The organism is Thalassospira sp., assembly GCF_030690045.1.
GTDB lineage: Bacteria > Pseudomonadota > Alphaproteobacteria > Rhodospirillales > Thalassospiraceae > Thalassospira.
Genome location: NZ_JAUYHK010000021.1, coordinates 1 through 115,343 on the forward strand (window position 1 = coordinate 1; position 115,343 = coordinate 115,343).

At 54.3% G+C, this 115,343-nt stretch carries 96 protein-coding genes, 1 tRNA gene, 1 rRNA gene, 1 pseudogene and 1 CRISPR repeat array (1 of these 100 running past the window's edge); of the genes and pseudogenes, 38 read left to right on the forward strand and 61 right to left on the reverse strand.

Annotated elements, in window-relative coordinates; genetic code table 11:
- Nucleotides 1–37 precede the first annotated feature (37 nt).
- The 9 genes from rrf (at nucleotide 38) to Q8O73_RS17400 (ending at nucleotide 5,282) form a co-directional block, all read left to right on the forward strand.
- Nucleotides 38–152, forward strand: a 5S ribosomal RNA gene (rrf, locus tag Q8O73_RS17360).
- A 117-nt stretch (nucleotides 153–269) separates the two neighbouring features.
- Nucleotides 270–346 (forward strand) — tRNA-Met (locus Q8O73_RS17365).
- Nucleotides 347–634: 288 nt separating this feature from the next.
- Entirely contained in the window at nucleotides 635–1,723 is a 1,089-nt protein-coding gene (locus Q8O73_RS17370; protein ID WP_305559464.1) for a helix-turn-helix domain-containing protein, read from the forward strand.
- The gene (locus Q8O73_RS17375; RefSeq protein WP_305559465.1) at nucleotides 1,716–2,267 is read left to right on the forward strand and encodes a hypothetical protein; all 552 of its coding nucleotides are present in this window, start codon (nucleotides 1,716–1,718) and stop codon (nucleotides 2,265–2,267) included. Before Q8O73_RS17370 ends, Q8O73_RS17375 begins: the two co-directional genes overlap by 8 nt.
- Nucleotides 2,264–3,025: a SprT-like domain-containing protein gene (locus Q8O73_RS17380; protein ID WP_305559466.1), complete on the forward strand. Its 762-nt coding sequence runs from the start codon at nucleotides 2,264–2,266 to the stop codon at nucleotides 3,023–3,025. The genes Q8O73_RS17375 and Q8O73_RS17380 overlap by 4 nt, the downstream gene beginning before the upstream one ends.
- 197 nt (nucleotides 3,026–3,222) lie before the next feature.
- A complete protein-coding gene (locus Q8O73_RS17385) occupies nucleotides 3,223–3,642 on the forward strand; it encodes a thermonuclease family protein (RefSeq protein WP_305559467.1) in 420 nt (139 codons plus the stop codon).
- A 263-nt stretch (nucleotides 3,643–3,905) separates the two neighbouring features.
- Nucleotides 3,906–4,331: a ProQ/FINO family protein gene (locus Q8O73_RS17390; RefSeq protein ID WP_305559468.1), complete on the forward strand. Its 426-nt coding sequence runs from the start codon at nucleotides 3,906–3,908 to the stop codon at nucleotides 4,329–4,331.
- A 58-nt stretch (nucleotides 4,332–4,389) separates the two neighbouring features.
- Nucleotides 4,390–5,010 carry a division plane positioning ATPase MipZ gene (locus Q8O73_RS17395; RefSeq protein WP_305559772.1) on the forward strand — a complete coding sequence of 207 codons (621 nt, stop codon included), beginning with the start codon at nucleotides 4,390–4,392 and terminating at the stop codon, nucleotides 5,008–5,010.
- Complete coding sequence (locus Q8O73_RS17400) at nucleotides 5,010–5,282, forward strand: hypothetical protein (protein WP_305559469.1); 273 nt, start codon at nucleotides 5,010–5,012, stop codon at nucleotides 5,280–5,282. Before Q8O73_RS17395 ends, Q8O73_RS17400 begins: the two co-directional genes overlap by 1 nt.
- 477 nt (nucleotides 5,283–5,759) lie before the next feature.
- Here the strand turns inward: Q8O73_RS17400 and Q8O73_RS17405 are convergent, their stop codons facing one another.
- Both Q8O73_RS17405 and Q8O73_RS17410 read right to left on the reverse strand, forming a co-directional pair.
- Entirely contained in the window at nucleotides 5,760–7,349 is a 1,590-nt protein-coding gene (locus Q8O73_RS17405) for a sensor histidine kinase (RefSeq protein WP_305559470.1), read from the reverse strand.
- Nucleotides 7,346–8,461: a substrate-binding domain-containing protein gene (locus Q8O73_RS17410; protein ID WP_305559471.1), complete on the reverse strand. Its 1,116-nt coding sequence runs from the start codon at nucleotides 8,459–8,461 to the stop codon at nucleotides 7,346–7,348. The genes Q8O73_RS17405 and Q8O73_RS17410 overlap by 4 nt, the downstream gene beginning before the upstream one ends.
- 360 nt (nucleotides 8,462–8,821) lie before the next feature.
- Between Q8O73_RS17410 and Q8O73_RS17415 the strand changes: the two genes are divergently transcribed.
- From Q8O73_RS17415 to Q8O73_RS17450, 9 genes are all read left to right on the forward strand, one after another.
- Nucleotides 8,822–9,934 (forward strand): EAL domain-containing protein, encoded by a 1,113-nt coding sequence (locus Q8O73_RS17415; protein ID WP_305559472.1) that lies wholly within the window; start codon nucleotides 8,822–8,824, stop codon nucleotides 9,932–9,934.
- A gap of 197 nt (nucleotides 9,935–10,131) precedes the next feature.
- A complete protein-coding gene (locus tag Q8O73_RS17420; protein WP_305559473.1) occupies nucleotides 10,132–11,358 on the forward strand; it encodes a response regulator in 1,227 nt (408 codons plus the stop codon).
- A gap of 43 nt (nucleotides 11,359–11,401) precedes the next feature.
- A complete protein-coding gene (locus tag Q8O73_RS17425; protein WP_305559474.1) occupies nucleotides 11,402–12,007 on the forward strand; it encodes a response regulator in 606 nt (201 codons plus the stop codon).
- A 365-nt stretch (nucleotides 12,008–12,372) separates the two neighbouring features.
- Entirely contained in the window at nucleotides 12,373–12,459 is an 87-nt protein-coding gene (gene kdpF, locus Q8O73_RS20165; RefSeq protein WP_371135110.1) for a K(+)-transporting ATPase subunit F, read from the forward strand.
- 13 nt (nucleotides 12,460–12,472) lie between these two features.
- Nucleotides 12,473–14,182, forward strand: coding sequence for a potassium-transporting ATPase subunit KdpA (gene kdpA / locus Q8O73_RS17430; protein WP_305559475.1), 1,710 nt, complete (start codon nucleotides 12,473–12,475; stop codon nucleotides 14,180–14,182).
- Between the two features lie 17 nt (nucleotides 14,183–14,199).
- The gene (kdpB, locus tag Q8O73_RS17435; RefSeq protein ID WP_305559476.1) at nucleotides 14,200–16,233 is read left to right on the forward strand and encodes a potassium-transporting ATPase subunit KdpB; all 2,034 of its coding nucleotides are present in this window, start codon (nucleotides 14,200–14,202) and stop codon (nucleotides 16,231–16,233) included.
- 13 nt (nucleotides 16,234–16,246) lie between these two features.
- A complete protein-coding gene (gene kdpC, locus Q8O73_RS17440) occupies nucleotides 16,247–16,813 on the forward strand; it encodes a potassium-transporting ATPase subunit KdpC (RefSeq protein ID WP_305559477.1) in 567 nt (188 codons plus the stop codon).
- A 208-nt stretch (nucleotides 16,814–17,021) separates the two neighbouring features.
- Complete coding sequence (locus Q8O73_RS17445; RefSeq protein WP_305559478.1) at nucleotides 17,022–19,751, forward strand: sensor histidine kinase KdpD; 2,730 nt, start codon at nucleotides 17,022–17,024, stop codon at nucleotides 19,749–19,751.
- 1 nt (nucleotide 19,752) lies between these two features.
- Nucleotides 19,753–20,448 (forward strand): response regulator, encoded by a 696-nt coding sequence (locus Q8O73_RS17450; protein WP_305559479.1) that lies wholly within the window; start codon nucleotides 19,753–19,755, stop codon nucleotides 20,446–20,448.
- On the opposite strand, the pseudogene Q8O73_RS17455 reads toward Q8O73_RS17450, so the two are convergent.
- Both Q8O73_RS17455 and Q8O73_RS17460 read right to left on the reverse strand, forming a co-directional pair.
- Nucleotides 20,419–20,730: pseudogene (locus tag Q8O73_RS17455) on the reverse strand (MFS transporter); the annotation flags it as partial. The gene Q8O73_RS17450 and the pseudogene Q8O73_RS17455 sit on opposite strands and share 30 nt — an antisense overlap.
- Nucleotides 20,727–21,065, reverse strand: coding sequence for an antibiotic biosynthesis monooxygenase (locus Q8O73_RS17460; protein WP_305559480.1), 339 nt, complete (start codon nucleotides 21,063–21,065; stop codon nucleotides 20,727–20,729). The gene Q8O73_RS17460 and the pseudogene Q8O73_RS17455, both read right to left, overlap by 4 nt.
- Nucleotides 21,066–21,173: 108 nt before the next feature.
- Here Q8O73_RS17460 and Q8O73_RS17465 point away from each other — a divergent pair, with 108 nt between their 5' ends.
- Nucleotides 21,174–22,061: a LysR family transcriptional regulator gene (locus Q8O73_RS17465; protein ID WP_305559481.1), complete on the forward strand. Its 888-nt coding sequence runs from the start codon at nucleotides 21,174–21,176 to the stop codon at nucleotides 22,059–22,061.
- Between the two features lie 332 nt (nucleotides 22,062–22,393).
- Here the strand turns inward: Q8O73_RS17465 and Q8O73_RS17470 are convergent, their stop codons facing one another.
- The 6 genes from Q8O73_RS17470 to Q8O73_RS20170 all read right to left on the reverse strand — a co-directional run bounded on the left by Q8O73_RS17470 (nucleotide 22,394) and on the right by Q8O73_RS20170 (nucleotide 33,676).
- A complete protein-coding gene (locus tag Q8O73_RS17470; protein WP_305559482.1) occupies nucleotides 22,394–23,461 on the reverse strand; it encodes an alkene reductase in 1,068 nt (355 codons plus the stop codon).
- A gap of 547 nt (nucleotides 23,462–24,008) precedes the next feature.
- Nucleotides 24,009–24,419 carry a helix-turn-helix domain-containing protein gene (locus Q8O73_RS17475; RefSeq protein ID WP_305559483.1) on the reverse strand — a complete coding sequence of 137 codons (411 nt, stop codon included), beginning with the start codon at nucleotides 24,417–24,419 and terminating at the stop codon, nucleotides 24,009–24,011.
- A gap of 653 nt (nucleotides 24,420–25,072) precedes the next feature.
- Nucleotides 25,073–26,089 (reverse strand): aegerolysin family protein, encoded by a 1,017-nt coding sequence (locus tag Q8O73_RS17480; protein ID WP_305559484.1) that lies wholly within the window; start codon nucleotides 26,087–26,089, stop codon nucleotides 25,073–25,075.
- A gap of 101 nt (nucleotides 26,090–26,190) precedes the next feature.
- A complete protein-coding gene (locus tag Q8O73_RS17485) occupies nucleotides 26,191–26,625 on the reverse strand; it encodes a hypothetical protein (RefSeq protein WP_305559485.1) in 435 nt (144 codons plus the stop codon).
- A gap of 12 nt (nucleotides 26,626–26,637) precedes the next feature.
- A complete protein-coding gene (locus Q8O73_RS17490; RefSeq protein ID WP_305559486.1) occupies nucleotides 26,638–33,195 on the reverse strand; it encodes an FG-GAP-like repeat-containing protein in 6,558 nt (2,185 codons plus the stop codon).
- 376 nt (nucleotides 33,196–33,571) lie between these two features.
- Entirely contained in the window at nucleotides 33,572–33,676 is a 105-nt protein-coding gene (locus Q8O73_RS20170; RefSeq protein WP_371135111.1) for a DUF4113 domain-containing protein, read from the reverse strand.
- Between the two features lie 673 nt (nucleotides 33,677–34,349).
- Here Q8O73_RS20170 and Q8O73_RS17495 point away from each other — a divergent pair.
- Nucleotides 34,350–34,940, forward strand: a complete 591-nt coding sequence (locus tag Q8O73_RS17495; protein ID WP_305559487.1) for a hypothetical protein — start codon at nucleotides 34,350–34,352, stop codon at nucleotides 34,938–34,940.
- A gap of 71 nt (nucleotides 34,941–35,011) precedes the next feature.
- Here the strand turns inward: Q8O73_RS17495 and Q8O73_RS17500 are convergent, their stop codons facing one another.
- Complete coding sequence (locus Q8O73_RS17500; RefSeq protein ID WP_371135102.1) at nucleotides 35,012–36,628, reverse strand: recombinase family protein; 1,617 nt, start codon at nucleotides 36,626–36,628, stop codon at nucleotides 35,012–35,014.
- A 577-nt stretch (nucleotides 36,629–37,205) separates the two neighbouring features.
- On the opposite strand from Q8O73_RS17500, the gene Q8O73_RS17505 reads away from it, so the two are divergent.
- The 9 genes from Q8O73_RS17505 (at nucleotide 37,206) to cas2e (ending at nucleotide 46,993) form a co-directional block, all read left to right on the forward strand.
- Entirely contained in the window at nucleotides 37,206–38,294 is a 1,089-nt protein-coding gene (locus Q8O73_RS17505) for a phosphoribosyltransferase (RefSeq protein WP_305559488.1), read from the forward strand.
- A 569-nt stretch (nucleotides 38,295–38,863) separates the two neighbouring features.
- Nucleotides 38,864–41,332 (forward strand): CRISPR-associated helicase Cas3', encoded by a 2,469-nt coding sequence (gene cas3 / locus Q8O73_RS17510; RefSeq protein WP_305559489.1) that lies wholly within the window; start codon nucleotides 38,864–38,866, stop codon nucleotides 41,330–41,332.
- Nucleotides 41,333–41,404: 72 nt separating this feature from the next.
- On the forward strand, nucleotides 41,405–42,874 hold the full coding sequence (casA, locus tag Q8O73_RS17515; protein WP_305559490.1) for a type I-E CRISPR-associated protein Cse1/CasA: 1,470 nt from the start codon (nucleotides 41,405–41,407) through the stop codon (nucleotides 42,872–42,874).
- On the forward strand, nucleotides 42,871–43,350 hold the full coding sequence (casB, locus tag Q8O73_RS17520) for a type I-E CRISPR-associated protein Cse2/CasB (protein ID WP_305559491.1): 480 nt from the start codon (nucleotides 42,871–42,873) through the stop codon (nucleotides 43,348–43,350). The genes casA and casB overlap by 4 nt, the downstream gene beginning before the upstream one ends.
- Nucleotides 43,347–44,411 (forward strand): type I-E CRISPR-associated protein Cas7/Cse4/CasC, encoded by a 1,065-nt coding sequence (gene cas7e, locus Q8O73_RS17525; RefSeq protein ID WP_305559492.1) that lies wholly within the window; start codon nucleotides 43,347–43,349, stop codon nucleotides 44,409–44,411. The genes casB and cas7e overlap by 4 nt, the downstream gene beginning before the upstream one ends.
- The gene (gene cas5e, locus Q8O73_RS17530; RefSeq protein WP_305559493.1) at nucleotides 44,408–45,100 is read left to right on the forward strand and encodes a type I-E CRISPR-associated protein Cas5/CasD; all 693 of its coding nucleotides are present in this window, start codon (nucleotides 44,408–44,410) and stop codon (nucleotides 45,098–45,100) included. The genes cas7e and cas5e overlap by 4 nt, the downstream gene beginning before the upstream one ends.
- Nucleotides 45,097–45,768, forward strand: a complete 672-nt coding sequence (gene cas6e, locus Q8O73_RS17535; RefSeq protein ID WP_305559494.1) for a type I-E CRISPR-associated protein Cas6/Cse3/CasE — start codon at nucleotides 45,097–45,099, stop codon at nucleotides 45,766–45,768. Before cas5e ends, cas6e begins: the two co-directional genes overlap by 4 nt.
- The gene (gene cas1e / locus Q8O73_RS17540; RefSeq protein WP_305559495.1) at nucleotides 45,765–46,703 is read left to right on the forward strand and encodes a type I-E CRISPR-associated endonuclease Cas1e; all 939 of its coding nucleotides are present in this window, start codon (nucleotides 45,765–45,767) and stop codon (nucleotides 46,701–46,703) included. The genes cas6e and cas1e overlap by 4 nt, the downstream gene beginning before the upstream one ends.
- A complete protein-coding gene (cas2e, locus tag Q8O73_RS17545; protein ID WP_305559496.1) occupies nucleotides 46,700–46,993 on the forward strand; it encodes a type I-E CRISPR-associated endoribonuclease Cas2e in 294 nt (97 codons plus the stop codon). Before cas1e ends, cas2e begins: the two co-directional genes overlap by 4 nt.
- 87 nt (nucleotides 46,994–47,080) lie before the next feature.
- A CRISPR array of direct repeats spans nucleotides 47,081–49,488; the repeat unit is 29 nt; unit sequence CTGTTCCCCACGTGCGTGGGGATGAACCG.
- A gap of 179 nt (nucleotides 49,489–49,667) precedes the next feature.
- On the opposite strand, the gene traI is transcribed toward cas2e, so the two are convergent.
- From traI to Q8O73_RS17615, 14 genes are read right to left on the reverse strand one after another with little or no spacing between them, the layout of a single operon-like run.
- A complete protein-coding gene (gene traI / locus Q8O73_RS17550; RefSeq protein ID WP_305559497.1) occupies nucleotides 49,668–52,862 on the reverse strand; it encodes a TraI/MobA(P) family conjugative relaxase in 3,195 nt (1,064 codons plus the stop codon).
- Nucleotides 52,859–53,215, reverse strand: a complete 357-nt coding sequence (locus Q8O73_RS17555; RefSeq protein ID WP_371135103.1) for a conjugal transfer protein TraJ — start codon at nucleotides 53,213–53,215, stop codon at nucleotides 52,859–52,861. Before Q8O73_RS17555 ends, traI begins: the two co-directional genes overlap by 4 nt.
- Nucleotides 53,216–53,274: 59 nt before the next feature.
- A complete protein-coding gene (locus Q8O73_RS17560; RefSeq protein ID WP_305559499.1) occupies nucleotides 53,275–57,051 on the reverse strand; it encodes a zincin-like metallopeptidase domain-containing protein in 3,777 nt (1,258 codons plus the stop codon).
- Complete coding sequence (locus tag Q8O73_RS17565; RefSeq protein ID WP_305559500.1) at nucleotides 57,044–57,283, reverse strand: hypothetical protein; 240 nt, start codon at nucleotides 57,281–57,283, stop codon at nucleotides 57,044–57,046. Before Q8O73_RS17565 ends, Q8O73_RS17560 begins: the two co-directional genes overlap by 8 nt.
- Nucleotides 57,270–59,240 (reverse strand): type IV secretory system conjugative DNA transfer family protein, encoded by a 1,971-nt coding sequence (locus Q8O73_RS17570; RefSeq protein WP_305559501.1) that lies wholly within the window; start codon nucleotides 59,238–59,240, stop codon nucleotides 57,270–57,272. Before Q8O73_RS17570 ends, Q8O73_RS17565 begins: the two co-directional genes overlap by 14 nt.
- On the reverse strand, nucleotides 59,237–60,250 hold the full coding sequence (locus Q8O73_RS17575) for an ATPase, T2SS/T4P/T4SS family (protein ID WP_305559502.1): 1,014 nt from the start codon (nucleotides 60,248–60,250) through the stop codon (nucleotides 59,237–59,239). Before Q8O73_RS17575 ends, Q8O73_RS17570 begins: the two co-directional genes overlap by 4 nt.
- Complete coding sequence (locus Q8O73_RS17580; RefSeq protein ID WP_305559503.1) at nucleotides 60,250–62,496, reverse strand: hypothetical protein; 2,247 nt, start codon at nucleotides 62,494–62,496, stop codon at nucleotides 60,250–60,252. The genes Q8O73_RS17575 and Q8O73_RS17580 overlap by 1 nt, the downstream gene beginning before the upstream one ends.
- Before the next feature lie 5 nt (nucleotides 62,497–62,501).
- Nucleotides 62,502–63,623, reverse strand: a complete 1,122-nt coding sequence (locus Q8O73_RS17585) for a TrbI/VirB10 family protein (RefSeq protein WP_305559504.1) — start codon at nucleotides 63,621–63,623, stop codon at nucleotides 62,502–62,504.
- On the reverse strand, nucleotides 63,620–64,711 hold the full coding sequence (locus Q8O73_RS17590; RefSeq protein WP_305559505.1) for a TrbG/VirB9 family P-type conjugative transfer protein: 1,092 nt from the start codon (nucleotides 64,709–64,711) through the stop codon (nucleotides 63,620–63,622). Before Q8O73_RS17590 ends, Q8O73_RS17585 begins: the two co-directional genes overlap by 4 nt.
- Nucleotides 64,708–65,481: a type IV secretion system protein gene (locus tag Q8O73_RS17595; protein ID WP_305559506.1), complete on the reverse strand. Its 774-nt coding sequence runs from the start codon at nucleotides 65,479–65,481 to the stop codon at nucleotides 64,708–64,710. Before Q8O73_RS17595 ends, Q8O73_RS17590 begins: the two co-directional genes overlap by 4 nt.
- The gene (locus Q8O73_RS17600; RefSeq protein WP_305559507.1) at nucleotides 65,469–65,639 is read right to left on the reverse strand and encodes a membrane lipoprotein lipid attachment site-containing protein; all 171 of its coding nucleotides are present in this window, start codon (nucleotides 65,637–65,639) and stop codon (nucleotides 65,469–65,471) included. Before Q8O73_RS17600 ends, Q8O73_RS17595 begins: the two co-directional genes overlap by 13 nt.
- The gene (locus tag Q8O73_RS17605; protein WP_305559508.1) at nucleotides 65,636–66,091 is read right to left on the reverse strand and encodes a hypothetical protein; all 456 of its coding nucleotides are present in this window, start codon (nucleotides 66,089–66,091) and stop codon (nucleotides 65,636–65,638) included. Before Q8O73_RS17605 ends, Q8O73_RS17600 begins: the two co-directional genes overlap by 4 nt.
- Entirely contained in the window at nucleotides 66,088–66,417 is a 330-nt protein-coding gene (locus Q8O73_RS17610) for a hypothetical protein (RefSeq protein ID WP_305559509.1), read from the reverse strand. Before Q8O73_RS17610 ends, Q8O73_RS17605 begins: the two co-directional genes overlap by 4 nt.
- A gap of 11 nt (nucleotides 66,418–66,428) precedes the next feature.
- The gene (locus Q8O73_RS17615) at nucleotides 66,429–67,535 is read right to left on the reverse strand and encodes a hypothetical protein (RefSeq protein ID WP_305559510.1); all 1,107 of its coding nucleotides are present in this window, start codon (nucleotides 67,533–67,535) and stop codon (nucleotides 66,429–66,431) included.
- A gap of 43 nt (nucleotides 67,536–67,578) precedes the next feature.
- Between Q8O73_RS17615 and Q8O73_RS17620 the strand changes: the two genes are divergently transcribed.
- Nucleotides 67,579–68,271, forward strand: a complete 693-nt coding sequence (locus Q8O73_RS17620; RefSeq protein WP_305559511.1) for a hypothetical protein — start codon at nucleotides 67,579–67,581, stop codon at nucleotides 68,269–68,271.
- Between the two features lie 23 nt (nucleotides 68,272–68,294).
- Here the strand turns inward: Q8O73_RS17620 and Q8O73_RS17625 are convergent, their stop codons facing one another.
- The 15 genes from Q8O73_RS17625 to Q8O73_RS17695 all read right to left on the reverse strand — a co-directional run bounded on the left by Q8O73_RS17625 (nucleotide 68,295) and on the right by Q8O73_RS17695 (nucleotide 82,946).
- The gene (locus tag Q8O73_RS17625) at nucleotides 68,295–69,227 is read right to left on the reverse strand and encodes a hypothetical protein (protein WP_305559512.1); all 933 of its coding nucleotides are present in this window, start codon (nucleotides 69,225–69,227) and stop codon (nucleotides 68,295–68,297) included.
- On the reverse strand, nucleotides 69,209–71,623 hold the full coding sequence (locus Q8O73_RS17630) for a VirB4 family type IV secretion system protein (protein ID WP_305559513.1): 2,415 nt from the start codon (nucleotides 71,621–71,623) through the stop codon (nucleotides 69,209–69,211). Before Q8O73_RS17630 ends, Q8O73_RS17625 begins: the two co-directional genes overlap by 19 nt.
- Entirely contained in the window at nucleotides 71,620–71,925 is a 306-nt protein-coding gene (locus Q8O73_RS17635; RefSeq protein ID WP_305559514.1) for a hypothetical protein, read from the reverse strand. The genes Q8O73_RS17630 and Q8O73_RS17635 overlap by 4 nt, the downstream gene beginning before the upstream one ends.
- Nucleotides 71,926–71,937: 12 nt before the next feature.
- Nucleotides 71,938–72,270 (reverse strand): hypothetical protein, encoded by a 333-nt coding sequence (locus tag Q8O73_RS17640; protein WP_305559515.1) that lies wholly within the window; start codon nucleotides 72,268–72,270, stop codon nucleotides 71,938–71,940.
- 35 nt (nucleotides 72,271–72,305) lie between these two features.
- Nucleotides 72,306–72,743: a hypothetical protein gene (locus tag Q8O73_RS17645; RefSeq protein WP_305559516.1), complete on the reverse strand. Its 438-nt coding sequence runs from the start codon at nucleotides 72,741–72,743 to the stop codon at nucleotides 72,306–72,308.
- On the reverse strand, nucleotides 72,743–73,489 hold the full coding sequence (locus Q8O73_RS17650) for a conjugal transfer protein TraL (RefSeq protein ID WP_305559517.1): 747 nt from the start codon (nucleotides 73,487–73,489) through the stop codon (nucleotides 72,743–72,745). The genes Q8O73_RS17645 and Q8O73_RS17650 overlap by 1 nt, the downstream gene beginning before the upstream one ends.
- On the reverse strand, nucleotides 73,476–73,709 hold the full coding sequence (locus Q8O73_RS17655) for a helix-turn-helix domain-containing protein (protein ID WP_305559518.1): 234 nt from the start codon (nucleotides 73,707–73,709) through the stop codon (nucleotides 73,476–73,478). Before Q8O73_RS17655 ends, Q8O73_RS17650 begins: the two co-directional genes overlap by 14 nt.
- Before the next feature lie 142 nt (nucleotides 73,710–73,851).
- Nucleotides 73,852–74,220, reverse strand: coding sequence for a hypothetical protein (locus Q8O73_RS17660; RefSeq protein WP_305559519.1), 369 nt, complete (start codon nucleotides 74,218–74,220; stop codon nucleotides 73,852–73,854).
- A gap of 373 nt (nucleotides 74,221–74,593) precedes the next feature.
- Entirely contained in the window at nucleotides 74,594–75,985 is a 1,392-nt protein-coding gene (locus Q8O73_RS17665) for a M20 family metallopeptidase (RefSeq protein ID WP_305559520.1), read from the reverse strand.
- Nucleotides 75,982–77,568: a gamma-glutamyltransferase family protein gene (locus tag Q8O73_RS17670; RefSeq protein ID WP_305559521.1), complete on the reverse strand. Its 1,587-nt coding sequence runs from the start codon at nucleotides 77,566–77,568 to the stop codon at nucleotides 75,982–75,984. Before Q8O73_RS17670 ends, Q8O73_RS17665 begins: the two co-directional genes overlap by 4 nt.
- A gap of 54 nt (nucleotides 77,569–77,622) precedes the next feature.
- Nucleotides 77,623–78,582: an ABC transporter ATP-binding protein gene (locus Q8O73_RS17675; protein WP_305559522.1), complete on the reverse strand. Its 960-nt coding sequence runs from the start codon at nucleotides 78,580–78,582 to the stop codon at nucleotides 77,623–77,625.
- Nucleotides 78,579–79,565 (reverse strand): ABC transporter ATP-binding protein, encoded by a 987-nt coding sequence (locus Q8O73_RS17680; protein ID WP_305559523.1) that lies wholly within the window; start codon nucleotides 79,563–79,565, stop codon nucleotides 78,579–78,581. The genes Q8O73_RS17675 and Q8O73_RS17680 overlap by 4 nt, the downstream gene beginning before the upstream one ends.
- A gap of 16 nt (nucleotides 79,566–79,581) precedes the next feature.
- A complete protein-coding gene (locus Q8O73_RS17685; protein WP_305559524.1) occupies nucleotides 79,582–80,481 on the reverse strand; it encodes an ABC transporter permease in 900 nt (299 codons plus the stop codon).
- Between the two features lies 1 nt (nucleotide 80,482).
- Nucleotides 80,483–81,400, reverse strand: coding sequence for an ABC transporter permease (locus Q8O73_RS17690; RefSeq protein ID WP_305559525.1), 918 nt, complete (start codon nucleotides 81,398–81,400; stop codon nucleotides 80,483–80,485).
- A gap of 25 nt (nucleotides 81,401–81,425) precedes the next feature.
- Nucleotides 81,426–82,946, reverse strand: a complete 1,521-nt coding sequence (locus Q8O73_RS17695; RefSeq protein ID WP_305559526.1) for an ABC transporter substrate-binding protein — start codon at nucleotides 82,944–82,946, stop codon at nucleotides 81,426–81,428.
- Between the two features lie 165 nt (nucleotides 82,947–83,111).
- On the opposite strand from Q8O73_RS17695, the gene Q8O73_RS17700 reads away from it, so the two are divergent.
- Nucleotides 83,112–83,891: an IclR family transcriptional regulator gene (locus tag Q8O73_RS17700; RefSeq protein WP_305559527.1), complete on the forward strand. Its 780-nt coding sequence runs from the start codon at nucleotides 83,112–83,114 to the stop codon at nucleotides 83,889–83,891.
- Between the two features lie 113 nt (nucleotides 83,892–84,004).
- On the opposite strand, the gene rbsK is transcribed toward Q8O73_RS17700, so the two are convergent.
- The 7 genes from rbsK to deoC form a co-directional block, all read right to left on the reverse strand.
- The gene (rbsK, locus tag Q8O73_RS17705; RefSeq protein WP_305559528.1) at nucleotides 84,005–84,937 is read right to left on the reverse strand and encodes a ribokinase; all 933 of its coding nucleotides are present in this window, start codon (nucleotides 84,935–84,937) and stop codon (nucleotides 84,005–84,007) included.
- Between the two features lie 16 nt (nucleotides 84,938–84,953).
- Entirely contained in the window at nucleotides 84,954–86,033 is a 1,080-nt protein-coding gene (locus Q8O73_RS17710; RefSeq protein WP_305559529.1) for an aldose 1-epimerase family protein, read from the reverse strand.
- Between the two features lie 20 nt (nucleotides 86,034–86,053).
- Nucleotides 86,054–87,046: an ABC transporter permease gene (locus tag Q8O73_RS17715; protein WP_305559530.1), complete on the reverse strand. Its 993-nt coding sequence runs from the start codon at nucleotides 87,044–87,046 to the stop codon at nucleotides 86,054–86,056.
- Between the two features lie 10 nt (nucleotides 87,047–87,056).
- Entirely contained in the window at nucleotides 87,057–88,034 is a 978-nt protein-coding gene (locus tag Q8O73_RS17720; RefSeq protein ID WP_305559531.1) for an ABC transporter permease, read from the reverse strand.
- Nucleotides 88,035–88,045: 11 nt separating this feature from the next.
- Nucleotides 88,046–89,497: a sugar ABC transporter ATP-binding protein gene (locus tag Q8O73_RS17725; protein WP_305559532.1), complete on the reverse strand. Its 1,452-nt coding sequence runs from the start codon at nucleotides 89,495–89,497 to the stop codon at nucleotides 88,046–88,048.
- A gap of 139 nt (nucleotides 89,498–89,636) precedes the next feature.
- Nucleotides 89,637–90,683, reverse strand: a complete 1,047-nt coding sequence (locus Q8O73_RS17730) for an autoinducer 2 ABC transporter substrate-binding protein (RefSeq protein ID WP_305559533.1) — start codon at nucleotides 90,681–90,683, stop codon at nucleotides 89,637–89,639.
- Between the two features lie 142 nt (nucleotides 90,684–90,825).
- On the reverse strand, nucleotides 90,826–91,497 hold the full coding sequence (deoC, locus tag Q8O73_RS17735; protein WP_305559534.1) for a deoxyribose-phosphate aldolase: 672 nt from the start codon (nucleotides 91,495–91,497) through the stop codon (nucleotides 90,826–90,828).
- A 269-nt stretch (nucleotides 91,498–91,766) separates the two neighbouring features.
- Here deoC and Q8O73_RS17740 point away from each other — a divergent pair, with 269 nt between their 5' ends.
- On the forward strand, nucleotides 91,767–92,534 hold the full coding sequence (locus Q8O73_RS17740; protein WP_305559535.1) for a DeoR/GlpR family DNA-binding transcription regulator: 768 nt from the start codon (nucleotides 91,767–91,769) through the stop codon (nucleotides 92,532–92,534).
- A 9-nt stretch (nucleotides 92,535–92,543) separates the two neighbouring features.
- Here Q8O73_RS17740 and fdhD read toward each other — a convergent pair whose 3' ends face one another.
- From fdhD to Q8O73_RS17790, 10 genes are all read right to left on the reverse strand, one after another.
- Nucleotides 92,544–93,344 (reverse strand): formate dehydrogenase accessory sulfurtransferase FdhD, encoded by an 801-nt coding sequence (fdhD, locus tag Q8O73_RS17745; RefSeq protein WP_305559536.1) that lies wholly within the window; start codon nucleotides 93,342–93,344, stop codon nucleotides 92,544–92,546.
- Nucleotides 93,341–93,568, reverse strand: a complete 228-nt coding sequence (locus Q8O73_RS17750) for a formate dehydrogenase subunit delta (RefSeq protein WP_305559537.1) — start codon at nucleotides 93,566–93,568, stop codon at nucleotides 93,341–93,343. Before Q8O73_RS17750 ends, fdhD begins: the two co-directional genes overlap by 4 nt.
- Nucleotides 93,569–93,583: 15 nt before the next feature.
- On the reverse strand, nucleotides 93,584–96,463 hold the full coding sequence (fdhF, locus tag Q8O73_RS17755; RefSeq protein ID WP_305559538.1) for a formate dehydrogenase subunit alpha: 2,880 nt from the start codon (nucleotides 96,461–96,463) through the stop codon (nucleotides 93,584–93,586).
- Between the two features lie 4 nt (nucleotides 96,464–96,467).
- Nucleotides 96,468–98,024, reverse strand: coding sequence for an NADH-quinone oxidoreductase subunit NuoF (locus Q8O73_RS17760; RefSeq protein ID WP_305559539.1), 1,557 nt, complete (start codon nucleotides 98,022–98,024; stop codon nucleotides 96,468–96,470).
- Nucleotides 98,021–98,500 (reverse strand): formate dehydrogenase subunit gamma, encoded by a 480-nt coding sequence (locus tag Q8O73_RS17765; protein ID WP_305559540.1) that lies wholly within the window; start codon nucleotides 98,498–98,500, stop codon nucleotides 98,021–98,023. Before Q8O73_RS17765 ends, Q8O73_RS17760 begins: the two co-directional genes overlap by 4 nt.
- A 112-nt stretch (nucleotides 98,501–98,612) precedes the next feature.
- Entirely contained in the window at nucleotides 98,613–99,509 is an 897-nt protein-coding gene (locus tag Q8O73_RS17770; protein ID WP_305559541.1) for a LysR family transcriptional regulator, read from the reverse strand.
- Between the two features lie 178 nt (nucleotides 99,510–99,687).
- Nucleotides 99,688–101,430: an OFA family MFS transporter gene (locus Q8O73_RS17775; protein ID WP_305559542.1), complete on the reverse strand. Its 1,743-nt coding sequence runs from the start codon at nucleotides 101,428–101,430 to the stop codon at nucleotides 99,688–99,690.
- Nucleotides 101,431–101,765: 335 nt separating this feature from the next.
- Nucleotides 101,766–103,778, reverse strand: a complete 2,013-nt coding sequence (locus tag Q8O73_RS17780) for an ATP-binding protein (protein WP_305559543.1) — start codon at nucleotides 103,776–103,778, stop codon at nucleotides 101,766–101,768.
- Nucleotides 103,779–103,782: 4 nt separating this feature from the next.
- Nucleotides 103,783–105,180 (reverse strand): sigma-54 dependent transcriptional regulator, encoded by a 1,398-nt coding sequence (locus Q8O73_RS17785; protein WP_305559544.1) that lies wholly within the window; start codon nucleotides 105,178–105,180, stop codon nucleotides 103,783–103,785.
- A gap of 90 nt (nucleotides 105,181–105,270) precedes the next feature.
- Nucleotides 105,271–106,182, reverse strand: a complete 912-nt coding sequence (locus Q8O73_RS17790; RefSeq protein WP_305559545.1) for a LysR substrate-binding domain-containing protein — start codon at nucleotides 106,180–106,182, stop codon at nucleotides 105,271–105,273.
- Between the two features lie 112 nt (nucleotides 106,183–106,294).
- Here Q8O73_RS17790 and Q8O73_RS17795 point away from each other — a divergent pair, with 112 nt between their 5' ends.
- Complete coding sequence (locus Q8O73_RS17795) at nucleotides 106,295–107,371, forward strand: tartrate dehydrogenase (RefSeq protein WP_305559546.1); 1,077 nt, start codon at nucleotides 106,295–106,297, stop codon at nucleotides 107,369–107,371.
- 51 nt (nucleotides 107,372–107,422) lie between these two features.
- Nucleotides 107,423–108,502, forward strand: coding sequence for a tartrate dehydrogenase (locus tag Q8O73_RS17800; protein WP_305559774.1), 1,080 nt, complete (start codon nucleotides 107,423–107,425; stop codon nucleotides 108,500–108,502).
- Between the two features lie 68 nt (nucleotides 108,503–108,570).
- Here Q8O73_RS17800 and Q8O73_RS17805 read toward each other — a convergent pair whose 3' ends face one another.
- The 4 genes from Q8O73_RS17805 to Q8O73_RS17820 all read right to left on the reverse strand — a co-directional run bounded on the left by Q8O73_RS17805 (nucleotide 108,571) and on the right by Q8O73_RS17820 (nucleotide 111,410).
- Nucleotides 108,571–109,128 carry a YcjF family protein gene (locus Q8O73_RS17805; protein ID WP_305559547.1) on the reverse strand — a complete coding sequence of 186 codons (558 nt, stop codon included), beginning with the start codon at nucleotides 109,126–109,128 and terminating at the stop codon, nucleotides 108,571–108,573.
- A gap of 128 nt (nucleotides 109,129–109,256) precedes the next feature.
- Nucleotides 109,257–110,522, reverse strand: coding sequence for an SPFH domain-containing protein (locus Q8O73_RS17810; RefSeq protein WP_305559548.1), 1,266 nt, complete (start codon nucleotides 110,520–110,522; stop codon nucleotides 109,257–109,259).
- A gap of 58 nt (nucleotides 110,523–110,580) precedes the next feature.
- On the reverse strand, nucleotides 110,581–110,778 hold the full coding sequence (locus Q8O73_RS17815; protein WP_305559549.1) for a hypothetical protein: 198 nt from the start codon (nucleotides 110,776–110,778) through the stop codon (nucleotides 110,581–110,583).
- Nucleotides 110,779–110,885: 107 nt separating this feature from the next.
- Nucleotides 110,886–111,410 carry a YcjF family protein gene (locus Q8O73_RS17820; RefSeq protein ID WP_305559550.1) on the reverse strand — a complete coding sequence of 175 codons (525 nt, stop codon included), beginning with the start codon at nucleotides 111,408–111,410 and terminating at the stop codon, nucleotides 110,886–110,888.
- Between the two features lie 197 nt (nucleotides 111,411–111,607).
- On the opposite strand from Q8O73_RS17820, the gene Q8O73_RS17825 reads away from it, so the two are divergent.
- The 4 genes in view from Q8O73_RS17825 to Q8O73_RS17840 are tightly spaced (each overlapping or abutting the next) and all read left to right on the forward strand, a layout consistent with a single transcriptional unit that may run on beyond the window.
- On the forward strand, nucleotides 111,608–112,357 hold the full coding sequence (locus Q8O73_RS17825) for a hypothetical protein (RefSeq protein WP_305559551.1): 750 nt from the start codon (nucleotides 111,608–111,610) through the stop codon (nucleotides 112,355–112,357).
- Nucleotides 112,354–114,303: an MFS transporter gene (locus Q8O73_RS17830; RefSeq protein ID WP_305559552.1), complete on the forward strand. Its 1,950-nt coding sequence runs from the start codon at nucleotides 112,354–112,356 to the stop codon at nucleotides 114,301–114,303. Before Q8O73_RS17825 ends, Q8O73_RS17830 begins: the two co-directional genes overlap by 4 nt.
- Nucleotides 114,300–115,304, forward strand: a complete 1,005-nt coding sequence (locus tag Q8O73_RS17835) for an ABC transporter substrate-binding protein (protein ID WP_305559553.1) — start codon at nucleotides 114,300–114,302, stop codon at nucleotides 115,302–115,304. The genes Q8O73_RS17830 and Q8O73_RS17835 overlap by 4 nt, the downstream gene beginning before the upstream one ends.
- Nucleotides 115,304–115,343: the 5' end (the start) of a GNAT family N-acetyltransferase gene (locus Q8O73_RS17840; RefSeq protein ID WP_305559554.1), read on the forward strand. It continues 653 nt past the right edge of the window; the window shows 40 of its 693 coding nt (coding positions 1–40); the start codon lies at nucleotides 115,304–115,306; its stop codon lies beyond the right edge, outside the window. Before Q8O73_RS17835 ends, Q8O73_RS17840 begins: the two co-directional genes overlap by 1 nt.

Consider the following 115,343-nt stretch of genomic DNA (forward strand, 5'->3'; position numbering starts at 1 on the left):
CAAAATCACACTCCGTTCTCATGCTGTGTTTCGACGGCCCGGTGGCCATAGCGGCCGGGAACCACCTGATCCCATCCCGAACTCAGAAGTGAAACCTGCCTGCGCCGATGGTACTTTGTCTTAAGGCACGGGAGAGTAGGGCACCGCCGGGCCTTCAAAACACAGCATCAATCCTTATTCCCTGTTCAAGACAAACATCAACGCCGCTCCCGCAAAGAGTGGCGTTCGTCTTTGGTAAACACCAGATACCCAGGACAAACCTTCCTTGACGCGGGGTGGAGCAGCCCGGTAGCTCGTCAGGCTCATAACCTGAAGGCCGCAGGTTCAAATCCTGCCCCCGCAACCATTCTTTCTCTTCCCTGGATGTCTTAGATATAGACTCCGGGGATTCAACCGACAAGAGAAAAATGTTCGCAGGCGTCGCCCCTAACGAGGGAGCGGCACTTACGAGGTAATATTTTCCCAAAGATTTCAATAGCTTATAAACAGCAAAAAACCCGTCGGCTGCAACCAACGGGTCTTTGAAAGGCTTGAACTGCCCAGCTGAAATATGGGTCCAGTTTAGGTGACGGGACCGCTTTGTCAAGCGCAAATGCGCTGGAAAAGCGTGATTTTATGCCTTCGCCGAACATGAATGACGACGACCGAATCTATCGGCAGCATTCCAAATGCTGCACCGGTGCCCCGGGGACTTGCAGACCGGACAGACAGCTATCCGGAACTCCTGTCACTGGCCGACAGCTTTACCGGCACAACAGAGGTGACGACGGCATCCGTCGTCGGTCTTGTATCCCGTGCTGTGTCCCAACTTTCCCCCTGTATGACGGATTTGTCCGTCCGCTTGCTGATCATTCTGATCGAGCATGTCTATGATGAACGGGCCTGGCGCACCGGACGATTGACCGTCTGGCCCGGCAACCGCCGTCTGGCGGAGATGACCGGCAAGAATGAGCGGTCTGTCCGGCGTGCCCTGTGTCAACTTGAAGCCAATCACTGGATTGTCCGGCGCTACAGTTGCACCAATCGCCGCGCCGATGGCGGGGCGGGGATCGATCTGCGACCAGTGGCCGCACGGCTGCATGATTTGCGTCAGGCGGAAATCTTCCTTGAGCAAAAGATTGAAGCCACTCGCGAGCAGGCCCGGGCGGAGAGAGACGATCTGGCCCGCCTTGCAGAACAGCAGGCAAGAGAGCAGGGCAGTGCCAATGAACACAAAGAGTCCGGGGAGGCGGACAGTTCTGTCCACCGTAAATCCTACAAGTTAAATCCCGGTTCTACGAACCTTGTACAAAGCGGGGCTTCGCAAGCAACCCCGGGGCAGAGATCGATCAATCGGGTTACCGGGCCGGTTTCCGGGATCGATGTGGATAGCGAGATCCTGTTCCTGATGGTTCAGGCGTCCCCCACCCTGCAAAAACAGCTCAGTGCTGCCGAACTGTGCGATCTGGTCGGGCCGGAGCCGTCTTCGGCCTCGATTGAGGCCGTTGTGTCGGCCGTCCGCTGGATCATCACCCATCAGGTCAAGCTGAGGCCTGCCGTCTGGCGTGTCGGTGTTGAAAAACACGGTTGGGCGGCCCTTGCCGCTGTTGTTGTGGCGGCGGACCGGCAGGGTGTTCGCGATCCTGCCGGATATCTGTATTCGATGCTCAAGGCGGCAAGGTTGCGCGATACCGTGCGGCATAGCCTGCGGGCGCTTGAACAGCAGGAGAGCGGCCATGCTTGAGGTCATGCCTTCTGATTTTTCCCAAACCCTTCCCGACCGGATGGCCCTGTTTCAGGCCAAGGCACGGGCCCTGTCACGTCTGCGCCGCTGGAACGGTGCATCCGATGTCACCGTGGCACAGCATCTGGTCGATGCCTGCGACCATGCCCCGCTGGCGGTCAAGGGCCATATCCTGCTGCACGACATTGAGGAGGATGAAACCGGCGATCTGATTACGCCGGTCAAGCATCGGATGCGGGCCCTTGGCATCTGGCAGGTGTTTGACGCAGAGATCGTGCAACCCGTGCGCCGCAAATATACCGCCGCCGCCGGTTTGGGCTGGCCTTGTCCGGTGCGGATTGAGGCGACGATCAAGGAAATTGATCTGCGGCTGAAGGTGACGGAATACCGCGATACGGTGGACCGGTCGATTGTCTCATTCACCCCGCCGCCGGGCATTGAAGCCTATTGCGATTATATGCTTCCCTGGTCGCCCCAAAAGGCCGAAGCGCAGTTTATGGATCGGGCCGTGCGCTTTCTGCCAGCTTTGCGGGGGGCGAAATGACCCTGCATCCGGCAAATATTCCGGCCCCGGCTGCGACCCTGACCCCGGCCCCGACGCCGACAGTCGAAACCTATGCCGAACTTCAGGCGGCATTCGATCATTTCAACAGGGCGATCTTCGATCACCGATTGCCGCCCTGCCTGATCACCCTTCAGCGGTACAAGCGCAGCTATGGCTATTATTCCCATGAACGGTTTGTGTGCGGGGAAACCGGCGAACTGACCGACGAGATCGCCATGAATCCGGCCTATTTTGTTGCGAGATCAATTCGCGACACCTTGTCCACCCTTGTTCACGAAATGGCGCATCAGTGGCAATGGCATTTCGGCAAGCCCGGGCGGCGTGGATACCATAACCACGAATGGGCAAACTTCATGGAGCAGATCGGATTGATGCCGAGCAATACCGGGCAACCGGGCGGCAGGCGCGTTGGCGAGCAGATGACGCATTTTATCATCGACAACGGGCTGTTTGATCTGGCGTGTGCGGATCTGTTGACGACGGAATATACCCTGTCATGGTTTGACCGTTTCCCACCCATAGAGCCGCAAGCAGCCGATCCCGGCGACCCGTCGCGCAAACAGGCGCTGGCGGCCATTCATCCCGTCACGACAGAAAACAAATCCAACCGCGTCAAATATCGCTGCCCGTCCTGTTCGGCGCAGGTCTGGGGCAAGCCCGACCTCAAACTCAATTGCGGGGAAGAGGCCTGTGGCGGTGTCGCATTCAAACCTGTCGGGATGGAGGACACAGCATGACCAAAGCAGAAAACATCCAGTGCCAAACCGGCAAAATCCTGCCGGTTCTGATCCGTCATTCCTTTTTCCGGATGGGGGATGGACAATCCGCTACATCACGAAAACTAGTATATAAAAAGCACAGAAAAAATATCAAAAAAATATCTGATAAATATATTATCAGTATTTTTTCTGCATGCGTTGCCGCATCAATTTTCTTGGGTGCCGGAACCAGCCATGCCGCCGAATGCCATGCATGGCCCTTGCGCGAAAGCAGGGGCGGTTATGCCTATGATGGCGATACCATCTATATCCGGATGCCGGGCCTGCCCGCATCGATAGCCGATATGTCTGTGCGGGTCGCCGGGATCGACACCCCGGAGATTCGGGGGACGTGTGACGCGGAAAAAAGCCGGGCCATTCAGGCGCGGGATCGCGTTCGGGATCTTCTGGATCAAGCCGTTCAATCTGGCACCCCCATCCTGTTCTGCGATCCGCAATGGGGCCGTTATGGCGGTCGTGTCGTTGCATCGGTGGCGATTGGTGGGGGCTGGTTGCATGACCTGATGATTGGCGAAGGTCTGGCTCGCGCCTATGACGGCGGCAAGCGCGAGGGCTGGTGCGGGGCACCGGAATGACGAAAGTAACAGGATTTAATCAGTACAGAAAAAATACATTATCAACATATAAAATATGCTTGCGGGATGTGAAAGTATCAGTATATTAAAGGCACAGAAAAAATATATTATAAATATATATAATATATAAATATGGTGCCTGGTAAATACCGTTTTGAAGGATGTTTGAACACACAGGAGCGGAGGCGAGTTTGGTTGAAGACAGGAAATCTGGCAGCAATCTTTGGTCGGCAGGGCGCGCGGTTACAGCAAGGCCGTTTGAGTTGAATGCCGCCAAAGAGCTGCAAGCCTTGCTGCGCGACAAGATAGCGATCCTGCCGGTGACATCCAACGACAGGATAAAGCCGTTCCAGATCGGGGCGCATGACCTTTTTTGCGATCTGGCAAAGCCGGAGGTGACGCTTGCCGATCTCAAGCTGGCCTTGCGGCGATATACCGCTGCAACCGGCTATCTGATGGCCCTGGGGCGCGATGACAGCAGCCGCTATCGCCTTGATGGTTCGGTTGATGCGCCGGTGTCTGACGACAACCGCGAACATGCCCGCCAGATCGTCAAACGGCGGTTTGCAAAGATGCAGCAAAAAAGAGTGGCACCGGCCCGGGATGCGCCGCCGGTCGCACCTGTGGATGAACCGGCAAAACCGGTTCGGGCCATTCTCACCATTCCGCACAAATCCGGTGCGAAATAAATACATTTTCGGTGCCGGTTATAGATTGATTAAAGACAGGAGAAATGCTGTGATTGTCATGTTTGGAAGCCGCAAGGGCGGATGTGGAAAATCGACAACGGCGGTCAATGTGTGTGCCGCGCTCGCAAGGCAGGGAAAAGATGTCGTGCTGGTAGATGCAGACCGTCAAAGCACGTCGGCCAAATGGGTGGCGGACCGGGATGAGAACCCCGATCTGCCCAAGGTTCATTGCATCCAGAAATACGACAATATCCGCGATACCCTGATCGATCTGAACAATCGTTATGAACATGTCATTGTCGATGCCGCAGGCAAGGACAGCCGGGAACTTCGCACCGGCATGACGGCTGCGCACAAGCTGATTGTGCCGTTCAAGCCGTCAAATGCCGACCTGGACACGCTGGCCGACCTTGAGAAGATCATCATCGAAGCACGGGATTTTAATCCGGGGCTTGAAGTTCATGGCCTGATGACGATGGTGCCGACCAACCCGGTGATTCGGGAGCGGGAAGAAGCCCGGGAATATCTGTCGGACTTTCCCGAGATTGCCCTGCTTGGCGAGGTGATTTGCGAGCGCAAGGTTTACCGCGATGCCTTGCCGGAAGGGCGCGGGGTGGTTGAAATGGATAATCCGAAAGCGGCTTCGGAGATCAATGCTTTGATGCAAAGGATATTTTAATGGTTAAACGACGCGACCCGAAAAATGCAGAAACCCCACAGGTCGATCCGCAGAAGATCGAGGATTTTGCCAGCCGGGTTGATGATGTTGCCCCGCCCGCAGAAAGGGGTCGCCCCAAGCTGCCTGCAAGCGAGAAACGAAACTTCAAATCGATCAATGTGACCTTCAATCAGGCCGAATGGGAAGTTCTCGAAAAGGCCGCCGCGAAATCGGGCAGGCCGAAGAACAATTTTATTCGCTGGGCGATTATGGAGAAAGCGAAAGACCTGTAACGATCAGGGGCATGAATGGAAAATTTTTAAGGTACAGATAAAGTATTTTAAAAATGTATTTTCTGTGTCGCGTGTTTTATTGATCGCATGCAATTTTGGGTTCATCGTGATATCTTATGCACACGTTTATTTCATATATAATCGGTAAAATTTTGCCGGTTAGCGCGTGATTGAACGATATCTATCTGGAGGGGGGATGGAAAAATACTCTGGTCTCACGCGGACCGTTAATGGGTAAGCTGTCTGGACTGTAACCGTCACGTTCCTTAGAGTGTCATTTCGCCCCCAGCCGGAACCGTCCCCAGTAAGTCTCGCGAGATACCATGCGTGAACGGCCATCTTACAGATAAATTCCGTTAGCATGTGAATCTTCCACTCCTTTTCGGAAGTCGATCTTGTGGTAACAGAAAGCCGAACTTACGTCATGGAGCCTTCGGCTTCGCAGGTAACGCTGACACTTTTTGCGGGAAGTCGCTATTAGAGAGGGTTGTTGGGCGATAGGATTGGCAACCGGATAATAAACTCTGCCCCTTCGCCTTCATTGCCGATGACATCAATGGTGCCACCGTGCTTTTGGACGACTATATCCTGGCAAATAGCCAAACCTTGTCCGGTTCCTTTTCCTGGTTCTTTGGTCGTGAAGAAAGGATCGAAAATACGTTCACATAGCTCTTTATCTATTCCGGTGCCCGTGTCTGATATCCGTACTTCAATAGAGACTGTGCTTTGTGCCGTCGTAACAAAAATCTTGCCCGGATAAGGCTTTCCCGATTTCTCGATAGCATGGGCTGCATTTACAATCAGATTGAGAAAGACCTGATTTAATTTGCCAATATCGCACAGAAGATGGGGCAAGTTTGGATCAAAATTTTTCTCAAGCGTTGCAACATGTTTCCACTGGTTCTGAGATACTGTTAGCGCATTTTCCAAAGCCCGGTTTATGTCTGCTTCAATTCTGTCGGTAACCCCGGGATGGGAAAACTCCTTCATAGAAGAAACAATATCGGAAATATGTTTTATGCCTTCGCGAGACTCAGAGATGGCAGCGTCAACTTCTGCCAAATCTTCCTGCCAGGGAGCACATGCCGGGTCTTTTGCCATGTTTTCGGCAACAGTTCGAATGAACTGCAGATTGTCACCAATATATTGCGCAGGCGTATTGATTTCATGCGCGATGCCCGCGGCCAACTGTCCAACAGCGACGAAGCGAGCCGTATGGGCGGCTTCTTGCTGAATCTTTGCCAATTGTTGGCGTTCACTCATATATTGCTCGACAGCACGGGCCATTTCGCCGATTTCGTCGTCACCGCTGACTGGCACGCGAGAGTCTATTGATATGTCTTCTCCGCCTCTGCGTAGATGATGACTCACCTTCTGAAGGCGGGATATGACAACTTTCCCCAGGAAACGGGTGGATATAAACCACGCTACGACCAGAGAAATAGCCAGCAGAGCCAGAACCTGAATACGCCGTTGTTCCGCTTTTTGAGTCAATTGCTGCACAGATTGGCGATAGTCAGAGGTGAAATCATCAGAAAGGGCTTCTGAAGCAGCCAGAAGCTCTTGCCCTTGCTGAGCCAGGTTTTGATTGAAAAGACCTAATTTGGTCGTCAAAGCCCGGTTCTGGCTTTCCTCAATATCGCTATTCAAGGCCTGATCGTGCAGCTTGGCGAGTATGTGAACGGTTCCTCTAAACAGCTGTGCTGTGTGTTGGAATGCCAGAACAGAGACATTGGTGCCAGCCTGCCCCAAATTGCTGACGAGGTCGTCCATCTCGTCAAGATGAACAAGAATCTGGTTGTAGTGGTTCCGCATTTCTGAAAAAGCGGGAGCCATCTGCATCATCCGGGCTTCTTTCTCAATCAGTAGAGCCGTACGCACCAAGGTCTGCGCGTCCTCCATATGTGCGAGGCGCTCTTCACTTAATTGACCGGATGCATTTACGGTTTCGTCGAGGGACCGTATGCCAATGAAACCGATTGCGAGGATCAGGAGAGTCAATCCTGCCAAAGCAAGATTGAATTGCCCTTTCAGGCTTTTGGGCCATGAAACACGAACAAACTTCAAGGCATCCAAATCCCTAGATAAATGTCCCGGTAACCATTGTCGGGATCAAAGATGAACTCCTGTCCGCCATCGAAGCTCACGTTCTCCGGCGTTACCAGATGCACAGGCACCACGTGGCCATCGATATTGTCACCCGCAAAGAGACGATTGAGCTCATCAACCAGTTGCCAGCCATGCAGATTCAACGGTTCGGCGACGGTACCCACCTGAAAGCTTTGCGCGAAGATGCGCTGAAAAGCCGCAGCACTGCCGTCACCCGCCGAAAGTAAATTGATATCCTGAGCATTCGTGCCCTGTTTAATCAGCTCCGGCATCATGTAGTCGAAATAGATATCGTTGATTGCCAGAGCGTAAGTCCAATCCTGACCATACTTCAATAATAGATCCTGTGTAGTCCCGGCCATTAGGGAATGACTGTCCGATATCGCAACATCCCGGATTTCCAGTAAAGAACATTGGTGGCAGGCTTTGATGACTTCGGCCATGGCATTGGCTTTGGATATGGCAATCTCGAAGTTTGAATCAGTGAAAATGACAACACCGGCCTTTCCCTGCGACTGGATAACAGCAGCCATTGCCGTGATCTTCGCTACTTCCAGTGGATCTGTCGACACATTCACCGAGACAGGTGAGTTTGTCATAACGCCAGCTTCGGGACCGACATGCCAGCCAACGATTGGTATGTTTTGTCGGGAGAAATTGGAAAGCTGTGGTCGGAGTGCCTCTGCATCGGAGCCGATCAAAATCAAACCGTCAAATGCACCGGATAACACTTTTTGTATCGCTTCAACCCGTCCTTTTGGGGTTCCACCGGCATCAAAGATCTTAAGTGGCCACTCCAGAATTTTTGCTGCTTCAGCTACGCCTTGTGCGACCCCGAGAATGCCACCATTCCTTAGATCCTCCGCAATAACTGCGATGCGTTTACCCTTCTGAGCAATGGCACCTGTTGTCGGTCCTGTCCAGGGAGGATTGGGATTGCTGGCTTCTGCTACCCGCATCTGCATTTCTTCGAGTGACAGCTCGTTCTCGGTCGACAATGCAGGAACAGGTACAGCCAAAAAACACATCAATGCGATCCATAACATGGAAGACTGGTTGATTGTGCGCATTGCATCCTCCCGAGCATAATTGGGAACGGTTAAACTCACCGTTCTTTCGTTGACAATTTCAACGACAAAGGTCGATATATCCTTTAGTATATATAATAACTACCCTTTTGGGTATCAATGGCTGAAAGTGGAAAAATATAACGCGAAAGAAGAGGGGCGATATTTCCACGCAGTACAACAATGTAACCCTAGGGTGAAAGCTGAATGGAGTACCGAAGGGACGAAAGTTTATCGGATGATAGCAATATAAAAGCCCGTACCCCATATGATAAACTATCTTATGTGGTCTCAATCAGGGGGAGGAGCTGCGCAATGGAGATAATTGGGGAATCTCTTTTGTCGTCAAGGAACTATCCTTGCGTGCTTTTTGTCGATGATGAGGAGGCTCTTCTGGCTTCTGTTCGGCGCATGCTGCGTACCCAATGTATCCTGAAAACCTGCAGTGATCCGCATGAAGCCCTCAAATTGCTTCGGCAGTCTCCTGACCAGTTCGATGCTATTATTTCCGACATGATGATGCCGGGATTGAACGGGGTGGAGTTTTTGGCGGAGGCCAGATCCGTATCTCCCGATACGCCGCGCATACTTCTCTCCGGCAGTCTTACGGAGACGGCATTGAGGGAGGCAATCAATAAAGCCGGTATCACGCGTGTTCTGGTAAAACCTATTCCGGCGCATGCTATTTTGAATATTGTTCGCGATATAGTGTCTGACGAGAATGGCGAGGTTAGGCCGTCCCGCTTGATGATTGAAAGAATGCGAACCGCACTAAAAGAAGATCATACGGTCGTCTTTCAATCCCGTGTTGATGCCCAAAACTTCGGTGTGATCGGTATAGAGGCACTGAGTCGGTTTCCCGAGTTGCAAAATACCTTTACGCTCGAAGAGATCATTACGGGGGCAGAAGATCATCCGGTGATCGGGGCTCTAACCTTTAAAGTCTTGGATTTTATTATCCACCATCGGGATGTGATCGGCTCCAGATTTGGTGCGGTACCAATCTCGGTCAATCTGTCGCCGCATTCGATTTCTGATAGCAATTTTGTGAATAGCTTGCTGGATTTCCTGTCTACCTGTCGGAATTTGCCAAAGATAGAGTTCGAAATCACTGAGCAGAGCAATCTTGCATTCACTGCGGAATTTCAGAAGAATCTACCCCGTTTGCGCGCTGCGGGTTATCCGGTATTCATCGATGATTTTGGTGCGGGCAACAATTCGATGTCATTGTTGCGGAAGGGGCATTTTTCCGGACTGAAGCTCGACAAATCATTGATCGCCCGTCTTGATGATCACAATACAATCGACAGCTCTTTTGTCGAGTGGGTCACTCACGCCGCTCACCAGCTTGGTATGACTGTCATCGCAGAAGGGGTAGAAACGCTGGATGCTGCAACGTTCCTTCAACATATAGGTGTCGATGAACTGCAGGGATATTTTTTTGGGCATCCGGGACCCTTGCCGTCGATAAATTGAAAGAAAAACCAGAAAAGAACTATTCTCGCCAATACACACTTATCCTCCGAATGCTCTTTCGTTGGTGTTTGGCAAGGTGCCATCAGTTGATGTGACGCTCCAGTACGTGTCGCATGAAAATTCGGTTCCTATGCTTCCCAAGAGAGCGAAACAACTCTAAGTGTTATGTATATGAATTTTGGCTGGCGGAGGTAGCGATGAATAAAGTTCTTTTCGTTGATGACAACACCAATGTTCTGAATGGATTACGCCGTCGCCTTCGTGCCGCCTGCCCCTCATGGACGACATCATTTGCTGCCAGCGGTGCTGAGGCACTTGCTCTTTGCGAACAAAACTCTTTTGACGTTGTTGTCACAGACATGAGAATGCCGGGCATGGATGGGGCTGAGCTTCTTGGTCATGTGCGAAAGTATATTCCGGATGCTGCACGTATTATCCTCTCGGGTTTTTCAGAAGATGAAGCTATTTTGCGGACAGTTGGCCCAGCGCATCAATATCTCGCCAAACCCTGTGACGACGAATTACTGATAGAGACAATTCAGCATACGCTTGAGTTGCGCAAGATTTTGACGACTCCCAAGCTCCGTATGCTGATTGGAAACATTGAAGCTTTGGCATCTCCTCCCGATACTTACACCCGGCTCGTTCAGGCCCTTGAAGATCCGAGGGTCGGCCAGGAGCGTATCACGGCAATCGTTTCGTCTGACATTGCGTTGACCGCGGAAGTGCTGAAATTGACCAATTCGGCTTACTTTTCGTTACCTGCAAAAGTGACAACTATTTCTCACGCTGTGCGCATGATTGGTACTGAAACCTTGAAGTCGCTTGCTCTCTTTGTTGGAATATTCAGGACTTTTGAAGGTTCGATCGGAACGAACCTTCAAATCAAGAATCTTTGCCAAAGGTCTCAGCAAATAGGGGTTTCTGCGGCATTGATCGCGGAGAAAGAGAAGCTTGATAAATCGACATGTCAAATTTTGCCGGCAATCGGGATGCTTAGTCATGTTGGCAGTCTCGTGCTGTATCTGAATTATTCGAAGCAAATGGAAGAAGCTGTTGCCCTCATTGAACGGGAAAAGATCACGATTATTGAGGCGGAGCAGCAACAGTTCGGTGCCGCGCATCCGGAAATCGGAGCCTACCTTCTGGGGCTTTGGGGCTTCCCGGAGCAGGTTGTCCAAACCGTTACCTATCATCATCGTCCGTTTGATTTTCCGCACAATGACATGACCGGATTGACAGCCATATATGCGGCCCAGCTTCTCTCGCGGGAAGTTGCCAAACAAGGCTATGATGTTGAGGGTGATATCGAGACCAAAATTGATATCCCATATTTGACGCGTATCGGTAAAGTTGATCGCATACCTGTCTGGCGTGATATCGTCGCCACCGTCCTGAAAAGTTATGAGCGGATGGATCATTAGAAACTTACGGAGATGCCTCTCATAGCGAAGCGGAACATTCTCTTTGTTTGATGACGACAACCTGCTGATGGCAATCAGGCGTCAATTGCGCGGAAAATTTGATCTTCTGACATCGGTTGGCGGTAAACACGCGCTTGATCTGTTAAAGGAACAAGAGATTGCCGTATGTGTAGCCGACATGCGCATGCCCAATATGGATGGCCTCCAATTGTTGGAAAAAGTACAGCAGATCAGTCCGGAAACGGTTCGCATCATGCTCACCGGCAATGCGGATCAGGCAACGGCGATTGATGCAATCAATAAAGGCCGAATATTTCGCTTCTTTTCCAAGCCCTACGATAGCGACCTTCTCGAGCAGGGGCTGAACGATGCGTTACGTCAGTACCGACTGGTTACGGCCGAAAAGAGCCTGATTGAAGAAATATTGGCTGGCAGCGTCAAGGTGTTGACAGATGTTATGGCACAAATGAATCCAGCAATCTTTGGTCGGACGATGAAGATCAAGAGATGGTGTGACCGGATTGCACCGGAACTTCAGTACCTCTGTTCATGTGTAGAGAATTGCACTCATCCATGGCCAAACTCGCACTCATCGCGTTTTTTGGGCCCCGCTTGTGTGATTTTATCACCATCGCTCAAATCACATTAATTGCGAATGAGATCAGATTATCTGCCACCAGATCGCAATCGTCTCGGTGAAATCACTTTAACCTTCAAAATGCACCTGCCACTGATCCATAGATGTTCTGTATATTTTTGGAATTTCTAGCGGTAACTAAGACAAATTCTTCCCTCGCTTATGCTGCTATTTTTACGCATTTTTTATGCTTGGCATCGGTTCAGGACACGTTTCTGCCATCGCATTTTTACGGTCCTCCCTCCTAGCCTGTAGCGGTTGATGCGAACACTACAGGAGTATCCCATGTTCGATCTGATCTATGCCGTTCTGGCATTGGGTGCCTTTGCCATGTGCGGGCTTGCGGTACGCGGCTGCGCGCGGATTTAGGAGGTTCCATGATCAGTTACATCCTTGGCGGTGCGGTATCAGCTGCGCTGATTATCTACCTGTTTTACGCCCTGATCCGGGCCGAAAAATTCTAGGACGGAGTTCCCGATGACAACCGATCTCGGCCAGTTCGTGCTTTATTGCGCGATCCTGCTGGCGTGCGCCCCGTTGCTGGGCGGGTATATGTACCGGGTTTACAGCGGACAGGCGGTTTTGCTGTCCCCCGTTTTCAAACCGGTTGAGAAAGTCATTTATCGCATCTGCGGCATCGACGCGCAGGCATCGCAACATTGGTCGCGCTATGCCGTGACCCTTCTGGCCTTCAACGCAGCCGGATGGGTTTTGCTGTTTGCCATTCTGCGTTTGCAGCATCTTCTGCCGTGGAATCCGGCTGGATTGCCGCCGATGTCGTCCGACCTTGCCTTTAACACAGCAATCAGTTTCGTGACCAACACCAACTGGCAAGCCTATGGCGGCGAAACCACATTGTCCTATTTCAGCCAGATGGTTGGCCTGACCATGCAGAACTTTGTCAGTGCATCGACGGGCATGGCGGTTGGCGTTGCCGTGATCCGCGGGTTTGCCGGTCGCAAAATTCGTGATCTTGGCAATTTCCACGTCGATATGACGCGCGGGGTTCTTTACATTCTGTTGCCGCTGTCGATTGTGGCGGCAATTTTCCTGATGTCGCAGGGGGTTCCGCAGAACCTGAATTCCTATGTCGATGCAACCACGCTTGAGGGTACAAAGCAGGTTCTGGCGCAGGGACCGGCCGCATCGCAGATTGCGATCAAACAGCTTGGCACCAATGGTGGCGGTTTCTTTAACGTCAACTCGTCGCATCCCTACGAAAACCCGACACCGCTCAGCAATCTGCTTCAGATGGTTTATCTGCTGCTGATTCCCGCCGCCTTCTGCTTCCTGTTTGGCAGGATGGTCAATGACAAGCGCCAGGGAATTGCGATTTTCGCCGTGATGGCCGTGCTGTTTGTTGCCGGTTTTGCCGCAACCTATAGTGCTGAAAAGGCAGGCAATGCGTTGCTTGCCAATAACAGTTCGATTATCGCCGATCCGGGCAATATGGAAGGCAAGGAAACCCGATTTGGTATCCTGAATTCCACCCTGTGGGCGACGGCGACGACGGCTGCGTCGAACGGATCGGTCAATGCCATGCATGACAGCATGACACCGCTTGGCGGTATGGTCGCGATGTTGAACATGCAGCTTGGCGAGATCGTTTATGGCGGTGTCGGTGCCGGTTTCTACGGCATGTTGCTGTTTGTTGTTCTGACGGTCTTTATTGCCGGACTTATGGTCGGGCGAACGCCGGAATATCTTGGCAAGAAGATCGAAGCCCGTGAGATCAAGCTGGCGGTTCTCGCCATCCTGACCATGCCAATCGGCATTCTGGTCTTCGGGGCCTTGGCGGCCACCGTTCCGGTCGCCCTGACGGCGGTGCAGGATGCCGGTCCGCACGGGCTTTCGGAAATCCTGTATGCCTATAGCTCGGCGACGGGCAATAACGGCTCGGCCTTTGCCGGGTTCGGGGCCGGAATACCGTTCCATACCACCTTGCAGGGCATTGCGATGCTGCTGGGGCGCTATGGGTTTATCATTCCGATCCTGGCGATTGCCGGTTCCCTCGGGGCGAAGAATGTCGTTCCCGTTTCGGGTGGGACCTTCCCGACCCACGGTCCGCTTTTCGTTGCCCTTCTGATTGCCGTCATTCTGATTGTCGGTGGTCTCACTTTCTTCCCGGCACTGGCACTCGGCCCGATTGCGGAGCATTTCGCAATGCTGGCCGGAACCGTCTATTGACCGGAGGAGTACAGAAAATGAAGAAAACAGAAAATACCCGTCTGCTGGACGGGGCGCTTGTCCGGACCGCCAGTATCGCGGCGTTTCGCAAGCTTGATCCGAGGATCATGATCCGCAATCCGGTGATGTTCATGGTTGAGACCGGTGCGGTGATGGCAACTGTCATCAGCATCCATACCGGCATGACGGGCGGGCCGGATCTGTCCACCCTGATGCAGATTACGCTCTGGCTGTGGTTTACCGTCCTGTTTGCCAACTTTGCCGAGGCAGTTGCCGAAGGACGCGGCAAGGCACGGGCCGACAGCCTGCGATCAACCAACAAGGAAACCCAGGCAAAAAAGCTGCGCAACGGGGAAAAGACCGCCGTTGAAATGGTCGCAAGCAGCCGCCTTTCACCCGGTGACTTTGTGCTGGTTGAGGCGGGTGATGTTATCCCGGTCGATGGCGAGATTGTCGAAGGGATTGCCTCGGTCGATGAATCTGCGATTACCGGGGAATCGGCCCCGGTCATCCGCGAAAGTGGCGGGGATCGGTCGGCGGTCACCGGCGGGACGCGGATTGTGTCGGACTGGCTTAAAGTCCGTGTCACCGCCAAGCCGGGCGAAAGTTTCCTTGATCGCATGATCGCGATGGTCGAAGGCGCGCAGCGTCAGAAAACACCAAACGAGATCGCGCTCAATATCCTGCTGGTCGGCATGTCGATCATCTTCCTGATCGTTGTCGTAACCCTTGAACCCTTTGCCCTGTTTTCGGGGACGTCGATCCCGATGGCGTTTCTGATTGCGTTGCTGGTTACCCTGATCCCGACGACAATCGGCGGTCTGCTATCGGCCATCGGGATTGCCGGTATGGATCGTTTGGTCCGGGCTAATGTGATTGCAAAGTCGGGTCGTGCGGTTGAGGCCGCAGGCGATGTGGATACGTTGCTGCTTGATAAAACCGGGACGATTACCTTTGGCAACCGCATGGCGGACGCGTTTGTTCCGCTAAAGGGGATCAGTGATCGTGAACTGGCCGAAGCCGCAGCAATTGCGTCGCTGGTCGACGAGACGCCGGAAGGAAAATCGATTGTTGAACTGGCGGCAAAACTTTTCGATTTTCATGGCGATAAATCAAAACTTGCCAGGGCCATTGCCTTTAGTGCCGAAACCCGTATGAGCGGGGCGGATATTGGCGATGATGAATATCGCAAGGGGGCAGGTGATGCAATGCGCGCCTATGCCGAAGCCGGACCTGTCGTTGCAGAACTTGGCCGGATTGTTGACGGTATTGCCAAAACCGGCGGCACCCCGCTTGTCGTGGCGAAGAACCGCAAAATCATGGGTGTCATTCACCTGAAAGACATCATCAAGCCGGGAATTCGCGAACGTTTTGCCGAATTGCGGGCAATGGGTATTCGCACAGTGATGATCACTGGCGATAACCCGCTGACAGCCGCAGCGATTGCGGCGGAAGCCGGTGTCGATGATTTTCTGGCCGAGGCAACACCGGAGAAGAAACTGGAACTGATCCGTCAGCAACAGGAAGGCGGGCGTCTTGTCGCCATGTGTGGTGACGGGTCGAACGATGCACCAGCACTGGCACAGGCCGATGTCGGGGTGGCAATGAATGACGGCACCCAGGCAGCACGGGAAGCCGGAAACCTTGTCGATCTTGATAGTGATCCGACCAAGCTGATCGAGATCGTTCAGGTCGGCAAACAGTTGCTGATCAGCAGGGGCGCATTGACGACATTTTCAATCGCCAACGATGTCGCCAAATATTTTGCGATCCTGCCCGCCCTGTTCATCGCCACCTATCCGCAACTTGGTGCGCTGAACATCATGGGGCTTGCCAGCCCGCAAAGTGCGATCCTTTCGGCGGTGATCTTCAACGCCCTGATCATTATCGCGCTGATCCCGCTGGCACTGCGCGGGGTGCGGTTTGTGCCGGGCAGTGCGGCGGCTCTGTTGCGTCGGAACCTTCTGATCTATGGCCTTGGTGGCCTGATCGTTCCCTTTGTCGGCATCAAGGTCATCGACCTTCTGATCAATGCCGTCGGTCTGGTTTAACGGAGAATTTGTCATGTTGAACTTGTTACGTCCGGCCATTGGTATGGCCGCAGTGATGACAGTGATAACCGGGGTTGCCTATCCGTTGGCAATGACCGGGATCGGTCAGGGACTGTTTGCCGAGGAAGCCAATGGCAGCCTGATTGAAAAGGATGGTGTCGTGGTTGGTTCGCGTCTGATCGGCCAGAAATTTGAAAGCGATCGCTATTTCCATCCGCGCCCTTCCTATGCCGGTGACGGTTATGAGGGGGACAATTCCGGTGGTTCCAATCTTGGGGCGACCAGCCAGGAACTGGTAAGCGGGATCAAGGCCCGTGCCCTTGACCTGTCAGCGGAAAACGGTAATCGCCCGGTGCCGATAGATTTGCTGACGGCGTCGGGCAGCGGTCTTGACCCGGATATCTCGCCGGAAAGCGCCCGCTTCCAGATGGAAAGGGTGGCGAGAGCCAGAAACATTCCACTCAATGATCTCGAGGAACTGGTTGCCGCCCATATTGAAGACAGGACCTTTGGCCTGATCGGGGAGCCGCGGGTCAATGTGCTGATATTGAATCTGGCTTTGGACGAAATGTCGTCCTGATCCGATGGGCCATTCCAAAAATACAGGGTACCGGGCTGTCTTTGGACAGTCCGGTGCCCGGCAAAGAAAGCTGCTGCGCGAGGCCGAGGAAATGCGTGCTGTCTGGCTCCGTAACACAGTGCTGTCAGTCTATCGGCGATTTATCCGCGCGATCCGCCGATGGTTCTGATATGACAGGATAAATACGAAAGGCTTTGATCGACCTGACATGACCGACGAAGAGGATCGTCCATCCCCCGAAGCCCTGCTGGAACAGACCCGCAGAGATGATCGGGGCAAGCTCAAGATATTTCTGGGCGCCTATCCCGGCGTCGGAAAGACTTATGCCATGCTTCAGGCCGCGCAGGAGCGGCGGAAGGAGGGGCGGGATGTCATTGTCGGCATCGTCGAAACCCACGGGCGCGTGGAAACCGAAAACCTCTTGCGCGGTCTTGAAGCATTGCCGCGCAAGAGGCTTTTGCATCGGGGCCGTGTCTTTGGGGAAATGGATATTGATGCGATCATCTGGCGCAAGCCGGAAATCGCCCTTGTTGACGAACTGGCGCACACCAATGTGACGGGAAGTCGCCACGAAAAGCGTTATCAGGATATCGATGAACTGCTTGATGCCGGGATCGATGTCTATACGACGCTGAATATCCAGCATCTTGAAAGTCTGAACGATATTGTTGCACGGATTTCACGTGTTCGCGTACGCGAAACCCTGCCGGACAGTTTCCTTGAAAAAGCCAATGAAATTGAACTGATCGACCTGCCACCCGACGATCTTTTGCAAAGATTGCGCGATGGCAAGGTCTATGTCATCGATCAGGTCGGACGTGCGCTTCGGCATTTTTTCAGCAAGGGAAATCTGACCGCGCTTCGCGAACTGGCGATGCGCATTGCCGCGGAACGCATTGATGCGCAGATGCTGGAATATATGCGTACCCACGCGGTCAGCGGTCCATGGCCGACACAGGACCGCCTGATGGTGTGCCTCAATGAAAGTCCGGTGGCCAAGAAACTGGTTCGCACAGCCAAGCGGATGGCAGAACGCCAGCGTGTGCCCTGGATCGCTTTGCATGTGGAAACACCGCGTGACGACCGGATGTCGAATGCCGAAAAGGATGACATTGCCGAAGCTCTGCGTCTGGCGGAGCAGCTGGGTGCGGAAATTGTCACGCTTCAGGCAGAAGCCCATTTGGCGAAAGAGATTTCTGCATTGGCGTCCAAACGCAATGTTACGCGCCTTCTGATCGGGCGGCCAAGGCGAAGACGCTGGTCCGGATTGTTGCGCGAGAATGTGGCGCGCAGGCTGCTTGAGAATGCCGAAGGCTTTGACGTTACCGTCATTGCCGCGGATGCAGACGAGAAAAAGCGTTCGCTGATCTCGGACAATCCGTTCGAGCGTGGAAGTTGGCGATCTCGTAGCTTTTCGTGGGTTTTTGGTAGTGTTACGACAGCAACCGTTGCGGCCTTGTTTGCCGACCGGTATGTGCCACTTGGCAACCTGTCGCTGATTTATCTGCTGGCGGTGTTGCTAACTGCGATCCGTTGCGGCATGTGGCCGTCGATTGCGGCCAGTTTTCTTGCTTTCATATCCTATAATTTCTTCTTTACGGTGCCCTATTACACCCTGTCGGTGTTCCATCAGGAACAGCTGATTACCATCGTGTTTTTCCTGATTGTCTCGGTCATTGTCGGCAATCTGGCAGGACGTCTGCGCTTGCAGGTCGATGCGATGAAAACCAGCGGCAAACGCACGGCCAATCTTTATGATTTCAGTCGCAAGATTGCGGCGGCGGTTTCGCTTGACGATGTTTTGTGGGCAGCCGTGCATCATGTTGCCGCGACACTCGATTGCCAGTCGATGGTCTTGCAACCGGGCACGAACGGATCGCTGGAAATTACCGCAGCCTACCCGCCAGATGACCAGTTGGGTTTGAAGGATTGGGGGGCAGCCGAATGGGCGTGGGAGCATTCCAAACCGGCCGGTTGGAGATCCGAAACGCTGCCGACAGCGGAATGGCTGTTTATGCCAATGAATACGCAGCAGGGGCCGTTTGGCGTTGTCGGTGTCCGGTTCAAGGCAGACGCAAGGGCGCTGGGGCCGTCCCAGCGTCGCCTTCTTGAGGCGCTTGTCGATCAGGTTGCTGTGGCGGTTGAACGGACCCGGCTGGCAACCGACATCGAAGAAGCCCGCCTGTTAACCGAGACGGAGCAACTCCGCGCAGCACTTTTGTCCTCTATTTCCCATGATTTGCGCACGCCACTGGTTTCGATCATCGGATCGGCAACAACTCTGACAAGCTATGATGACTTGATGGGCAGCGAGGACCGACAACAACTGACCCAGACCATTCTGGAAGAAAGCGAACGGTTGAACCGGTTTGTCCAGAATCTGCTGGATATGACCCGGCTTGGCTATGGTGCGCTACAACCCAAAAAAGAATGGTCGGATCTGGCCGAGATCATCGGTCGGGCGGTCAAGCATGCCGGAAAGTTTGCCGGAATGCGGTCTGTCGAGGTCCAAATTTCGCCAGATCTGGCCCCGATCCATGTCGATCCGGTTCTGATTGAACAGGTATTGTTCAACATTCTCGACAATGCGGTAAAACACACGGCGTCAGATGGCGTGATCACGATCCGCACCAAAACCGGGAGCGACCGGGTGGTGATAGAAATATCAGATGATGGCGTTGGCATTCCTGTCGAAGCGCGCGAAGCCGTCTTTGACGTTTTCTACCGCGTACGGGCGGGCGACAGTCAGGTGGCGGGGACGGGGCTTGGGTTGTCGATTTGCCGTGGTTTTATCGAGGCGCACGGAGGACAGATCGTGGCGCTTGATGGCCCGCAGGGACAAGGAACAACCATTGCAATAACCCTGCCGATAACCGTGATGCCGAGTGTCGCAGAGGATGATGAGGATTTGCAGGATGGCAGAGCGGAAGGAAGCTGATGTGAGCGATCAAGCGAGGGTGTTGATCATTGATGACGAACCGCAAATTCGCAAATTCCTGCGGATCAGTCTTGGCGCGCAAGGCTATGAAGTGATCGAGGCTGAAAACGGCCAGTCCGGCATCGAGAAATGCGCCCTTGAGGCACCGCATCTTGTCATTCTTGATCTTGGATTGCCCGATCTGGACGGGCAGGAAGTTTTGGCGAAAATCCGGGAATGGAGCGAGGTTCCGATTATCGTGCTTTCCGTGCGCGCCAATGAAGAAGAGAAGGTGAATGCGCTGGACCGCGGTGCAAACGATTACGTGACCAAGCCGTTCGGCATTGCCGAATTGATCGCACGTGTGCGGGCTATCTTGCGTGGCCGCAAATCGGATGATCCAACCAGTAGCGAGATTGTTTCGGGTGATCTGAAGATCGACCTGGCCGCGCACAGGATTTTCAAGGGCGATAACGAACTGAAACTCACAAAAAAGGAGTTTGCGTTACTGACCCTTTTGGCGCGTAACGCGGGCCGGATTGTGACCCATCAACAGATTTTACGCGAAATCTGGGGGCCCGCCCAGGAAAGTGAAACGCATTATCTGCGTATCTATATCGGCCATCTGCGCCAGAAACTTGGAGATGATCCGCTTAACCCGACCTATATCGAAAATGAACCCGGTGTTGGTTATCGATTCCTGCGTATTGAAGAGTAGGGCCGTGATCAGATTGGCGATGGCGAAACCGGTGACGGCGCCAAGCAGGAGCGGTCGTCTGCGCCAGCTTCGCGTCGTCGCCGTCAGGGGGATTGCTGCGAGCAGCGACCCCAAGGCATAGATGCTGATCCATTGTCCGGCCATCGCCTCGCTCACCCCCAGCGATGCCCCGATCTGCGGGAGCAGACCAGCGGGCAAAGCCTCCGTCAGGATCGTGACGAAGCCGGCAACCGCCAGTGCGGATAGCCCCGCGACTGGCAGCCTGTCGATCCGGGCCGTCACACCGGGGCCTTCGGCAGCACAAGATCACCAACAGTGTAGGTGTGAAACTCGCTGGACGAGACCGTGTCGAGTTTGTGGAACTTTTCGAGGAACACTGGATCGGAGAAGAAAATTTCGACATCGCCTGGATCGGAGATTGCCTCGATATTCACGACGGTCAGCCCATCGGTGCTCTTGGCGAGGTTACTCCACAGGAATCCGGGCTTCCGCTCGGCGACATAATGGACGACATCCTGGATCAGTCGAAACGCTTCCTCCTGCTTGCCGGGGTGAACGTGGATCACGTTGACGATGAAGGTCGTTCGGGTGGGCTGTATGGTGAATGCGGGGATCATGTTCGTCTCCTTGGTTTCGGAAAACCAAGGGATAGCGGACGGCTTGTTACGGAAAAACAGGCTATCATTCCGGTGACAGCGGAATAAAATTCTTGTAATGGTCAGGGCATGGACAAACTCACTGCGTTCGATGCCTTCGTGCAATCAGCTGAAACTGGCAGCTTCGTCGCAGCCGGTCGCAAGCTCGGCCTTTCCGCCTCGGCGGTTGGCAAGGCGGTGCTTCGACTGGAGCAACGGCTGGATGTACGCCTGTTCCATCGCAATACTCGAAACATGACACTGACCGAAGAAGGGAGGCTGTTCCTCGAACGCTGCCGCCGCATCTTCGAGGAGGTCGAGGCTGCTGAGGCCGAACTTGCCCACTCCAATCGAACGCCAAGAGGGCGGCTTCGCATCAGTCTGCCGCTGGTCGGCATGCTGCTGACACCGGTGATGGCTGATTTCATGCGGGCTTGGCCCGAGGTGCAACTTGATCTGGATTTTTCAGATCGACTGGTGGACGTTGTCGAGGAAGGGTTTGATGTGGTCGTTCGCACCGGGCAACCGTCTGATAGCCGGTTGATGAGCCGTAATGTCGGACGGTTCAAACTGAAAATCGTCGCCTCACCCGACTATCTGGCGAGATGCGGTGCGCCAGACACCCCTGATGATCTGACGCAACATCAGTGTCTTCACCAACGATCGCCCAGCACCGGTAAGCTACGACCCTGGCCGTTTGCGCGCGCGGAAAGACAGGGAAAGATCGTCCTGCCCGAACGGATGAGCGCGACGGCGGTCGATCCTCTGATCGAGTTGGCGATCGAGGGAATGGGAATTGCCTGCCTGCCGCCTTTTGCGATTCGTGGTGAGATCGCTGATGGACGCCTCGTGTCCATTTTGGACGAATGGGTGACCGAAACAGATCAGTTCAATGTTCTCTGGCCAGCCAGCCGCCAAATTACACCCAAACTGAGGGCCTTCATAGACTTCATGGCCGAGCATCTGCAGCCGCAATAGGACATCGCATACCGCACCGACAAACCAGAGGTAAAACTCGCGGCAACAAGACGCTGCTTTTCTTCTGCCGTCAGACTGCGTCCATTGATAAGGTCATAACTGCATATGTGGGCCAATTCCGGATTTCCCGAGCAGTTCGGAGCTATGCTCCCTCTCGCTCTCTAAATCCGATCTTTCGCTCTCGTCCGCAAGGTAGCCGTGAATGGACGGTTACGTCGCATCGAAATCCATTCAAATAAAAACGCCGTGCCCGGCGGGCACGGCGCGTGACGGAGCGAGCCGATTCAGATCAAGATCTGAACTTCACGCTATTCCGCTTCGATTACGATTGACTAGGCCATCAGCGGATAGTCTGTATAGCCTTCTTCGGCACCGCTGTAGTACTTGGAAGCATCCGAGGTTGCCAGTGGAGCGTTTTGGCGGAAGCGTTCCGGCAGATCAGGATTACTGATAAACAGCGTGCCAAATGTGACTGCATCAGCCAGGCCGCTTTGCAGCACCTGTTCCGCAGACTTCCGGTCGTAGCCAACATTCAATACGAAAATCCCTGAGAATCGCTTGCGAGCCCCGGGCGCCAGAGGTTTAACGCCTTCCGGCAGCGTTCCCGGCTCCATGAAATGCAGAATGCCAACGTTTTTCTTTTCCAGCGCTTCCACCGCGTACATGTAGGTCTGCTCGAGATTGGAGTCGCCCATGTCATTGTACGGAATGCGCGGAGACAGCCTGACCGAGACACGGGCCGGTCCGAAGACCTTTATCGCAGCATCAGTGGCCTCAAGCAGGAACCGCGCCCGCTTCTCAGCGGTGCCACCATACTCGTCGGTTCGCTTGTTTGAACCATCTTCCAGAAACTGCGCCGGCAAGTAACCATTGGCACCGTGAACCTCGACGCCATCAAAGCCTGCATCTTTCGCGGCCCGCGCAGCCTTCTCATAGTCTGCGATGGTGGATTTGATTTCATCAAGGGTCAGTTCGCGTGGGGTCACAGAGGGCTTGATGCCTTCTGGCGTGAACGCCTGGCTATTGAAGGGGACCGCCGATGGCGCGACTGGTAGTTCTCCACCATGAAAATCAGGGTGAGATGCTCTCCCGGTATGCCAGAGCTGGGCGAAAATGAGACCGCCGACTTCATGAACTGCCTGGGTTACCTTCTTCCAGCCCGCAATTTGTTCGGGAGTATAGATTCCTGGGGTATCCGTCCACCCGACCGCCTGGGCGCTGATCTGGGTGCCTTCCGTGAAAATGAGACCCGCCGATGCGCGCTGCGCGTAATACGTTGCAGTCAATTCGTTGGCCACCTGATCCTTGGATCGACCTCTGGTCATCGGCGCCATGAATACCCGATTCTTGAAGGTGAGCTCTTTATTGCTCAAGGGGGTTAAAAGCTCTAGGTTTTCCATATTTTCCTCATATATTGAATTTATTGATGTCCGCCCGCGCTCAATGAGTAGTCAGGCGCGGCTTGACCAAAGAAGTGCTTCCTGTCGAATGAACCATTGGCGGGTTGCAACTCGCCGACAAAAGTGACGAACGAAGGTGACGGCTCGGACCGCTTGCCTCAAAGTGAGTACCGCCAGAATGGTATATGAAATAAACCTAGTGTCTATTAGGCACTTTGCGTCGCCCTAGTAGGTTCGAGGAAACCTACTGCCCGAGAACATTCGTCGGCGCTTGGCTGTTGAGCCATCGATAGATGGTCTCGCGCGCAAGAGCAGCGGCGGCACTCTCTGTACTCCTGATCGAACGAGCCTGAGCAACCAATGTGTAGATCTGGTCGAAGTTGGCCGAGATTGACTGTACCGAGTCCGAACTGGCAGAGCCCGCATACCGACCGGACGAAAACCGCTGGCCGCGCTTCCATCTGCGTACCAGGTCACGCCGTTCCATAGACATGTCGGTTGGCCTTCAGACATCAGATTACCGATGCACGATCGGCCAACGGCGCGCTCATGCAATCGAGTGAAGCAGCCTTCCCTGCGGACTTTTCGCTCCGCTCGTAGCGGCGTCGAACGTTTGCCGGGCAGCATCGACCTCCGGCAGCTTCGCGAGCGTCCATTCGTGCAGCGCTCGAAAAGGCTGTTGCAGCGTACGACCCAGCGGCGTGATTTGATACTGCACCGCGACCGGCGAAAGCGAAATCACCTCTCGCGATACCAAGCCGTTGCGCTCCAGCCGGCGTAGGCATTGGGTAAGGGCTTTTTGGGTAACACCTTGAAGTCGACGACGGATTGCGTTGAAGCGTTGCGGACCGTCATCAAGCACGGCCAGCACCATCATCGACCACTTGTCAGCGATCTGGTCGAACAAGGCCCGGCTAGGGCAGTCGGACGAAAAGCAGAGCGGTTCGATTTCAAGCATGACGGTTTCCTTTTAAGGATCTAGGCGATCTAAGGCGCTTATCGACGCCAAGTTTACACGATATACCGCCAATGTCTATCGAGCGCTACCGAATGCCTATTCAACCCGCATCTCAATACAAGCAGCTTGTTTCGTCCCTTCGCCATCCGGTCACTTGAGTTGAAAAACCGAATCGTGACAGCACCGATGACGCATCTGTTCGTTCCTGAGGGTATTTCGGGCTCGGCCTACTGCAGAATCGGTGGGCGGAAGTTAATGTTGGAATAATCCTGTCGGAAGGCACTGTGGTCGGCCGTCCCGCATCGCGCAACGATGCGGGAATCCCATTCTTCGCGGTAATGCGGCGTTGGCCGGATGGAAGAATGTGGTCAATGTGGGTCCATCCTGCTGTGGCCGCATGAAGTCACAATCTGGCATACCTGAACCACCCGCTATATCAACGACTGGGAGCCCGATGCGCCGGTGGAAAGCCCATCCGGCCTCAACGCGCAAATACCTCAGCATCGTCCTTGAGCGCATTGCAGATCATCCGATCAACAAGATCGACGCCCAGCTTCCTTGGAACATAGACCTCCAGGACTGATCCACTCTCCGAAAGGATATCGCAGGCCCTGTCAAGGTAGCCGTGACACGACGCTTACTCAATATCAGGATTATTCGCACAAGGTTTTCAGTTGTTCAAGCTGGGAAGAGACCATCTGCTGCCATAGAACATCATCGTCGCGGACGGAATCACGTAACATTGATGCCGCATTGGCAGCGACGGCTATCGGCGCAACTTCGACCAAGCTTAGCAAGGCGTCGAACAGGCAGCAAGATTTGAACTCTAACAGCGATTCTCCGAGCAAGTTCCGTTGCTCTGAGATCTGGTTCGACAGATCGTTTATCCCTGCACCTGTTCCACTGGACACTTGAGATTTAATGGCGGAGAGATAATTGGTGACGAGCGCTTTCGTTTCATTGGACAGCTTGAAACTTGTCAAAGATTGAGAAATTAACTCAATACCTGACAGCACCGATGCATGTGGCGACAGTAAACCGGTATCCAGTGAGAAACGGACCCGGTCGATTGTCGGCATTCTCTTTTCCGTGAGAATGTCGAGCATTGTTACCTGCGTTCTCGTACCGAACAACTCCGAAACCTGCTTTCTTGAATAAGCATGGCAAGCCAAACGTGTGGCTTCCTCCAAGTCCAGAGATGAACGTGGTGCCGTGTCGGACAATCCTGCCAAATGACTGGAAACATCCGAGACGGGCCGGTTCATTATTGCATCGGAATCATACCCAATTAAAAAATAAAGATCGGGATTACCGCTCTTTGGCGTCGAGCATAAATTAGAGTAGGTGCTGTCATATTGCCCATAGGTATACCCATCCCCATATTTCTCCGAATTGGTAAATATGATCGAGGCGCTGTTGCTTTTGTTATAAGGAATATCCCATTTAATTTCAAAAATGGCACCCTGATTATCGCTGTATTGCACAACGCCTTCAGTGCCGGTTGCGGTGCTTTTGGCACCTTGTGGTTTAAAGTAGCCTTCGACGTTATTTGCGATTTGCGTTGGCGGCTCCGTATCGTACTTTCCCCAAGAAAGCTGGCTATCTCTTAACTTTAATCCTCCGCCGGTTTCGTTTTTTAGATGAATTTTTGCATATGTGCTTTCAGACATGCCGTGTATCCTTCCAGAATACTAAAATTTCTATTCGCGATTAAGAAGCGAGCTTGGCAACAGGACTTGGGTTTCTTCATTTGCGCTTGATTGATATCAGATTAATTTTCATAATAATTCTTTTCAAAAATACTAATTAATTCGGGTGGTCTTGTTGGATACTCCAAATGATCAGGAGAAAAGAAAGATATGCCAAATTTTAGAGATGTGAATCCGGCATCTTGCATCATTATTTTATCGTCTAATTCCATAAACCATTTTTTGATAATATCAAACGACTGATCAAATAGAGTAACATCCTTAAAAACAACATTTGATAAGTTGTCGACCTCTACAAAGCAAACGTTTCCACATTTATTATAGTGAACCATGATTCCAAAATCTGAGAAGTAATCTTTAGCATCAATTTCAATTCCAGATATCTTTGATTTTTCTTGATGTTCAAAATTACATTTAATAACATCCCTGACATTTTCTTTTGTCATTGATAGCAGAATTGGTCCTATTGATTTATATGGTTCAATATTTAGTAACATTTACCGCAATCCTCATAAGCCATATTTCTTTTTTAGTTCATTGAACTTTGCATCATTTAACCTTTTCATTTTCTTGGAATATTTCATTCCATCCAATGTCGCCTTCTTTTGTGCCTTGGTATTTAATAAATTATCATCTCTGTAGGCCTTAAGATTCATATCAAGGGCTTTATGGAACTCCCCTTGTTGCATATACTGACGCTGTTTATCCCTGAATTTTTGAGATTCCTTTGATGATCCAGTGGTAATGAATTGTCTGTGTTCTTTATAAGTTAAAGTTCTGGCTGACATGTTGTTCCGATTGTCATCGTATATAGTACCAACATAAGTGCTCCTGGGAGGAAAGTGGTCACTTTCAACTTTTTTAGATTCAGATTTTTGTTTTGTATCTCCATGCCTTCCGCCAACGTTTACTCTTCCGCAATTCGGAGGATTGTGTACGAGAAACGAATTTTCACCAACATAGTAATTATGGTTGTTAAGAACCTCGAAGTTAAATACTTTAACTGGTCCGTCGAGAGTTTCTTTTGCGGTGATTTCGACCAGCTGTCCATCCAGACTAAGAACTTGGTCATCGGCGGTCAGGTCAGACGCTGGCCGCCACTCATTTTCCATCGGTAAATAGAATGGATGGTTAGGTGTCGCCTCTACTGTTGTGCCACCAATGGTCAAAGCAATAAGCGCAGAAGCGACCCGTGTGAACAACCTGCTGACTGGCTTCAGTTCCACCTGCTCTGTCGCATCATTCCTGCTCCACACCAGATCCCCAACCTCAAGTTCCTCAATCACCTTTGACCGATCCGCAGTGGCAATGGGCGTCCCCGCTGGTAGTGACATCTCACACGACGAGGTTGCCGGTGGCATGCTGGCCATATTCTGATGGACGGCATTAGAAAACAGTCGTGAAAATGGCAGTTCCTTTATCTCGTTGGGCTCTGCGCCATCACCAACCTCCGCCTGCCGCGGACCTGTTACCGCCATCGGCAGCGTATCGTTGTTCGGGAAGGCAGAGCGGGTAGCCGCAATCGTAACCCCGGAACTGGTTGCTGCGGCAGCAGCAGCGATGTCCGGAGTATGGGACGCGATTTCCACCTTGGTCACCAACCCCGATGTATCGTTCGGAGACGTCCCGTTGTGCCGCGCGACCTCTGACGCATTTGCTGCGACGAAACTTCCGGCTTCTTCAGTTGAGTTTGCTGCAATCACGAGCTCGACCAGAATCGTCAAGATTTCAATGCCATCATCAAATCCAGCGGCCATACCGTCGGGATCTGTGAGCGTTAGCGGGTCGTTCGCCGCATAGATATAGGGGCTGTCAAACTGCCCGGCCGGATCTGGTGTTGTAAACCGGCCCATCTGCGGATCGTAGTAGCGTGCACCAAAATAATACAAACCGGTTTCAGGATCGTATTCCTTTCCGGTGAATTTTGGTCGTATATCTACAGTATCTGAACCAATCTGCTGATCAATCTCGCCATAGGGCTGATAGGATATCGTATTTGTCTCGGCACCTGTTCCGTCCGTAACCAACACGGTGCTGCCGATCTGGTCCTGAGAGAGATAGTGCACCGCCCCGGATGGGCCGACGCTGGCGATGACGCCCTGGGGACCGTAGATGTAAGTGTCGGCAAATGGTTTCCCCCCAACTGGTACGGTCAGCACATAGTACGGGTCAATATAGTGAGTCTGCCTCCCATCGGGCCCAGTGGACACCACGCGTTCCCAACCATCACCATAACCAAACAGACTGGTGACGCCTTCCGAACCGTCGCCGTGCTCCACAGATGTGAGGTTTCCCTGAACATCATACCGGTACTGCCAGACATTCAAGTTGTCTCCAACAACGGGCGACTGGGTCTTCGCAACGAGTTTGCCGGTTGCGTCATAACTCAGATTCCAGCCTGACTGATTTGCGCCTGTCCCACACCCCTCCACTGGACAAATCCGATCAAGCTGATGTTTCCTTTGCTCATTATAATAGTATGTAAGGCCGTTTGTGCCCGTAATATCGCCCGTGAGGTTATAGTTGTAGGCTAACGTGCCATACGTGCCGTTAGCCAGAGTCAAAAAACCCATTGTGTCATAGGAGAAGGTTTGGTTGAGCGTGATGTCGGCAGAGGGACGTGTATCGTCGAGCGCGATCAGCTTGCTGGCGCTGTTCCACTGCAAGGCGACGTTCCGATGCACCAAGGCTTTACGGACAATTTTGCCATGCGTCCGACGACCGAGGTTGTCATACTGATACGTTTCCTCAACGCCATTTCCATAGCTTAGCTGTTGGTTTTGTCCCAAGGCGTTATAGTCACTATAAGATGCCAAGGTTTCGAATGTCGTTTCCGAAGGAGCGCGACGGGATATGGAGGTTAACTGACCGCCGGATCCATAATCGTACCGGACCTCGCTGTCATCTGGATAGCGAATGGTCTGCGGATTGCCCAAGGCATCGTAGGTGAACCCTGAGGTAAAGCGGCGTTCTTCCCCCGAGATCTGCGTGACAGTGGTCCGTTCCGTGATATTGCCGAGAAAGTCATAGGAAAATTCATATGCCACGTCAGGTGTTTGCACCGTCGCCAGCCATCCCTTACCATTTTTTGCACTGTCGTAGCGATAGGTGACCTCACGTGTCAGCTTGCTGTCGTGAGCGAAGTCGCGAACGGCAATAACTCTTCCCAGCGCGTCATAATCGAAAGCCTGTTTCTGCTCGTTCGCATCTATCGTCGTTTCGACCAGTCCCGTATCGGTATAACTATATGTAGATGTCCCGACATCCGGACTGGTAGATGCAACAACCTGACCAAGGGAGTTGTAGCTAACAGAAGTAACCACACCCAATGGATCAATACCCTCTATTGGTCGTCCCAGCGCGTCATACCGATAAGTACTAATCCCGCCATTCGGTGCCACGGACGTGCGTAACCGACCACGGCTGTCATAGGTATCGACGGTAGCAACGGGCGTGGTTGCCCCCGACACGGCTGTCTCCGACGGATTTGGCATTTCAGTGGTGACAATATTGTTGTCCGCCGGGTCATAGACCGTTCGGTATACAACGCCTTCAGGCAGATCCGTTCGGATAATGCGCTGCTTGATGTCATGCATGTAACGCACCGTCTCGGCCTTCTGGCCGTCAAAATGCGGCAGCGATTGTTGGCTCAACTGGCTGTGGCCGTTGTAAGCCGCCTGACTGACTATGGGGGGGGCTATGTCCGGTCCGCTCTCCTCCATCCTGACTGGTTGCCACAACCCGTTATATCGAGTGTTCTCCCAAAGCCAGTTTTCGGTGTCATCCTCATCCCATGCAGTGCGGAACTGTAGTTTGATGCTAATCCCCACAGGACTGGCTTTGGAGATCTGCCGCAACAGTACGGGCTTCAACAATCTGCTATCAGGCTGGATACTGTCCAGGCGAACAATCCCCCCAAAAGCATCGAGACCACCCTCTGGAACCTCTGTCACCAGATTGCCGTTCATATCCACCCAGCGCATCAGATTGCCATAGAGCGGTTCATACTCGGTTTCAACGGTCAGAGGCTCGTGGCCCGTTAGCGCCGGAGGAAGGGTGATGCGGGCGGGAAAACTGTGATAGACGGTATCATATGCAATGTTCGTTTTGGCTCCAAGCGCATCGGTTTCAGAAACCGGATTACCAAAGCGATCATAGTCCAATAAGGATTCGATCCATTTCTGTTTTGTACTGTCCCATAGCGCCAGGCCAACCTGATTCATTCTGTCGTCATAGGATATCCGCTGTAGCTGTAGATCATCCGCTTCCGACCAACTCACGACATCGGTATCACAGGCTGCCGCACTGCGTGTTGTCTTGCGGACCACCGGAAAGAACCCTTTCCACCATTTCCCGTCATGCGGATCATGGTAACGATAACAGTAGTGAATACTGTCATCATCCGTGTTGGTCAGATCGTCCACCCGGATGATGTTCCTGTAATCCGCGTCATAGGTGTAATTCAACGACAGTGTATAATTTTCGGTGCCGTCACTGTAGATCCGGTTTTGTACCATCTTCTGATAGACAGTCGACACGCCCTCGGCTGAAGATATATAGTCGTTCTCACTTCGGTTTTCGGCGAGAACCGCTCCATCCGACAGACGGGTTACCTTTTGCTCTCGGAGCAAACCTATCAATGGATAGTCCTGATGGAAGCTGTTCTGCGTTTTGGTCTGCATCGCGGGATCGTCGATGCTACGATCAATTACATCGATTTCGGCGAATCCGATCCAGCCGCGGCCTTCCAGGTTCACCTTGGCACCGTGATAGACATAGTCGAATAGTGAGGAGATTTCGCTATCCGCCGATCCGACGCGCTGACGGCTGACCACATACCAGGGCGCGTGCAGCGCCGGATTGGGATAGGAACTATCCACCGGCGGGCTGTAAATGGTGAGATCGGTTAGCGGCTTATAGTCGAACGAGGCAAAACCTCCCACCCCTGTGGTCACGTGCGTCAACAGATCTTGATATGATATGGCGGGGTCGGTGACATCTTCATCCGGCACGGCTACATGCATCTTGATTGAGACTGTTCCACGGTCATTGGCGACCAGGGCAATGTCGGTCTTCCCGTCGCCGCTAAAATCACTTGGAAAATAATCGTGATAGTCCCAGTTTCCTTTGAATTCCGACCAGTCCTGCGCGGTGAATCCTGTCCCGGTGGATATGTTAACCGACATAAGCATGCTGTTGGCTCCGGAATAAGCGATATAGTTTACATCAGCCAATCCATCGCCATTATAATCTCCGGGTTTGATTGCGCTGGTCTCGCGCCACCGGATCTGACCCTTCGACCAAATTTCGCTATTGAACATCTCGCCGTCAGACAGGAACGTCCTGACCGTGACATAGCCCTGTTCATTGTAGAAATACGCAATATCGGAACGACCATCCCCATTGTAGTCGTTGATACTGACCAGATTGTCGGAAAACCAGCGCGGCGAGTTATCCAGCCATGCTGCAACGGAAAAGCCGGTTCCGGTTGACAGGTAAATATCGACCGCCATCATACCGGCATCGTTATAGATCAGCGCCAGATCAGAGAGACCGTCGCCATTGAAGTCACCCGGCAGGAAACGCGCATCTACCCAGCGCCGGGACGGTGTGTCCCAAGATGCCGGTTCAAATCCGTCTCCGTTAGAGAGAAAAATCCTAATATCGTTTTTACCCGATGCATTCCGAATAATCGCAAAATCACTGAGCCCGTCACCGTTGAAATCGGCAAATACATCCTGATCGTCTTCTCTCCATGATTGTCCGCCGCTATACCATGTTCTTTTTTCAAATCCATCCTCAGTCGACAAAAAAACGTCAGCGTTCATCGATCCCATTTGATTATAAAGATGGCCAATATCACTTCGACCATCTCCATTGAAATCTGCCGCCGCAAAACGAGTACCGTTCCATCGGGTGCCGCTGGGTGACCGGTTCTCCAAGGTGAAAGCCTCTCCGGTCGATTCATAAACAGAAAGGCCTAGCGCGCCAGAATTGTTGTTTAAGTAAGCAATATCGCTTTTGCCATCACCATCGAAATCACCCACTACATTGATGTAGTCTTCCGCCCAGCGGCCTTTTTGGCTCCATGAGTCAGCAGTAAAGGTGTTCTTCGTGGCCACCTTGTTGTCCCAGTCGAACCGGGTTGGAGGAAAGCATTCTTCTCCGAGACCGCAAAGCTGGACGGCATCAAGCAAACTTCGATGAGAAGTGGCGCTTTGATGGTAGCTGAAATTATATGTGCTGACCTGCTGAGTTTTCACCCAGGTGGAAATCTGTTTTAACCGTTTCGTGGTTCTCACCTCGGAGCCGTTCAGATAGGCAGATTGCGGGTCTGGTCGATCTTCGTAGGAAAACCTGACAAATCGCTGAGGCATCAGGGACCCGGCGTCATTTCCGGTGTACTGTATCTCCGTGGGATAATACTCCCCCCGGGTGCTATCACTCTGGTATCGGATCTGGATATAATTGCCGTTGCGGTCTGTAACTTTATTCACGCTCCATACACGTACGGTTTCGGTTCCACTTGCGAGAATACGCGCATCGTCGGCAACGCCGAACTCAAGATGCTGCCCCTCCGGCGTGGTTACGCCGAAAGCGCAGGGTCCAGAACCACAGTGCCCCATCGATGTAACGCGGATCCAGCTTTGCCGTTCCGTATTATAAAGCGTACCATCTTTACCATAGTCACCCGACACCGCGACAAGGCGCTTCCCGTCCAAGCAGAAGCGGTCGTAGGCGTTCAGACCAACCCCCCTCGACAAACCATCCTGTGCAATGGTCTGAGGACATCGTGTAATCGATGCAATGCCTCTCACACTCCAGCCAACGCCCAGTAACCCGTCGTTTTGATGGCTGTTGTACAGTAAGGACAATTCAGGTTGCTGCCCGCCGGTTCCAGGGGGAACATCTAACGGTATGGTATAAATGGTGCTTCCGCTATTATCTGTTGCGACACTTCCATCAAGACTACCGGCAGCCAATGTGTTTTCGGCACCAACAGCCGATGGTCCTGTAAAGGGGGAGCCCAGACTGAATAGGCAGACCAATGCTATGAGATGCCGCATCAGATTTCTTCACTCCCAACGGGTTCAACCATAAGATAAGTTATAGATATTTTTTTTGAACCTAAAATTGTACTCAATGGTAGTTCTAGTGGTGGTTCGACCTGCAGTCGATACCCTTACGATAGATGTGAATCCTCGAAGGTATAGGAAAATTTGATTTTGCGTGGACCAGCCCGTTTTCGCAATTTTCTGCGAGACACCTGCGCTAAATCTGATCAATGGTGTTTTGACTACGATAGAGGAGAAGTTGAATGCCGCGTGGCAGGAACATTTAACAAAAGGTTCTGAAATGACAGGAACTGGTTTTCAAATTAACGATCGACGATCTTTCGTTGGTTACAGGTTTTTGCGAAAGGGCTCTGCTGGATAGTGTTCCTTACCGCAAGGCGGGGATATCTTCCCATCTTGTCGTGAAGCAGGGTGACCGGGTTTTGTTCCTCATGAACCAGTCGGACTTTTCTGATCTGGTTGACCTGCCGATTGTGACGGTTTCTTGTCAAACCGGTATTCCAGCCGGTCAAGGGCTGTCATGAGCGGGTTTTCATTGGCTACATGTTTGTAAACAAATCCCGTGGCGCGTCCGCAGGGCTGTCCAGATCCAGTATCATAATCCCGGCCGATATGGGCTGATATTTCCCTTGTGTCGTTTGTCTTGCATGTCACTCTCCGCGAATATGGTTAACTCTGCTGATGCAGGTCCCCTATTCTGGGGTGATCAATGCTGGATCTGTTGGGCATTCCTGACGTTGTGGATTGTGCAATCTAAAACGCAACAGCATTTAATAAACACTAAATCGGTACTTATTAAATGTGCATTGTGATTCTGGTCTGTCACTCCACAGTGATGTCTGGATTGTGCAATCCAGTTGAGAATAGAGGCATTCGTTCAAGCCCGGTTTTGCTGCGTGCGGGCAACGACTGCCCTGCTGGTCGCCATCCCAGAGCCCCACGGCCATCAAAAACCGCACAACCCCCGAAAAACACCTGTGTGTGGCGATCTGCTGAAGGAAGGGCTGCGCCCTCTGCCGTCAAGCAGAATCAGGGGCCCTGTTCACGCCTTAACGGTCGTGAACATCCCATATTCAGCTTGACGGCATTCACCCCTTTTTGACGACGGGAAGAAGTTTGACCCGTTGAAAGAAGGAATTGAAGACATGACCGTTACAGACGAAGTGATCAAATTGGCCCGCATGATTTCGCAGGACTTTAACTCAGCCGTGCTGGCTGGAGATGATGCAGGTCTCAAAGCATCTTATCAGGCTTTTCGTGACCTGCTTGTCAGGACCAATGGCGAAAAGGGGAATTTCGGTTTGTATGCCCCGGACGGATCGGGAACAGTTATCGAAAAGGCAATAGAAGCTGTCCCCGGCACTGTGCCCCACTGGGGACAAAATGGCCTCTTTATCATCAACACCGTTCATGGTCGCGTTATGGTCGAGTTCTCTTGCGCGTTCAAAACGCTGGCGGGTTTCAAGTTTCATGCGGTCGATCTCGGGCAACCTTTTCTCTCTGAAACCGGATTTCACTCCTGCCTGACGACCGAAGTGTTTCCGCTGCCGGTGGATCAGGCTGCCGAGGCGGCATATTGTGCGCTGGTCGATCAACTTGGCATGCGCTTTATCGATCCTGAATATCGGGAACGCATGGCGGATGATTTGCCAGCCTTTGCGCATGTGACCAACCCCAATACACAGGGGATTGCGACCATCACCGAGAAAAATGGACAGATCGGGCTTCTGTTCTGAGATTGGCGAGGACGGGAACGACATAAAAGAAAATCAGGGCTGAAAGCGAAACCGGCAGAATTTTGCCGGTTTCATTTCTTTTGACCGAGGATACGCACCATGGCCGGGAAATCATATTCAATCGTGCAGGTACGATACCAGCATTTGCTGGTTTCATCCCAGTTTGCATGAATGTGATAGAGCTTCATCATATGCCGGAGGGGTGTCACGGCTTCCGGATCGCGGGACCAGGCACGCAGTTTTGCGATCAGGCCTTGGAACCGGTCATGGATAATGCGCAGGCGTGCTTTGTCGGGTGGCTGCACTTCTGTCAGTTTGCGCTTTTCACGATCTATTTCGAGGCGGACCAGTCGCATTCTCTCGGCATTATCCTCAAACCAGATATTGGCGGAGGCCAGATCAAGGCTGTTGAGGATGTGTTCGGCACGATCACGTAGCCCTTGCAATTTCGTTTCGGCGGCCTGAATACGGCTACCTGAACGCTCGCGTTTTTCACGCACCGGCGCACTATCATAAAAGTCCGCAATATCCTCGGGCTTGAGGCGCATTGCTTCCCGAAGAATGATATCTGTCAACTGATCGTAAGGGACAGACCGATGCACGCATTCCTTGATCATGCAGGAATAGTGATCGGCCCAATGCGCCCCTATTTTCGTTTCATGCTCTGAACATCTCAGGCGGCCTGAAAAAACGGCGGTCACGCGCCCCTTGGTTTTAATCTGGCGTTCCCGCCAGTTGCGATTCAGGTTTTTGTGTTGCTGTTTCGTCTCTTCCGAAGAGCGTAGCTTGACCATTTCCCGGTATTCGGCTGCCTTGCTGGAACGCTGATCAAGCATGTCCTGCACCTTGTCGAAAACATCGTCATCGACAATTTGCAGTTCCGGGATCGGAACGCGGATCCATTCATGTTCAGGTCTGACAACAGGCAGTTTGCGCCCTGTCGTTGGGTGCTTTCGATATTTCTGCCGGTTGAAGGTGACGATGCCCTTGTAGAGAGTGTTGCGCAGCAGGCCGGTTTTACGGGATCTGGTGCCGACCAGCGTTGTCGGGTTCCATCGTCCGCCGCCGGGGGCAACGATCATGCTGGCGTCAAGATATTCGCAAATATGCTTCAGCTTTTGGCCGGATCCATACATCTCGAAAATCTGGCGGATTATAGCTGCCTCGCTTTCGACAATCCGGCGTTTGCCCCGGACCGGATCACCGTTTGCATCAAGGGCGTGGACGATCTCATATCCGAATGTTCTGCCGCCGGGCACGCCGCCCCGCAAAACAGCAGCGACAACGCCCCTGTGTGTCTTGTCTGACAGGTCTTTGAGATAGAGCGCATTCATCGTGCCCTTCAGGCCGATATGAAGTTCGTTGATCACGCCTTCGGCAATCGTTTCAACATCGATCCCGACAAAGGCCATTTTCTTGAAGAAATGCGCGATGTCACCCTGATCTCGGCTGATCCGGCTTAAATCCTCGCAGACGATCCGGTCAAAGCGGTTGTCAAATGCCCCCATCAGCAAACTGCTTATCCCGGGGCGATTATCCATGTGGGCACCAGAAAAGGCCTCATCGAAATACACATCGACAACATGGTACTTCTGATCGGCGCAATGCTTTTGGCATCTTGCTATCTGGTCTTGGGTGCTGGTGTTCTGCCTGTCTGTTGAATGCCGGGCGTAGATCGCTACTCTCACTGCTTATACCGAATTCTTGTTATGGTTATTGGTACAGTTGCGGCTTGGTATTCAGGTCCGAAAACACGCAACTTTCGGCTGAATGGATCAAACGAATCCCGTTGATAAGCCACACCGGAATCGGATGTGCAAGCGATATGTAAACCCGGCTCATTTTGGTTGAAAATATCGTCTTTTCATGGATTTGGCTGATTTCCGCCAGTTTGCAGGAGTTTGCAGGAGTGTGCAGGTCTTTGCAGAACTTTGCACAACTTTACCCTGTCGTCTCTTAGGCAGGACATGTTCAGTACCGGTACTGAACGATCATTCCATGATCTCCTGCCTTATTCGCATGGCAAGCCATGCTCAACGGATAAAAAGGGAACTGACACAAGGCTTTGCTATCGATAACATCAACTGTGGGCACAGTTTGATGTGACAGGGATAGCAAGGAGCCCGGAATCGTAAGTGAAATCATCCAATTCAGGTTTGACGACGTGGATTTTCTCGGCCTGGATGTTGCGTGGTGGCAGCGTAGGGTGAACCGCAGCAATTCGGTACACTAACGACAGAACTAATAGCATTGAGAGGAAATGTTGTGGCGGAACGTGCGCCTTGGGGTGATTTTCCGGCTGTCATTCGAAATGGCGATCTGGGAGAACTGCAACAGCAGCCAGAATACACTCAGGCGAAAGCTGGTGATCCGGACGCAGCCAAACATATGGCCGAGCGTCTGGTCCGTACCGAAATGCTCGATCAGATAGGACAGCAGATCGGGAATGATCGCCCCCGGATCGTTCCTGTACTGGCTGTGGAAGCCGCCGGATACAATATGATTCCGCTGGCGATGGCGTATGTTGTTGGTAAAAAGTTAGGTCTGGAAGTTGATACTTCCATCTATCAGATGGAGCGGGTTGCCAGAACGGGGGAGGGTGCAGACCATCGGCTTGCTTTCAACCCGGCCTTTGATGGGCCGGTCGAGAAGGGTGGGAAGTATCTGGTGTTTGACGACACTCTGACAATGGGCGGAACGCTAGCCTCACTGCGCGGCTTTCTGGAAAACCGGGGCGGACATGTTATGGCGGCGGCGGTAATGACAGCATTTCCGAGTGCGTTGAATATAGCGGTCAAACCGGGTATGATAGAAGCTATCAATCAGAAGCATGGCTCTGCCATGGATGATTTTTGGAAGGAGACTTTCGGTTATGGTATCGACCAACTCACGCAAGGCGAAGCTGGACATCTCCGAAAATCCCCTTCGGTTGACGCCATCCGAACTCGAATCATTGAAGCACGTCATGCAGTCTTCTCTCAAGCGCATGCAAGAGATCGACTTGCAGAAGAAAGCCTGCGCCGACCAGAGCCGGAAAATCGCGTAACGTCCGAAATCCCCCGGCCATTGCAGCCATATCATCTGGCACTGAAAAAGCTTGAAGGCATTTCTGCACCTGACCACGAGATTATCGTGGCGCAGCGAAAGTTGGCGATAGCAAACGACCTTTATGCAAAAGGCGAACTGGATGTGCCAGGAGCACATTCTGGCAGGATTCGGGATCAGGCGCATGAAGAGGCGCGGAAAATCATGAGTGATCCTGAGTCTCAGGCATTGCTTTCACCAATTCGATCAGATGAAAAAGCCGAAAAGAAAACAACGAAGAAATCTCGGGAGCCGGGGTTGGAAATTTGACCACTGAATTTTTTAGACTGGGATTTCATCCTCGATATTTGGACAATTCAGGTCGGTCATGATTTGCCAGCTACAAAAGTTTCATTTACTGGATTATTCATACCTCTCGTCTCTGTCTTCCTGATTTTCTCGCTCTCTTTGGATTTCGCGCTCAATTTCACTGTCCAATTCATCACAGAGTTGTTTTACCCATTCCCGGATGACGGGTTCAGTGTTCTCGTCTAGTTGCGCGACAAGCTCCCTCCGAGATTTTAAGACATCAGATAGATTGCCCGACCAGTTCCAAGGGTGGAATGTACTAGAGACAGCATCCAGATATGATTTTTGTCCGGTGCAATTTTGAAAATCGTGTCGAAAATTCCACACCATTCGAAAATGTGATCGTCCTTAATGTTTTTGAAGAAGACCATCTCTCGGGTGCTCTGCGCCCTTTAAACTGGATCGTTTTTTATTGGAGTTTTCCGCACTATGCTCTGGGGCCCAACGTTAGGTCCCAGAGCATAGACAGTAAGCACACGTCGTACACTTCAGAGATTTAGGTTCATATGTTGAATAAGAGATTTGAGTAGATGGTAATGCATGATCTCATTGCCCGCTGGCCCGGAAAAAGCGCACTCGAAAACGGGATCGAACATCCGGCAATCTACCACATGCTTGATGTCGCGGCTGTGGCTGAGGTCCTTCTTGATTGGACGTCCCTGCCACTGCCGAGGAAGCAGGCTTTTATCCTGCTGACCGGCTTACATGATCTTGGCAAGCTGAATGCTGGTTTTCGCTCTATGTTGCGCGGCGAAGGTTCACAACGATTTCGGCACTGGGAACTGACAGAAATCTATTTGGAAGCACATCTCGACTTTCTCGCCAAAGTTCTGAAACCTGAACGACCACGACGCTTGCGTCCCTTGATCTCCGCAACGGCCGGACATCACGGACGCCCCTCGACCCTGAACCAAATTGATAAACAAAGAGCCGCGAAAACACTCTGCCCCGATATAACGGAAACCATCGAAGCCTTCTCTTCACTTTGGCTCAATGCCTCACTAGAGGCGATCAATGAAGCGCAATCTTATGAATTGAGCTGGTGGCTTTCCGGACTGGTTACCGCAGCTGACTGGATCGGGTCGAACGCGGACTGGTTTCCGCCCGAAGAGCCCACCCACGGTCTGTCCGATTATCTGGTTATTGCGCGCGAACGTGCTGGCAAAGCAGTCGTCGCGTCCGGGATATTGCCTGCGCAGCCGACAGCAACTCAGCTTTTCAATTGGCCGACCTTTCGCCCTATGCAAATGGCCTGTCAGTCAATCCCGCTTCCCGAAGGTCCGATGCTTACCATCATCGAAGATGAAACAGGCGCAGGCAAAACGGAAGCGGCGTTGATGCTGGCGCAACGAATGTTGTTAGCTGACAAGGGGCAGGGGTTGTTCTTCGCCTTGCCAACCATGGCGACTGCGGATGCGATGTTTTCACGGGTCAGCGAGTCAATCGGAAAAATGTTCGATCATCGGCCATCGGTAACGCTGGCCCATGGCCGGGCAGGTTTATCCCAGGATTACCGCGACATCCAGCAGGGCAACCCCAATGCACCTGAAGACATAGGTTGCACCGAGTGGCTTGGCGATAGTCGGCGGCGGTCCCTTTTGGCCAATGTCGGGGTCGGAACGATCGATCAGGCCTTGCTTTCAGTGTTGCCAGTTAAATTCCAAACCTTGCGTCACTTTGGCCTGTCGTCAAAAATCCTGATCGTCGATGAGGTCCATGAATTGGGGGAGGCCTATATCGCCGAAATTCTCACGGCGCTTCTCAAATTCCATCGGGCGGCAGGCGGTTCTGCAATTCTGTTGACGGCAACCTTGCCGCTATCACTTCGTGCCAAACTGCTTGCGTCTTATGAAGGTGTGGACGACGGCAACACCGCTTACCCCGCATTGACCATCGCCGGTGGCAAAGCTGTGCATAATCTTCCCCAAGAGACTGGAGCGAAAGGGCCAGTCAAAGTCGAACGGCTGGCAACGTCGGACGCGGCGATTGCCCTGATCAAAGAAAAAGTGGGGCAGGGCGCGGCCTGCGTCTGGGTGAGAAACGCCGTGGATGATGCGATTTCCGCAGTAGAAAAGTTCCGCGCCGAAGGTATCGAGGCGGACCTCCTGCATGCTCGTTATGCCTTGGGAGATCGCAAACGGATTGAGCGCACCATACGCAACAGGTTCGGCAAAACAGGAACCGACAGGGCCGGTCGTGTTTTGGTTGGTACGCAAGTGCTGGAGTCGTCACTCGATCTGGATTTCGATGTGATGGTTTCGGATCTCGCTCCGATGGCCGGTCTGGTACAGAGAGCAGGGCGGTTGTGGCGGCATATGGATATCCGTCCGGCTGCCAAACGACCCGTTAGGGAACCCATCCTTTATGTGGTCTCTCCAGATCCTCGGCAGGTTGATCATGATCGCTGGTTGATGGATGTGCTGGATCGCGGCGCATATACTTATTCCGCCGACCTCATGTGGCGCACCGCATGTCACCTGTTCGATGAGGGGCGGATCGTTGCTCCCTCCGGTATCCGGAGTCTGATCGAAAGGGCCTATTCCGCCGATCCCGAAACCCCTGAAGTGTTGGATGCCTTCGAACGCAACCGGATCGGTAAAGAGATGAGCCATGGATCGTTAGCGACCCAGAACATCGTGGATATCACTGCTGGCTACCGTGAAGGCGGGCAGGCTCATGATGACGCCCGCTATCCAACCCGTCTCGGGATTGAGCAGAGGATACTGGTTCTGGCGAGAGAAGTTGATGGGGTTCTGGAACCTTTGTTCTACGGGCCTGATGGATGGATGATGTCCGAAGTGAGTGCGGCGAAACACAAAATTGATAAACTGGCCATTCCAGATCAGGGAAGCAGTAAGATTGTCAAAATAACAAAGACTTGGAAAGAATGGATGCGCGGGAGCTACCTGCTTTGTCCCGTTGGAGAGGATGGGGGAATCTGTGAAGGTCTCTCCTATTTCAGCGATAAAGGATTAGTTTTTTCGACTGATAAAGATTGAGTGCTTGCCTAGTGTGGTTTCCGCCTTAAAGTAGCATTGTCTATTGCGAATTCACGTTGAACGGAAACCATTGTGCCGTTAAATCTAATCACCGATCCTTGGATCCCTGTCATTGACAAATCTGGAAATCGCCGGATCGTTGCACCGTGGCAAATCGCTGATTCTGCGCTATTTCGCCCCGACTGGCCTCGAGTGGATCTGAATATTGGCTGTCTCGAGCTGCTGATCGGTTTGGTCTATATGGCAGATCCTCCGACCAGCGGTGATGATTGGGAAGATCGTGCAACCCCTGATCCTGAACGCTTGCGTGAGAAACTGGCGGCATATGCGCCTGCGTTCAACCTGATCGGGGATGGTCCGTTGTTCCTGCAGGATCTGGAGCCGCTGGGAGGGGAGCCGAATGCGCCAGATATGCTGTTTATTGATAGCGCGGGGGTGAATACGGCCTATAAGAACGCGGACCTGATGGTTCACCGCAGGCGTTATACCGGTCTGGATCTTCCTCTTGCGGCGATGGCTCTGTTTACCATACAGGCATATGCGCCATCAGGCGGTGCTGGGAACCGAACTTCGATGAGGGGCGGCGGACCGATGGTGACGCTGGTTGACCCGGGGCTTGGGCTTTGGTCGATTATTTGGGCCAATGTTCCGAGCAGTACGCAGGCTGCGATGTCCGAACTTCCGTGGATGTACCCAACACGAGTGTCTGACAAGAATCTGAAAACAAGACCGCCGCAAGGTCAGAAGTTTTCGGTCGAAGCGTTTTTCGGCGCACCCCGCCGGTTACGCTTGGTAGCCGAAGGGGATGTTATTACGGGTGTCATTCAAAAGCCCCATGGCACCGATTATGCGGGCTGGGTGCATCCGCTTAGCCCTTATTATCGGATGAAAGTGGAAGATTTTCGATTGCCGGTTCACCCCAAAGCAGGCACGTTTGGCTATCGTCATTGGTTGGGTATTCTGGTTCAATCCAGGGATTCCGAGTTGGCAGAGCGGGCACATTGTGTCGATCTTTGGCAACAGCGTTCTGATAGGCCCGCTAGAGTAATCGTCGCTGGTTGGTCGATGGCCAAGGCTACCCCCGCAGATTTCACCTATTCGGTAGAGCCGCTTATCGATTTGACTGAGGATCAGTCCTTGACCCTGGCCGGACTGATTTCTGCCGCAGACAATGCCGCTGTTGCTTTGCGCGGAGCCTTGGTGCCTGTTTTGGCCGAAGGCGGGGCGAGAGAGGCAGAACGGGAGGCGTTCTACATTGCTACTGAAACTGCCTTTTTGGCCCGTTTGACTGACCTTAAGTCCGGGAAAACCGCCAGGGACATTTGCGCTGCATGGCTCGCAGATTTGCGAAACGAAGCCATCCGGCGGTTCGACGCGATTTCGCTACCTTCGCTCGACCAACGCGATACTTCGGACATCCAGAAAATCGTCGTGGCCCGCCGTAATCTTGCCGGGACATTTGCGGGCTACGGCAAGTTCGGAAAACTTTTGTTCAAGGCATTGGACATGGACCCCCCATCCAAGAGAGGAAATGCGGCATGAGCGAGCATGGCAATACCATTCTGAAATGGTGGGGATCGGCGCTCGGCCGTGAGACTGCGCAGGGCAGGGCGCTCTCGGCGCGACTGCGACGCGCGACGCCAGTCGAGGTGATGTGCGAACCGCGCGTCCATGATCTGGCGTGTGAACTGGGGATAAAGGATGCGGAACGGTTGGTGCGGCTTGTATCCCTGCTTGCCGAGGTTCGGGAACATGTCTCCCAACCCTTGGCGAAAAATTTAGGCAGCGGGGATCCGAAGCCGTTTTCCACGCTGCGGTTTCAGAAACTGATGCGGGCGACTGGTGACGAGCTTGTCTCTGGCATGCGTCGCGCGATCAAGATTGCGGGGCATCGTTGCAACGTTGCGGTCTTGGGCGAGGATCTGATGTTCTGGTCCGAACAGACCCGCATGACCTGGTGTTTCCATTATTTCGGGGCCGACGCGCCCAAACCGATTTCCGGGGAGAAGGTTGAATGACAGTCTTTGTGCAATTTCATGTGTTGACCAAATACGGCCCGTCGAATCCCAACCGCGATGACCAAGGCCGCCCTAAACAGGCCAATATCGGTGGTTTTCCGCGCTTGCGGATTTCGTCTCAGTCCTCAAAGAGGGCGATCCGCGGGAGTACGTTCTTTGCACTTGATTTGGCTGATCATCTGGGCACCCGCACGAAACGGCTGTTTGAACGGCTGCGTGACAAGCTGATCACGGATGGCGCAGAACCAAATGATGCTGCCGCCGCTGCAGGGCAGGTCGCAACCATTTTTGGAAAATTGAAAACACCTGAAAAAAACGCGCAGGAGGAGAAGATCGGAACAACGCTGGCTTTCATCTCTCCGGCGGAGTGGAAGCTGGCCGAGGACCTTGCCGACAAGGTGCTTGCAGGTGAAGACTTGCCCAAAGACAAGGAACTCAAAAAGATTGTTTTGCGCAAGGCCGATGGGGCAATCGATATTGCCATGTTCGGTCGGATGCTCGCTGATGATGCCGACTTTAACCGTGATGCGGCTGTTCAAGTGAGCCACGCCATCACAACTCACACAGCCGTTGCCGAGGATGATTGGTATTCTGCCGTCGATGATCTTAACAAGGCCGGGGCAGGGCACCTTGATGAAAGCGGCTTTGGATCTGGTATCTATTACCAATATGTCTGTGTAAATGTCGATCTTCTGGTTGAAAACCTTGCCGGTGATCGGGAGTTGGCTGCTAAAGGGATCGAGGCATTGGCGCGTGCCGTCGCGATGGCGACACCGACAGGAAAGCAGAACAGTTTTGCCAACCGTCCGCGGGCCTATTTCGTGCGTGCCGAAGTCGGCAGCCAGCAACCGCGTGACCTGACGGGGGCGTTTTTTACCCCGATCAAAGATCAGCCGTGGGAGCGTTCATCGGTTGAGGCGTTGACCAAGACCGCTGCAAACATTGACCGTGCCTATGGTAAGGCCTATGACGCTACCGTTGTCATGGACGTGCCTGCGGGCATTGGATCCCTTGATGAAATAGTAGCCTTTGCAACCGCTGCGGTGAAGGCGGACGCATGACGCAGTATCTGGTTTTTACGCTGTCTGCCTCAATTGGGGCGATGGGCGATCTTGCCGGACATGAACGGCGCGGGTCGCTCCTTTGGCCCGGTCGGTCAGCGATTACGGGGTTAATTGGCGCTGCCTTGGGTCTGCGGCGCGAGGATGATTTTACGGTGCTGGATGCTTTTGGCATGGCGGTCGCACCGTTCCAGCACCGGACGGATAGCGGATTTCGTGATTACCACACTGTCGAAACTGTCCCGTCGGCCAAGGCAAAATCCCCCAACTCCCGACCAGAGGCCTTGCGCATCGCGGGGCGTGATACGAACACCACGATTACGCTCAGGGATTACCAAACCGGGCCGCTCTTTGGTGTGGTCATTTGGGGGGAGGGATTGGAGACGCTACAGTCGGCTCTGAAGTCGCCTGTGTTTACACTCTATTTCGGGCGAAAATCCTGCCCTTTATCGGCACCGGTTGATGCACGGATCATACAGGCGGAGACCATAGAAGACGCCATGACCCAAGTCCGCGTTCCCGAATGGCGGCAAGGGGTGACGGCGACGCAACTGATTACGGATGCGGAAGATGGGGATACCCATATTGAAGCCCGACACGATCAGGCGATTGATCGTAAGCACTGGCATTTCGGGTTGCGGCAGGTGGCCTTCAGGCAAGTCCATATCGAACCGGAGGTTGCGCGATGACGCTGTTTATGTCCCGTGTTTCAATCTCCAGAAAACCATCGATTCAAGCGTTGAATGCATTGCTGTTGCCAGATGATGCGGGTGATCGGACCGATGCGCATCACCGGTTGCTTTGGACGCTCTTTGCCGATGATCCGGATCGACGACGGGATTTCTTGTGGCGAGAAGAGAGGGCAGGAGAGTTCCTGGTTCTTTCGGTGCGCGAACCGATGGCGTGCGACCTTTTTTCTCGAGTGGATGTGAAACCCTATGATCCAGTCCTCAAGGCAGGCGACCGGTTGTTCTTTGCCCTTCGTGCGAATGCAACCCGCACAAAAAAGGGGGGAGGGCGCGTGGATGTCGTGATGGATGCCTTGTTTGCCCTTCCAAAGGATAAACGGGCCGCACAGCGGATGGACATCGCGCAATCTGAAGGGGCTTCCTGGCTAGAGCGTCAGGGGGACCGAAACGGTTTCCGCGTTCTGAAATGCGAGGTAACGGATTATTCCGTCCGGGCTCTTACAACACATCGTGGTTCCCGCAAGGGACAACCGCAGTTCGGTATCCTGGATCTGCAAGGAGCCTTGGAGGTTACGGAGCCGGAGGCATTTCGGCAGATTCTGCAAATCGGGCTAGGTCGGGCCAAGGCTTTTGGCTGCGGCCTGATGCTGGTGCGTCGCGCGGTATGAGCACGTTGTCCGGTTTGTCGCCCCCGCGTCCGATCCCGCTAAAAGATCGGGCGCAGCTTGTCTTCGTAGAACGGGCACAACTGGATGTTGCGGACGGCGCTTTTGTGGCTGTCAATGCGGATGGAACGCGGACCCAGATACCCGTTGGTGGTCTGGCGGGGCTCATGCTCGAACCCGGTGCGAGGATTTCTCATGCGGCCATAGCTTTGGCGGCCCGTGTCGGCACCCTTATCACTTGGGTTGGGGAGGGCGGTGTCCGCCTTTATTCAGCCGGTCAACCGGGTGGGGCGCGATCCGACAAGCTTTTGTGGCAGGCCTCAATCGCGCTCGACGATGCGGCCCGATTACGCGTAGTGCGTAAAATGTATGAGTTGCGTTTTGGCGAAGAAGCCCCCTCGCGCAGGTCGATAAAGCAACTCCGTGGGATCGAGGGCGTTCGTGTGCGTGAGACCTACGCGCAACTGGCCCGGCAATACGGCGTTGAATGGAAACGTCGCTCCTATGATGTTGCCGATTGGGAGGCCGGAGATATTCCGAACCGATGCCTGTCCGCGGCTACAGCCTGTTTACACGGGTTGACGGAGGCGGCCGTTCTTGCCGCAGGCTATGCTCCCGCCATCGGCTTCCTGCACACCGGAAAACCACTGTCTTTCGTCTATGACATCGCTGACCTCTACAAACTGACCACTGTCGTGCCCGAGGCCTTCCGCATCGCGGGGCAAGCGGCCCAAGGGAAGCTCGAGATGCATCCCGACCGAGCGGTGCGTCTCACTTGTCGGGATATGTTCCGTCGCACGGGGCTCCTCGGGAGCATTATCCCGATGATAGAGGATGTTCTCTCTGCCGGAGACCTGCCGCGTCCCGATCCTCCGCCAGAAGCGCTCGGTCCTGCCTTTGCTGCCCCGGAACAGACCGGAGAGGACGGGCATCGATGATGGTCGTCGTGATTTCCAACGCGCCACCTCGGTTACGGGGCAGGCTAGCAGCGTGGCTCGTCGAAGTGAGGGCAGGGGTTTATGTCGGTGACTATAGCGCCCGCACCCGCACGATGATCTGGCAGCAGGTCACCGATGGCATTGAAGAAGGTGACGGTGTAATGATCTGGAAAGCCCCGACTGATCAGGGTTACGACTTTCTTACCATAGGCCGGAACCGCCGCATGCCGGTCGATTTCGACGGCCTGAAATTGGTTAGCTTCTTTTCCGAACCCGTTTCAAAACGATAGCTGTGAAGAGGGGAAAATCCGGCCCCTAAAAGCCGGTGCGTTTTTGACGGTTGAATAATCGTTGTAAATCAATCATCTGCACGAAGACTGTTCCCCACGTGCGTGGGGATGAACCGCCAAACGCCCGCGTGGCCCTCGATCTCGACGCCTGTTCCCCACGTGCGTGGGGATGAACCGACCTTGCCGCGAAATATCGTGACGATATCGGCCTGTTCCCCACGTGCGTGGGGATGAACCGACTTGAGCGCGGCGAGAGGGAATTGCGCCCTCCTGTTCCCCACGTGCGTGGGGATGAACCGCTCTTCACGATGGTTCGGCTTACGCAGCCCAGCTGTTCCCCACGTGCGTGGGGATGAACCGAACCCGATGTTTACGGGTGAAAGCGCTGTCGTCTGTTCCCCACGTGCGTGGGGATGAACCGTCCCTGCCGTCGATGTCGAAGACAATCCCGTACTGTTCCCCACGTGCGTGGGGATGAACCGCCCGCCGACAGCCACGAAATCGAGGATGTAACCTGTTCCCCACGTGCGTGGGGATGAACCGCCAAGTCAGACCATCCAATTGAGCATGGCCGCCTGTTCCCCACGTGCGTGGGGATGAACCGGATGGCCGGGATCTGGGTCCGGATGCGCGCAACTGTTCCCCACGTGCGTGGGGATGAACCGATTGCTTCGTGTTTCATTGTATTTCCCCGTGTCTGTTCCCCACGTGCGTGGGGATGAACCGCAATTTCTCCGATCCCGCGCCGCCCTGCTGCTCTGTTCCCCACGTGCGTGGGGATGAACCGATCGGCCTGGGTTGGTGTCAGATCCTGACACACTGTTCCCCACGTGCGTGGGGATGAACCGTCCGCGATGGGGGATCGTTTCGACGCCATCAACTGTTCCCCACGTGCGTGGGGATGAACCGCCTGAAATGGCGAGCACACCGCACCACATTTGCTGTTCCCCACGTGCGTGGGGATGAACCGGCGCTGGTCATCCAGCAGGCGTGTCATGTCAACTGTTCCCCACGTGCGTGGGGATGAACCGGATTTGACCATCCTTGTTTGTTTGGCTGTGCGCTGTTCCCCACGTGCGTGGGGATGAACCGCTATCAAACGGTCTGGCAAACCATCTGGGGCGCTGTTCCCCACGTGCGTGGGGATGAACCGGCCAAACGGTCAACCTTCTTGAGGCGGTCAGACTGTTCCCCACGTGCGTGGGGATGAACCGGCCACCAAAAAAGAACCGTTCGAGCGATACACCTGTTCCCCACGTGCGTGGGGATGAACCGATCGATGCCGATCTGGGATGTTCCAGATGGCGCTGTTCCCCACGTGCGTGGGGATGAACCGCCGCGACAACCTTCCCGAACAGGTAGGCGACACTGTTCCCCACGTGCGTGGGGATGAACCGCATTTGCGCCAAACGGCGCTTCTATCAGGACACTGTTCCCCACGTGCGTGGGGATGAACCGATCATTCAGGACAAACCGCCCCGGCTTGAGGACTGTTCCCCACGTGCGTGGGGATGAACCTCTGCTCTGGTGATGCAGAAAAACGGGTGTAAACTGTTCCCCACGTGCGTGGGGATGAACCGCAAACGTTGCCGCTCACCTCACCATATTTCGCCTGTTCCCCACGTGCGTGGGGATGAACCGTGATGAATCTCTTTTGGCCCGCTTGCTCGACCCTGTTCCCCACGTGCGTGGGGATGAACCGCACACGCGAACCGAATTTCCCGGCGCTGTTGCCTGTTCCCCACGTGCGTGGGGATGAACCGCGATTGGCCGAAACCTGAACCAGCTAATCCGCCTGTTCCCCACGTGCGTGGGGATGAACCGAGACGGGGCACGGTGCCTTGAATCTCCCCGGCCTGTTCCCCACGTGCGTGGGGATGAACCGTTACTGCGCAGGAGGGCAAGCCGACGTTCGGACTGTTCCCCACGTGCGTGGGGATGAACCGGGAATGGCTTCCCGTCGCCCGCGTTTTGGAGTCTGTTCCCCACGTGCGTGGGGATGAACCGGCACGCGGCACGGCGCACAGCCGGGGCTATGGCTGTTCCCCACGTGCGTGGGGATGAACCGCATTCCCGCGCCACTCTTACAATATGATCCTCCTGTTCCCCACGTGCGTGGGGATGAACCGGGGCTGGAAACAGGGTGCAATCGCGCCTGATTCTGTTCCCCACGTGCGTGGGGATGAACCGTGCCTTATCCGCCTGAAATGGCCCTTAATCGCCTGTTCCCCACGTGCGTGGGGATGAACCGTCCTTGATATTCTGCGTAATCACCGTCATGGACTGTTCCCCACGTGCGTGGGGATGAACCGAGCCAACAGGTCGCAAAATGCGGCAACTCCGTCTGTTCCCCACGTGCGTGGGGATGAACCGACTGTTGGATCGGTTTGACCGGTAGCCCCAAACTGTTCCCCACGTGCGTGGGGATGAACCGGGGTCCGACACATCCGTTGAGCGGATGCAGGCCTGTTCCCCACGTGCGTGGGGATGAACCGATTTTTCGGATGGTGACGACGCAATCGCCATCCTGTTCCTCGCATGTGCAGGTAGGGGGCACGTCCGTTCAAGCGACGTGCAGAAATTTGCCACAGTTAAACAGGATACTGTGCAGAAGACCAAACCCATGCGGCGCAAAAATACACCTGGAATGGAAATGTAGCATCTGCCGGACAGGCTATTCTCCCGGCCCTGCCGACACAGACATGCCACGCGGTTTGCGTGATTGGTCTTTTTCCGGCTTTTTCTTTTTGCCATCGCCCTCAATACCGGCCTCCTTAAGGGCGGTTCTGACGGCCTCGATCTGTCCGGATTTCAACAGATCAGCAAAAGACATGCTGTTGCGCTTCCTGTCCTGATCGGAAAGGGGAGGAAGCATCACATCACCATTGATGGCAGAAGCGGCTTGCTTCGCATGCGCAAGCGGCCTGTTGTCGATGGCCATATGCGCATCCATTGCCGCGAACAGGATATTGCGATCCGGATGCAACCGGCGCAGGCTTTCTCCGACGGCTTTCAGGTTTTCGGAATCAATCGACCACACAACCGGCTTTTTCGTAATCCGGTTCAATTCTATCGCGCTGGTCAGATCATCAGCGATCAGGATCGGTTCGTCCTTGTCCTTCGATATCCGTCCACCGACAACATGATGAAGCCCTTTGTCGCCACCGGCGCCAGCAATGATTTCACCGGTGCCCGATGAATCGAGACGATAAACCGCAGCAAGGCGGTTTCCGCCGCCCCTGAGTGGCACCAGAACATTTCCATCCTGATCTACCCGATATCCGCGCCACGCTTCCACAGACCCGATTTCCGGCCTCGTGCGCGGCCATTCCTTATCGGGCAGGGTTGCGGCCTGCCACGCGGTCCATCCATCATCACTGACCGGCAGGGCCAGTTCGTTGCGCAAAGTGATCATGGACGGTACGGTTTCGGGATCAGGAAGAATGACAGCCTTCCAGATATTGCGATGTGTCTGGACGGTCCTGGTTTGCCATTGTCCGTTCTTGTCGCGATACCGTTCTTCAACCGTGACCTCTTTCTTCTTGGCAATATCAAGCGAGATCCAATCACCCGGCTTCGCCCCGGACGCTTCCACTGCATCGGCGATATCCACACCCCAGACAACACGTTCTGCTCCATCGGGACCTTGCAGCTTCGCATAACCCGATTCCGACTTTTCAGGATTGAAATCATAATGATCAATCCCAAATGCCAGCAGCCGGGAGCCGGGCTTGTCAGGTTCACGCGCCGCATATTCCTTGAATGCCACTGCACGGGCAGGCCGCACAATTTCGACAGCCAACTTGTTCGCTTTCTTTTCGTCGTCATCATTACCGACCGCATCAAGAGCGACAACAATTTGGGCGTCGTTAAATCGTTGCCGGACTTGTTCTGCGACTTCTGACCACAGGTCCGGACGTTCCGGTACCACGACGGGACAGCGGGTTGCCCGATGAATGGCCGCCGCATCCGCATAATCCCGGGCAATGACGATTGTATCCTTGTCTGAACGCCATTGCGGATCGATTGTGTGATAAAGAGGACGTTCCGGATCGGCATCAAGGACAAGGCTTTGCTTTCCCTTTTTGTCGATCAGCATGACATTTTCAATCCGGCCAGAACGATCTTTAAGCGGGACCGCTGCGCTGCCATCGGCCGAGTTTTTAACACCATAACCGCGCAGACCGGCTGCTTTCAGCCAAGGTGAATTACCCGGTGTGGCCCATTCCTTACAGGCGTCCCACTCGATAAACGCATCATCCCCAATCGCGTGAGCAAAGGCGCGACGGATTTCCGTCACATCATCCTCATGCGGCATTGCAACCTTTCTGATACCCGGCTGGCTTGAAGCATCGTTGCCTGCAAGGACAACCGGCCTGATCGTCGGATTGCGATAACGGTGCTGTCCGATAACCTGGCGCAACTCTTTCGGATCGGCGACAACAACAACAGGACGGCGGGTCGCGTCATGGATTTTAACGCCATCGGCGTAATCGGACACGAAAATGACAGGCCCGCTTTCGATCTGCTTTCTTGTATCAATGATATGGGTAAGGCCACGGGCGTTTGTGTTCCCGATCTGCATCGTTTTGCCGTCTGGCGAATATAGTCGCACCAACTGCATGAAACCGTTTTCGTCCTTGAATGGCACGATCAGATTGCCTTCTTCATCCAGTCGGCAGCCCCGACCGGTGGAACGTGTTTCGGCTATCCAGTTGAGCGATTTTGCATCGGCCCACTGACTGGCATTCCGCCATGCGGCGAGGGCAGGGGCGGCGAGTTTGGAAACCGGCGTCGGTTTGTCGTCGCCAAAGACCAGATGCAGAAATTCCTGTTGGGCCAGAAGGAACACCACAATCAAAGGGTCTTTGTATGCCTCACTGAGCAGGAACAGTTTCCAGTTGGAAATGGTTCGGCGCAGAAAGGTACTGCGTTTGTGTTCCGGTTGCCGAATGTTGAGATACCGCCGCCACAAGGGCGACAGTCGGGGATGACGCATCGTGGGCCGTTTCTTGTAACGATGGCGGGGGCGGGGAGGCAGTGCGTCTTTCCGGGGGATTTGGGCGGCTGGTGGCTCGAAATCGCCCAGCTTCTTTTCAAGGGCGGCTTTGCTCATAGAGCGGTCAAGGGCCGATGCCTTCATGCCCTGACCGTCCGGGCCGACCAGAACAAAACCGTTACCGCGCTTTTTCAATTCAATGTCGTATTCGGCAAGGGTTTTGTGCAGATCGGCCCATGCTTCTGCATCATTGATTTTTTCAAGGATGGCTTCACGGTGCTGAAGCACATGGTTCTGGAAACTCTCCTGCCATGTATGCGTCTCATAAGTGCGGGCGGACGGTGACAGTTTTGGCTGGTTCAGGGCGTGTTTGCCCTTACCCTTATCCACAAAGAGGCCATATTTCTTTTCCAGTTCGCGAGAGACGCGATCACGTTTGCGGTAATCGTGTGACGGGGAAACAACCTGAAGCGTGGCCGGATGCACCTTGTTGATCGCCAGATGCATATGGAAATTGTCTGTGTTGGTATGGGTCCCGGCCACATATTGATGTTCTGAAAATCCAAGCGCATCAATGTAGGCTTTTGCGATGTCTTTCAAATCCTGTTCGGACAGGCGTTCCTTTTCACCCGGGCGAAACGAGACCATCATGTGATATGTTTTGTCATCCACGTTGGGTTTTAATCGGCGAACCGCATTCACTTCGAGAATGGCAAGGTCCAGATCATCCAGCGTTTCGCCAGCGCCACAATTGGCGATCCAGAACTTGTCCAGCTTCTCGCCCGGTTCCTTTGCAGCGGCGATATATTCGGCCAGCGCCTTAAAGTTGTCCGGTTTGTCCGGGTCTTTGGGGATTTTTTTCGTGATCATTTTTTCCGACCGATTGAGGCGTCAATTTCACGGGCGATCTTTTTAAGATCGTCCTGGGTCGCCCGGATATCTGCCGTCAGTTGGTCGAATTTGCGCAAAAGGTCTGCACTTAACGGTTCATCCATTGCCAGCTTCAGAAGATTGCCAAGACGGGCCTGATCGGCATTGACCTGCAACAGATCGACAATGCCCCGGGACGCCTCAAACGTATGGGCGTTTGGTAACGGAGTGTTCATTAGCAAACGACGTAGAAGTTCTGAACGGCTCAATTTCAATTGCTTGGATAGCTGATTGAGGCGAGAAAATTCTTTTTCATTAAGATAGGTTTCGATTTTAGTACGGTCTGTTGCCACGCCTATATTCCCTAAAAAACAGGAAGAAACCGGCGACGTTGCCGCCGCCGGTTATCAGGTCAGACAGTCATTTGACTGCTTTGCGAGACTGCTTTGTGTTGTGGCGTAAGCTGTGCCACCTGTTTTTGCGTGGCTGTCACGCCCAACGCTGCAAGCTGTTTCATGACATCCTTGCGGAATTGATCGAAGCCCCGCGCAACTTGCAGATCGTTGAAATCCGTCAAGCCGCGCTGCTTTTCATTGGCGGTCAAAGCCGGTTTGAGGATCGGCGCATTTGACCGTTCAGCCGCCCGCTCCGCCGCCTTCAGGCCGGGATTGAAACCCATTTTTTCGACTTGCATGTGATCGTCGTCGGACGCGATCACAAATGGTCGGGCCGGGTTCTCTTTCCTCAGAGATTCGGCCACGACCGGCAAATTACCCCCATCGAATGCAACCACCGTCGTAAAGCCTGTTGCGGCGTGCAGGCTCTTGGCCGTCGCATAGCCTTCGGCAATGATCAGGGGCGAATCTTTCTTGCCGGGGATGATGTGCATCAGTCCGGCTTTCCGACCCCCTTTCAGATACATCTTTGTGCCATCGGCTTTGATGGTCTGAACGTTTTCAATGAAGCCTTTTTCATTGGCCATCGGCACCACGAGATTGCCTTCACGATCAATGCGTAAGGTTTCAGCCGATACCTGCTTTTTCTGCAAATACGGGTGGTCATTTGTCGCTTCGATTGCGTTCTTGAAAACGGCATAGGCGCGTTTGGCCGTTTTCTGTTGTTCAAACCGAAGTTCCTGCTCCTGCTCCGCCTTTCGGGCGGCAGAGCTTGCCTTGATCCGTTCAAGTTCTTCCGGATCGATCTTGGTTCCGGTCGAAACCCATTTGACCGGTTCGGCTGCCTTTTTGTAGTTCATGATCTGACCGGCGGGGACACCTTCAAGAAATCCCCGGTAACTGCCGTTTGTCCGGCCTTTGGCATCGCCATCAACGGCGACGCGGTGCCATTTGCCATCCATACTTGGCAGACCTTCAATGATCAGACCTTGCTCCCGGCAAGCCATTGCAAATTCCTGTTGCGGGTCAATCTTCGTCTGGGTGTCTTCCACTTTCTCCTGCCATTTTACGAAGGGCTTCATGTCTGTGCCTTCCGGCACAAACCATGCTTTACCGCGCCGGTCCCACTTGGCACCGGCCTCTTTCGCCTCATTTTTGTCGGAGTAGGGAACATTCAGAAAGACACGTTTGCGGTCGGTTTTTTCCATCACGGCACCTTTTTCCTGCGCCCGGGCCGCCCGGATTTTGTCTTTTTCCAGCGTATCGGCCATTTCAGCTTTTTGGGTCTGGATTCTGCCAACCTCACGATCCAGCGATTTTTCGACTTCCTTCCCGGAAATCTCGATGGGCTGGCGTTCAGGAGAGAGCTTGCGGTCCCTATGCTCCTGATGGAGATTTTTCACCTCGGCAGTCATGTACCAGTATCGGTGATTTGATCCGTCATTGTACCAATCGTGGCCCAAGACCGTTGTTATCTCTGCCCCGTCATGACGGTGAATGCTGTTCATGCCATTGTCGTGACGGCTAACAAATTCCTTAACGGCGGCAACAATGCCGTCAAAGAAAACGGATTTTCCTTTTTCGCCGGTTTCCACCTCATAACGGGGTTGCTGTGCGACCGAGGCATTGAGAAGGGATTTCACCGGATCGGCTCTGAGTGCCTGGATGGCCGGGTATTTTCGCTGATCAGCCGGGACGTACCACTTTGAAGCGTCTATAAAGAATTCACCGGCTTGGCGCTCGTGAGTATCGAAGAGAACGGACAGGAGTTCCGCGTGTTTGACGGATCGGCCCGCCAGCGTCAGCAATTTTTCTTCCGTCTTTTTATTGCGTTCGACAGCCTTCGTCGCCTGATCCTGATTGTCGATGTAGTGTGTCCACGCATCGACACGGTGAAAAGCTCCGAAAACTTCGCCCAAGTCTTTTGCGTCGGTCATCCCTTCAGATTGGGCGACATGAAGCAGCCAGTTCGCCTTAATATCTTCGGCGGAAATGTCCTTGACGGGCTTGAATATCTCTTTGAGATCGATCTCACCGGGGCGCTGTACTCCTGCCTTCAAAAGCAGAGATTTTTCGGGATCAGTGCCAAGAGCCCGTATAACTTCGTTTGTGCGGCTGTCAGGTGGAATATAGTAGTCTGGCCGCTTCACCTTGTCGGGCGCATAGGTATCCCACATCACTGAAGCCAATTCTCTATGGGCCCGCGACTGACGATCGACCACATCCCTGATGCTGTAGGCAGCCGATTCCGACGCTCCTGTCTCATTCCAGTTTGTCGCGCTGAACGTCTTTTGCAGGTAGGCGTTAAATGTGGGATAGCTAATGCCAGCCTCTCGGCCAGCGACTTCAACCCAACTCGTGCGAATTTCCTCTATCTCTAACGGTTTGGCGTTTTGTTCTGCCCGTGCCTTTTGGTTCTGGGCAACCAGTTTTTCAGCGATATAGTCTGCGGGTTTGACACCGATTTCCTTCGCAATAGCGGTTGTTCGCCGATCCGTCGGGATGTACCACTTTGATGCGTCGATGAAGTTTTCACCGGCTTGCGCCTCATGAGTATCGAACAAAACCGATAACAGTTCCGCGTGTTTGACGGATCGGCCCGCCATTACCAGCAATTTTTCTTCCGTCTTTTTATTGCGTTCTTCTACATTGTTCCGGGTATCCTGATTGTCGATGTAGTGTGTCCACGCATCGATACCGGAAAAATCCCTTTCGACATCGTTCATTTCTTTCGCGTCAGGCAACCCCGCCATTTCGGCGGCATAAAGCATCCAGTCGTTTTTAATATCCTTTACCCGCATGTTTGGCACAGGATCGACGGCAGCCTTTTGCTCCATTGTCGCAATCTGAGGCTGGTTCATTTCCTGTTGTTCCAGTTCTTGCGTTTGTTCCTTCGCTTTGACCGGCGTCAGGGCGAGACGTTTTTCCGGTTCCATGATCCAGGTGCGGATGTTTTCCGCATCACGGGCTGCGGTAAACAGAACGTTGCGATCATCCTTGATCGCCTTCATCCATGAGCCGACATAGCTGGCATGGCGTTCTGGATAGTGACCAAGCCCTAACTCCGTCGTCAGCATGAAGCTGGCGATTTCCGCCCGGAGTTCTTCGCGGGCATAGGATTCCGATCCGAACGGCCCACCATCACGGGCCATACGCGAAGAATGGCCGGTCGCATGGCCGCCTTCATGAAGCGCCGTCGCATAATATTCATACTGGCTCTTGAACCAGCCTTTCGGCGGCAGATGAATTTCATCCGTGCCGGGCTGGTAGAAAGCCCGGTCGCGCTGGTCATGATGGATCGGCACACCCAACTGCGAAAGCGCCTGTTCCGCACGTTCCACCGGGTTGAAATCAGGTGCCATGCCAACATAAGGTTCAAGGCCGTCGATCTGTGAACCATTGAAAACGACAGCATGAAAGACCTTCGGGCGGTCCAGCTTCACTTCCTGATATCGCTGTTTTCCATCAATGCCGAGGACAGGTTTGCCCGCGCCATCTTTCATCGGCTGGCGGTCGGCCCATTGCCAATATTCGATCTTCGTTCCACTTTCGCCCTTGCGAACCTGATAGCCGTTCGCCTGGGCTTGGCGATACGTGACCCAACGTGGATCCGCATAGCCTTTCGATTCAAGCCAGATCTGGTTGATACCGCTATAGGCATTGCCTGTGGTCGGGTTAAAGGCCGGTTCGCGGACTTTGCCCGGTTCCCACGGCTTTTGCCACGACGCGGTGCCGCGTTCCATTTGCTCGATGAGGCTTTCAACGACCTGATCGCGGAAGTTTGGTTTAGCCATTGCCCTTTACTCCCTCAATCGCGGTCGGATCAACGCCGTCAAAATGGCTGTCCAGAGCGTCATCTATCGGTAAGGCTTCTTCGCCGAATGCGCCCATCGCGTCGGCGACATCGGGATCGACCGGCACCGGCCCGCCATCACTGGCAGCAGAGACGGCCAGAGCGGCCAGCTTCAGATATTCGGGTTCATTCAAGCGGGCATCCGCGCCCGGGCTGTTTTCAGGCTGCTTCATGGGTTTTCTCCATTGTTGAAGAGACGTTCAGATTGACAGGGGTGTTTGAAAAATCCGGCATCTTCGGGGGGCGGATACTGGATTGGCCGTCCAGTTCCGGATCAAGGAAGTAAAGCCGCTGCTTGCCGTAGATCGGCGGCTGGCCCCCGACAAAAATCAGCATGTCACCGGGTTTCGGCTTGTCGATGCCGTCCGGATCAATGTTGATCATGGGAATGCGCATGATTTCGTCAGCCGTCATAAGATCGCGGCTGGTTTCATGGATATTGTCCGATACAGAACCGCTCATCTGTCCGGACTTTCCGGATTGCGACCGCCGCCGTTGAACGACCGTCACTTTGCCGAGCATTTTGGCAAGATGTTCGGCGGTTTCCGGATCGTTCGGCACAAAGGCCGTGCGGATATGGCAGTTCCCCATGATGGAGGTATCTTTGCCATAGGTTTTAAAGAGTTGTTTGATGTCCTGGATGATAATGTAACAGCGGATGCCGTAACCGGCGAGGAAGGCCAGAGATTCCTCAAAGACATCGAGTTTTCCGGTAGAGATCAACTCATCGAGCATCAACAGAAGCTTGTATTTATAGCCTTTGCCGCCAAGAAAATTGCCGCCCTTTCGGCGGAAAGAAAACTTCGTGAGCAGTCGCTTGAAGCCGGATTTTGGCTTGCTGCCTTCCCCAAACTCCATTTCTTCGGTCAATCGCCGCAGGAACATATTGAGCATGATCCGGATCAGGGGCCGGATACGCGCAATGTCACTTGGGCTGAAGACCAGAAACAGCGACATCGGCTTATCGCCATTCATGATGTCACTGAGTTTGAAATCACTGACCGCTGTGTTGCGGGCAATGATCGGATCGGCATACAGGGTAAGCTGCGTTTTGGCGTTGCCATGCACGCCGGATCGCTGTTGCGGTGCCATAATTGCGAGGCTGTTCGCTCCACCCCGCACAACCTTGTTCACATGCGATGATCCATGATCGTAAGCGGCCATGCCGTTCAGGATTTTGACAAAGTTATCCTCGGCCGCCATTGCGTTTTCTGTGGCCTGAGTTTCTTTGCTGGCCCCTTCACGGGCACTCTCAATAGCCTCTGCCGGTGGCTCGACTGTCATAATGCCCGACAGGAACGTGTTCACATCATCAAAGCAGGCGATGCGCTGTTCTTCTTTGCGGACCTTGTAAATCACATGGAGCAGGACAACTGAAAGCCAGCCCCAGCCTTCCTGACGCCAGTAATCGTAGAGACCCTTGCCGTCCGGATCGATCACCATGTTTGCGATATTCTGGCAGTCGGCCACGTCGCGCATCGTGCCGGTGCGGACTTCTGCCAACGGATTGAACCGCATGGTATTGGTTGGATCGATGGCGGTCGGCTCGAACCGCACCACAAAGTTTCCCAACTTCGCCAGCCAGCCCGCTGTTTTGGCGTAGTTCTCACCCTTGATATCAAGGGTCACAGAACTTGACCGCCAGCGCAGAAGTGTCGCGATGATCAGACTGACACCTTTACCGGTTCGGGTCGGTGCAAAGGCCATGACATGCGACGGGCTGTTATCCCGCAGTTCAAGGATTTTGCCGAGCTTGGCCGGGAAGCCGCCGACCACAACCCCGGCTTTGCGCAGCAGACGGGCCTTTTTGATATCCTTCAGCTTTGCCCAACGGGCCGAGCCATAAAGATTTTTGCTTTTATGTCCACCCGACATTGTTTCGTTTCTCGCCCGGGTCATTAAAAACCCGACGACAACAAAAAGCAGACCGGCCACGATGGCCGTCAGGAAGGCCGGTTTTAGCAATTCATCGGGCAAGCCTTCCGGGTGAATGGAAGCCGCCCAAAGCCATTGCCACCATGCCGGGTTTCTCGGATCAAAACCGACCGAGAGATACCACTGCCCCAGAATTCCACCGACCAGCCCCAACAGGATGAGGAACAGGAAAAATTGACCGACACGCTGGTTCATGCCGCTCTCCCGTTTTTGAGGATGTAATTGTCATTCCTTGGCTGCCAGATATCGGTGATACGCCGGAAACTGTCCTCATAGCGTTTGACCTGGACAACCAGATCAACCATTTCGCTCAGGAACTCCGGAATCCGGTCCATCTTCATTCCAGCCCATGCGATGTTCTGGTCGAACTTGCGATGGATGGCGTGTCTGGGATCGGATGAATGGATCGTGAAACTCACGCCGGTTGCACCGGCATTGAGCGTGCCCAGAACGGCAAAGGCATTCTTGGTGGAGATTTCCCCGAACGGCACCCGGTCTGGGGTAATGCGGTTGACATGATCGAACAGCACACGCCAATCGACCATGCCGGTATTGGTTCCGCTTTCCCGCGCCGCCAGAAGACCGTTGCCGTCCCAAAAGCGGTCGAGAAACAACTCGTTGCTATCTTCCATCCCAACAACGCGCACGTCATCGGCGACCGAGGACAAAAGAAGGTTTAGCAGCGTGGTCTTGCCGGTATTGGTTCCGCCAGATATCCCGATGTTCAAGCCTTTGATCATCGCTTCAATCAGCAGGTCCTTGATTTCGCTTTCGCACTTGATTTTAGTCCGCTCCATCGCGTCATCAAGGAAGTCACGATCCCCCTTTTTGGTGGCGGCAATCAGATCGCCCCATGTCGGGGTGAAGGGATGCTTGCAGCGGATCGCAAGACTGAGGCCGGATCGAACCGATGGCCCGACCAGACATTCAAAGCGATGGCCCTCATCTAGAGACGTAGAGAGGATCGGGTTGGCGTCCGGATCGAAGTTCAGGCCCCGGACGTTTGACAGGCTTTTGCAAAGCCCTTCGATTGCCGCCTGTGTCAGAGCGGGATCTTCGATCAGTTTTTTGCCTTCGCCGCGCCGATCCACCACGATGCAGCCCGGCTTGTTCAGCCGGACTTCAACGGTTTTCGGATCGTCATAGTATTTGGCGAGGGGACGGACGATTTTTTTGTATAGGGGATTGATGGTTATCTGGTTCATTACCACCATCCCCAATTGCCGAGGCAACCTGACTTGACGCTGTTGCTGTGGCTCGGGAAACCGGGAACGCTACTATTGTAGACCACATGCCAACTGGAGTTGGGGGTGCCCTGATTTTGGATTGAAGGACTTCGGTTGGTTGCTCTGCAATTATTCGTTACAGCATCGCCGATCTGAACGCTGTCTTCGCGAATGATGGTTTTTGTTGCGACCTGATCCGTCCATGCACAATGATCAGGCGATGTTGATGTCCCTTGATGGAGTTGTGAACCTGGGCCGTTATCACCTGTATCGGTTCTGTAATAATAGGAAAGTGTCGATGTACCGCATTTGTTTGTTCTGTCGCTCGCGCGCATGGGCTGTGTGAATCTTGATGTTGAGCTTGTACCCCACACGATCACTGGATCACAGGCACTGCCCACATTTACGGGAGTGTCTTCGTCTACCTTCAAGTTGTAGGTCGTGCCATCCGGGCGGGTATAGGCATTGACCAGATCGCGGCCTTCAAAGCGGGTGCATTCTTCATAGAAGACTTCACCATTGGCCTTGGGCGACTGACCTTCATAGGCATAAGGAATTTGCGGATCACCGGCCAGAACCTGGCTGGTTGCGATGTTGTAACGGCCTTGCGGTGTGCCTTCGATGTAAAGCGTAACCAGACGGTATGAGAACAGTTTGTCATCATGGTTCTGATAGCCGGTGGTTTCCTGCTGGTGGGCATAGATAACATCGTTGTCCTGGCACTCGGTCACAGCTTCCTGTTTGCCATCAATCAGGTAATAGAACCGTTCGCTGCCGATACTCTGGCTGGCGGTGATATTGTGGGTCCATTTGGCCGGGTCTTCACATCCTGCCGTGGTGGATTGAATATCCTTGGCCGTCGTATCGGGCGTGCAGGGGCTGCGATACAACTCAAAGCCGTTGACGTTAATCATCACCCGGCTTTGCAGTGTGACCTTGCCGCTTTCGCGATTGATGATCGGTTCGCAAACCTGATCGCCATTGGCGGTTTTATAAATCGTGCTGTGCGGATATTCCTCGTCGTTATCCTGACAGGAGGTATCCCAATCGCGGCCATCAAGGGTGTAGATATATTTCGACCGGCCAAAGGACTTGCCCGCAATGAAATCATCGCGGATGTCGCAACCTTCCGTGGTTTGCACCATCGGAACCGGATCGACTTCGATTGATGCCGCGCAATCGGCAACCGGGATCACTTTGCCGTTGTGGTTGGTGTAAACCAGCTTGCCTTGCGGCACGGCCTGAAGGTTGGTGTAATCAAGATAGACATTGCAGGCGTTGCGATCTTCAACGATGTCAAAGATTTTTTCCGCGTCGGGCTGGCAATCGCCGATTTCTTCCCGATTGCCGCCGCCATCCGTGTAGTAATAGATGAACTGTGCGGTTGCCGTCATCGCCTCGACATTTTCATCGTAAGAACACACGGCGTAAGACTGGCTGATCTTGAAGCGTTCGGCCCCATCGGCGCACGCGCCATATTCGGGTGTGCCGTCCGTCGTCGTCACCACACGGGTTTGCTGGATGGCCTGCAACTGATCGAGATCAACCCGGATATTGCAGCCTTCTGTCGTGATGTTTGAACTGATCACAGCTTCCTTGCCGACATCCAGTGCGCCCGGTGTGCTGTATCCTGAAGCATCCGGATTTGAGGAGGCATTCGACCCCACCTTGCCGTCAGAAGCGCCAACCCCGGCATCGGCAAGTTCATCTTCTTTTGCGGCTTCTTCCGGTTCTTCCTGTGCGGCGGCCAGCCGTTCGAGGGCGGCCACAAGTTCCGGCTGATCGCCTTCAATCGTGATCGGGGACGATGGATCAAGCGAGGTTTGATCCAGATTGAACTGCGCTGCAAAATTGTCCGAATTGAGCGGTTCAGTACTGTTTCCTTTGCCGACACTCGACAGCACAAGCTGGCCGATCAGCATGTCATCGACCGACACATAGCGGGCGTAGGCTTTCGCCGTCACACCCTCGGTCAGAGACTTTGAAACGCCCGGCACATCGACAAGCCCGAGATCCAGTGCAATCGGATCATTCTCGGGCAGTTCGGTCAGGGTTTTGGTGCGGGTCAGGATATTGACCTTTGCGACCATCGCATCGATCCCGGCAGCGGACGGATCGGCGACCGGGGCCGGGGGGTGTGTTCCGGTGTCCTCTGTCATCTGCGCGGATACCGGCAGGGCAAGACATGACGACACCAGAAGCAATGCAAGCCATTTGCTTTTCATGATTGTTACTCCACTTCCTTGATATACCAGTCCGTTGCCGGACGGATTTGCAGGCGGGTGCCTTGCGGGATCGTGATGATCGGTTTGAGATCAATCGTTCGCTCCAGCATGTCGGCGGTGATTTCCCCGAATTTGGTTGAGAGTTCTTCAGACGCCTTTTCGGCAGCGGCGGTTGCCACTTGCCCGTCGGCATCTTCTGTTTTCGTGCTGGCGGCGGCATAGCGCACCGCAGTTGAAATCCCGGTCAGCAGGAAGGCATTGCCGTAGCGTTGCCAAAACCGGTTATCGACTTCCCCGGCGACCCCCAACCAGCCTTGCTGATTGGTGACGTTGGATGCGACCTGGATGATTTCGGCGCGATGGCCCGCAATCAGAACGCGGTCGCACTGGATCGAAAGCTGTGAACTGCCCATATCTTCGGGCGGCTGATAGCTGCAAATCATCCTTGAGCCTTTCGGCAGCAGGACCATGCGCCCGTGATAGCCAAACACATCACGGGTTGTTTGCAGAATCACCGAACCGGGTTGATCCCCCCCGACCTGACTGTTGATCCCGGTTTCCAGTTGGACAGAGATGTAGCGGTCCTGGGCGATCTTCCTTGTGTTATCGACCGGCAGGGTCGAGTACCGGCGCGGCCCCTGATAATCTTCCGGTTCCTTCCCCACATCCTTCAGATCAAGCGGATCGGGTGCAATGCGGCGATCCATTTTCGGGATTGGCGCGATATTGGCTCCGCTATCCCCGCTATCCATTGAAACCGCAGGATCGTGATAGGCGGCAAGGGTCAGGCTTTGACTCTGTACCGCCCGCGACATGGCCGCCTGCAAGGCCAGCCGGTAAGGGTCTGGTGCAGGCATCGGGGCGGGTTCCGGTTCCTTCACAGGTTCCGGTTCCGGAGCCGGTGGTGGTGGGGGTGCCGGTGGTGCGGCCTGTTTGATGATCACGGGCGGAAAACGCGGCGGCGCTGGTTCCGGTGCCGGAGGTTCGGGCGGCGGCGGAGCCGGTAAAGCCCAAGCCGTTTCATCGTCAGCCGGTAGCGTCGGCGGGGCCTTGGCCTGTTCCGGATCGACACACAGACCATTGAAGGTCAGGCCGATCACCAGCGCGATGTCACAGAGCGCACTCATGCGCCACCTGTGTATTCAATGCACATATATTTGAAGCCGCTTTTCAGGGTAATCAGCTTCTGTGTGCTTTCAACGATAAAGGTTTGACCCTGTACGCGGGTATTGACCAGTTCGTCAAATTCATCAACGACCACATAGGCGGTTGGCAGTTCAAGGTCCTTCCATTTGTCGCCAAACCGGATATAGGTGAAATGGTCATCGCGAAAGACCGTGACCGGCTCAAGATCGTCATCCCCCCAGAGCTTGTATTGTCCCCAACCGCGCAGCGCGTTGGGATCAAACTTCGCTTCGGCGACAAAATCGCCCTCGGGCGTGCCGGGATTGGTGTTGGTCAAACCATTGACCGCATCCGCAACCTGGTCTTCTCCGTCGATCTTCATCTTTGGAACGGTCGCGGTCGCGGTCACGGCATCGGAGACATTTGTGCCGGCTGCGGTCGCGTCACTGACCGGCACCGACAGCGACTTGTCGATCTGGACAACCCCGGCAATGCGAACGACCAGATCGGGCAGATTGGTCGAGTTCACGCCTTCGGCCCGCAGATAGATCGGATAGACCGCCCCCGATGCCCCATAAACCGCCATTGATGTGTCGTATCCATAGCCATGCGGGCGCACGGCAATGCGGCGCTGACCGCGTTCGGCAATCGTCCAGTTGGATTTATCGCCGATATCAATGGCGCTGATCACTTCGCCGCGCGGCAGTTCAATCACCGTCACCAGATATTCGCGAGTGCGGACCCGATAGGTGCAGTCCGCGCACATATCGGTGGTGTAAACGCCATCTTCCTTGCTGGCGTAGTCCCAGACTTCCTGCACCTGACCCGAGGTGCGCGGGCGCACCAGCGTTCCGTATTCACCTTCAGCTTGCAGTTTCGCCTGATCGACAATGCTGTCAGGCACCGGCATTTGTGCCGAGGCGGTCGGGGGTTGAACGGATTGACCACCGGCAAACGGTGCTTCCTGCCCGGGCATGGCCGGGCGGGGTGTTTGCGCCATTGCATCAAGTGCGGCCATCCCCAAAAAGATCAGCAGGCACAGGAAGAGAATGACGTGAATGGCAATCCGGAGGGGTGTGGGTATTTTCATGATGCACCTCGTGAACGTAAAATCATGTCCGTCACGGTGATGCCGAACGGATTGATGTATTTCTCTTCAAGTGAAACGCTTTGTTCGCTTGTCACCATCGATACATAGGCCCGGAGCTTTGTCGGCTCTCCGACAGGCTTGCCGTTGCGGGTGTCGATCCGGGTAAAGTCGATGGCGAATTTGTAATCGCCCGTCAGGCTGGCAATTTGACTGGCACTTTCGATTATGATTTCCCGGCTCAAACCATCCCTGATCGCCTCGGTGATCTTTCCGCTGTCGATCCATTCCTTCTTGAAATCGGACCATTCCTTTTTTTCGGTCATCCGGGACACTTCGCGCTGGCGCTCTTCCTGCGTCACCCCGTCAATCTCAAGGCGGGCCTTGACATAGCGCCGCGCCTTGCCTTCCAGTTCGACATCAAAGGCTTTGACGTTTGGCACGACGGGTTTGATCTGGAAACGAACCTCGTCTTCCGTGGCCGGGATGATAAAGAACGGCACTTTTTCTTTCAGAGGCACCATTCCGGCGATCACATTGAAGGCGACGACAAGGCAGGCGATAAGAGCGATATTCATGCCTGCCGACATTCTCAGCATCCATGCGGTTCGCCGGTGGGAAGCTTCAAAAGCAAACGGGTCCGAAGCCGCCACAGAAGCATGGCGCCCGGGCTTGGGCTGATCGAATTGCGGTTCTGTGCCTGTGGCGTTCCTGTCAAGAAAGGCGGCTCTGCGGGCCTTTACACCTTGGAGGAAACCGTTTAGCCGACCCATTCAAAACCTCCACTGTTGAATTGGATCGGATCGCAAACGCACGGGCTTTTCTTCATTTCATCGGTGCCGGTACCTTCCTTTGGCAGTTCGACATCCTTGCCGGTCACGCAGCCCGACAGCAGAACGACAGCGGTAAAGGCGATGATCAGTTTTTTCATTTCTCAGGTCCTTTTTGAACTGTTGGAGCCGCCCCGGCGACCATCAAAGGCAGGGATTTTTCAGGCTTGGAAATCCCGCCAAAGATGAACAGACGGGTGCCGATATAGATGAAGAAAAAGCTGGTGTAGATTGTCAGAACCTTGATCAACCGGGCCTGTATGTCGGTCGGGGACGCCGCTGATAGCTGGTTCAATATCCGGAAGGTTTGATCCGGATCGATGAGCAGGCCGAGAAACGGCACCATCACGATCAGCAGGACCAGCCCCTGAACAAACGAACTGCAAATCCAGATCACGAAATCGATCAGGTCGATCACGGCCATGCCAAAATTTCTGGCGAAGATCAAAACGCTCTTTCTGGTCAGGAGAAAGGGCGACAGGCCCGCCCACACGGCAATACGGAACAGCGTTGCCATCATTTGTGAGAAATAGCCGCGGATCAGATTTTTCATTTGGCACCTGTGTCGTTGGATTGATTTTCGGAAGAACCTTTCGCCCGGGCGAAAGCCGTGATCCGGCCAAAAATCAGAAGTTGAACGCCTGCCAGCACGAAGGCATAAAGCAGGGTCAAAAGGGCGGCCTTGTTGAGAAGGTCTGCCATGTCGAGGACTTCAAGGCTGGCGAAAGCCGTGACAACCAGAACGACGAATTCCGGATCGAACAGCAGCGCCAGCCAGCCCACCAGAAGGCAGGCCAGCACGATCCCCCGAAGGGAGCGGACGGCATGGCGGACAACGCCGCCATAAACCGTCAAGAATGTCTTGAGAGACTTGTTCATCTCGAAATCTTTCATCCGTTTTTGGAAACGCCGCCGCGCCGCAACGTGTTCAGGTAATCGTCGAAACTTCCCGAAGAGGATCCGCGACCGAATTTGCCCAGATCGTTGACTGCGCTATCGTTGAACAGCACCTGCCGGGTTGCATCCAATCCTGATTGTGCGGCACCGGTTGCCTTGTCTGCGAAATTGAGGGCTTGTCTGAGACCCGGGGGGCCAATCTTTTTCGCCATATACAGGCCAGCCCCCATAGCCGCCCCCGCCATCGATGCGGCAGCAGTATTGGTGAACTGTGATTCAGCGATGGAATTGGCGACGGCTGTGGCTTCGGTTACGAAAACCGTCCCCATCACGCCCAGAATGACCGCCAGAAAACCGTTGCTCGTAAAGAACGATCCGGGATTAATGCCAGTGTGAATTTCAAGACTTGAAACGGCATAAAGGCAGATGCCGATTGCAAGCGTTGACCCGTAAAGAACCATTCCCGCCGCCATAAGGGATTTAAGCCCTTTCCAGACCATCCCCTGACTCCACTGGAACCCGACACCAAGCATGACGAAAGGAGCCAGTCCGGCGATAACGGCAACCCGGAACAGCGTCACCATAACCTGACTGAAATAGACGACGATCAGCAGGAACCACGGAATGATGATCAAAACACCGGTCAATGGCCCCGTCAGGTTGCCAACCGATAAGGATTTCCAAAGCTCGAAACCGACATCAAGGACCTTCATGAATCCGCGTTCGGAGGCAAAAACAAGAAGCGTCACGCCGCTATAATGATCTGTGCCGCCTGCCGTCCAGTCGGTGCCGGAAACATTGCCAGCGGCGATCAGCACGGTACTGGCCGCCGCCGTCATCGATCCGATAGCCATGTCATAAATGGTTATGACCAGACCGGAACCCTCACCGGCGAGATCTACACGCTGGCCTGCGAGCAATCCTCCTGCTAGAATCACGAAGAATATTTCTCTACACAGACTTGCAAGATCAGCCCGGCCAAGTATCATCTTGATACCCTGCACCATCAACCAGACAGCGACGACGGCGATGAAAACCTTGATCATTCCATCCGACAGAACATCGGACAGCGAAACCACGAAATCCTTCGCTTTTTCCACATATTTCTGCGCGACATCACAGGTTGCGCAGAAGGGGGCGGTTATGATTGTTTGTTCAGGGTTTCTGGCCATTATGTTTTCCTTCTTGCAAATCGAAACAGCACAAGCGCGGTTCATGAGCGGAACACCGCAACACAACGATTTTTTCGATTTTGACCGGGCTGTGTCGTTCTGGAATAATTTGAAAACAGGCGAGCAGTACGACGCTGAATATGCGAAATGCAGTGAAAATGAAGATTACAACCGCTGGGATTCTCAATGGCTTTCGCGTAGCGCCACCACTATTGAAGACCTCACCCTTGAAGGTGAGGATGACCGCGAACTCATGGAATACTGCCACGACCTGAGCCGCACATATGACTTGTGGGCCAGCATCTACAAGAACATCATTGGCCTGATGCAAGATAGCTGGACGGGCCATCGCCCGGTGGCTGATGCCTGGAACGAGTGGTCTGCAAAAGCCTGTGAAACACGGATTTATGTCCATCCGTGGGGAGCGGAACATGGATATTACAATGCAAATATCTTCACCGGCGAATGCAACGATCTGCCCGACTGGCGTTTGCCAGATCAGGTGAAGGAATACGACACGATCCTTGCCAACAGTGTTATTCGCAGTGGCAAGAAGAACGAACAAAGTCGCGCTGTCGTCTCGAACTATCTTGCCAAGCATGGCGATACGCTCAGTCAGGCCGACCGCGACGCACTTGAAACGATCATCAAGGACCTTCAGTGAAGTGCCGTAAACGCAAAGAGGGATCATTCACCACCTCCTGCGCTATTGCTGCCACCGGGAGCGTCAATTTTGCCTAATGCTTCATCAAGCGTTGCCTCGGGCGGCATCAGCTTCATCAAGGTTGCCGCCTGAATGCGAATGAGTTGGGCGCGTTGCTGTTGGGCCTGCACTTGCTGGCGGTTCTGATGCAGCAAAATCTTGTTCTGGACGGCGAGAAGTTCTTTCACATCCTCCGACGCATCGGCCTCAGCTTCCAGTTCCTGGACAGTCTGTTCGTTGACCTCAACCTGATCAATAATCTGATCGGACTGTGAAAGGCCGGTATTGATGGCGTCTTTGACGATCACATTCTGGCGATGCAGAACCTGTTCGCGGGCGCGATCCCGGGCAATTTTGTAAGCGATTTCTGCTTCTGGCGAGGCATCCGGGTTTTTCCAGTCTCCGGCATTGATATTCGCGCCCCAGTTTCCGCCTTCAGGAAAGGACCAGTCTTCAGGAGCGGAGCCATCATCGAATTTCCAACTGTCAGGATCATTCGGATCGAACCACAGCATTTCCTGATAGAAGCTGCGGCGGGCGCAAATGCTTTCCCAATCAAGTTCGTCAAGATTGATCCCCGGCATCAGGCCCGAGAGATCGGGCAGCAGGCAGCGGGCATCTTTTGAAACGGCCATCCCCAATTTGGCGAGATTGACAATTGGCATGGTGATGTTGCCAAGCTTGCCGATTGAATCGATCTGGTCCTGGGCAAGCTTGCTCATTTTGCCAAGGATTTCAGTTTGCTTCATCATCTGATCAAGCTGTTTTTGCAGGCTGTTGAACTGCTCCGTCAGCTTGACAAATGATGTGGCATCAAAAACCGGATAGGTGGCAAAGGCCGCGACCGGGGACAAAATCAATGCCCCGGCCAGCAGAAGGGTTTTCAGACCGCGCCTTTTCAGATGTGGTTTGTCCATTCCGGGCCCCACTTCTGTTTGAGTTGCGCAAGATGGTTGTTTGCACCCGGCCCGCTCTTGTAAAACCGGGCTGAATTGCCAAGCGGCGTCAGATCGACATCAAGGATGACGCTTTCCTCGTACCCGCTGGTTTCGTCGCGCTTGATGATCAGAACACGTCTGTCGTTCTTTTTGCGGCTCCGGGTACGGCCCCGAATGAACTGAATCTGTTCTTCATTGAGATTGAAGGGGATCAGGCTTTCTTCCGTCACTTTCGAGTTCGGAAAAAAGATAAAGGTGGCGGTGTTCTCAATGATGGCTTCATAGCCCTCGGATTTTGTCAGGGCGGCAGGATCCTGAAACACCATGCCGACCACACCGCCAAGTTTGCGGTATTCGCGATACATCACGCTGCTCAAATCCCGGAAGCCCGGGTTTTGACGCAAACGCGCCGCTTCTTCGATAGTGATGATAAAACCACCCCGGCCTTCCCCTGCCGCTTTCGCGATTTCGGTAGCGGAATGGAAAATTGCTTCGGAAATATGCGCCACAATTGGCGCACCCAAACTGGGGTCGGCCAGTGCCTGGTTCATGTTGATGCCAACCATATGTGATTGGCTCAACATTCCGGACAGGCTGTCATGAGGCGAATTAAAGATATGGCTGCGAATGCCCTTGTTACCCTTGTCGTCAACCACCCATTGCGCGTATGCGTCGCGCAAATTGGACCGGCGGGCAAAAGCATAAGGGTAAATTGCACTTAAGGTCCGGTCTGGCGGGTTAAGTGTGAACGCCAGTTCAACCGCCTTGTCGAGTGCCTTCATATCGTCGCTATCAAGATCGATAGCGGCAAGGGACTTAAGAATAAACCGGATGCGTTCCCGGTTTTTAGGCGTGTCTTCGCCAACATCCAGTGCATTCAGGGCCAGTTCGTCATAGCCCATGTAAATGCCGCCCATCGCTTCCACCATGAAGCGTGACCCTTCCTGAGAGTCAAAGAGGTAGGAACGGACATTCCTGAATTTCGCAAGCCCGCCCAACAAATGCATCATCAGGGTGGACTTGCCGCTGCCTGCCGGAGCGAACACAAGGAAGTTCGCAAGGGATAGCGGTTTGTTGACGACGTGGAATTGAAAAGAATAGCTTTGCCCTGACGGCGTGGAAAACCACCTGATTGGTTCGGGGCCAAGAGGACTTTCTGCAAGGCCGTTGGGGGAGTGGGGAAACGCCCAGACGGAGGCAATATTCTGGTCGCGGAGGTCAAGGCTTGCCATCATCCGCCCGCCCGGTGGCAATAATCCACCTTTGGTCGGTTTGGGCAAGCGGTTGAACCAGCACGACGGCGCACCAGCCGTCTGGATGGAATAACCTATCCGCCGATCACCAAGGATAATGCAGATTTCGCGAATGAGTGCGTCGAGAGCTTCTTCGTTTTCTGCACGGGGAATGATGCAAAATTGCGTTGCAAAGAGAGAGGTGTGGTTCTCCTTCAACAGTGAAATTATGGCCTGCGTTTCCTTCGCCGCCGCAGGGTTTCCAAAAAATTTGCCAATTTCAGATTGCAGGCGTCGGGCGAAGAAAATGGATGCCTGTTCCCGCCCCCAAGGTTCGCAGACATGGCTGATTTCCATGTCCCCCTCAAGGGCCATGATTTCGCTCAGGAATTGCGCCGTCAGAACTTCAGGCCAGTGGGTGACAGTTATGATTTTCTGAACATGCTGTCGCGGCACATGAGTTGTTATAGTGCCGCTTATTTTGTCAAAAGCGATATCTGAAGCAGGCAGGCAGCCCGACAGATTGCGACTGGACGCCCGAAGGTCACGGCGATAGTCGCCACTGACCAGACCGTTCAGGAAACCGGTCAACAAACAAGGTTCATCTTCGGCCTCGGGCTTTTGAAGCAAGACGGGACGATAGGCCGACATTGTTGCCTGAATCTTGTCATCGGCGTCGGCCAGAGCCTGCATATCCGTGCCTGTCAGCACCAGATACCAGTCGATAAAATAACTGGATTTAAAGCGGCCAGCTTCGGCCTTGCCGATTTCATCAAGTACAGAATTCGGCCATGCAGCATGACTGTCGATAAAGCGTCTTCGCTTTACGCTGATAAGGCGATGTGACAATCCGGCTTTGCCAAGATCTGAGAACAAATCGGATCGCCCAAGCATCATGGTATGTTGTTCAGCATCGACCCGGGCATCGTAACTCGTGCCTTCGATGTGCCAGACACGGAAGAGCGAACCGTCTTTATTTCGACCGGTCACGGCATCGTTGTGATCGATGCAAACCAGTTCAAGTTCGTCTTGCAGCCAGTCCCGTTTCAGATCGCCGAGCATGAATTTACGGCTTGCCGGGATGACAAGACCGGCCCCCATGAGAGAAACGAGACCTGTTGCGACAACTTCGGTCCAGATCATTTGCGACATCCTCCTGTTGAAAGGATGCTGTTCGTCCCCCGACGCTTCGTCCAGAAGCGCGGCGCAAGCATCAGTTCCTTGTCGTAAAAGGGGTTTTTGCGATATCTGCCGAGCAATATGAACCAGCTACCGGCGATGCCAATGACACCGCTTGGAATGGCAATTGCCAATGACCGCAGTAAAAGCGGAATAAGGAGCGCCAGCGCCCCGCCAATCACGACCAGCACAATCAACCTCATTGGCAAACCGGCCAATGTCATTTCATGCTGAATGTGAACCTGCACTACACTTGCCGCCTTCATCTCACGCTCCTGTTAGCTGATGAAGGAAAGCATTTGTTCGGCAATCGTCGGGGATGCCACACCAATAATCCCGCCAATAACCCTGGTCAGTGCCTGTTGTGCATCAAGCCTACCGGTGACAGCTCCCCAGCCCCCCCAGACACACAATCCGAGGCCAAGAAGAACGACGATAATCGCTCCGCCACCTTCTGAAATCAGTTTAAGGCCCTCGACAATGAAGCTGTACCATTTGGTGTCACCGGAACTGCCTCCAAGGTCTATGCCCTGAGCAAGTGCCGGATCGGTGATGGCAATCGTGGCAATCGCCGCAAGGGCCGCTATCGTTAAAAGATGTTTGGTCTTCATTTTTTCCTCGTCGTTTTTCAATTTTGGGACTGGTGCTATCGGATGGTTATGAACAGCACGCCGAGCGTGAAGAACGCGGCGAGCAAGTTCACGGCGGTCAGGATTCCCAGAGCGAATAGGGATTTTTTGAAGTTGGCCGTCGCACGGTCGGCCTGTCTCGCGGCCTCGTTCATGGCTTCGACACGTTCGCGCACCACATCGCCGATGGCTTCATTCTTGAAGGTCTGGATCGAAACATTTACGTCGCGGGTGAAACCGTCCGCCGCAGCCTGAACAGCTTTTTCGGTATCCCGGCGTGTGCGTTCATTCAGCTTTTCTTGCTGATCGAGAGCGATGCGCAACATTGTGAAAACAAGCAGGATCGGATCATCTTTGCCGACCGAAACCTCATGTTTTTTCCACAAGAAAGTGCGCAGTTCATCGGACGTGTCGATGCTGTCTGGAAGTGGCGGCATGTCGTCGAGAGAAGACATCACAACATCGCCTCTTCCATGATATTGAAGAGCGTGCGCCATGTCGTTTTCAGGCGCTGTTTTGCCATGACCTTGAAATGTTCAGATCTGATCGCTTCGTCGAACGTCAGACGCGCTTGAGTCATCTGGGCAATGTCATGGCCATAAGTGGACTGACGCACTGCCGGAAGTCGAACAAGGCTATGAAATCGGGCACTGTTTTTCTTGTAGAGCGCCGATTGTTCAAAGCCTTCCGGCTCTGCGCCGGGTCGGGTTCTCGCAACCCGGCCATAAACGAATTCATTGATCCACACGACAACAGGGATATCGGGCAGGTGAACAAGAACTTCGGCAAGCCCGCGCATGGTGTCATCAAGGGCTTGGCCGCCGACAAGTACGCAATGCAGTCGCACGTCATGACCTGATTCACGCAACATCGTAAGCACTTGTGATTCAAGCAGGTAAGACAGTAACGGAAGGAACGTGCTTGATCCGTTGTCGATGTTTGCGACCGCGTTTTCTGGCAGTGCGACAAGGTCTTCGATCAGATCATCGAAAAATCGTGGATTGATTTCATCTTCGCGCTCGCCAAGAATGACGACCTTGACCGGGAATGCCTTGTAACCTGCAAGGGTCTGATTCACCGGGTCGGTATCGAACCCGTGTGCTTCAATGTTTTTTTGATGGTAATATTGCATCAACAGGCTGTTGATGAATGATTTCCCAACGCCGCCTTTGCCCTGCAAGGTGATGTTAATCAACGCCATCGGCGATAACTCCGTCTGAAATGATGATTTTGATGCCAAGCTCGTTGGCGAGTTTGAATAGCTTTGCGGCATCCAGATCACCGACGCCATTTTCAAAATTGCGATAGGTTCGTTCGGACACGCCAACAATGGCGGCAGCCTTTGGCTGCGCCAATCCAAGTGCCTTGCGCTGCTCCTGGATACGACGGTGGAAGGTCAGATAATCGCCCTGCCAGCTCATTCGACCTCCAATGGCAGAACTGGTGCGCGACAAATATGCTTCATGAATTTCCCCTCTGGTTTTCTGTCCTTATCGCCTGAAACCTGACTGTGATTGCCCGGGAAGAGGGGAGGATCGTTGCCGCAGGACATAACCACTCTGGTCATTGTTCGGCCTCATTCGGTTGCGTGTCGTCGTCCCAGAACTCTAAGGAAACTGGCGTCATGCGACCTTCAATTGTTGATGAGTTTGATGGCCCGCTGGGTGAGGGCATACGCCTGGGCAAAGACGAAACGGGTGCAGTCACCTGTTTCGATGCTTTTAGGACGGATTTCGGGAGAGAGATGGAGGAGGGGCTGGACAACAGGGTGTTGAACCAGAAATAGAATGATCGCTTGGACATGGTTATGCGACCCGCCACGCGCAGATCGTGGTAAATCCGATGTCTGGATTTACCTTTCCCATGCTCATCAAAAATCTCACCGCGCAAGGCGATGAATTCGATTTTTGCCTGCCCCCAAATGGCGACCATCTAAAACCCCATCAGGTCATTAACGACTTGACAAGGAAGAGCGGTTTAGGGTTGCATCGCATTGCGAGTGAAAGTTTTCTTTAGGGATATATCCCTAACTCGCAGGTCTTAAAATCTTTTGGGCGAACGCCCCCGCAACCAACATCAAAAAGCTCGCCCTCGTGGCGGGCTTTTTTATTGTTCGTTTGCCGGGTGCAGATGGATGGGAAGATCGCAAACAGGCCAATGCCTGTTTGCCAAGGTTCTTTGCGGAGCCCATAGGGCGGAGCTGGGCGACCGAAGGGAGACCTAATCCTGCCCCCGCAACCAATAAAAACCCTGTCACTTCATCGGTGGCAGGGTTTTTGTTTGGGGCTCCGGTCAGTACACCTGTTTACCGTCCCGGCGCATTCACGCCCAAATCCCAGAATATCCCGGCCATGATTTGAAGTGCCTCGCGGCTCAGGCTTTTGAGGATATGTTCGTTGGGGGCGTGTTGCGAGCAGGCGGCATAGGAATGCGGGATCCACACGGTCGGCATGCCAAGGATATAGGCAAAGGTTTCGTTGGGCAGGGATCCGCCCAGATTGGGCAGAACTGCCGGGCGCAGGCCGGTGGTCGTGATGATTGAATTTTTCGCCCATTCAACCCACGGGTGATCGGGATCCAGGCGGGTGGCGCGGAAAAAGCCCTTGTCTGCCGGGATGATCTCGACATCGGTAAAGCCGTGATGATCAAGATGACGGCGCAGGGCGGGCAGGATATCTTCGGGATCGGTGCCGACAACATAACGCAACTGACAATGGGCGATGGAGTCCGGAGCAATCGCATTGACAGGCCGGTCGGCATTGCCGGTTTTCGTGGCCAGCACGGCAAAGCTGTTCCAGCCATAGACCTTTTCCGACAGGCTGAGGCTTTCTTCGCCCCAGTCCGGGTCGATGGCCGGGCCGTTTTCGCTGTCGCGGATCGGGCAATCCTTTAAGGCCTCGCGCACTTCGGGTGTCAGGCTGTCGGGACGCCATTCGGGGATTTTGATCTGGCCGCGCCGATCCGTGATGGTGGTCAGCGCATGGGCCAGCACAATGGTCGGATCGCGCAGCAAACCGCCCCAATTGCCGGAATGATGGCCGCCATCACGATATTTGATCGACAGGGCAAAATTGATCGCGCCGCGTGATCCCATAAACAGGGTCGGGCGTTCCGGGCTGAGGCGCGGGCCGTCCGAGGCAATCAGAACATCGGCAGCAAACAGATCGCGATGTTCGGTGAACAATTCGGCGAGACCGGGAGAACCGGTTTCCTCGCCGGTTTCGATAATAACCTTGCAGTTAAATCCCAGCGTGCCGCGTTCCTGAAGCACGGCCCGAAGGGCGGCAAGATTGATGCAATGTTGCCCCTTGTTATCTGCCGTGCCGCGGCCATAAATCCGGTCGCCTTCGACGGTAATTTTAAAGGGATCCAGACCATCGCGCCATTGACCCTGCTGGGCATGAATGACATCGCCATGCCCATAGATCAGAATTGTCGGAAAGGTGCTGTCTTCGTGGCGTTCAGCAAACAGGAACGGGCCAAAGCCGGTTTTGGGATTTTCCATGACGCGGGTTGAAAATGCCATCCCGGACAGAAGCGGGATCATTTGTTCATCGAGATACCGGTACAGTTCGGTGATGCGTTCGGGCTTCTGGCTTTCGGTCGGGATTTCAACCAGACGGGTCAATTCGTCCAGAAAGCTGCCATCATCAAAATAACGGGTGATGGTATCAATTGTTTTGGCGCGCGTTGTCATTGCGTTTCTTCCTGTGTGTTTTCGGCGATGGCATCGCCCCAGGGCGACATGATTTCGGTGGCGCCCTGATTGGTATTGCCCCGGCGTTCGACCCCGGCCGGACAGGCAAAGGCATAAGGGAAAACAGTGCGGCGTGTGGTCACGCATTGGTGCTGGTCGCGCAGACGGGCCAGGATATCGGGCGACAGGTTTTGATCGGCAATCACGGTATCGCCGCCACTGCTGTCGATGCGAGGTTGATGAAAGGCATCCTCAAGGCTCATGCTGTAATCCATCATGAAAGAGGTCAGTTGCAAGACAGCGGGCAATATCTTGCGTCCACCCGATGCCCCAATGGCAAAGCGCCGATCCCTGATCTGTCCAATCGCTGGGCAAACATTCATCAGGCACCGTTTGTTTGGTGCCAGCGAATTGGGTTTGCCGGGTTCGGGATCGAACCACAGAATGCCGTTATTCATTAAAAGGCCGCTGCCGGGCAGGACCACCTTGGAGCCGAAGATCGACAGCAATGTCTGGGTGACGGCAACCATATTGCCGTGCCGGTCCACAACGCTGAAATGGGTGGTGCAGGTTGGCGCACGGCTGTCATCCATGTCGCCCATCGTGCCCAGACGCCGGTGATAGGTGCGTTTCAAGGCATCGATACAGGCCAGATAAAATTCTGCCGTCGGGCGGTTTCCGGTGAAAGTTTGCTGGCCCATCATTGTCAGGCATTCAGCCAGATTGTCCCCGGCTGTCAGTGACGGTGCGGCAAATACGGTGCCGTCGCGATAGGGGACTTCCAGCGGGTCCTGCCATGTTGCACGGTATGATTTAAGGTCATCAAGGGACAGGCAGCCGCCCGCATCCTGAACCTCGGCAGCCATCTGGGCGGCAAGATCGCCCTCGTAAAATTCGCGTGGCCCCCTGTCGGCCAGACGGCGCAGGGTTTGGGCCATGGCGGCAAGATGGATGCGTTTGTCCGAAAGGGCCGTCCAGCCTGCAATGGTCGGCCAGATGCCATCTTCGAGAAAAACCGCCGCTGCCGCCGGATTAGCCGCCAGTTCGCGGGTGCTTGAGGCAATGATCAGGGCGGCATACCAGTCAACGGCAAGGCCTTTGTCGGCCAGACCTGCTGCCGGAAGGATCAGATCGCGCCACGGTCGTGTGCCAAATTTGTCATGGGCCAGTTCCATGCCCGCCACAGTGCCGGGGACGGCAATGGCAGTTGCCCCCAACTGGTTGCGGTCATCGACAACGCGGGACCACGGAAACAAATCCCCGGCCTTGCCGGTTCCGCTCAGGGGATAATCCGCCGGGTTCAATCCCGCCGGGGACCGCATGCCGAAATTAAGGGCATAGGTGCGGTTTTCGTTGGCGCGATAAATCATCATCGCCCCGCCCCCGGCCGGGCCACTCATCCAGGGTTCCAGCACACCCATGGCAAAGGAGGTGGCGATAGCGGCATCCACGGCATCGCCGCCATCGGCCAGAATGGCAGCACCAATTTGTGCCCCGCCTTTGTGCTGGGCCGCAACAATGCCGCCATTGACCTTTGTCACCACAGGTTTTCGGGTGATCTGGGAATTGGAGAAATTATCCATCAACGTCACTTTGCAGAATGTCGGAAAGAGAGGCAAAACCGGTTTGAGGGGGTGTTAGCCTGGCGCATAGAGATGGCATTCCACCCGATGGTCGTTTTGCTGAAAAGAAGGCGGGGCCGTTTTGGGGCAGGCATCCATGACTTTGGCGCAGCGCGGATGAAAATGGCATCCGGTTGGCGGATCAATCGGATTGGGAAAGACCGCCCCCAGATGGGTTTCGGGCACGCCCAAATCCGGATCGGGGGTCAGAACCGATTCCAGCAGGGCCGTGGTATAGGGATGTTGTGGCCCGGCAAACAGCGATGCGGCGCTGGATTCTTCGACGACACGACCCAGATACATCACCGCGACCCGGGTTGCCAGATGTTCGATCACCGCAAGATTGTGGCTGATAAACAAATAGGTCAGGCCCAGCTCATTGCGTAAATCCGACAGAAGATTGAGAATTTGCGACTGCACCGACACATCAAGGGCCGATGTCGGTTCATCGCAAATAACGATTTCCGGTTTCATGATCAGGGCGCGCGCTATGGCGACACGTTGACGCTGCCCGCCCGAAAGCTGGCTTGGATAACTGTTCAGGACCCGTTTGGGCAGGCCGACAAAATCAAGGATTTCGGTGGTGCGTTTTTCCCATTCCCGGCTGTCGCCGATTTTGTGGACGCGCAAGGGCAGGGAAATGATATCGCCGATATTCTTGCGCGGATTGAGAGATGAATAAGGATCCTGAAAAATCGGCTGAATCTTGCGGGCCAGATAGGATTGCCCATGTTTGGTGATGTCTTCGCCATCGACCAGAACCTGTCCTTCGGTCGGTTTTTCAAGGCCAAGCAGAATACGGGCCAACGTGCTTTTGCCACAGCCCGATTCCCCGACCAGCCCCAGAACCTCGCCTTTGTTCAGGCGCAGATTGACCTCGTTTACCGCCTTGAGAGGTTTGCGTTTGCCAAAAAACCCCTGTTTGATCGTGAAGGTTTTGGAGACGTTTTGAAGTTCAAGAACCGCATGGGTCATGGCCGGACCTCCGGTTGCGCATTGTTATGGACGCAACGATAAAAATGGCCGGTTTTGTCAAACCGTTGGGGAATGTCACCGCCACAGGCATCGTTTGGCACATCGCACCGCCCGCGAAAGGCACAACCGACACTTTCCCCGATCAGGGACGGCACAATGCCGGGGATTGATCCCAGATGTTCGCCGGGCCTGGTCCGACCCGGAACCGGGATACAGCGCAACAGCCCGCGCGTATAGGGATGTTGGGGATTGATAAAGACATCGCGCGACAATCCCGATTCAACAACTTCGCCCGCATACATGATCGCAACCTTGTCGGCGACGCGCGCGACAATGCCCAGATCGTGGGTGATCAGGATCATCGCCATATTCATTTCACGTTGCAGATCGACCAGAAGACGCAGGATTTGGGCCTGAATCGTGACGTCCAGTGCCGTGGTCGGTTCATCGGCAATGATCAGGTCCGGTTCGCCCATCAACGCCATTGCGATCATGACGCGCTGACGCAATCCCCCCGAAAGTTGATGGGGATATTGGCCAAGACGGCTGGCTGCGGCCGTGATGCCGACCTTTTCCAGCAATTCGATGGCCCGTTCCCGTGCTTTTGCCTTGCCAACATTGCGATGGAGCAACAGGGCCTCGGTCAATTGGTCGCCGATGGTATAGGACGGGTTGAGCGAGGTCATCGGTTCCTGAAAGATCATTGAAATCCGGTCGCCGCGCAATTTGCGCATCTGTCGATTACTTGCCTTTTGCAAATCAATTCCGGCGAAATCCATCACATCGGCGGTGCGTTGGGCGCGTTTGGGCAGCAAATCCATCAGGGCAAGGGATGTCAGGGATTTGCCGCTTCCGGACTCGCCAACAATGCACAGGGTTTCCCCGCGGGCGAGGTCAAAATCGATCCCGCGCACCGCGTGCAGGGTTCCGGCGGCCAGTGGAATATCGACCTTCAGGCCGCGTACAGAGAGAATATTGTCCATCTGTCTCTCTCCTTGGTTAATTGCGGTTTTCAGGGGCGGTAACATCCCGCAGGCCGTCGCCCATCAGATTGATCGCCAGCACCAGAACAAACAGGGCAACGCCGGGAATGGTGATCATCCAGGGTTCAAACAGCAGCATCTGCTTGCCTTCGGATACCATCAGGCCCCAGGACGGGGTTGGCGGCTGAACACCCAGCCCCAGAAAGGACAGGATGGCCTCAAGTAAAATGGCATGGGCCATTTCAAGGGTGACGATGACAATCAGATTGTTCAGGATGTTGGGCATGATCTCGCTAAAGATGATGCGCCGGGTGGAGCATCCGATGGCACGGGCCGCCGTGACATATTCCATCGATCGCAGTTGCAATGTTGCAGACCGCATCACCACGGCAAAGCGATCCCACAATAACAGACCGAGAACCATGATGACGATCTGAAGCGAACCGCCAAACAGCGCGACAACGGCCAGGGCAACCAGAACGACCGGCATGGCCAGACGAACATTGATCAAAAAGGTCACAACCATATCGACCTTGCCACCGAAATACCCGGCAGCGATCCCCATTGCGGTGCCGATCAAGCCCGATATGAGGGCGGCGATCAGGCCAATCGCCAACGAAATGCGGGAGCCATAGATCAGCCGTGACAGATAATCCCGGCCCAGATGATCGGTGCCCAGAACATGTTCCCATGTGCCTTTGTCGTACCAGACCGGCGGGCGCATCCGGATCATCAGATTTTGATGATAGGGATCATGCGGGGCCAGCAACGGGGCAAAAATTGCAACCAGAATGACAAACAGCAAGACAAGCCCGCCGATCATCAGGCCGCGATGCCCGAAAACCTTGGATCGCATAATTTGTCCCGGTGTCGGACCGGACAGTTCACGGATCACAGTTTCAACAGTTTTTGCCATGTCAGCCCACCCTCATGCGGGGGTCAAGCCACGCATTCAACAAATCGGAAAGGAAGGTAAAAACGATATAGAAAAGCGAGAAGATCAGGATCAGCGCCTGCACTGTCGGCAAGTCGTTACGCCCGATGGATTCCCATGCCAGATAGCCCGCCCCGTGCAGGGCAAAGATTGATTCCACCACAATTGATCCGCCCAGCATGAAGCCCATTTGGACGGCGGCCAGACTGACAACCGGGATGATGGCATTGCGCAGGGCATGTTTGAACATTACCCGCATTTCGCTGGCACCCTTGGCGCGGGCGGTGCGGATATAATCGGCACTGAGAACATCGAGCATCCCGGCACGTGTCAGCCGCATGATGCCGGGCATGGCGTAATATCCCAGCACAATTGTCGGCATCACAAAATGCCGCCAGCTTTCAGACCCGGAAGGTGGCAGGATCTGGAACTGGATGCTGAAAATCACAATCAGGACGAGGCCAAACCAGAAACTGGGCATGGCCTGTCCCATGACCGAGATGAAAAGAGCCACCCGGTCAATCAGGCTGTTGGGACGAACGGCGGCGGCAACACCCAGCGGCACTGCGGTCAGCAGGGCAAAGGTAATGCCGCACACCCCGAGTATCATCGTGACGGAGAGTCGGTCTGCTATGAGTTGTCCGACGGGCAATTGAAAATAATAACTTTGCCCGAAATCACCGCGCACTGCATTGAACAGCCACTCGCCATACTGGACAAGCAGGGGCCGGTCAAAACCATAAAATATGCGGATGGCCTCGATATCTGAATCCGACGCGGTTTCCCCGGCAATTGCCGCCGCAGGGTCACCGGAAAGATACAGCAAGGCGAAACTCAGCATGGAGACGGCAAGGGCGACCAATAAGGCAAGCCCCAGCTTTTTAAGTGTAAAAACCAACACCGTTCGTTACCCCGTTTTTGGAAAATTATTTCCAGCTCATCTGGAAGAACCGCGGGATGTCATCCATGGCGGGCTTGTATTCCAGATCCTTGGTAAAGATGTAGTTGGAGTTGTAGGAAAACAGCGGCACCCAATAGGCCTGATCGGCGATCTTTTTCAGGGCTTTGGCATAGAATTCCTTGCGGGTTTCGGGGTCGACCGAACTGTCGGCAACATCCAGCCAGTCTCTGACCTCTTCATCACGGGCAAGATCAAGGGACCCGAATTTGAAAAACTCGCTGGTGAAGGCCGAGGCATCATTGATCGAATAGGACCCCCAAGTCTGGAACGAAATGGGCGTTCCACTCTTCATGCGCTGTTCGCGCAAGGCGGAGTATTGCAAAAACCGCAAGTTGGTCTTGATGCCGACGGCATTGAGATAATTCATCATTGCTTCGGCATAATCGCGTTCGCGATAGGCATAAAAATCTGTCTCGAAACCATCCGGATATCCGGCTTCGGCCAACAGTGCCTTGGCCTTTTCCGGGTCATAGTCATAGGACGTTACGTCTTCGGTGCAGCCAAACTGGGATGGAAAGCAGGCCGAATTGACAATGCGGGATTTACCCTTGAGCAATGCATCGACGATCGCCTGACGGTCAATCGCGTGGTAAATTGCCTGACGCACGCGGACATCCATCATCGGATTGTTTTCGGTGCCGGTCAGTCCTGCGGCATCCATATCCAGATAGCCGATTCGCATGGTGCTTTCATTGGCGACGGTAAAGCGGTCCATTGCGGTCATTTTTTCCGCCTGATCGGCCGGAACTTCCCAAATCCAGTCCAGCCCGCCGCCAAACAGTTCGGCCGCCTGGGTATTGAAATCAGGGATGGTGCGGATATCAAGATTACCGATGGTCGGCTGCCCCTTGGGGCTGTCCTTGTGATAATTATCGAATTTTTCCAGAACGAAACGCTTGCCCGGTTCGACCTTTACCACCTTGTACGGGCCGGTGCCGACCGGTTCAACACCCATGCCGGACGGGCCGACCTTGGCGTAATATTCGTTGGGGTAAATCGATACCGGCCCGGCGAGATATTCGATGGCGGCCGGGAAGGGTGCCTTCAGGTGAATGCGGACCTTGTATTTGTCGATCTTTTCCGCACTTTTCATCCAGTTGACATTGCGCTGGGTCTTGACGCCGTTCTTTTCATCGACGACCCAGTTGACGGTATAAACGACGTCATCGGCGTCAAATTCTTCACCGTTATGGAAGGTGACACCCTCACGCAGGACAAGTTCCAGCGTGACATCGTCGATCCATTCCCATTCGGTGGCAAGATTGCCCTTGTATTCGCCGTTATAAGGATCGCGATACAGCAGCCCGTCCCAGACATTGTGCTGCATGATCACGCCTTCGCGCGCCGAGTTGTAAAAACTGTCGACGCTTTCAAGTTCCTTGTTAAAGGCGATTTTCAAGGTGTCGTCGGCCTTGCCAGCCCATGCGGAACCGGCAGCAACCATGGTCAGGGCGATGATACTCGCCCCCGCAAGCAGCTTTTTCATTAATGCCTCCATGACATTTTGTGTTTTGTCTGGCATTTATGCCAGTGACACTTAGTATTGTATTATAATACAGTTTACTGTATATCGATAAACGATAGGAAGACAAAACCGGAGAGTCAATCAACAAATTCATCCGGAACGCGAAAACGAGGGAACGTTTACGACATGAAAAAGACCGAAAATCAGCGTCAGGACACGCTTTATGTGGCATCCCTTGAAAAGGGGATGCGTATTTTGTCTGTTTTTTCCGAGGATCGTTCCGAACTGGGATTATCCGAAATTGTGCGCGAAACCGGGCTGGAAAAAAGTGCAGCGCAGCGATTCGTCAATACGCTGCATCAACTGGGCTATCTCGATAAAAACCCGGAAACCCGGCGGTATCGACCGTCCCTGAAATATCTTGAGATGGCCTATAGCTATCTTTGGTCGGATAATTTGGTGCAATTGGCGATGCCCCGCCTGATTGAACTGAGCAACCAGACCCAGCAAACCATCAATATGGCCAAGCCGCTGGAAACCGACATCATGTATGTAATCCGGATGCCCAATTACCGGACCAGTTTTGCGGCATCGGTGATCGGTCGGCGGGTGCCTGCCCTGAATGCGTCATCTGGTCGGGTGATTCTGAGCCGCCAGTCCGAAGCCATGATCCGGGCCTGTGTTCAGGACTGGCCACTTAAAAAATATACCGGCAAAACCACGATGGATCGCGGGGCGATTCTGGAAAATATCCTGATGGCACGCGAAAAGGGTTACTGCCTGACCCAAAAAGAAATTTTGCCCGATGAAATCAACGTTGCCGCGCCGATCTGTTCGATTGAAGGAACCCCGATTGGGGCCATTCACTGTTCGTTGCCCGCAATCCGCTGGACCATGGAAAAGGCCGAACAGGAAATCGTGCCGCTGATTGTGGAAACCGCGCAGGCGATTGTACCGTCACGGTAAGGTTGTTGTGCGAGATGTGGGGGCAATGCGACTTGGTGTTGGTGCCGACATTCCTTGAAGATACCGGCCAGAAAAGGCATCTGACCGGTTTTTGCCACTGTGATACCGGATTGTTACCCGGCGATTTTCGCACAGAAAGCCTCGAATTCGGTCTTTGAGGCATAGGATTTCTGGGTGCCGGGGCGGGTGATGCTGTCGGCGGCATAGCGCACCGCCATATGCAGGGCGGCGTCAAGGTCATGATTTTCAACGTAATAGCGGGCAAAGCTGCCGATAAAGGCATCGCCGGCCCCGGTCGTATCAACCGGTGTGACCCGGACCGGTTCAATCTTGCGGGTGGGTTCGTTAGCGGTGACCAGCAATGCCCCGCGTGCGCCAAGGGTGACAATCACGGTGCGAATGCCGCGTGCGATCAGGCCACGGGCGGCATGTTCGGCATCGGTATCGTTTTCAACTTTCTGGCCGGTGATCGTTGCCAGTTCGGTTTGATTGGGCACCAGAAAAGTCACCGTTTCGATCTTGCGCGTATCAAGGTTCGGATCGGCCGGTGCGGGGTTAAACAGGGTTTCAATCCCATGGCGCGCCCCAAAGGCAATGGTGTGATAGATTGTTTCCAGCGGGATTTCCTGCTGCATGACGATCAGATCACATTCCCTGAGCGCATCGGCCGCCCGGTCCACATCGGCCGGGGACAGGGTGGCATTCGCCCCCTTGATGATCAGGATGCTGTTTTCACCCGACGGTTCGACAAAAATCGGGGCAACGCCGCTGGAAGTGCCCGGTACGCGGTCGACAAAGCGGGTATCAATGCCCGAAGTTTCAAAATTGCGGATGGTATTGTCGGCAAAAATGTCATCGCCGACCTTGGTCACCATCATGACATCGGCGCCCAGGCGGGCCGCCGCAATCGCCTGATTGGCTCCTTTGCCACCACATCCCATTTCAAAGCGCGGTGCCTCGATGGTTTCACCGGGGACCGGCATCCGGTCCGTATAGGTGATCAGGTCAACCATATTGCTGCCAACAATGGCGATTTTACCGGCCATCAATTCCTCCGTTCTTTTAAAATGCTTTTATGGTGCGTTCGGCCAGATTTGCATCATCGGGCGGCAGATATCCCAGCCGTACCGAAAAATGCCGCTGTTCGCCACCTTTTAGAACCTGCACATTGCCCTTGGCCTTTTCGGCCAGATAGCCTTCCGGCTCCGCCGTTGCGGGCAGGGCAAAGGCGCAGACTTTCTGATCGCTGTTGACCATCACCCAGCGCACGGTTTTGGGGAAATCGACCGGATCATAGGTGATGTAAAAACCGTCACCTTCGCGGCGTTTCATCAGACTGGCGGTTTTGCCATCGGGGCCGGTTTTGAGGCCGCGAATGTAAAAAACCTGTTCCGGGTCATAGCGCAGGGGGTCTTTCATCACCTCCATCACCGAGGGATCGGCAGCCAGACTTACCAGCAAGGCATCGTAATCGGGATTGCGCGGCACATGGGCGGGGACTTTGGTCCGGACCACGGTGGCATCGGGCGTAAAGGGGGCGGGCTGAATGATCCGTGCGCCTTCGTAAAAGGCGAAATTGACATGGCACATATACATCAGGTCCATATCCGCACCCGACAGGTTTTCAACCGACATGCCAATGTCAAACAGGGCGGTGTCGGGGCGCAAAACCACGCGCGGGCGGGCGATGTAATGGTTGCCAAAGCCCATGACATATTCACAAGACCCGATTACCGCCATATAGGGGCCATCGGCATCCTCGCCGATTTCAAGTCCCGCACTGTCCATTTTGGCGCAGGGCATTTCCCCATGCAGCGGGTGACTGTCATCGGGGCCGGGGCAGCCATTGCGCAGCAACCCTGAATGAAAGGCAAAACAGCCATAGGTGCCGACAATGCTCTCGGCCGGGCGCGGGGCGCTGAACATGTTACTCATGGTCAGATCGACACCATGAAAAACCGCATCCCAGATCATCTGCCCGAAAAAGGGCAGCACAACCAGATGACCACGACGATTGCCCAGCCGCAAGGCGGCGATGCCGGTGTCATAGCAAAACAGCCGGGCGGTTATGCCGTGGCTTTCAGCAACAAGCCGTTCCGCCTCGCCAAAGAAAGTGTCGCGCAAATGAAAGATTGTGGACATCGGCTTTTCCTGTGTCTCGCCTAGCGGGAACGACCCTTGTACGCATTCAGGGCAATTACCAGCAACAAAAACGCACCCCAGATGAAATCAATCAGATGATTGGAAAAACGGAGAATCTGAAAGCCGCTGGACAGCAGCATCAGGGCGATGACGGCAATCGAAATGCCCAGAACCGTGCCGCGCCCCCCGGCCGGATTGGTGCCGCCCAGAACCGCAATCAACACCGCCTGAAGCAGATAGGACGTACCATAGTCGGATTTCGCGGCATTGGTCCGCCCCGACAGGATGATCCCGGCCACCGATGCCAGAACGCCGGTCATCATATAGCTGTAAATCACCATTTTTTCGCGTTTCAAACCGGCAAACAGGGCGGCCTTGGGATTGGTGCCAATCAGCATCAGATTCATGCCAAATGTGGTGCGTGTCAGGATGAAGGCAATCAGGGATGCAATCACCACAAACAGTACCAGCGGGGTCGCCACCCCGAAAATCTTGCCATTGCCGATAAAGGCCCAAGCATCGGGAAAGCCGACAATCGCCGGGCCGCCGGTCAGCACAATCGCCAGCCCGGTAAAGACCTGACCGGTGCCAAGGGTTGCCAGAATGGGCGTGATCCGCACCCTGGTAATCAAAAATCCGTTCAGCGCCCCGGCGACAATCCCGGTACCCAGTGCGACAATCGCGCCCAGCATCACCACCGACAGGCCGGTATCGGCGACCCCGGCTTCGTCGGCAAATTTCTTGAACAAAATACCGGCCAGAATGCCTGACAGATTGGCAATCCCGATCACCGACAGGTCAATCCCGCCGGTCAGCATTGCGATCATCATGGCAATCGACAACAGGCCGAGTTCGGGAAAGATATAGGTGATGGATTCAAAATTGTAATAGCGCAGGAACTTGTCCGGGCTGAGTGCGGTCATGACGATAAAAATCAGGATCGTCATAAGGATCAACTGGACAATATTGTTGTCCTGATTGATCAGACGGCGGAAATCCATTGAAAATTTCATGATTGATCCCTTATGCCTTTGCCCGGTTGTCACGCCATGCGGTGATTGCGGTTGCAATCACAATGATGACGCCGACAGCCACGCGCTGCCATGTGGTGTCAATTTTCATGATGATCAGGCTGTTTTTGACCATCACCAGCATAAAGACGCCCAGCATGGTGCCAATCACCGAGCCGCGACCGCCAAAGATCGAGGCCCCGCCCAGAACGACGGCGGCAATTACATCAAGCTCCATTCCGACAAAATCACGCGGATTGGCCAGCCAGATCATGCTGCTGTGAAGCAACCCGGCAAACCCGGCCAGCGCACCGGCGACGCAATAGATAAAGAAAATCACCTTACGCAGGTCAAATCCGGCCCGGCTTGCCGCCTCGGCATCGCCGCCAAGGGCATAGACTCCGCGACCAATCATGGTGTGGCGCAAGACAAAATGCAAAAGCGCGGCAAGGACAAGATAGACAACAACCATTGCCGTCAGTCCCGATGTGCCGCCATCCGCCCTGGTCAGGGTGATGACATCGGTTTTGGCGAAATCGATCAGGACATCAGGCATTTTGTTGATGTTGATGATGCTGGTGCCGACAACACCCAGCAGAAAGCCGCGCACCATGCTGGCGGTGCCCAGTGTCACGATCAGCGGGATCATGCGGAATTTATAAACAAAAAACGCATTGAGAGACCCCAGAAGGGCACCCATCGTTGCCGCCGCGACAAAGGGTAAAAACACGCCGTTATAATCGAAATACAGCATGCCCTTGATGGTCAGATACATTGCGGCAACGGCAAAGGCGGGAAAGGATACGTCAATCCCGCCGGAAATCATGACCAGAAGAACGCCGAGCGCCATGATCCCGATGATCACATTGCTGCGCAACAGGCCAAACAGATTATCCATTTGCCAGAATGCCGGATTGACCAATCCGATAAGGATCATGGCGAGCAACAGGATGCCCGCGATGACCACTTCTGATTTGCGAAGCCAGGCCATCTTATTCCCTGTCATTTGAGTGTCCTCAGCATGGTGCTGATCTGGTTGTCGGATGTATCGGCGCAGGGTTTTTCATCCACAAAACGGCCGCGATGCATCATGATGATGCGGTTACAATTCTGGATCAGTTCCGGCACGTCATCGGAAATCATCAGAACCGCCAATCCCTGCTGAACGGCAAGTTCGCGAATTATTCGGTGAATTTCAGCCTTGGAACCAACATCAACGCCGACGGTTGGGCCATTCAGGATCAAAATTCGGGGATTGGTCAAAAGCCAGCGGGCCAGAACGACACGTTGCTGGTTGCCGCCCGACAATTCCCGAACCATTTTCTTGCCCGATGTCGTGGCGATCTGCATTTCGGCAATCATTTTATCGACCAGCATATCGGCGCGGTCGCGGTCAATGACCATCGACGGGGCCAGCCGTTCATAGGATGTTGACAGCATGTTCCGGTCAATGCCCTGGGTCAGGAACAGGCCTTCGCTCAGCCGGTCTTCGGGGACATAGGCGACCCCGGCGGCAATGGCATCCTGTGGTGTCGCCAGTTTCTTTTCCACACCGTCAATCAGGATTTTGCCCTGATAACCGGGCAACATCCCAAACAGTGCTAGTGCCAGTTCCGTTCGCCCCGATCCCAAAAGACCGGACAGGCCGACGATTTCACCGGCATGGATTTTCAGATCGACAGGGTCAAAATGCCCCGGCACGGTCAGGCCACGGGCTTCGATGCGGGGCGGGGTGGTTGCCGTATTGGGCGCGGTCCAGACATAGGGTTCGCTGATAATGTCGGCACCGGTCATATGGCGGGTGATCAGGGCTTCGTCAAAATCGCCGGTCGGGCCTTCGGCCACCTTGTTGCCATTGCGGATCACGGTGATGCGTTCGCTGATTTCCAGCATTTCACGCATTTTGTGGCTGACAAACAAAATGGCAATGCCACGGGCCTGAATGTCGCGCACGATGCGAAACAGGGTTTCAACTTCCTTGCCGGTCAGGGCGGTGGTCGGTTCGTCCATAATGATCAGGCGGGCATCGGACATCAAAGCACGGGCAATCGCCACCAGCTGCTTGCCTGCGGTGGACAGTTTTTCAACGTCGGTATCAAGGTCAAGTTCAACGCCAAGGCGGTTCACCGCCTCGGTCGCAATTTCGCGGACGCGCCGCCAGTTCAGGATTTTCTTTTTTTCACGCAACTGAACATTCATCGCAAGGTTTTCGGCAACCGTCAGGTTCCCAAACAGCGAGAAATCCTGATAGATCACCTGAACGCCGTGATCGATGGACCCGATGGGCGACAGTTTTCCAACCGGTTTGCCATCAATCCAAATGTCACCGCCATCAGGCTGGTAAACACCGGACATCACCTTGATCAGCGTCGATTTCCCCGATCCGTTTTCACCGGCAAGGCAATGAATTTCGCCTTTGCGGATATTCAGGGAAACATCGTTGAGGGCAACCATGCCGGAAAATTCCTTCCGGACGTTGCGAAGTTCGATAAATGAGTCAGACATGACAAGCCCGTCAGCTGGGATGAGAAGACAGCGATGGCTATACAGAAGGGGCGCCGGTTTTACCAGCGCCCCGATACTGCAAGCCGATTTAGAAGTCGTACTTGTCCATGTTTTCCTGGGTCACACCGACCCAGCCCTGACCATAGACCAGATTGGTGTTGCCACCTTCGGGGGTGCTGAGGTCGGTATAGCCCGGCAGGCCAAGGTCAAGACCGGCCTTGATCTGGTCGGCCTTGCCGTCCAGCGCCATGACGGCCAGCATGTTCATGGCATATCCGGCAACGGCCGGGTCCCAGAACTGGATATACTGGATGTCGCCATTGGCGATATATTCACCGGCAACCGATACCAAACCGGTGCCTGCAAAGAACAGTTTGTCCTTCATGCCGCGTTCGGAAATCAGACGACCGGCCCCGGCCGAAGTCGGCATCGGTCCGCCGACGATACCTTTCAGGTCCGGATAGGTCGTCAGGGTTTCCTTGAGTTTGTTATAGTCGGTATTGGCATCGTCATAGGTTTCAAGACGCTGGCCAACCAGTTCCATTTTCGGGAAGTTTTCTTTTTGATAGGCAACCGCGCCATCAATCCATTCGTTCTGGGATTTCGAGGTCAGGCTGCCGACGGTTGCGGCATACTGGCCTTCACCACCCATATAGCCGCCCAGAACTTCCATCAGTTTCGCGCCGTAGGCGTGATTGTCGAAAGCCTCAAGGATATAGTCGGCATTCTGGATGTTGGATGCTTCGTGGGCAATCACGATGATGCCACGGTCACGGGCCTTTTTCAGGACAGGTTCCACGGCTTCGACCGAAAACGGCACGATGTTAATGGCGTCAACACCCTGCGCGATCAGGTTTTCGATCAGTTGAACCTGGGCGGCGGCGTCGGCCTGGCTTGGTCCGACCATCCATGTGTCATGGCCGGAATCTTCGCCAAACTGTTCAACGCCTTCGCGCATGCGGTCAAACCACGCAATGCCGTCAACCTTGATCACGGTGGCAATCGAATATTCCTTGCCGGTGGCATCCGATGTCATGGTGGTGATCAGATCGGGGGTTGCCACAGGGCTTTCGGCCAGTGCTGCACCCGATACAAGCGAACCGGCCACAACAAGCGACGTAAAAAGCTTGTTCATTTTTATCTCCTTGGAGTTGTTTTCCCATGAATGGTATCGATGCGCCCGGTCTTGTCGTTGCCGGGTTTTCCTGTCGTCCGCCGGATGTTTTGGGGCATATCCATTGAGTGGCAGGACCGCAATTGCAGTCAGTCGTCCTTGATTATTGTCCGATGATCGAAATGCTTGCACTGGCGCCAATGCGCGATGCACCGGCATTGATCATCCGCAAGGCATCTTCGGTTGTGCGGACACCGCCCGAAGCCTTGACGCCCATCGTCTCGCCAACCGTTTTGCGCATCAGGGCGATGTCGGCGACGGTGGCACCGCTGCTGGCAAAGCCGGTGGATGTTTTGACAAAATCCGCCCCGGCTTCTTTGGACAGGGTGCAGGCGATGACTTTTTCATCGTCGGTCAGCAGGGCGGTTTCAAGGATGACCTTTAAAATCGCATCGCCACAGGCGACCTTGACGGCGGCGATATCATCGCGCACGGCGTCAAATTGCCCGGCTTTTAACAGACCGACCGGAATGACCATATCGACTTCGTGCGCCCCCTGTTTCACGACCCATTCGGCTTCGGCCACTTTCATCGCGGTCGATGTGGCACCAAAGGGAAAACAAATTACCGAACAGGCGGCAACGCCGGTTCCGGCAAGATCGGAAACGATTTGGGGGATGAAAATCGGATTGACGCAAACCGCCTTGAATTTGTATCGAGCCGCTTCATTGCACAGGCGGCTTATATCGGCCGGGGTGGCGTCGGGGCGCAAAATCGTATGATCGATATACTGTGCCAGATCGGACGGGGTCAGGGATGTTGCCGATTGTGACATATGGTTTCCTCCTGCTCAGGGATGTGTTATTGCCCTGATTTGTTATTTTTGTAACATTTTATGACAGAATAATTTCATTTTATCCTTGGCAGGTCAAGATGAAAACATCGATAAAGCGACAACAAGGTGGTCGTGCGATGGTGTGTCCCACCAAAGGATAAGACCGGCGCGGAAACAATGATGCGTCTTGCGACCGGGAATACATGTATTCTTGGCACAAAGGTCGGAGAAAAATCAGAATGCAGGCCGACACAAGGCAGGGAAATGTGATGTCCAAAAAAAGGGAGAGCCGCCTTGACCGCATCATGGGTCTGTTGGAAACCCATGGTTTTTTACGGTTAAAGGATGCAGCCGAATGTCTGGATGTTTCGGAAATGACGGTGCGGCGGGATATTGCGGCCAGCGAAGACCGGTTCACTTTTTTGGGGGGCTATATCAGCCCGGCCCGCAAAACGCCGGGTGGGATGGGATATATTCTGGACCGTGAACGGGCGGCGCATTCGGATTTGAAGCAGGCCGCCAGTCAGGCCGCGATTGGACTGATCCGTCCGGGGGAAACCGTGTTTCTCGATTGCGGCACCACCATCCCCTATCTTGCCAGCCTGCTTCCGGCCAACAGCGATATTACGGTGATCTGTTATTCGATGAATGTTGCCGAAATTGTCTGCAAAAAACCGGGTACGCGGGTGATCATGCTGGGTGGGTTGTATGAAGTATCGTCAGCATCGTTTTCCGGCCCGGCAGCATTGGAAACCCTGCGCGGCATGGCGATCAATACCGCCTTTTTATCGGCGGGGGGCGTGCATGATGAACGGGGGGTGAGTTGTTCAAACTTTCACGAGGTCGATATCAAACAGCTTGCCCTGTCGCGGGCGATGACCAAGGTTCTGGTGGTTGATTCAACAAAGTTTGACAGCATCAAGCCGGTATTGTTCGGGCAACTGGATGATTTTGACATTGTATGTTGCGACAATGACATCGCCGAAAATCACATCGGGCAGATCGAACGTGCCGGGGCGACATTGCGGACACCATAAACCGACCCGTCAGGAAAAGCGGCGAAATCGCCCGCGCCGTTCCCGACAGATCAGGGTCAAACCGGCCTGCCGTGCCAGATTGACCGCCGTCAGGGTGGGACCAGACAGGGTGACAAGCCCGCCAATACCACATTGTACGGTTTTGGTGACGATTTCATAGGAACAGCGGCTGGTCATCAGGATAAAGCCACCATCGGTGGCGATAGTGTCACGGGCCAGTGCGCCCAGAACCTTGTCCAGCGCATTATGCCGCCCGATATCCTCCCGCGCCAGAATGATATCGCCCCCGGCATTGGCAAAGGCGCTGGCATGCAACAAACCACCGCTGTCGCGGTTGCGTTTCTGGAATTCCGGCAGGGCATCAATGGCACGAAGTACGACATCCTGCGACATATCACCCGGCGTTACCTTGCGTGTCGCCTCCAACGACAGTGCCTCAAGTGATTGAATGCCGCACAATCCGCAGCCTGACCGGCCTTCCAGTGTGCGTTGCCGGTCCGATAACCGGTCGGCACAGATCGGATCAAGATCGGCATCAAGGACATAGCCGCGCAAGGTCTGACGCACCGATTTGATCTGCACCTGTGATGCATCATCAATAATGCCCTCGCTCAGGCAAAAGCCGGTCAGGAAATCTTCCAGATCATAGGGGGATACCATCATCACGGCATGGGATGTGCCGTTAAAGGTCAGGGCTGCCGGGACTTCGGGTTGCAAGATCACCGCGTCATCCCCGGCATCGGCCGGGGCGGCGCGGGCAGGGTCGCGATTGCGATCATCAATAATGTCGGGTGCAGAACGGTTTGTCATGATGCGGGTTGTTTGACCTTGCGGATCAGCGGGGCGGCTTTGATTACCATCGGATCAAAACCACCCCTGCCTTGTGCGATCAGATCAAAAAGCTGCGCACGCATGCGCGGTTCCCAGAAATCGCTGATATGTTGGGCGACCCCGTCAATCGCACCATCGCCGGGTTGGGATTTAAAAAACGTGGCAATCTGATTGGCCATGTAAACAAGTTTTTCAGGCGACATGAATGGTGACTCCTGTCATTCGGCAGCATCGGGGTGCGGCAGGATGCGGCGCGATTGTCTGGCCTGTTCGTCATATTCAATCTGCCAGTCGGTCGGGCCGTTTGATGACGAAACCTGAACCGCTGTCACCTTGTATTCCGGGCAATTGGTTGCCCAGTCCGAAAAATCGGTGGTGATGACATTGGCCTGGGTGCCGGGATGGTGGAAGGTGGTGTAAACCACGCCGGGGGCGACCCGGTCGGTGATCAGGGCACGCAGGCTGGTATCGCCAGACCGGGATGCCAGTTTGATCCAGTCACCATCCTTGATACCGCGTTGTTCGGCGTCATGGGGATGAATTTCCAGAAGGTCTTCGGGGTGCCATGCCACATTTTCGGTGCGGCGGGTTTGCGCCCCAACATTATACTGGCTGAGAATCCGCCCGGTGGTCAGCAATAACGGGAAACGCGGGCCGGTTTTTTCGTCGGTGGCGACATATTCGGTGACGACAAAATGCCCCTTGCCGCGGACAAACCCGCCCAGATGCATGACCGGGGTACCGGTCGGGGCCTTGTCATTGCAGGGCCATTGCACCGATCCTTCGCGTTCCAGAAGGTCGTAATTGACTCCGGCAAAGCTGGGTGTGGTGGCGGCGATTTCATCCATGATTTGTGACGGATGGCTGTATTGCCAGTCCAGTCCCATGGCGCGGGCCAGATTTTGGGTGACTTCCCAGTCGGCATAACCGTTTTTGGGCGTCATCACCCGGCGCACCCGATTGATCCGGCGTTCGGCATTGGTAAAGGTGCCGTCTTTTTCCAGAAAGGTCGATCCGGGCAGAAAGACATGGGCGTGATTGGCGGTTTCATTCAAAAACAGGTCATGAACAACAACGCATTCCATCGCCGCCAGACCGGCGGCAACATGTTTTGTATCCGGGTCGGATTGCAAAATGTCTTCGCCCTGAATGTAAATGCCGCGAAATGTGCCTTCGACGGCGGCATCAAGCATATTGGGAATGCGTAATCCCGGTTCGTCGTTCAGTTTGACCCCCCACAATTTTTCAAAAATATCGCGGGTGGCGTCGTCGCTGATATGGCGATAACCGGGCAATTCATGGGGGAAGGACCCCATGTCGCAGGCCCCCTGTACATTATTCTGCCCGCGCAGCGGATTGACCCCGACGCCCGGACGGCCAATATTGCCGGTCGCCATCGCCAGATTGGCAATTGCCATCACTGTGGTTGATCCCTGGCTGTGTTCCGTCACACCCAGACCATAATAAATGGCACCATTGCCGCCGGTGGCAAACAGGCGGGCGGCCTTGCGCAGGGTATCGGCGGGAACACCCGACAGGATTTCAATGGATTCGGGGCTGTGGGCCGGGTCGGCGACAAAGGTCGCCCAGTCTTCAAATTCGGACCAGTCGCACCGTTCGCGGATAAAGGCCTCGTCATACAGGCTTTCGGTGACAATGACATGTGCCAGTGCGGTCAGAACCGCGACATTGGTACCGGGGCGCAACGGCAGATGGGCGCTGGCCTCGATATGCGGGGTGCGGACCAGATCAATGCGGCGCGGGTCGATCACAATCAGTTTGGCCCCGGCACGCAGACGTTTTTTCAGGCGCGAGGCAAAAACCGGATGACCATCCGTCGGGTTGGCCCCGATCAGGATCACCACATCGGTATGTTCTACACTGTCAAAATCCTGCGTCCCGGCCGAGGTGCCAAAGGTGGTTTTCAGGCCATAACCGGTTGGCGAATGGCAGACGCGGGCACAGGTATCGACATTGTTATTGCCAAACCCGGCCCGGATCAGTTTTTGCACCAGAAAGGTTTCCTCGTTGGTGCAACGCGATGAGGTGATCCCGCCAATCGCCCCCTTGCCATGCCGGGCCTGAATGTCGCGGAATTTGGTGGAGACATAGGTCAATGCCTCTTCCCACGAAACCTCGCGCCACGGATCGGACGTATTGTCGCGGATCATCGGGTTTAAAATGCGGTCCTTGTGACTGGCATAACCATAGGCAAAGCGCCCTTTGACACAGGAATGACCGCGATTGGCCTTGCCATCCTTGAAGGGCACCATGCGCACCAGTTCTTCGCCGCGCATTTCCGCCTTGAATGAACATCCCACCCCGCAATAAGCGCAGGTGGTGACAACCGAATGTTCCGGCTGACCGATATTGATGACCGATTTTTCCTGCAAGGTGGCCGTCGGGCAGGCCTGCACACAGGCCCCGCAAGACACACATTCGGAATCGAGGAAATTTTCGTGCATGCCGGGCGACACACGGCTGTCGAAGCCGCGACCTTCGATGGTCAGGGCAAAGGTGCCCTGAACTTCTTCGCAGGCCCGGACACAGCGCGAACAGACAATGCATTTCGACGGGTCATAGGTGAAATACGGGTTGCTTTCATCCTTGGGCATATAGCGGATATTGTCGCCATCCCCCTGCCGGGTTTTGACGTGATTGCCGCCATCATAGCCATAACGCACATCGCGCAGGCCAACCGCACCGGCCATGTCCTGCAATTCGCAATCGCCATTGGCCGCACAGGTCAGACAATCGAGCGGATGATCGGAAATATAAAGTTCCATCACCCCGCGCCGGATGTCCTTGAGGCGACCAGTCTGGGTGTGAACCACCATGCCATCGGCAACCGGGGTCGTGCAGGAAGACGGGGTGCCGTTGCGGCCTTCGATTTCTACCAGGCACAGGCGGCATGACCCGAATGCATCGACCATATCGGTGGCGCACAGCTTGGGGATTTGAATCCCGGCCTCCATCGAGGCGCGCATGATGGATGTGCCTTCGGGCACGCTTACTTCAAACCCATCAACCTTCAGGGTTACGGTTTTGTCCGATGAAACCGCCGGGGTGCCGTAATCAATTTCTGTGATCAGGGGCATGATTTTACTCCGCTGCAATGTCAAGCGCATGAGGCTTGAAATCATTGGGGAAATGGGTCAGCGCGCTCATCACCGGATAAGGCGTAAATCCGCCAAGCGCACAAAGCGATCCGAATTTCATGGTCTGGCACAGATCGGTCAGAAGGGCGATCTGGCGTTCGGGGTCTTCGCCACGGGCGATTTTATCGACCACCTCGGTCCCCCGGACCGATCCGATCCGGCAGGGGGTGCATTTGCCGCATGATTCAATGGCGCAAAATTCCATCGCAAACCGCGCCTGTTTCATCATATCGACACTGTCATCAAACACCACAATACCGGCATGACCAATCAGACCATCGCGTTTGGCAAAGGCCTCGTAATCAAAGGGGGTATCAAACAGGTCGCGCGGGAAATACGCACCCAAAGGCCCGCCAACCTGCACGGCACGCACCGGTTTGCCGGTTGCGGTGCCGCCCGCAATATCATCGACAATTTCGCCCAGCGTCAGACCAAAGGCGGTTTCAAACAATCCGCCATATTTGACATTGCCGGCAATCTGGATCGGAATTGTGCCGCGTGACCGACCCATGCCAAAATCGCGATAAAAATCCGCACCCTTATCCAGAATGACCGGGACCGAGCACAGCGATATCACGTTGTTTACAACCGTCGGCTTGCCCAAAAATCCTTCATGGGCGGGTAGGGGGGGCTTGGCCCGCACAACGCCGCGTTTGCCTTCAAGACTGTTGAGAAGCGATGTTTCCTCACCACAAACATAGGCACCGGCCCCCATGCGGACTTCGATGTCAAACGCCTTGCCCGATCCCAGAACATCCGGCCCCAGAACCTTGTGGGCGCGGGCAATGTCGATGGCCTCTGTCATGATGCGGATCGCATCGGGGTATTCGGAACGGGTATAGACATATCCTTTGGTGGCGCCGGTGGCGATCCCGGCGATGATCATGCCTTCGATCAGAACAAACGGTTCGCCTTCCATGATCATGCGGTCGGCAAAGGTGCCGCTGTCGCCTTCATCGGCGTTGCAGACAATGTATTTCTGATCGGCCGGAGCATCAGCGACGGTTTTCCATTTGATCCCGGTCGGGAACCCGGCCCCGCCACGACCGCGCAGGCCGGAATCGGTGACCTGTTGCACAATATCGGCCGGATCAAGTTTCAGGGCCTTTTCAAGCCCGGCCCATCCGTCATGGGCGCGGTAATCCTCTGGCGATAGCGGATCAATAATACCGCAACGGGCAAAGGTCAGACGGGTTTGCTTTTTTAAAAACGGGATTTCTTCGGTTTTGCCAAGTGACAGGGGATGTTCCCCACCCGTTATAAACCCGGCGTCAAACAGCGCATCCACATCATCCGGCGTCACCGGGCCATAGGCGATGCGCCCGTTATCGGTCGCAATTTCGACCATCGGTTCCAGCCAATACAGCCCGCGTGACCCGGTCCGGATCAGGGTAATGTCGATACCGCGCATATCGGCGGCTTTTGCGATGGCGGTGGCGACATCATCGGCCCCCAATGCGACCGATGCGGAATCAAGCGGGATGAAAATTTTAAGGCTCATGACCGCACCTCTTTGATCATGCGATCAAGGCGGTCGTTATCAAGCCGGGCGACCAGTTTGCCATCGACCATGGCCGCAGGGGCGCAGGCGCATAATCCCAGACAATAAACCGGTTCGAGTGTGACCGATTGATCCGGGGTGGTTTCGGACCAGCCAATGCCCAGCTTGCGTTGGGCCTGATTGGCAATCGCATCGCCACCCATCGCCTGACAGGCTTCGGCCCGGCAGATTTTGATCACATGACGTCCGGGGGCATTATGGCGGAAATCATGATAAAAGCTGGCAACGCCGTGGACTTCGGCCCGGCTGAGATTAAGTTTTTTGGCAATGGTTTGCAGGGCACCTTCGGGAATGAACCCCCAGGTTTCCTGAACCTCGTGCAGGATCGGCAATAACGGGCCTTCAAGACCGGCCAGATCATCACAGATCGCCGTCACGCGGGTAGATATTTCCTCGACCGTCTGGGATAACGACATGCAAGCCTCTCTCACTTGGGATCGTTTGAAATTATTTTTTATTCTGAATAGTGTCGGTTATGCGGGCCGACTGTTCAATAAAGCCATTCCGTTACGCGATAGCGAAAACCTATCAAAGGGCGGGTTCCGGTTCCGATATCCGTTGCGCTTCTTTTAACAGTGCAGAAATCAAGGGCGTAAAGGGTTCGCGGCGGGCCGCGATCATTCCGACCAGATGTGCAGCATCGGGATGGGTGATCGGGATGGATTTAACCCGGTCCCGCATACCGAAACTTTCCACCATCTTGACGGGCATGATGGTCGCCCAATTGCCGGTTTGTACATGGGTAAACAGGGCAATCATCGAATCAGATTCCAGTGCCGGGCTGATCTTTGCGCCTGATTCCACAAGATGCTGATTGATGATGCGGCGATTTTGCATGTCGGGTGTTAGCAGGCATAACGGCAATTCAGCAGCTTCGCGCCATGTGATGCTATCACGATCCCCGATATCCTCAAAATTGGATGTCACCAGATGATAACGTTCAACATAAAGCGGGATCGATGTCACCCGCCCCAATGGCTCGTTCGCAAGATAGGTAATCCCGACATCAATTTGCAGATCATCCAGCAATGCCTGAATTTCGACCGAGGTGCGCGACAGGATCGAAAATGTCACATCGGGATGTTTGAGACGAAACGGCGTGGTCAGTTCATGAATCATCGCCAGTGCCGTCGGTATGACGGCAATCTGGACTTGCCCGGTCAGGCCGAACCGCATGGCGCGCATTTCATCGCGCATTGACCGGCTGCTGCCGACAATATGACGGGCCCATTCCAGAACCCGTTCGCCTTCGGGGGTCAATCCCTGATACCGGGATCCGCGCCGGACCAAAATCACACCAAGATGGTCTTCAAGATGGCGCAATGCACTGGAAAGGGTGGGCTGTGTGACCCCGCATTCTTCGGCGGCCCGGCCAAAATGCTGTTGGCGGGCAAGGACCATAAACATTTCTAGTTTGTCTATCATGGCGTATCAGGCACCGTTTAAAAGGCGGTTTTATATGGTTCTACGGGATGTCGTAAACGGGTGATGTCAGGCGGACAGGATAACCTGTTTTACCAATTGTTTTGCAATAAACCGGATGAAAAACACAGCCGACCAGAACGATCGGGAATTCCCCGACCGTTCTGGCCAAAATATGTTTTCAGGCTTCGGACGGTGCCTCGCGACCGGCTTGGGTCACTTTGGCATCGTCTTTTGCGGTTTCCATATAATGTTTGTCGGCAATGGGGCGTACCAGTGCATTTGCCACAAGGGCAATGACCAGCAAGGCTGCCATGGCATACATGGTGGTATTATAAAGGCTGGATGTCGGATCAATTGTTCCGGCCGGGGCGATTTCCATCAAACGGGCGATGGTGACGGTTTTGGCCGCAACAAGCTGATCAAGCTGGGCAATGCCCGCCCCGAACTTTTCCTGAAACGCCGCAGGATCGACCTTGGATGCCAGATCCCGGATCGAACTGGTAATTGAGGCATCCCGCAATTTTGTAATTGCGAGGGGGCCAAGAACACCGGCGGTACTCCATGCGGTCAGCAACCGGCCATGAATGCCCCCGACATATTTGGTGCCAAAAATATCGGCAAGATAGGCCGGAATGGTGGCAAAACCACCGCCATACATGGTGAAAATGATCATGGTCGCGGCATAGAACATCACAAGCCATGTGACGACAGGATTGACGCTGATTTGTCCGGCGGCATAGGGGATCGACAGATACAGGACGATGCCAAGGACAAAAAACACATGATAGGTGTTCTTGCGGCCAATATAATCCGATGTCGAGGCCCAGAAGAACCGCCCGCACATGTTAAACACCGAAATCATGAAAACATAGGTGGCGGCAAAGCCGGAATTGACGATCAGGGGCAATGTGCTGCCAAAGATTTCCGTCATCATGGTTTTGGCAACACCGATCACCCCGATTCCGGCGGTGACGTTAAAGCACAGAACAATCCACAGCAGATAAAATTGCGGGGTTTTCAGGGCCTGATCGATATGGACATTGTTCTGCGTGATCATGCGGCGATTGGCTGCATCGGCAGTAGGGGGTGTCCAACCCGCAGGTTTCCAGCCTTCGCGTGGCACGCGATAGGAAAATGCGGCGATGATCATGATGATGAAATAGGCAATGCCGAGGGTCAGAAAGGTTCCTGCGGCCCCGGTATTGCCGGTTCCTGCAACATAGACACCGGCTTCCAGCGGGATCGGCATTGATGCCACCTGTGACGCACCGGCGACAACGACTTCGACCATCTGGCCATTGAATTCGGCCATGCGGCGACCGCCTTCGGTCACCAGGCTGACGGCCCCTTCTGCCCCCAGATATTCAGGGGCCTTGAAAAAGACGCCCAGCAACCATTCCTTGATCGGGGTGGCGATCATCGCCCCGCCGCCAAAGCCCATGATTGCCATGCCGGTTGCCATGCCGCGCCGGTCAGGAAACCAGCGGATCAGGGTTGAAACCGGCGATACATAGCCAAGGCCAAGCCCGCAGCCGCCAATCACGCCATATCCCAGATACACCAGCCAAAGCTGATGGTTCATAATGCCAAGACTGCCAATGATAAAGCCACCACCCCAGCAGAATGCGGCGACAACACCAACCATGCGCGGGCCAACTTCTTCAAGCCATTTACCGGCAAAAGCGGCAGACAGGCCCAAAAAGACAATGGCGACAGAAAAAATCCAGACGACCGATTGCAGGCCCCAATCGCCCGACGATGCGGCGACAACCCCGAATTCCTTGATCAGGGGCGGGTTGAAAATGCTCCATGCATAGACAGAACCGATACAAAGATGAATGGCGATGGAGGCTGGTGGTACTTTCCAGCGATTGAAATCGTCATCTGCGACGATGTGTTGTTTCTTGAGGCGATCAAACATGTAGTCCTCCCGATATTTTGTTTTTCAACTCTTCAGGGTCGATCCGTTCAAATCCTCAAAGGTCCATTTTTGTGGTCCCCAAAACGATTTTATGTCTGATTCGGAAGGTGTTTTTGCTGCGTCGCAAAATCAAAGGTTGCAGTCGCACACAATGAGGCAGGGTAGATCAAGCCCCCGGATCAGACATGATCAGGCAGCAAACATCATGCCATTCAATGTTTTGGGCGGTTTTCTGGAATATTGTCGGGGAGGGGTTGGTGGAATTGGACAAAATGTCCAAATTCAACCTGAGATTTTATTTTCGGATGGACAAAATGTCCTGGTTTGTGCGGGGCTCAACTTGCCTCGGGCAGCCAGATTGTGAATGTCGTTCCCTGATCGGGGGTGCTGGTAACGGAAAAATCGCCGCCTTGTCGGTCGATCAGGGTTCTGCTGATGGAGAGGCCAAGGCCCGTACCTTCGCGCCGTTTGGTGGTGAAGAACGGATCGAAAATCCTTTCCAGTGTTTCGGGCGTCATGCCGGTGCCCGTATCACGGACTTCGATGATCACACCCCGATGTCCTTTGCGGTCTTCGTCGTAATCGCGCAATGTCAGTTTGCCCGGTTCGGGCATGGCGTGAACGGCATTGACAATCAGATTGACCAGAACCTGTTGCAGTTCGGTGCGATTCATCAACACAAGCCGTGTTGCGCGATGATCAAAAACAACATCAATTTCTCCACGGGTCAAAAGATGCTGAACCAGCGGCATGCAATCCCTGATGACATTGGCGGGAACATGCCGTTCGACATAACCGGCATATTCTTCGGGCCGGGCAAATTGCAAAAGTTTGGTCACGATCAGGGCGATGCGCGTGACCTGTTCATCAATCAGGCGAAATTCGGTGCTGGCGATATCGGCGCGATCACCCAGCAAGCTGTGCATGACCTCCAGATTGCCCTGCAAGACGGCGATGGGGTTATTGATTTCATGCGCGACACCGGCGGTAATTTCGCCAATTGCCGCCAGTTTTTCGGACATGATCAATTGTTTGGTCGTGGTTTCCAGTTGCCGGTTGGCTTGTTGCAATTCCCTGGTACGTTCATCAACACGGGTATTTAACTGTTCGTTCCATGTCCTTAATGCCCGGTCGCGTTCCTGAACCTGTTCCAGCAAATCATCCAGATGCACCGCGACGCGGGTAATTTCATCGCGGGCCAGCGTCAGGCCGGTTCGGGCACCGAGATCGCCGCTTTCGACCTTGGCGATGGTCTGTGTCATGCGTTCAAGCGGCTTGAAAATACCCCGTGCCCAGCGCAGGAATAACGGAACAGTAAAGATTGTGACGGCTAGAAATGCCGCAATGATCATCAACAGGGTTTCATTTTTTGTCTGGCGAAAGGGGGCCTCAAGAAAACCGACATACAACATGCCGACCCGCGTGCCAAAACTGTCGATGATCGGCTCGTAGGCCGATATATACCAGTCATTGACGACAAAGGCGCGATCCAGCCAGACGCGACCCTGCCCCAGAACGGTGTCACGTACCACTGCTGAAACCCGTGTACCCAAAGCCCGCCGGTCTTCAAACAGGCGGACATTGGTGCTGATGCGGACATCATCAAGAAACAGGGTTGCGGTGCCCTGACTGCCTTCCGGAAGGCTGGCCTTGCGGTAGACCAGATCATTGATGGTATCAATGAAAACAAGATTTTGGTTCAGTAAAATCCCGCCGATCAGGACAGCTTGCCTGCCATCTGAAAGCCTTACCGGGCTTGCGGAATGCACGACCATGCCACGGGTTTCGCTTTTGCGGCTTGTGGGAACGGCATTGGGTGTGAGAACCAGATCAAGTCGGGCCCGTTCTGCCAAATCCGGGGAAATTGCAGCCAGATCGTTATCTTCAAAAATATCAATGGCGGTGGTGGCTGTGCCGTCAAGGGCCGTGGCAATAACCGGCCAGTTCATATTTGCGTCGGGTTGGGCCCCAAAGGGCGAGGCTGCGCCAATTGTGCCATCCCGATCCGTTATATAAAGAAAATCAAGGCCCAGTTTTTTGCGGTTTTCTTCCAGCAGGATTGCCAGTTTTCCGGGGTCTTTGGTATCCATCACATTCCGAAAGGACACGGACTGGCCCAGTGACCTGATATGTTCCCCGGTATTGTCCAGAATATGGCTGACATATTGATGGGCGATGGTCAGATCGCCATTGACCTTCGAGATCAGCAGGCTGTCAAATTTGGTGTTCCAGCGGGCCATCATGACGCCCAGCAACAATGGCAATATCACCAGTGTTGGCAACAGGGCAATCGCCAGCAGGCGAAAGCGGACGGATCGCCGTTCTCCGGAAAAGATATTGTTTTTCAATAATTCAATCATTCCATGCCGCGCATTTGCGGTCGATGGTTTTGCGCGATATTCCCAACCGGCGGGCGGCCTCGCTGCGATTGCCATCGGTTTTTAACAACATGGTCATGATGTGACGCCGTTCGACATCTTCCAGTGTTTCGACCGGTTCGTCGTTGTTTTGACCAGAAAGGGACTGTTTGCGAAATTCGACCGGAAATTTGCCAAGGATCAGGGATCGTTCGATCAGATTGCGCAATTCGCGCACATTGCCGGGCCAGTCATAGGCGGCCAGTCCGGCCTGAACCGAACCGTCAATCAGGACAGGTGGCATGCCAAGCTGTTTGGACAGTTTCGCCATAAACAGTTTGGCCAGTTCAAGCGAATCATCACCGCGCTGGCGCAGGGGCGGCATGGCAATTTGCATGACATTGATGCGATAAAACAAATCGGCACGAAACCGACCTTTTTCGACTTCCTGTTCCAGATTGGCATTGGTGGCAAAGACAAAACGCAGATCAACCGGGACTTCGCGTTCCGATCCGACAGGCCGGATGCGCCGGTCTTCGATGGCGCGCAGCAACTTGCTTTGGGTGGCAAAGGGTAATTCGGCAATTTCATCCAGAAACAATGTCCCGCCCTGTGCATGCATGAACAGGCCGTCGCGTGCCGATTGCGCCCCGGTAAAGGCACCTTTCAGATGGCCAAACAATTCCGCCTCGATCATATCGGTGGGAATTGCTGCGCAATTGACGGGGACAAACGGCTTTTGGGCGCGGTCTGACAAGGCGTGGATCGACCGGGCGGTGACTTCCTTGCCAGTGCCGGATTCACCCGAAATCAGGATGGTGGTGGGCAAATGGGCGACCCGTGAAATCGTATCGCGGACCTCCTGAATTTCTGGTGAAAACCCGATCAGTTTGTCGCGCAACAAAACATGGTCGGAGGTTGCCTGCAATTCGTGGCGCAAGACATAATTTTCACTGCGTAACTGCATACGATCCAGACAGCGCGCGACCGCATTCAAAAGCTGGTTGGAGCGAAATGGCTTGAGGACAAAATCAACCGCCCCGGCCCGCAGGGCCTTGATCGCGGTGTCAAGATCGGCATAGGCCGTCATCAGGATGGCATCGGCGAAAAAACCGATCTTGCGTTGTTCGGCAAGCCATTCTACACCGGTTTTTCCGGGCATGATGTTATCAAGGATCACGACATCATAATGATTGGCATCAAGCTTGCGCGAGGCGTCGGCGGCATCGGATGCTTCTTCAAGATGTTTGCAGCGCGGGCCAAGGGTTCGGACCAGAAAATTGCGCATTCCCGGTTCATCATCGACAATCAGGATGGATGCCTGCGCCAGCCAGGGACCAAATTCCGGTCCGGTTGCTGTCTCGGCAATCTTGCCTGGCGCGGTCGATCTCATGGCGTTCCTCCGATGATATGATTTTTCTTGTTTGAGGGCAGCTTAGATGAGTCTCGCCTGAAATGTAAAATGATCAAGCAATCAGGATGATTATTCCATCAGCCCGGTTGCGGCGTGATCGCGCAATTGCCGGTGCAAAAAGTCAACAAACAGCCGGACCTTGGCTGACAGATTATGACGTTCGGGATAGACAGCATAAATATCGGTATCAAGCTGGGCGTATTTCGGCAGGACAAGTGCCAGCCGCCCGGCATGAACATGGCGGGCGATATCCCATTCGGACCGCAACATGATGCCATGCCCGTCCAGCACCCATTTCAGGGCGATTTCGCCGTCATTGCTGCTGAGTGTGCCGCGTACCTTCACACTTTCGGTCTGTGTTCCGCGCTGGAGGCGCCATAAATCATAACTTTCGGTATCCTGACGCAGGATGATGCAATTGTGACCGGTAAGGTCGGTCAGGCGTTTGGGGGTGCCGGCCTGTTCAAGATAGGACGGGGCCGCGCATAAAAAACGCCGGTTGCGGTGCAGTTTGCGCGCCGTCAGGCGGTTGTTGGGCAGGCCACCAAACCAGATGCCAAGATCAAATCCTTGTTCAACCAGATTGATCGGCGCATCGGTCAGGACCAGTTGCACCTCGACATCCGGGTAACGCCGGTAAAATTCCGATATTACCGGGGCGACATATTCGCGCCCGAACCCGAATGTCGCATTGACCCGCAGCAACCCGGCGGGGTTTTGCCGCGCCGTGGACAGGCGTTGCTCGATCTCGTCGATCTCGTGCATGATTTTGACGGCACTTTGGTAATAGGCCTCGCCCTCGCCGGTCAGGCTGACGCGGCGCGTGGTGCGGTTCATCAACCGCACACCCAGCCGGTCTTCGAGTTTCGCCAGCCTTTTGCTGATGGCAGGCGGCGACAGGTTCAGTTCAAGGGCGGCGGCGGACAAATTGCCCTTGCGCGCCAGCAAGACAAAAAAGGCAAGGTCGCTGTCTGTGGCCATTTTTAACCTGTGCGACATAATGAAATAAATAATCGGAAATTATACTGATTCGATAAAAAATATACAGTGCAAATGATCAATTGTTTTGCGTCCAAATACGGGATTGTAGCTTATGAAAAACTATCGGATTGCCGCCATTCCCGGTGATGGTATTGGCAAGGAAGTCATTGCGGCGGGTGTCGAGGTTCTGGAAATTCTGGCAAAGCGCGATGGCGGGTTTGGCCTGTCATTTGACCATTACGATTGGGGATCGGATTATTACAAACAACATGGCGTGATGATGCCCGCCGATGGCCTTGCGCAAATCCGGAATTGCGACGCCATTTATTTCGGGGCGGTTGGTGCGCCCGATGTGCCGGATCATCTGACATTGTGGGGATTGCGACTGGCGATTTGTCAGCCGTTCGATCAATATGCCAATGTCCGCCCGACCCGTATTTTGCCGGGTATTGAAAGCCCGCTGCGCAATGTCGGGCCGGGGGATCTGGACTGGGTGATTGTGCGCGAAAATTCCGAAGGTGAATATGCCGGACAGGGCGGGCGGTCACATCGTGGCCTGCCCGAAGAAGTGGCAACAGAGGTATCGATTTTCACCCGGGCCGGGGTGACGCGGATCATGAAATTTGCCTTTGACATGGCACGATCCCGCCCGCGCAAGAAACTGACGGTGGTGACCAAATCCAATGCGCAGCGCAACGGCATGGTGATGTGGGATGAAATCGCCGCCGAGGTCGCGGCAGATTACCCGGATGTTACATGGGACAAGATGCTGGTTGATGCCATGACCATGCGTATGACCTTGCACCCGGAAACGCTTGATACCATTGTTGCGACCAATCTGCATGCCGATATCCTGTCTGATCTTGCGGCGGCGTTGGCCGGGTCGCTGGGCATTGCGCCGACCGCGAACCTTAATCCCGAAGGCATCTTTCCATCGATGTTTGAACCGATTCACGGGTCGGCGTTTGACATTACCGGCAAAGGCATTGCCAATCCGGTTGCCACATTCTGGAGCGCGGTGATGATGCTGGAACATTTGGGTGAACCCGCCGCGGCCGGGCGTTTGATGCGGGCGGTGGAGCGGGTCACCGCCGACCCGGCGCTGCATACGCCCGATTTGGGCGGGGTGGCAACCACCCGCGATGTGACTGATGCGGTAATTGCGGCCATTCATGGCGACAATGCCTGATGGCCTTTTCGGGCTGATTTTTGCAAAACGATGTGTTGTAAGGAATGAATGATGACACCCAAAAGCCATAAAATCGCAGTCATCGCCGGGGACGGTATTGGCACCGAAGTCATGCCCGAAGGGGTGCGTGTGCTGAATGCTGCTGCACAGAAATTCGGCATTGATCTGCATTTCGAGACGTTCGATTTTGCTTCCTGCGATTATTACCTTGAGCATGGCAAGATGATGCCCGACGACTGGAAATCGCAAATCGGTCATCACGATGCGATTTTCTTTGGCGCTGTGGGCTGGCCCGCCAAGGTACCCGATCATATTTCCCTGTGGGAATCGCTGATCCTGTTTCGGCGTGAATTTGATCAATATGTCAATTTGCGCCCGGTACGCCTGATGCCCGGCGTGCCATCGCCACTGGCCGGACGCAAACCGGGCGATATTGATTTTTACGTGGTGCGCGAAAACACCGAAGGCGAATATTCATCGGTCGGCGGCAAGATGTATCCGGGGACGGACCGCGAAATCGTTTTGCAGGAAACTGTGATGTCACGGATCGGGGTGGATCGTATTTTGCGATTTGCCTTTGATCTGGCCCAAAAACGCGACCGTAAACATCTGACATCCGCCACCAAATCAAACGGCATTTCCATCACCATGCCCTATTGGGATGAACGGGTGGAAGAAATGGCGAAAAATTATGGCGATGTGCGCTGGGACAAATACCATATCGATATCCTGACTGCGCATTTCGTGCTTAATCCTGACCGGTTTGATGTGGTGGTGGCGTCCAATCTGTTTGGCGATATTCTGTCCGACCTTGGTCCGGCCTGTACCGGCACCATTGGTATTGCGCCGTCGGGCAATATCAATCCAGAAGGCAAATTTCCGTCACTGTTTGAGCCGGTGCATGGTTCGGCCCCGGATATTGCGGGCAAGGGTATTGCCAATCCGATTGGTCAGATATGGGCTGGGGCGATGATGCTGGATCATCTGGGCCATCGCGACGCCCATGACGGTATTTTGCGTGCAATCGAGGCGGTGCTGGTGGATGACAATCTGCGCACCGGCGATCTTAAGGGCAAGGCCGATACCGTCACCTGCGGCAAGGCGATTGCCGATGCGGTTCTCGCCCTGTAACCGGGCAAAGAAAAACACCGCCGGGCGAAACCCGGCGGTGTTGAAAATCTGTTGGTGGCCTGATCCGATCAGGCCTTGGCGGTCGCCGCACCCGACGGACCGGTCGTCTTTTTGGCATCGCCTTTGACAAATTCGGAGGCCTTGCGTTTGCCTTCTTCAAATTCGTCCTTGAAGCGTTCCTTCATTTCGGCGGCGTCAAAATCGACCGTCGTGCCACCCTTGGCAAAGTGCCATGCAAAAACGCGGCCCAGCGCATAGGTCGAGGCAGCGGCAAGGGCGGGCATGGCGACCATGCCAAACACGGAACCGATCACCGGAACGCCCCGGACCAGCGATGCGGCGGTATAGCCGACACCGGTTGCCGGAAGGACGGTTGCGATCAGGGTGCCAATGGCATTTTTAACGGCATATTCTGAAAAACGAACGTCGTAAATATCGCAAAGTTTGGCGATCATCCGGATTTGAACGGTGCTGCTGGTGGCCATTTCAAGGAACGGCACCGGTATCAATCCGCCAACAGCCGCATAAATCGCATGGCGATGAATGCAGTCTTTCGACAGCGCCAGAGTTTCATCTGCGACAGAGATTTCGTCTTCTGACACAGTCGAGGTTGCTGCTTCGCTCATAACGGCCTCTTTCCTTTGGAATTCAAAAACTGTTTTGACCCAACCGCAAGTCTAAATGCCATCATAGTGTATTCAGCTGGGTCATGCAACTAACGGAATCTATTGCAAATATGACAAATCCTGCGGTTTTATTGCGGCGCGCGCGGTGCCGGGGTTGCTTCTGATTCATTCAGGGTGCGCTGATGTTCCGGCAAGGCCGGGGTGTCGCCCTGTGCTGCGTCGGTCAGCGGCACGGGAACCTGTGGCAAGCTGGATGACGGATTCTGGTCGGTGGCGGGGCGAACCGGTGTCATTCTGGCACCATCAACACCGGGCGAAACCGCATTTTGCGGGGCGATATCGCGCAGGCGGGCATTCATTTCCGTCGGGTTGGCGGCTGGCGCACGGGAATCTTCGGTCAGTTCGGCGTCGGTTGCCGGTTGCGGTTCATCGGGCCCGGTATTGAGAATAACTGGCAGGCCATCCTTGCCGCCAATGATGATGGTCTTGCTGTTGCGCGATGTGGCAAGGGCCATCGTTGCCTCGATCCCGCGCAGTTTCAGATATTCACCGGTAATGGTGCGCGCGACGATATCCTGAAATTCCCGGATACCTTCGGCTTCGATGCGTTTGCGTTCTTTTTCTTTTTCTTCGCGGGCAATGCGGAAATCATATTCCAGCATCGCCTGATATTGTTCGGCCTTGCGTTCAATCGCCTCGGCCACCCGTTCAGGCAGGGTCACACTGCGGATCAGGACATCTTCCACCGTTACCATGCGTCCCTGAAAACTTTGATTGATCAGGGATGATCCCAGTTCATTGACCATGCGTTCGAGAATTTCGGCCTGAATGAAGGCGCGGGTTTCGGTATAGAGCTGTTCCGGGGTGTAACGCGAGATCAGTTCGCGGGCCTGTGATCCGATTTCCGGATAGACCAGAATTTCCGGGAAATTCGGCCCGACCAGTTTGTGCAGCATGCCTGCGGTATCGGGGTTGATGCGATAGCGCACGGCGATATCCACCTGCATCGCCAGACCATTGGATGAAATGGTGTCATAGATGCGCGCATTGTTTTGCAGACGCGCATCATAGATATACATTTCATCCCACGGGAAAATCATGTGGATGCCTTCGCCAAAACTGCGATCAATCACTGTTCCGCCAAAAAAGCGATACCACAATACCCCGGTATGACCGGCTGGGATGGTAATGAAAATCCGGGGGGCCAGCACGATCATGCCGATCACGATGAAAAACAGGGTGATCAGGATCGACATCGAATGACGATGGATCAGGCGTGCCACGCCATCCAGCATCCGCTGGACATGGCGGCGCAGGGAAAACCGTTTCGGAGTCGGGGTTGCCGGAATGTCCGGGCCTGATGCCGTGTTGTCGGTGTCGCGTGTGTCAGCCATTCAAAATCTCGTTCACGGCCTGTAAAATAAGGTTTTGCATAAGGGTCGTGATCCGGGGTTATTCGATTTCAGTATCGTTGATCTTGCGGCGCAGCGCACGCGAAGGCCGGGCCACAAGTTGCACCAGAAAATCGCCAAGCGGCGTGATGATCAGGGCCAGCACAAAATGTCCGATAAAGCCAAATGCCGTTTGGCGACCGATCAGGCCGCACAATATTGCAGCGATCAGATACAGAATAATAACGGCGACGTACATGATTTCCCCCTGTGTGTCCCCGAAACCGGGTCCATAGTCTGTCATCGTAGGGCCGTTGCCCGATACCGACAATCCCAAATTCCATTCCATGCAGAACGGTGCCGACTTCAGGCGGCTTTCGGGCTGTATTTTTCGGCAACGACTTTTTTGCCTTCATCGAATTTTTCGCGGAAATAACTGTCGGTTTTTTTCGGGTCGAAGGTCAGAATCGTGCCGCCTGCGGCGAAATGTTGCTGAAACACCTTGCCCAGCGCATAGGTAAAGGCGGCAGTAAAGACCGGCATTGTCAGGGCCTTCAGGCCATACCCCAAAACCGGAACCATTCTGGCGATCCCGTAAAACAGGCCCGACCCGACCAGCGACTTGCCCATCAGATTGGCCGTCAGGCTTGTCAGGAGGGAGGCGACTACTGATTTTCCACTGTTATAGGAAAACGGCACCTCGTAAACATCGCTGAGCTCGGCCAGCATTTTAAGCTGGATGGCGATTGTTGCCGATGTATCCACCACCGGTATCGGGATCAGCCCGGTGCCCAGCGCCCATAACATATTGTTACTGATCACATTATTGCCGCGCAAATGGCGGCGGCGTTCTGTCTGGATTTGCTTTTTGTCGTTTTTGTCGTTGCTCATGACCGGTTTTGCCCCAACCTGTTCAAACCAAAAAGAAAGTAAACGCTTGCACGCCGCCCCGCAATCGTTAATGGAAAACAGCACGGCTACTTGACGCTGACGGTTTGTCGGGCAAGCATGAGGTGGGGGAAATCAATGCGGAAATACCATATGACCAATGTCACCGGATTCGTATCACGCAATATCGGGAAACGATTGTGAGTCTGTCTTTCAAGATCGGGATGTCGTTGTCGTTGGTGCTGGCAGCGGCCCTTGCCCTGACCACGGTTCTGAATTTTCTGCGGTTTGATGAAACCCTGCATGATTTTCTGAGCCAGCGCATGACCGTGATCCTCAGCGAGGCAAGGCGCGAAATGCTGACGGGACTCGATCTGGGCCTGCGGCTGGAAAATCTGGAAAATCTGTCGGACGGGCTTGAACGTCATATGCGTGCCGCCGATGACATCCGGGCGATCGAGGTTTTGGGATGTGACGGCAGCCTGATCACCGGTGCTGGTGATGTTGGGGGCTCATATGCGGGTTTTGTCACACCAACGACCGATCAATGGGAAATTTTGGGCGAGGCGGATGTGATTTCCGGGGCGATTTTGCGTGACAGTGTCGGGCAATGCGCGGGTTATGTCCGCATCATTGCCAATATTGCCGATTACCGCGCCACCCTGGACCGGGCCTTTGTCAATTTGTGGCAGGCCGCCGCCCTTGGCATGATGACCATCGTGCCGGTTTTGCTGGTTCTGGTGATATTGATGCGCCGTCGTCACCGGATTTTTGTCGAATTGCAAACCGATCTTGACCGTGCCATCGCCGGGGAACAATCGGGCGGGCCGACCCATGATGGCGATGCCCTGACCGCCGGGGAACGGCAGATGATTGGCCTTTATCGCGAAGTGCGCGATAAATTGACGACGGATCATCCGTCCGGCAATGGCAGAGGGACAAAGCCATGACGGCGATCCCGGCGAAACGGAAAACCGGTTTTTTCGGCGGAACGATCTGGATTCTGCTTTTGGTCAGTGTCGTGGCGTTGTGTATTTCTCTGGTCGGGATTTCATGGCGGGCGGCCAATCTGGCCGAAAATGATTTGCGCATCGATATGGGCAAAAAAGCCCAGATTGAAATTCATGTTCTGGCGACCAAGATTGAACGCGCCGAAAGGCTGGGCATACCGATTCCCGATCTGGTCGGTTTTGCCGATTTGTTTGCCGGGATGCAGGCCGGTGATCCGGATTTGATGTTTGCCGCAATTCGCGATTCCGGCGGGATGATCCTGCATGCTGCCGGGGTGTCGAAAACCGATATTGCCAGCAGTCTGGAACAGGGGAACGACGCCGGGGATACGTCCCATATCGTCACTTGGCGGCAATTGGGCGCATATCAACTGGTGATCGGTCATGACCGGGCGGCCCTGATGCGGCCCCTGACCGATAATCTGTTTGATATTGTGGTGGTGCTGGTGGTGGCGCTGGCGCTGTCGTTTGAATTGATGTTGCTGGTTCTGACCGTCAATGTCGCCTTGCCGGTCCGGGTCGCCAGCCGGGTTCTGGACAATATGCGCGATGGCAAATTTTCCCTGCTGCACGGGCAAAGCAGCCGTGATGAAATTGGTCAGTTCATGGCCCGGATCAACGCGGTCATCACCAGTACAGCCCGCAATATTGGTGCCAAGGCCAAACCGGCCCGCGAAGTCCGTCTGATTGGCGTGCGGATGCTGGCGTTTTTGTTTGTCCTGTCCGAAGAACTGGCCCGCCCGATCATGCCGACCTTTTTTGCCGAGGTGACGGCAGGAACGATGGACGGGCAACTGGGGGCCGGAACGGTAATGGCGATCCATCTTTTGATGATTGCGATTGCCATGCCGTTGTGCAGTCTGGTGCAAGGGCGGATCGGGTCGTTGCGGATGTATCTGGTTGGGGCGGGGCTTGCGACGATTGGTCTGTTTGGCACCGCCTTTGCCGGTGGTTTTTGGGATCTGGTGATCTGGCGGGCTTTTTCGGGATTTGGCTATGCCACCACCTTTGTCGCCTGTCAGGGATATGTTCTGGACGCGACAAGCGATAAAAACCGCACCCAAGGGTCGGCGATGATGGTTAGCGGCATCATGCTGGCCGATATTTGCGGCCCGGCGATTGGCGGCATCATCGCCAGCCATGTTGGATCGGCAGTGGCCTTTATGATGGGCGGGGGTGTGGCGTTGCTGTCGGTGGCGCTGGCATTTTTGCTGATTGACGGGGCTGTTCGGGGTGACAAAGCCCCGCCGGTGCCGACAAAGGCAGCATTTCGGGCTTTGTTGCGCAATCGGCGTTTTGTGGTGCTGGTTCTGTTTGCCGCCGCCCCGGCCAAACTGATCCTGAGCGGATTTTTATATTATATGGTGCCATTTGCCCTGTGGCAGACCGGGGCCAATATTGCCGAAATGGGTCGTGTGATTATGATTTATGGTCTAGTGGCGTTGTTGTCGGGCTGGTTCATTGCCCGGTGGACCGACGCCAAACAGGCAGAAACCCGTGCGGTTGGTATTGGCGGCGGGCTGACCGCCCTTGGCCTGATCGGGGCGGGGTTGGTGCCGGGATTTGGCATGATGGCATTGGCGGTTGGTTTGTTGGGGTTGGCACATGCGACATCAATCCCGGCGCAATTATCGGCCAGCCTGAAACTGAGCAAGGATTTTGTCGATCTTCATGGTTCCGGCCCGGTTCTGGCAGTCTTGCGCCTGTCGGAACGTCTGGGCGGAGCGTTGGGTCCGATCAGTGGGGCATGGCTGGTGGTGACGTTTGGGGTGGTGGATGCGATGTTGTATATGGGGTTGTTTGCCCTGTTTTGCGTCATCTGCTTTGAAATTCTGATTGGCAAGGTGCCAAAAGACACCACCCCGCAAGCGGAAGGTACAAAATGATCCGCAAAATTGTCCGATGCGTGTTGCTGGTTGGGGTATTACTGGTTATGGCGGCCCCGGTGTTGCGGGCACAGGAAGCCGATCCGTTTCGCATCGCCCTGATTTTGTGGCGGGGCGAGACCGAGGTGGAGAAAGGCTTTCACGATTATTTCACCAGCCAGAACATCCCGGTTGTCTTTGAAACCTACAATCTTGATCGCAATATGGATGCGATGCCGGGCATTCTGGAAACCATCCGGCGCGATCCGCCCGATCTGGTCTATACATGGGGAACCGGCATTACGATGGCGGCGGTCGGACCGCATGACGCGGTTGATCCGGCCCGCCATATCACCGATATCCCGGTGGTGTTTGTGATGGTGTCGGCCCCCTGGCAAACCGGCATTGCCGCACCGCAAGGACAAACCCGCCCCAATGTCACAGGGGCGGCGCATATCGCGCCGTTATCGGCCCAGATCAATGCCATTCGCGCCTATCGTCCGATGGATCGTCTGGGGGTGGTGTTTAATGCGGACGAGGCAAATTCGGTCGCCAATATCGCCGATCTGACGGCATTGGGACAGGAAATGGAGTTTGAAGTCCTGCCCGCCCCGCTGGGCGATGGAGATTCCCCGGCCAACCCCGAAGACATTGCAGGCAAAGTGGCAGAACTGGCGAAACAGGGGGCCGATTTTTTATATATCGGGCCGGATAACTTTATTGGCACCTATCGCGATATTCTGACCGGGGCCGGGTTTGACAATGGTCTGGCAACCTTTAGCGCCACCGAACTTGAAATTCGTGATGGGCAGGCCATGTTTGGACTGGTCAGTCGTTATGAACTGGTCGGGCGACTGGCGGCGACCAAGGCGGTGCAGATTTTGCGCGACAATGTTGCACCTGGCGATATTCCGGTGGAAACACTGGAAAGGTTTTCCTATCTGATCCGGCTGTCGGCGGCCAAACGTCTTGAATTATACCCGCCTCTGCCCTTGCTTGATTACGCGGAAATTATTGAATAATGCAGATCAAACGCCTGCAAGACCGGCATCTGGCCGATA

Coding starts and splice junctions, on each gene's coding strand:
- Q8O73_RS17370 (WP_305559464.1), top strand. CDS start 635: ATGACGACGACCGAATCTATCGGCAGCATTCCAAATGCTGCACCGGTG.
- Q8O73_RS17375 (WP_305559465.1), top strand. CDS start 1,716: ATGCTTGAGGTCATGCCTTCTGATTTTTCCCAAACCCTTCCCGACCGG.
- Q8O73_RS17380 (WP_305559466.1), top strand. CDS start 2,264: ATGACCCTGCATCCGGCAAATATTCCGGCCCCGGCTGCGACCCTGACC.
- Q8O73_RS17395 (WP_305559772.1), top strand. CDS start 4,390: ATGTTTGGAAGCCGCAAGGGCGGATGTGGAAAATCGACAACGGCGGTC.
- Q8O73_RS17400 (WP_305559469.1), top strand. CDS start 5,010: ATGGTTAAACGACGCGACCCGAAAAATGCAGAAACCCCACAGGTCGAT.
- Q8O73_RS17410 (WP_305559471.1), bottom strand. CDS start 8,461: ATGCGCACAATCAACCAGTCTTCCATGTTATGGATCGCATTGATGTGT.
- Q8O73_RS17420 (WP_305559473.1), top strand. CDS start 10,132: ATGAATAAAGTTCTTTTCGTTGATGACAACACCAATGTTCTGAATGGA.
- kdpF (WP_371135110.1), top strand. CDS start 12,373: ATGATCAGTTACATCCTTGGCGGTGCGGTATCAGCTGCGCTGATTATC.
- kdpA (WP_305559475.1), top strand. CDS start 12,473: ATGACAACCGATCTCGGCCAGTTCGTGCTTTATTGCGCGATCCTGCTG.
- kdpB (WP_305559476.1), top strand. CDS start 14,200: ATGAAGAAAACAGAAAATACCCGTCTGCTGGACGGGGCGCTTGTCCGG.
- kdpC (WP_305559477.1), top strand. CDS start 16,247: ATGTTGAACTTGTTACGTCCGGCCATTGGTATGGCCGCAGTGATGACA.
- Q8O73_RS17445 (WP_305559478.1), top strand. CDS start 17,022: ATGACCGACGAAGAGGATCGTCCATCCCCCGAAGCCCTGCTGGAACAG.
- Q8O73_RS17460 (WP_305559480.1), bottom strand. CDS start 21,065: ATGATCCCCGCATTCACCATACAGCCCACCCGAACGACCTTCATCGTC.
- Q8O73_RS17465 (WP_305559481.1), top strand. CDS start 21,174: ATGGACAAACTCACTGCGTTCGATGCCTTCGTGCAATCAGCTGAAACT.
- Q8O73_RS17470 (WP_305559482.1), bottom strand. CDS start 23,461: ATGGAAAACCTAGAGCTTTTAACCCCCTTGAGCAATAAAGAGCTCACC.
- Q8O73_RS17475 (WP_305559483.1), bottom strand. CDS start 24,419: ATGCTTGAAATCGAACCGCTCTGCTTTTCGTCCGACTGCCCTAGCCGG.
- Q8O73_RS17480 (WP_305559484.1), bottom strand. CDS start 26,089: ATGTCTGAAAGCACATATGCAAAAATTCATCTAAAAAACGAAACCGGC.
- Q8O73_RS17485 (WP_305559485.1), bottom strand. CDS start 26,625: ATGTTACTAAATATTGAACCATATAAATCAATAGGACCAATTCTGCTA.
- Q8O73_RS17490 (WP_305559486.1), bottom strand. CDS start 33,195: ATGCGGCATCTCATAGCATTGGTCTGCCTATTCAGTCTGGGCTCCCCC.
- Q8O73_RS17495 (WP_305559487.1), top strand. CDS start 34,350: ATGACCGTTACAGACGAAGTGATCAAATTGGCCCGCATGATTTCGCAG.
- cas3 (WP_305559489.1), top strand. CDS start 38,864: ATGGTAATGCATGATCTCATTGCCCGCTGGCCCGGAAAAAGCGCACTC.
- casB (WP_305559491.1), top strand. CDS start 42,871: ATGAGCGAGCATGGCAATACCATTCTGAAATGGTGGGGATCGGCGCTC.
- cas7e (WP_305559492.1), top strand. CDS start 43,347: ATGACAGTCTTTGTGCAATTTCATGTGTTGACCAAATACGGCCCGTCG.
- cas5e (WP_305559493.1), top strand. CDS start 44,408: ATGACGCAGTATCTGGTTTTTACGCTGTCTGCCTCAATTGGGGCGATG.
- cas6e (WP_305559494.1), top strand. CDS start 45,097: ATGACGCTGTTTATGTCCCGTGTTTCAATCTCCAGAAAACCATCGATT.
- cas1e (WP_305559495.1), top strand. CDS start 45,765: ATGAGCACGTTGTCCGGTTTGTCGCCCCCGCGTCCGATCCCGCTAAAA.
- cas2e (WP_305559496.1), top strand. CDS start 46,700: ATGATGGTCGTCGTGATTTCCAACGCGCCACCTCGGTTACGGGGCAGG.
- traI (WP_305559497.1), bottom strand. CDS start 52,862: ATGATCACGAAAAAAATCCCCAAAGACCCGGACAAACCGGACAACTTT.
- Q8O73_RS17560 (WP_305559499.1), bottom strand. CDS start 57,051: ATGGCTAAACCAAACTTCCGCGATCAGGTCGTTGAAAGCCTCATCGAG.
- Q8O73_RS17565 (WP_305559500.1), bottom strand. CDS start 57,283: ATGAAGCAGCCTGAAAACAGCCCGGGCGCGGATGCCCGCTTGAATGAA.
- Q8O73_RS17570 (WP_305559501.1), bottom strand. CDS start 59,240: ATGAACCAGCGTGTCGGTCAATTTTTCCTGTTCCTCATCCTGTTGGGG.
- Q8O73_RS17575 (WP_305559502.1), bottom strand. CDS start 60,250: ATGAACCAGATAACCATCAATCCCCTATACAAAAAAATCGTCCGTCCC.
- Q8O73_RS17580 (WP_305559503.1), bottom strand. CDS start 62,496: ATGAAAAGCAAATGGCTTGCATTGCTTCTGGTGTCGTCATGTCTTGCC.
- Q8O73_RS17585 (WP_305559504.1), bottom strand. CDS start 63,623: ATGAGTGCGCTCTGTGACATCGCGCTGGTGATCGGCCTGACCTTCAAT.
- Q8O73_RS17590 (WP_305559505.1), bottom strand. CDS start 64,711: ATGAAAATACCCACACCCCTCCGGATTGCCATTCACGTCATTCTCTTC.
- Q8O73_RS17595 (WP_305559506.1), bottom strand. CDS start 65,481: ATGGGTCGGCTAAACGGTTTCCTCCAAGGTGTAAAGGCCCGCAGAGCC.
- Q8O73_RS17600 (WP_305559507.1), bottom strand. CDS start 65,639: ATGAAAAAACTGATCATCGCCTTTACCGCTGTCGTTCTGCTGTCGGGC.
- Q8O73_RS17605 (WP_305559508.1), bottom strand. CDS start 66,091: ATGAAAAATCTGATCCGCGGCTATTTCTCACAAATGATGGCAACGCTG.
- Q8O73_RS17610 (WP_305559509.1), bottom strand. CDS start 66,417: ATGAACAAGTCTCTCAAGACATTCTTGACGGTTTATGGCGGCGTTGTC.
- Q8O73_RS17620 (WP_305559511.1), top strand. CDS start 67,579: ATGATTGTTTGTTCAGGGTTTCTGGCCATTATGTTTTCCTTCTTGCAA.
- Q8O73_RS17625 (WP_305559512.1), bottom strand. CDS start 69,227: ATGGACAAACCACATCTGAAAAGGCGCGGTCTGAAAACCCTTCTGCTG.
- Q8O73_RS17630 (WP_305559513.1), bottom strand. CDS start 71,623: ATGATCTGGACCGAAGTTGTCGCAACAGGTCTCGTTTCTCTCATGGGG.
- Q8O73_RS17635 (WP_305559514.1), bottom strand. CDS start 71,925: ATGAAGGCGGCAAGTGTAGTGCAGGTTCACATTCAGCATGAAATGACA.
- Q8O73_RS17640 (WP_305559515.1), bottom strand. CDS start 72,270: ATGAAGACCAAACATCTTTTAACGATAGCGGCCCTTGCGGCGATTGCC.
- Q8O73_RS17645 (WP_305559516.1), bottom strand. CDS start 72,743: ATGTCTTCTCTCGACGACATGCCGCCACTTCCAGACAGCATCGACACG.
- Q8O73_RS17650 (WP_305559517.1), bottom strand. CDS start 73,489: ATGGCGTTGATTAACATCACCTTGCAGGGCAAAGGCGGCGTTGGGAAA.
- Q8O73_RS17655 (WP_305559518.1), bottom strand. CDS start 73,709: ATGAGCTGGCAGGGCGATTATCTGACCTTCCACCGTCGTATCCAGGAG.
- Q8O73_RS17660 (WP_305559519.1), bottom strand. CDS start 74,220: ATGGTCGCCATTTGGGGGCAGGCAAAAATCGAATTCATCGCCTTGCGC.
- Q8O73_RS17665 (WP_305559520.1), bottom strand. CDS start 75,985: ATGACAACGCGCGCCAAAACAATTGATACCATCACCCGTTATTTTGAT.
- Q8O73_RS17670 (WP_305559521.1), bottom strand. CDS start 77,568: ATGGATAATTTCTCCAATTCCCAGATCACCCGAAAACCTGTGGTGACA.
- Q8O73_RS17675 (WP_305559522.1), bottom strand. CDS start 78,582: ATGACCCATGCGGTTCTTGAACTTCAAAACGTCTCCAAAACCTTCACG.
- Q8O73_RS17680 (WP_305559523.1), bottom strand. CDS start 79,565: ATGGACAATATTCTCTCTGTACGCGGCCTGAAGGTCGATATTCCACTG.
- Q8O73_RS17685 (WP_305559524.1), bottom strand. CDS start 80,481: ATGGCAAAAACTGTTGAAACTGTGATCCGTGAACTGTCCGGTCCGACA.
- Q8O73_RS17695 (WP_305559526.1), bottom strand. CDS start 82,946: ATGAAAAAGCTGCTTGCGGGGGCGAGTATCATCGCCCTGACCATGGTT.
- Q8O73_RS17700 (WP_305559527.1), top strand. CDS start 83,112: ATGAAAAAGACCGAAAATCAGCGTCAGGACACGCTTTATGTGGCATCC.
- rbsK (WP_305559528.1), bottom strand. CDS start 84,937: ATGGCCGGTAAAATCGCCATTGTTGGCAGCAATATGGTTGACCTGATC.
- Q8O73_RS17710 (WP_305559529.1), bottom strand. CDS start 86,033: ATGTCCACAATCTTTCATTTGCGCGACACTTTCTTTGGCGAGGCGGAA.
- Q8O73_RS17715 (WP_305559530.1), bottom strand. CDS start 87,046: ATGAAATTTTCAATGGATTTCCGCCGTCTGATCAATCAGGACAACAAT.
- Q8O73_RS17720 (WP_305559531.1), bottom strand. CDS start 88,034: ATGGCCTGGCTTCGCAAATCAGAAGTGGTCATCGCGGGCATCCTGTTG.
- Q8O73_RS17725 (WP_305559532.1), bottom strand. CDS start 89,497: ATGGTTGCCCTCAACGATGTTTCCCTGAATATCCGCAAAGGCGAAATT.
- Q8O73_RS17730 (WP_305559533.1), bottom strand. CDS start 90,683: ATGAACAAGCTTTTTACGTCGCTTGTTGTGGCCGGTTCGCTTGTATCG.
- deoC (WP_305559534.1), bottom strand. CDS start 91,497: ATGTCACAATCGGCAACATCCCTGACCCCGTCCGATCTGGCACAGTAT.
- Q8O73_RS17740 (WP_305559535.1), top strand. CDS start 91,767: ATGTCCAAAAAAAGGGAGAGCCGCCTTGACCGCATCATGGGTCTGTTG.
- fdhD (WP_305559536.1), bottom strand. CDS start 93,344: ATGACAAACCGTTCTGCACCCGACATTATTGATGATCGCAATCGCGAC.
- Q8O73_RS17750 (WP_305559537.1), bottom strand. CDS start 93,568: ATGTCGCCTGAAAAACTTGTTTACATGGCCAATCAGATTGCCACGTTT.
- fdhF (WP_305559538.1), bottom strand. CDS start 96,463: ATGCCCCTGATCACAGAAATTGATTACGGCACCCCGGCGGTTTCATCG.
- Q8O73_RS17760 (WP_305559539.1), bottom strand. CDS start 98,024: ATGAGCCTTAAAATTTTCATCCCGCTTGATTCCGCATCGGTCGCATTG.
- Q8O73_RS17765 (WP_305559540.1), bottom strand. CDS start 98,500: ATGTCGTTATCCCAGACGGTCGAGGAAATATCTACCCGCGTGACGGCG.
- Q8O73_RS17770 (WP_305559541.1), bottom strand. CDS start 99,509: ATGATAGACAAACTAGAAATGTTTATGGTCCTTGCCCGCCAACAGCAT.
- Q8O73_RS17775 (WP_305559542.1), bottom strand. CDS start 101,430: ATGTTTGATCGCCTCAAGAAACAACACATCGTCGCAGATGACGATTTC.
- Q8O73_RS17785 (WP_305559544.1), bottom strand. CDS start 105,180: ATGAGATCGACCGCGCCAGGCAAGATTGCCGAGACAGCAACCGGACCG.
- Q8O73_RS17790 (WP_305559545.1), bottom strand. CDS start 106,182: ATGGCCACAGACAGCGACCTTGCCTTTTTTGTCTTGCTGGCGCGCAAG.
- Q8O73_RS17795 (WP_305559546.1), top strand. CDS start 106,295: ATGAAAAACTATCGGATTGCCGCCATTCCCGGTGATGGTATTGGCAAG.
- Q8O73_RS17800 (WP_305559774.1), top strand. CDS start 107,423: ATGACACCCAAAAGCCATAAAATCGCAGTCATCGCCGGGGACGGTATT.
- Q8O73_RS17805 (WP_305559547.1), bottom strand. CDS start 109,128: ATGAGCGAAGCAGCAACCTCGACTGTGTCAGAAGACGAAATCTCTGTC.
- Q8O73_RS17810 (WP_305559548.1), bottom strand. CDS start 110,522: ATGGCTGACACACGCGACACCGACAACACGGCATCAGGCCCGGACATT.
- Q8O73_RS17815 (WP_305559549.1), bottom strand. CDS start 110,778: ATGTACGTCGCCGTTATTATTCTGTATCTGATCGCTGCAATATTGTGC.
- Q8O73_RS17820 (WP_305559550.1), bottom strand. CDS start 111,410: ATGAGCAACGACAAAAACGACAAAAAGCAAATCCAGACAGAACGCCGC.
- Q8O73_RS17830 (WP_305559552.1), top strand. CDS start 112,354: ATGACGGCGATCCCGGCGAAACGGAAAACCGGTTTTTTCGGCGGAACG.
- Q8O73_RS17835 (WP_305559553.1), top strand. CDS start 114,300: ATGATCCGCAAAATTGTCCGATGCGTGTTGCTGGTTGGGGTATTACTG.